This is a genomic window from Leminorella grimontii, assembly GCF_039789245.1.
In the GTDB taxonomy this organism is placed as follows: domain Bacteria; phylum Pseudomonadota; class Gammaproteobacteria; order Enterobacterales; family Enterobacteriaceae; genus Leminorella; species Leminorella grimontii.
The window spans coordinates 600,178-715,520 of the sequence record NZ_CP146357.1; the positions used below are offsets into that span (position 1 = coordinate 600,178).

At 54.6% G+C, this 115,343-nt stretch carries 98 protein-coding genes, 1 tRNA gene and 1 other RNA gene (1 of these 100 running past the window's edge); 59 read left to right on the forward strand and 41 right to left on the reverse strand.

The window, feature by feature from the left end; translation table 11 throughout:
- Nucleotides 1-106 precede the first annotated feature (106 nt).
- From trmB to V8L73_RS02945, 3 genes are all read left to right on the forward strand, one after another.
- Nucleotides 107-826: a tRNA (guanosine(46)-N7)-methyltransferase TrmB gene (gene trmB, locus V8L73_RS02935; RefSeq protein WP_027275267.1), complete on the forward strand. Its 720-nt coding sequence runs from the start codon at nt 107-109 to the stop codon at nt 824-826.
- A complete protein-coding gene (locus tag V8L73_RS02940; protein ID WP_027275266.1) occupies nt 826-1,161 on the forward strand; it encodes a YggL family protein in 336 nt (111 codons plus the stop codon). The genes trmB and V8L73_RS02940 overlap by 1 nt, the downstream gene beginning before the upstream one ends.
- 408 nt (nt 1,162-1,569) lie before the next feature.
- Nucleotides 1,570-2,295 (forward strand): DUF2884 family protein, encoded by a 726-nt coding sequence (locus V8L73_RS02945; RefSeq protein WP_027275265.1) that lies wholly within the window; start codon nt 1,570-1,572, stop codon nt 2,293-2,295.
- 49 nt (nt 2,296-2,344) lie between these two features.
- On the opposite strand, the gene hemW is transcribed toward V8L73_RS02945, so the two are convergent.
- Both hemW and rdgB read right to left on the reverse strand, forming a co-directional pair.
- The gene (hemW, locus tag V8L73_RS02950; RefSeq protein WP_347254078.1) at nt 2,345-3,475 is read right to left on the reverse strand and encodes a radical SAM family heme chaperone HemW; all 1,131 of its coding nucleotides are present in this window, start codon (nt 3,473-3,475) and stop codon (nt 2,345-2,347) included.
- Complete coding sequence (rdgB, locus tag V8L73_RS02955; RefSeq protein ID WP_347254079.1) at nt 3,468-4,061, reverse strand: RdgB/HAM1 family non-canonical purine NTP pyrophosphatase; 594 nt, start codon at nt 4,059-4,061, stop codon at nt 3,468-3,470. The genes hemW and rdgB overlap by 8 nt, the downstream gene beginning before the upstream one ends.
- Before the next feature lie 290 nt (nt 4,062-4,351).
- Between rdgB and V8L73_RS02960 the strand changes: the two genes are divergently transcribed.
- Nucleotides 4,352-5,122 (forward strand): CDP-diacylglycerol diphosphatase, encoded by a 771-nt coding sequence (locus V8L73_RS02960; RefSeq protein ID WP_261832610.1) that lies wholly within the window; start codon nt 4,352-4,354, stop codon nt 5,120-5,122.
- A 48-nt stretch (nt 5,123-5,170) separates the two neighbouring features.
- Here the strand turns inward: V8L73_RS02960 and yggU are convergent, their stop codons facing one another.
- The 4 genes from yggU to V8L73_RS02980 all read right to left on the reverse strand — a co-directional run bounded on the left by yggU (nt 5,171) and on the right by V8L73_RS02980 (nt 7,670).
- Nucleotides 5,171-5,470, reverse strand: coding sequence for a DUF167 family protein YggU (yggU, locus tag V8L73_RS02965; RefSeq protein ID WP_027275261.1), 300 nt, complete (start codon nt 5,468-5,470; stop codon nt 5,171-5,173).
- The gene (locus tag V8L73_RS02970) at nt 5,467-6,015 is read right to left on the reverse strand and encodes a YggT family protein (protein WP_027275260.1); all 549 of its coding nucleotides are present in this window, start codon (nt 6,013-6,015) and stop codon (nt 5,467-5,469) included. Before V8L73_RS02970 ends, yggU begins: the two co-directional genes overlap by 4 nt.
- 99 nt (nt 6,016-6,114) lie before the next feature.
- Nucleotides 6,115-6,930 (reverse strand): pyrroline-5-carboxylate reductase, encoded by an 816-nt coding sequence (gene proC / locus V8L73_RS02975; protein WP_347254080.1) that lies wholly within the window; start codon nt 6,928-6,930, stop codon nt 6,115-6,117.
- A gap of 38 nt (nt 6,931-6,968) precedes the next feature.
- The gene (locus V8L73_RS02980) at nt 6,969-7,670 is read right to left on the reverse strand and encodes a YggS family pyridoxal phosphate-dependent enzyme (protein ID WP_347254081.1); all 702 of its coding nucleotides are present in this window, start codon (nt 7,668-7,670) and stop codon (nt 6,969-6,971) included.
- A gap of 22 nt (nt 7,671-7,692) precedes the next feature.
- Between V8L73_RS02980 and V8L73_RS02985 the strand changes: the two genes are divergently transcribed.
- Together V8L73_RS02985 and V8L73_RS02990 are read left to right on the forward strand one after the other, a co-directional pair.
- The gene (locus V8L73_RS02985; protein ID WP_027275257.1) at nt 7,693-8,685 is read left to right on the forward strand and encodes a type IV pilus twitching motility protein PilT; all 993 of its coding nucleotides are present in this window, start codon (nt 7,693-7,695) and stop codon (nt 8,683-8,685) included.
- A gap of 39 nt (nt 8,686-8,724) precedes the next feature.
- Nucleotides 8,725-9,258, forward strand: coding sequence for a hypothetical protein (locus V8L73_RS02990; RefSeq protein WP_027275256.1), 534 nt, complete (start codon nt 8,725-8,727; stop codon nt 9,256-9,258).
- Between the two features lie 45 nt (nt 9,259-9,303).
- Here the strand turns inward: V8L73_RS02990 and ruvX are convergent, their stop codons facing one another.
- From ruvX to metK, 6 genes are all read right to left on the reverse strand, one after another.
- Nucleotides 9,304-9,726 (reverse strand): Holliday junction resolvase RuvX, encoded by a 423-nt coding sequence (gene ruvX, locus V8L73_RS02995; RefSeq protein ID WP_027275255.1) that lies wholly within the window; start codon nt 9,724-9,726, stop codon nt 9,304-9,306.
- Complete coding sequence (locus V8L73_RS03000) at nt 9,726-10,289, reverse strand: YqgE/AlgH family protein (protein ID WP_261832607.1); 564 nt, start codon at nt 10,287-10,289, stop codon at nt 9,726-9,728. Before V8L73_RS03000 ends, ruvX begins: the two co-directional genes overlap by 1 nt.
- Before the next feature lie 109 nt (nt 10,290-10,398).
- The gene (gene gshB, locus V8L73_RS03005; RefSeq protein WP_347254082.1) at nt 10,399-11,349 is read right to left on the reverse strand and encodes a glutathione synthase; all 951 of its coding nucleotides are present in this window, start codon (nt 11,347-11,349) and stop codon (nt 10,399-10,401) included.
- Between the two features lie 11 nt (nt 11,350-11,360).
- Nucleotides 11,361-12,092, reverse strand: coding sequence for a 16S rRNA (uracil(1498)-N(3))-methyltransferase (gene rsmE / locus V8L73_RS03010; protein ID WP_347254083.1), 732 nt, complete (start codon nt 12,090-12,092; stop codon nt 11,361-11,363).
- A 201-nt stretch (nt 12,093-12,293) separates the two neighbouring features.
- Entirely contained in the window at nt 12,294-12,800 is a 507-nt protein-coding gene (locus tag V8L73_RS03015) for a SprT family zinc-dependent metalloprotease (RefSeq protein ID WP_027275251.1), read from the reverse strand.
- A gap of 90 nt (nt 12,801-12,890) precedes the next feature.
- Entirely contained in the window at nt 12,891-14,045 is a 1,155-nt protein-coding gene (gene metK / locus V8L73_RS03020; protein WP_027275250.1) for a methionine adenosyltransferase, read from the reverse strand.
- Between the two features lie 618 nt (nt 14,046-14,663).
- Between metK and speA the strand changes: the two genes are divergently transcribed.
- Together speA and speB are read left to right on the forward strand one after the other, a co-directional pair.
- A complete protein-coding gene (gene speA / locus V8L73_RS03025; RefSeq protein ID WP_027275249.1) occupies nt 14,664-16,562 on the forward strand; it encodes a biosynthetic arginine decarboxylase in 1,899 nt (632 codons plus the stop codon).
- Between the two features lie 81 nt (nt 16,563-16,643).
- Entirely contained in the window at nt 16,644-17,564 is a 921-nt protein-coding gene (gene speB, locus V8L73_RS03030) for an agmatinase (RefSeq protein WP_027275248.1), read from the forward strand.
- Between the two features lie 58 nt (nt 17,565-17,622).
- Here the strand turns inward: speB and V8L73_RS03035 are convergent, their stop codons facing one another.
- Both V8L73_RS03035 and V8L73_RS03040 read right to left on the reverse strand, forming a co-directional pair.
- On the reverse strand, nt 17,623-18,189 hold the full coding sequence (locus tag V8L73_RS03035; RefSeq protein WP_027275247.1) for an NADPH-dependent FMN reductase: 567 nt from the start codon (nt 18,187-18,189) through the stop codon (nt 17,623-17,625).
- A gap of 325 nt (nt 18,190-18,514) precedes the next feature.
- Complete coding sequence (locus tag V8L73_RS03040; RefSeq protein WP_027275246.1) at nt 18,515-19,264, reverse strand: M48 family metalloprotease; 750 nt, start codon at nt 19,262-19,264, stop codon at nt 18,515-18,517.
- Between the two features lie 317 nt (nt 19,265-19,581).
- Between V8L73_RS03040 and tkt the strand changes: the two genes are divergently transcribed.
- The 3 genes from tkt (at nt 19,582) to fbaA (ending at nt 24,479) form a co-directional block, all read left to right on the forward strand.
- Nucleotides 19,582-21,576 (forward strand): transketolase, encoded by a 1,995-nt coding sequence (tkt, locus tag V8L73_RS03045; protein ID WP_134389179.1) that lies wholly within the window; start codon nt 19,582-19,584, stop codon nt 21,574-21,576.
- Nucleotides 21,577-22,067: 491 nt separating this feature from the next.
- A complete protein-coding gene (gene pgk / locus V8L73_RS03050; RefSeq protein ID WP_027275592.1) occupies nt 22,068-23,231 on the forward strand; it encodes a phosphoglycerate kinase in 1,164 nt (387 codons plus the stop codon).
- A gap of 171 nt (nt 23,232-23,402) precedes the next feature.
- On the forward strand, nt 23,403-24,479 hold the full coding sequence (gene fbaA, locus V8L73_RS03055; protein ID WP_347254084.1) for a class II fructose-bisphosphate aldolase: 1,077 nt from the start codon (nt 23,403-23,405) through the stop codon (nt 24,477-24,479).
- A 76-nt stretch (nt 24,480-24,555) separates the two neighbouring features.
- Here the strand turns inward: fbaA and V8L73_RS03060 are convergent, their stop codons facing one another.
- Genes V8L73_RS03060 through V8L73_RS03070 form a run of 3 tightly spaced genes read right to left on the reverse strand, consistent with a single transcriptional unit; the run spans nt 24,556 to nt 28,219 of the window.
- A complete protein-coding gene (locus V8L73_RS03060; protein ID WP_347254085.1) occupies nt 24,556-25,740 on the reverse strand; it encodes a M20 family metallopeptidase in 1,185 nt (394 codons plus the stop codon).
- Nucleotides 25,733-26,989, reverse strand: a complete 1,257-nt coding sequence (locus tag V8L73_RS03065) for a Zn-dependent hydrolase (protein ID WP_027275589.1) — start codon at nt 26,987-26,989, stop codon at nt 25,733-25,735. The genes V8L73_RS03060 and V8L73_RS03065 overlap by 8 nt, the downstream gene beginning before the upstream one ends.
- Before the next feature lie 3 nt (nt 26,990-26,992).
- On the reverse strand, nt 26,993-28,219 hold the full coding sequence (locus tag V8L73_RS03070; RefSeq protein ID WP_347254086.1) for a hypothetical protein: 1,227 nt from the start codon (nt 28,217-28,219) through the stop codon (nt 26,993-26,995).
- Between the two features lie 397 nt (nt 28,220-28,616).
- On the opposite strand from V8L73_RS03070, the gene mscS reads away from it, so the two are divergent.
- The 3 genes from mscS to V8L73_RS03085 all read left to right on the forward strand — a co-directional run bounded on the left by mscS (nt 28,617) and on the right by V8L73_RS03085 (nt 31,086).
- Nucleotides 28,617-29,471 (forward strand): small-conductance mechanosensitive channel MscS, encoded by an 855-nt coding sequence (mscS, locus tag V8L73_RS03075; protein ID WP_027275587.1) that lies wholly within the window; start codon nt 28,617-28,619, stop codon nt 29,469-29,471.
- Between the two features lie 183 nt (nt 29,472-29,654).
- On the forward strand, nt 29,655-30,242 hold the full coding sequence (locus V8L73_RS03080) for a LysE family transporter (protein ID WP_051155802.1): 588 nt from the start codon (nt 29,655-29,657) through the stop codon (nt 30,240-30,242).
- Nucleotides 30,243-30,342: 100 nt separating this feature from the next.
- Complete coding sequence (locus tag V8L73_RS03085) at nt 30,343-31,086, forward strand: oxidative stress defense protein (protein ID WP_347254088.1); 744 nt, start codon at nt 30,343-30,345, stop codon at nt 31,084-31,086.
- Nucleotides 31,087-31,095: 9 nt separating this feature from the next.
- Here V8L73_RS03085 and V8L73_RS03090 read toward each other — a convergent pair whose 3' ends face one another.
- Nucleotides 31,096-31,989 (reverse strand): LysR family transcriptional regulator ArgP, encoded by an 894-nt coding sequence (locus V8L73_RS03090; protein WP_027275584.1) that lies wholly within the window; start codon nt 31,987-31,989, stop codon nt 31,096-31,098.
- A gap of 295 nt (nt 31,990-32,284) precedes the next feature.
- On the opposite strand from V8L73_RS03090, the gene rpiA reads away from it, so the two are divergent.
- The 3 genes from rpiA to V8L73_RS03105 all read left to right on the forward strand — a co-directional run bounded on the left by rpiA (nt 32,285) and on the right by V8L73_RS03105 (nt 35,202).
- Nucleotides 32,285-32,944 carry a ribose-5-phosphate isomerase RpiA gene (rpiA, locus tag V8L73_RS03095; RefSeq protein WP_261832668.1) on the forward strand — a complete coding sequence of 220 codons (660 nt, stop codon included), beginning with the start codon at nt 32,285-32,287 and terminating at the stop codon, nt 32,942-32,944.
- Nucleotides 32,945-33,240: 296 nt separating this feature from the next.
- Nucleotides 33,241-34,473, forward strand: a complete 1,233-nt coding sequence (gene serA / locus V8L73_RS03100; protein WP_027275582.1) for a phosphoglycerate dehydrogenase — start codon at nt 33,241-33,243, stop codon at nt 34,471-34,473.
- Between the two features lie 60 nt (nt 34,474-34,533).
- Nucleotides 34,534-35,202: a hypothetical protein gene (locus V8L73_RS03105; protein WP_036024361.1), complete on the forward strand. Its 669-nt coding sequence runs from the start codon at nt 34,534-34,536 to the stop codon at nt 35,200-35,202.
- Here the strand turns inward: V8L73_RS03105 and V8L73_RS03110 are convergent.
- From V8L73_RS03110 to zapA, 3 genes are all read right to left on the reverse strand, one after another.
- Nucleotides 35,197-35,787 (reverse strand): 5-formyltetrahydrofolate cyclo-ligase, encoded by a 591-nt coding sequence (locus V8L73_RS03110; protein WP_347254089.1) that lies wholly within the window; start codon nt 35,785-35,787, stop codon nt 35,197-35,199. The genes V8L73_RS03105 and V8L73_RS03110 overlap by 6 nt on opposite strands.
- 39 nt (nt 35,788-35,826) lie before the next feature.
- Nucleotides 35,827-36,009: non-coding RNA, 6S RNA (gene ssrS / locus V8L73_RS03115), on the reverse strand.
- Between the two features lie 92 nt (nt 36,010-36,101).
- Nucleotides 36,102-36,431 carry a cell division protein ZapA gene (gene zapA / locus V8L73_RS03120; protein WP_027275579.1) on the reverse strand — a complete coding sequence of 110 codons (330 nt, stop codon included), beginning with the start codon at nt 36,429-36,431 and terminating at the stop codon, nt 36,102-36,104.
- A gap of 334 nt (nt 36,432-36,765) precedes the next feature.
- Here zapA and V8L73_RS03125 point away from each other — a divergent pair, with 334 nt between their 5' ends.
- The 15 genes from V8L73_RS03125 to trhA all read left to right on the forward strand — a co-directional run bounded on the left by V8L73_RS03125 (nt 36,766) and on the right by trhA (nt 57,039).
- The gene (locus V8L73_RS03125; protein WP_347254090.1) at nt 36,766-37,341 is read left to right on the forward strand and encodes a YecA family protein; all 576 of its coding nucleotides are present in this window, start codon (nt 36,766-36,768) and stop codon (nt 37,339-37,341) included.
- An 84-nt stretch (nt 37,342-37,425) separates the two neighbouring features.
- Nucleotides 37,426-38,694, forward strand: a complete 1,269-nt coding sequence (gene pepP / locus V8L73_RS03130) for a Xaa-Pro aminopeptidase (protein ID WP_422655620.1) — start codon at nt 37,426-37,428, stop codon at nt 38,692-38,694.
- Nucleotides 38,691-39,872 (forward strand): 2-octaprenyl-6-methoxyphenyl hydroxylase, encoded by a 1,182-nt coding sequence (ubiH, locus tag V8L73_RS03135; RefSeq protein ID WP_261832672.1) that lies wholly within the window; start codon nt 38,691-38,693, stop codon nt 39,870-39,872. The genes pepP and ubiH overlap by 4 nt, the downstream gene beginning before the upstream one ends.
- A gap of 11 nt (nt 39,873-39,883) precedes the next feature.
- Nucleotides 39,884-41,092 (forward strand): FAD-dependent 2-octaprenylphenol hydroxylase, encoded by a 1,209-nt coding sequence (gene ubiI, locus V8L73_RS03140; protein ID WP_347254091.1) that lies wholly within the window; start codon nt 39,884-39,886, stop codon nt 41,090-41,092.
- Between the two features lie 379 nt (nt 41,093-41,471).
- On the forward strand, nt 41,472-42,566 hold the full coding sequence (gcvT, locus tag V8L73_RS03145) for a glycine cleavage system aminomethyltransferase GcvT (RefSeq protein WP_347254092.1): 1,095 nt from the start codon (nt 41,472-41,474) through the stop codon (nt 42,564-42,566).
- Between the two features lie 76 nt (nt 42,567-42,642).
- Nucleotides 42,643-43,032 carry a glycine cleavage system protein GcvH gene (gcvH, locus tag V8L73_RS03150; RefSeq protein ID WP_347254093.1) on the forward strand — a complete coding sequence of 130 codons (390 nt, stop codon included), beginning with the start codon at nt 42,643-42,645 and terminating at the stop codon, nt 43,030-43,032.
- Nucleotides 43,033-43,058: 26 nt separating this feature from the next.
- Complete coding sequence (gene gcvP, locus V8L73_RS03155) at nt 43,059-45,935, forward strand: aminomethyl-transferring glycine dehydrogenase (RefSeq protein WP_347254094.1); 2,877 nt, start codon at nt 43,059-43,061, stop codon at nt 45,933-45,935.
- A 459-nt stretch (nt 45,936-46,394) separates the two neighbouring features.
- Nucleotides 46,395-47,813, forward strand: a complete 1,419-nt coding sequence (locus V8L73_RS03160; protein WP_347254095.1) for a sodium:alanine symporter family protein — start codon at nt 46,395-46,397, stop codon at nt 47,811-47,813.
- A gap of 174 nt (nt 47,814-47,987) precedes the next feature.
- Complete coding sequence (locus V8L73_RS03165) at nt 47,988-50,852, forward strand: type VI secretion system tip protein VgrG (protein WP_347254096.1); 2,865 nt, start codon at nt 47,988-47,990, stop codon at nt 50,850-50,852.
- A complete protein-coding gene (locus V8L73_RS03170) occupies nt 50,852-52,282 on the forward strand; it encodes a VRR-NUC domain-containing protein (RefSeq protein WP_347254097.1) in 1,431 nt (476 codons plus the stop codon). The genes V8L73_RS03165 and V8L73_RS03170 overlap by 1 nt, the downstream gene beginning before the upstream one ends.
- An 18-nt stretch (nt 52,283-52,300) precedes the next feature.
- Nucleotides 52,301-53,506, forward strand: a complete 1,206-nt coding sequence (locus V8L73_RS03175; protein ID WP_347254098.1) for a type VI immunity family protein — start codon at nt 52,301-52,303, stop codon at nt 53,504-53,506.
- A 3-nt stretch (nt 53,507-53,509) separates the two neighbouring features.
- Complete coding sequence (locus tag V8L73_RS03180) at nt 53,510-54,706, forward strand: type VI immunity family protein (protein ID WP_347254099.1); 1,197 nt, start codon at nt 53,510-53,512, stop codon at nt 54,704-54,706.
- Between the two features lie 2 nt (nt 54,707-54,708).
- Nucleotides 54,709-54,969 (forward strand): PAAR domain-containing protein, encoded by a 261-nt coding sequence (locus V8L73_RS03185; protein ID WP_347254100.1) that lies wholly within the window; start codon nt 54,709-54,711, stop codon nt 54,967-54,969.
- A gap of 3 nt (nt 54,970-54,972) precedes the next feature.
- Entirely contained in the window at nt 54,973-56,181 is a 1,209-nt protein-coding gene (locus V8L73_RS03190; protein ID WP_347254101.1) for a hypothetical protein, read from the forward strand.
- 210 nt (nt 56,182-56,391) lie between these two features.
- Nucleotides 56,392-57,039 carry a PAQR family membrane homeostasis protein TrhA gene (gene trhA, locus V8L73_RS03195; RefSeq protein WP_261832678.1) on the forward strand — a complete coding sequence of 216 codons (648 nt, stop codon included), beginning with the start codon at nt 56,392-56,394 and terminating at the stop codon, nt 57,037-57,039.
- A gap of 61 nt (nt 57,040-57,100) precedes the next feature.
- On the opposite strand, the gene ygfZ is transcribed toward trhA, so the two are convergent.
- A complete protein-coding gene (gene ygfZ / locus V8L73_RS03200; protein WP_347254102.1) occupies nt 57,101-58,096 on the reverse strand; it encodes a tRNA-modifying protein YgfZ in 996 nt (331 codons plus the stop codon).
- A gap of 281 nt (nt 58,097-58,377) precedes the next feature.
- Between ygfZ and sdhE the strand changes: the two genes are divergently transcribed.
- From sdhE to creD, 5 genes are all read left to right on the forward strand, one after another.
- Nucleotides 58,378-58,644: an FAD assembly factor SdhE gene (gene sdhE, locus V8L73_RS03205; RefSeq protein ID WP_027275568.1), complete on the forward strand. Its 267-nt coding sequence runs from the start codon at nt 58,378-58,380 to the stop codon at nt 58,642-58,644.
- A complete protein-coding gene (locus tag V8L73_RS03210) occupies nt 58,616-59,047 on the forward strand; it encodes a protein YgfX (RefSeq protein WP_027275567.1) in 432 nt (143 codons plus the stop codon). Before sdhE ends, V8L73_RS03210 begins: the two co-directional genes overlap by 29 nt.
- Before the next feature lie 53 nt (nt 59,048-59,100).
- The gene (gene creB, locus V8L73_RS03215; protein WP_036024358.1) at nt 59,101-59,781 is read left to right on the forward strand and encodes a two-component system response regulator CreB; all 681 of its coding nucleotides are present in this window, start codon (nt 59,101-59,103) and stop codon (nt 59,779-59,781) included.
- On the forward strand, nt 59,778-61,208 hold the full coding sequence (gene creC / locus V8L73_RS03220) for a two-component system sensor histidine kinase CreC (protein ID WP_027275565.1): 1,431 nt from the start codon (nt 59,778-59,780) through the stop codon (nt 61,206-61,208). Before creB ends, creC begins: the two co-directional genes overlap by 4 nt.
- A gap of 98 nt (nt 61,209-61,306) precedes the next feature.
- Entirely contained in the window at nt 61,307-62,827 is a 1,521-nt protein-coding gene (gene creD, locus V8L73_RS03225) for a cell envelope integrity protein CreD (RefSeq protein ID WP_347254103.1), read from the forward strand.
- Between the two features lie 70 nt (nt 62,828-62,897).
- Here creD and fldB read toward each other — a convergent pair whose 3' ends face one another.
- Nucleotides 62,898-63,416, reverse strand: a complete 519-nt coding sequence (gene fldB / locus V8L73_RS03230; RefSeq protein WP_027275563.1) for a flavodoxin FldB — start codon at nt 63,414-63,416, stop codon at nt 62,898-62,900.
- A 315-nt stretch (nt 63,417-63,731) separates the two neighbouring features.
- Here fldB and xerD point away from each other — a divergent pair, with 315 nt between their 5' ends.
- From xerD to recJ, 3 genes are all read left to right on the forward strand, one after another.
- Nucleotides 63,732-64,613, forward strand: a complete 882-nt coding sequence (gene xerD / locus V8L73_RS03235; protein WP_134389250.1) for a site-specific tyrosine recombinase XerD — start codon at nt 63,732-63,734, stop codon at nt 64,611-64,613.
- A gap of 40 nt (nt 64,614-64,653) precedes the next feature.
- On the forward strand, nt 64,654-65,391 hold the full coding sequence (dsbC, locus tag V8L73_RS03240) for a bifunctional protein-disulfide isomerase/oxidoreductase DsbC (protein WP_027275561.1): 738 nt from the start codon (nt 64,654-64,656) through the stop codon (nt 65,389-65,391).
- A 93-nt stretch (nt 65,392-65,484) separates the two neighbouring features.
- Complete coding sequence (gene recJ / locus V8L73_RS03245) at nt 65,485-67,218, forward strand: single-stranded-DNA-specific exonuclease RecJ (protein ID WP_027275560.1); 1,734 nt, start codon at nt 65,485-65,487, stop codon at nt 67,216-67,218.
- 40 nt (nt 67,219-67,258) lie between these two features.
- On the opposite strand, the gene V8L73_RS03250 is transcribed toward recJ, so the two are convergent.
- Nucleotides 67,259-73,786: an autotransporter outer membrane beta-barrel domain-containing protein gene (locus V8L73_RS03250; protein ID WP_347254104.1), complete on the reverse strand. Its 6,528-nt coding sequence runs from the start codon at nt 73,784-73,786 to the stop codon at nt 67,259-67,261.
- 569 nt (nt 73,787-74,355) lie between these two features.
- Between V8L73_RS03250 and prfB the strand changes: the two genes are divergently transcribed.
- From prfB to V8L73_RS03295, 9 genes are all read left to right on the forward strand, one after another.
- A protein-coding gene (prfB, locus tag V8L73_RS03255; RefSeq protein WP_134388962.1) for a peptide chain release factor 2 occupies nt 74,356-75,454 on the forward strand; the annotation gives its coding sequence in 2 pieces (ribosomal slippage) (nt 74,356-74,430 and nt 74,432-75,454; 1,098 coding nt in all).
- A gap of 18 nt (nt 75,455-75,472) precedes the next feature.
- Nucleotides 75,473-76,996 carry a lysine--tRNA ligase gene (gene lysS, locus V8L73_RS03260; protein WP_027275557.1) on the forward strand — a complete coding sequence of 508 codons (1,524 nt, stop codon included), beginning with the start codon at nt 75,473-75,475 and terminating at the stop codon, nt 76,994-76,996.
- Nucleotides 76,997-77,229: 233 nt separating this feature from the next.
- Complete coding sequence (locus tag V8L73_RS03265) at nt 77,230-77,901, forward strand: CsgG/HfaB family protein (RefSeq protein ID WP_027275556.1); 672 nt, start codon at nt 77,230-77,232, stop codon at nt 77,899-77,901.
- A gap of 36 nt (nt 77,902-77,937) precedes the next feature.
- A complete protein-coding gene (locus tag V8L73_RS03270) occupies nt 77,938-78,294 on the forward strand; it encodes a DUF4810 domain-containing protein (RefSeq protein WP_027275555.1) in 357 nt (118 codons plus the stop codon).
- The gene (locus V8L73_RS03275) at nt 78,291-78,947 is read left to right on the forward strand and encodes a DUF799 domain-containing protein (RefSeq protein ID WP_347254105.1); all 657 of its coding nucleotides are present in this window, start codon (nt 78,291-78,293) and stop codon (nt 78,945-78,947) included. Before V8L73_RS03270 ends, V8L73_RS03275 begins: the two co-directional genes overlap by 4 nt.
- A 271-nt stretch (nt 78,948-79,218) precedes the next feature.
- Complete coding sequence (locus V8L73_RS03280; protein WP_347254106.1) at nt 79,219-79,506, forward strand: hypothetical protein; 288 nt, start codon at nt 79,219-79,221, stop codon at nt 79,504-79,506.
- Between the two features lie 276 nt (nt 79,507-79,782).
- The gene (dps, locus tag V8L73_RS03285; RefSeq protein WP_027275625.1) at nt 79,783-80,286 is read left to right on the forward strand and encodes a DNA starvation/stationary phase protection protein Dps; all 504 of its coding nucleotides are present in this window, start codon (nt 79,783-79,785) and stop codon (nt 80,284-80,286) included.
- A gap of 371 nt (nt 80,287-80,657) precedes the next feature.
- The gene (locus V8L73_RS03290) at nt 80,658-82,499 is read left to right on the forward strand and encodes a hypothetical protein (RefSeq protein ID WP_347254107.1); all 1,842 of its coding nucleotides are present in this window, start codon (nt 80,658-80,660) and stop codon (nt 82,497-82,499) included.
- Nucleotides 82,500-82,589: 90 nt separating this feature from the next.
- A complete protein-coding gene (locus tag V8L73_RS03295) occupies nt 82,590-83,135 on the forward strand; it encodes a GNAT family N-acetyltransferase (RefSeq protein ID WP_347254108.1) in 546 nt (181 codons plus the stop codon).
- 11 nt (nt 83,136-83,146) lie between these two features.
- Here the strand turns inward: V8L73_RS03295 and V8L73_RS03300 are convergent, their stop codons facing one another.
- From V8L73_RS03300 to V8L73_RS03320, 5 genes are all read right to left on the reverse strand, one after another.
- A complete protein-coding gene (locus V8L73_RS03300; protein WP_027275627.1) occupies nt 83,147-84,058 on the reverse strand; it encodes a LysR family transcriptional regulator in 912 nt (303 codons plus the stop codon).
- 271 nt (nt 84,059-84,329) lie between these two features.
- Nucleotides 84,330-85,541, reverse strand: coding sequence for an acetyl-CoA C-acetyltransferase (locus V8L73_RS03305; protein ID WP_027275628.1), 1,212 nt, complete (start codon nt 85,539-85,541; stop codon nt 84,330-84,332).
- A 20-nt stretch (nt 85,542-85,561) separates the two neighbouring features.
- A complete protein-coding gene (gene fabG, locus V8L73_RS03310; RefSeq protein ID WP_027275629.1) occupies nt 85,562-86,293 on the reverse strand; it encodes a 3-oxoacyl-ACP reductase FabG in 732 nt (243 codons plus the stop codon).
- Nucleotides 86,294-86,370: 77 nt separating this feature from the next.
- A complete protein-coding gene (locus tag V8L73_RS03315; RefSeq protein ID WP_347254109.1) occupies nt 86,371-87,927 on the reverse strand; it encodes an acyl CoA:acetate/3-ketoacid CoA transferase in 1,557 nt (518 codons plus the stop codon).
- A gap of 32 nt (nt 87,928-87,959) precedes the next feature.
- Complete coding sequence (locus V8L73_RS03320; protein ID WP_347254110.1) at nt 87,960-89,351, reverse strand: GntP family permease; 1,392 nt, start codon at nt 89,349-89,351, stop codon at nt 87,960-87,962.
- A gap of 734 nt (nt 89,352-90,085) precedes the next feature.
- Between V8L73_RS03320 and V8L73_RS03325 the strand changes: the two genes are divergently transcribed.
- A tRNA-Gly gene (locus V8L73_RS03325) sits at nt 90,086-90,159 on the forward strand.
- Nucleotides 90,160-90,727: 568 nt separating this feature from the next.
- Nucleotides 90,728-91,315 carry a hypothetical protein gene (locus V8L73_RS03330; RefSeq protein ID WP_261832693.1) on the forward strand — a complete coding sequence of 196 codons (588 nt, stop codon included), beginning with the start codon at nt 90,728-90,730 and terminating at the stop codon, nt 91,313-91,315.
- A gap of 281 nt (nt 91,316-91,596) precedes the next feature.
- On the opposite strand, the gene V8L73_RS03335 is transcribed toward V8L73_RS03330, so the two are convergent.
- The 3 genes from V8L73_RS03335 to V8L73_RS03345 form a co-directional block, all read right to left on the reverse strand.
- Nucleotides 91,597-92,310 carry an SAM-dependent methyltransferase gene (locus V8L73_RS03335; protein WP_347254111.1) on the reverse strand — a complete coding sequence of 238 codons (714 nt, stop codon included), beginning with the start codon at nt 92,308-92,310 and terminating at the stop codon, nt 91,597-91,599.
- Between the two features lie 16 nt (nt 92,311-92,326).
- Complete coding sequence (locus tag V8L73_RS03340; protein WP_027275635.1) at nt 92,327-92,584, reverse strand: YjhX family toxin; 258 nt, start codon at nt 92,582-92,584, stop codon at nt 92,327-92,329.
- A 314-nt stretch (nt 92,585-92,898) separates the two neighbouring features.
- Nucleotides 92,899-93,513 (reverse strand): LysE family translocator, encoded by a 615-nt coding sequence (locus V8L73_RS03345; RefSeq protein ID WP_261832695.1) that lies wholly within the window; start codon nt 93,511-93,513, stop codon nt 92,899-92,901.
- 152 nt (nt 93,514-93,665) lie between these two features.
- Between V8L73_RS03345 and V8L73_RS03350 the strand changes: the two genes are divergently transcribed.
- The 3 genes from V8L73_RS03350 (at nt 93,666) to V8L73_RS03360 (ending at nt 95,027) form a co-directional block, all read left to right on the forward strand.
- A complete protein-coding gene (locus V8L73_RS03350; protein WP_027275637.1) occupies nt 93,666-94,130 on the forward strand; it encodes an Lrp/AsnC family transcriptional regulator in 465 nt (154 codons plus the stop codon).
- 359 nt (nt 94,131-94,489) lie between these two features.
- Entirely contained in the window at nt 94,490-94,690 is a 201-nt protein-coding gene (locus tag V8L73_RS03355) for a hypothetical protein (protein WP_027275638.1), read from the forward strand.
- Between the two features lie 31 nt (nt 94,691-94,721).
- Nucleotides 94,722-95,027 (forward strand): hypothetical protein, encoded by a 306-nt coding sequence (locus V8L73_RS03360; protein WP_027275639.1) that lies wholly within the window; start codon nt 94,722-94,724, stop codon nt 95,025-95,027.
- A 120-nt stretch (nt 95,028-95,147) separates the two neighbouring features.
- Here the strand turns inward: V8L73_RS03360 and V8L73_RS03365 are convergent, their stop codons facing one another.
- Both V8L73_RS03365 and V8L73_RS03370 read right to left on the reverse strand, forming a co-directional pair.
- Nucleotides 95,148-98,573, reverse strand: coding sequence for an Ig-like domain-containing protein (locus tag V8L73_RS03365; RefSeq protein ID WP_347254112.1), 3,426 nt, complete (start codon nt 98,571-98,573; stop codon nt 95,148-95,150).
- Nucleotides 98,574-99,118: 545 nt separating this feature from the next.
- Complete coding sequence (locus tag V8L73_RS03370; RefSeq protein ID WP_347254113.1) at nt 99,119-99,895, reverse strand: SDR family oxidoreductase; 777 nt, start codon at nt 99,893-99,895, stop codon at nt 99,119-99,121.
- Between the two features lie 185 nt (nt 99,896-100,080).
- Here V8L73_RS03370 and V8L73_RS03375 point away from each other — a divergent pair, with 185 nt between their 5' ends.
- Both V8L73_RS03375 and V8L73_RS03380 read left to right on the forward strand, forming a co-directional pair.
- A complete protein-coding gene (locus V8L73_RS03375) occupies nt 100,081-101,007 on the forward strand; it encodes a LysR substrate-binding domain-containing protein (protein ID WP_347254114.1) in 927 nt (308 codons plus the stop codon).
- An 82-nt stretch (nt 101,008-101,089) separates the two neighbouring features.
- A complete protein-coding gene (locus V8L73_RS03380; protein ID WP_347254115.1) occupies nt 101,090-102,685 on the forward strand; it encodes a hypothetical protein in 1,596 nt (531 codons plus the stop codon).
- 79 nt (nt 102,686-102,764) lie between these two features.
- On the opposite strand, the gene V8L73_RS03385 is transcribed toward V8L73_RS03380, so the two are convergent.
- Nucleotides 102,765-103,928: a mandelate racemase/muconate lactonizing enzyme family protein gene (locus V8L73_RS03385; RefSeq protein WP_347254116.1), complete on the reverse strand. Its 1,164-nt coding sequence runs from the start codon at nt 103,926-103,928 to the stop codon at nt 102,765-102,767.
- A gap of 123 nt (nt 103,929-104,051) precedes the next feature.
- Here V8L73_RS03385 and V8L73_RS03390 point away from each other — a divergent pair, with 123 nt between their 5' ends.
- A complete protein-coding gene (locus V8L73_RS03390) occupies nt 104,052-104,969 on the forward strand; it encodes a LysR family transcriptional regulator (protein ID WP_347254117.1) in 918 nt (305 codons plus the stop codon).
- Nucleotides 104,970-105,205: 236 nt separating this feature from the next.
- Here V8L73_RS03390 and V8L73_RS03395 read toward each other — a convergent pair whose 3' ends face one another.
- From V8L73_RS03395 to narX, 6 genes are all read right to left on the reverse strand, one after another.
- On the reverse strand, nt 105,206-105,709 hold the full coding sequence (locus tag V8L73_RS03395; protein WP_347254118.1) for a hypothetical protein: 504 nt from the start codon (nt 105,707-105,709) through the stop codon (nt 105,206-105,208).
- 170 nt (nt 105,710-105,879) lie between these two features.
- On the reverse strand, nt 105,880-106,845 hold the full coding sequence (yjiA, locus tag V8L73_RS03400) for a GTPase (RefSeq protein ID WP_347254119.1): 966 nt from the start codon (nt 106,843-106,845) through the stop codon (nt 105,880-105,882).
- 32 nt (nt 106,846-106,877) lie between these two features.
- The gene (locus V8L73_RS03405) at nt 106,878-107,081 is read right to left on the reverse strand and encodes a YbdD/YjiX family protein (protein ID WP_027275654.1); all 204 of its coding nucleotides are present in this window, start codon (nt 107,079-107,081) and stop codon (nt 106,878-106,880) included.
- Nucleotides 107,082-107,363: 282 nt separating this feature from the next.
- On the reverse strand, nt 107,364-109,514 hold the full coding sequence (locus tag V8L73_RS03410; RefSeq protein WP_347254120.1) for a carbon starvation CstA family protein: 2,151 nt from the start codon (nt 109,512-109,514) through the stop codon (nt 107,364-107,366).
- A gap of 356 nt (nt 109,515-109,870) precedes the next feature.
- Nucleotides 109,871-110,521: a two-component system response regulator NarL gene (gene narL, locus V8L73_RS03415; RefSeq protein WP_347254775.1), complete on the reverse strand. Its 651-nt coding sequence runs from the start codon at nt 110,519-110,521 to the stop codon at nt 109,871-109,873.
- 25 nt (nt 110,522-110,546) lie between these two features.
- Nucleotides 110,547-112,355, reverse strand: a complete 1,809-nt coding sequence (gene narX / locus V8L73_RS03420; RefSeq protein WP_347254121.1) for a nitrate/nitrite two-component system sensor histidine kinase NarX — start codon at nt 112,353-112,355, stop codon at nt 110,547-110,549.
- 338 nt (nt 112,356-112,693) lie between these two features.
- On the opposite strand from narX, the gene V8L73_RS03425 reads away from it, so the two are divergent.
- Both V8L73_RS03425 and V8L73_RS03430 read left to right on the forward strand, forming a co-directional pair.
- Nucleotides 112,694-114,106 (forward strand): NarK family nitrate/nitrite MFS transporter, encoded by a 1,413-nt coding sequence (locus tag V8L73_RS03425; RefSeq protein ID WP_347254122.1) that lies wholly within the window; start codon nt 112,694-112,696, stop codon nt 114,104-114,106.
- Between the two features lie 370 nt (nt 114,107-114,476).
- On the forward strand, nt 114,477-115,343 hold the start of the coding sequence (locus V8L73_RS03430; protein ID WP_347254123.1) for a nitrate reductase subunit alpha. Its footprint extends 2,889 nt past the window's final position; the window shows 867 of its 3,756 coding nt (coding positions 1-867); the start codon lies at nt 114,477-114,479; the stop codon falls past the right edge of the window.

Here is a 115,343-nt window from a genome sequence, read left to right on the forward strand (position 1 = left end):
TTCGACGTTTTGGCCGGTGAGAGAATTTGCTATCATGCGCTGGAATGCTTTATCTCCGTGAATAATGTGCGGACGGCTCATGCCGTCCGCGTAAACAGAGCTTTTTATGATTAATGACGTAATTTCTCCCGAGTTTAATGAAGACGGTCGCGCCATTCGCCGTATTCGCAGCTTTGTGCGCCGCCAGGGGCGGTTGACGAAGGGACAGCAGTTCGCGCTGGACAACTACTGGCCGACGATGGGGGTTGAATTCGAACCTCAGGCGCTGGACTTCACCGCGCTGTTTGGGCGCGAGGCGCCCGTAACGCTGGAGATCGGCTTCGGCATGGGCATGTCGCTGGTTAAAATGGCGCAGGAAAGCCCGGAGCAGAACTTTCTCGGCATCGAGGTTCACAGTCCGGGCGTCGGAGCCTGTCTGTCGGCAGCGCATGAGGCCGAGCTTTCTAATCTGCGGGTAATGTGTCACGATGCGGTCGAAGTGCTGGAGAAAATGATCCCAGACGCGTCGTTAAGCCGGGTGTTGCTGTTTTTCCCTGACCCGTGGCACAAGGCCAGGCACCATAAGCGGCGCATTTTGCAAACGCCGTTCGCGATGGCGATTTTGAAAAAGCTGAAGGTTGGGGGCGTTTTCCACATGGCCACCGACTGGGAAAACTATGCAGAACACATGCTGGAAGTGATGAACGCGCTTCCGGCCTATCGAAATCTGTCAGTAGACGGTACGTATGTGCCGCGTCCGGATTCTCGCCCACTGACGAAGTTTGAGCTTCGCGGGCAGCGTTTAGGTCACGGCGTATGGGATTTGATGTTTGAGAGGATTGAATAATGGGATATCAGCGTAGTCGCCGTTTGCGTAAAAAAATGCGTATCGACGAGTTTCAGGAAATTGGCTTTATCGTTACCTGGTCGTTTCCTGAAGGAACGGCTATCGAGCAGGTTGACGCTACTATCGACCAGTTCATTCAGGACGTATTTGAAGCGCACGACCTGTCGTTTGAAGGCGGCGGCTATCTGCAGTGGGAAGGGCTGGTTTGCCTGCAGAAGATCGGCAAGTGCACCGAAGAGCATCGCGGTCTGGTCAGCAACTGGCTGGAAGACAAAGGCATGCTGGACGTTCGCGTAGGCGAACTGATGGACATCAACTACTTTGACGTAGAATAAGCCGCGCTTCGCCTTCGGTTAATGTTATGTAAATTTCGCCCGGTTCTTTACCGGGCGTGTTATTTTCAGGCAAAAGGCTGTGTCCCGCAATTGTACACGGATGGCGTTGGCGGTCATTTTTACGCAGAACAAGGCGCGAGTGGCGAGGTTTGGCGGGCCAAATAAGCCGCGAGTAACGCAGTGCTGCGTAAAAATGGCCCCAGCCCTTCGGGACGCGTGCTAAAAACACGTACTCTGCGTTGTCGCACTTGGGCATAGGCCCACTATGCCCTGCGCGCTCCGCCTTGATTACGTGTTTTTGGCTCAGCGTCGCCACCGCGGACAATTGCGGGACACAGCCTACTAGCGCGACAGGCCACTGGTCCGAGTCGGCGCATTGACTGCAGACAAGAACGTTGAGGAATGACTATGTTACGAAAAACCGGCGCGGCGCTGCTGCTGTTAGCCGCCGCTCAGGCGCAGGCGGCCTACACGTGCCCGGCCCAGCCGCAAGATGACATTATCATCAGTGCGCAAACGGTAGAGATCGTCGGCGCCAGCGGAAATCTGGTGATTGATAAAAGCGGCAGCGTGACGAGAAACGGGCAGCAGCTTTCGCTGTCTGACGCTGCGCGAAATCAGGCCGTTGCGCTGCAAAAGGGGATCCGCACCGATTTCCCCTATATTAACGACGGCGTCCGTTCCCGTCTGGCCGTTGCCCAAAACGCGCTGGACGGCATTATCGTTAAGCAACTGGGAAAAGAAAGCAACGTACGTAACCGCCTCACGACCTTGACCGCCGATTTAACTAAAGAGATGGAGAAGGTGCTGGAGCCCCGTAAGGACGGCTTTGCGTTCCACCATCAGGCGCTTGGTCAGGTGGAGTCTAACAGCCGTACCGTTGTACAAAGCGCTCTGGGCGGCGTTTTGCAGGACAGCATTAACGAGCTGGGCGTTCAGGCAGTTGCCAAGGGCGGTAAGTCAGGCAATCCGCTACAGGCGGTGCTGGGCAGCTTAGGCGGCGTTCAGCAGGAAATTAAAGACGAGTGGAAAAAGCAGGAGAAGGACTTTGAGCAGTTTGGCAAAGACGCCTGTTCTCGCCTGAGTTCGTTGGACAGTCAGCGAGCAGCGCTAATTAAGGCGCTTCCGCAGTAAGTTTTCTTGCTAAAGGCCGGGCGTTTTAAAAACGGCCCGGTCTTTACGTTTATAGAAACAGCTCCAGCAGCGAATTTAGAAACAACTTTCCTTTCTCCGTCACCTGCCATTCGGTGTCTGATTCCGTAATGTAGCCCGCCTCCAGCGCCCGATCGATATTGGGTCGTATGATGCTTTCCGATAGTCCGGTTAGCTGACCAAACTGTTCGCGCGGGCAGGGTTCCAGCAGCCGGAAGCGGTTCATGAAGAACTCAAAGGGGCGATCCTGCGGCTCAACGTCGTTCTGTCCGTCAAGGTATCGCCCCTCCATGTAGCCGCGAGGGTGGCGAGTTTTCACCGTTCTGACGATGCGCCCATCGCTCAGGCTGACTTTTCCATGTGCGCCGCAGCCAATACCCAGATAGTCACCGAAGCGCCAGTAGTTCAGATTATGGTGGCAGCGGTAGCCGGGCTTTGCGTAAGCGGACGTTTCATACTGCACGTAGCCTGCAGCACAAAGCAGCTCATGCCCCTGCTGATAGATATCCCACAGCGCGTCGTCGTCCGGAAGCACCGGCGGGCGAGAGCCAAACAGGGTATTAGGTTCAATCGTTAGCTGATACCACGACAGGTGCGGCGGCTCAAGTTCAACGGCCTGCCGCAGATCGTCCAGCGCCTGCTGCGGCGTTTGGTTAGGCAGGCCGTGCATCAGATCCAGATTAAAGCTTAAAAGCCCCAGCCTCTTGGCCAGACGAGCCGCCTCTTTCGCTTCCTGCGGACCGTGGATCCGCCCTAGCCTTTGCAGCTTCTCTGCGCTAAAGCTTTGTACGCCGATAGAGATGCGGTTAATTCCCGCCGCCTGATAGGCCTCAAAGCGGGCGGCTTCAACGGTGCCGGGGTTTGCTTCCATGGTGACTTCGGCGCCGGGCAGAAGGCAAAGCCTCTGGCGAACGCCGTCCATCAGGCTGTGCATCGCTTCGGCGCTCAGCAGGCTCGGCGTGCCGCCGCCGATAAAAATTGAGCTGACGGGCCTTTGTGGCGCGAGCCGCAGCGATTGGTCGAGATCTGCCAACAGGTGGGAGACATAGGCCTCGTGGGGCACTTCTTCCTTAAGCGCGTGGGAGTTGAAGTCGCAGTAGGGACACTTCTGCACGCACCAGGGAATGTGAATATAGAGGCTTAGCGGCGGCAAATTAAGCATTGCGCAGGGCGTCCAGCAGCATGTTCAGCGCCTGACCGCGGTGAGAGATCTGGCTTTTATGTTCGCGGCTCAGCTCGGCGGCCGTGCAGCCCAGTTCCGGAACGTAAAAAATAGGGTCGTAGCCAAAGCCGCCTTCCCCCGCCGGGCTAAACAGAACCTCGCCGGGCCAGCTGGCGTGAAAGACCAGCGGGATAGGATCCTGCGCGTGGCGCATATAGACCAACACGCAGTGGAACTGCGCCTGACGCTGGCCTTCCGGAACGTCTTTAAGCGTCTCCAGCAGCTTGTTGAGATTTTCCTCGTCGCTCGCATCGACGCCCGCATAGCGCGCTGAGTAAATACCTGGCGCACCGCCGATGGCGTCAACCGCAATGCCAGAATCGTCGGCAATAGCAGGAAGGCCGGTGATCTGGGCCGCGTGCCGCGCCTTAATGATTGCGTTCTCGATGAAGGTTAATCCGGTCTCTTCAGCGGAATCTACACCGAGGGAGGTTTGGGCGACGACTTCAAAGCCAAAGTCGCCCAAAAGGTTAGCCAGTTCACGGACTTTACCGGGATTTCCGGTCGCAAGAACAACTTTCTGCATGAGAGATTCACCTGTGGTAGTCGATGAAGGATAGATTGGGCGATTTAACCGCCGCTTAATGCGGCGCGCGCGCCACTGCATTTTTTCGCGCTATAGCATACCTTAAACCGCCTCGGGGGGCGGAAGATTTTATAAGCGAATACCTCTGCTTTTAGCGGAAATATCTGCTTGTATATTAAAATGAAATGTTACATATGTGTTATAATAAGACAATAAATGTATGGGCTGAGTGGTAAGGCACTATGATTAAAAAGAGAAGAACTCGGTTCAAATGGCTCGTTTGGGGGGGGATGTCGCTGAGTTTTGCCGTTATCTCGTTGGTCACGCTTTGGGGATGGCGTTACGCGCATTCTGACGAGCTTTGGAATATTGTAAGCCAAGAATGCATCCCTTTGACCAAAGTGCATCAGCGCCCTAACGTATCCTGCGTGAGCGTTGTATTGATGCCGGACGAACGGCGAGGATATGCCGTTTTTAAAGATCGTAATGGCCCTTTGCATTTTTTGTTAATTCCGACGGCAAAAATCGAAGGGATTGAAAATTCGATTTTGCAGCAGCCGGATACCACTGACTATTTCCTTAAGGCCTGGCAGTCACGAGGCTATCTCGCTCAGGCTTCCGATCGGCCTGTGGCGCGCAATATGGTTTCACTGACGGTCAACTCTGCCTATGCGCGCAGCCAGGAGCAACTGCATATTCACATTGCCTGCATCAAGCCTGAGATTAAAGCGCAGCTGGACAGTCAGATGGGGCGTTTTAGCGAGCGCTGGTCTCCGGTCGAATACGGCATTAACGGACGCCACTATCTGGCCAGAACGCTAACCGAAACGCAGTTTCGCGAAATGAGCCTGTTTCGCCGGGTGGCGAAGGAGCTACCTGACGCCGCTGGCAATATGGACAAGTACGGTATTGCGCTGGTGGCGTATAACGATATTGATAATCGGCCAATGTACTTACTGATGGCGAACCGTTTGGATATTTTGGCGCTTAATCCCGGCTATACCGGAGATATTCAGGACTATCAGTGCGATTTGTTGAAGACAACGAGGGTATTAAGCTAGGGGCGCACGAAAGCGAACGGCCGCCCTGTTGTTCAACGGCCTGATTTATCAGGCCGTTTGGTCTAACAGAAGGGCAACTTCTTCCGGTATCTGCTGCGGCTCGCAAATCCTCACCTGCTTATGGCGCCCCAAGTCTCCTTTTTCGATCTCAACCGCACCCTTCGGCACGCGAAACTGCTTGGCGAGAAACTTGATGAGGTGGGCGTTTGCCTGGCCGTCGACCGGCGGCGCGGTGATGGCGACCTTTAGCTCTTCGCCGTGCAGGCCGACTATCTGATCGCGGCTGGCCTTCGGCTGAATATAAAGCCGGAGCACGATGGCTCCGGGCTGTTGTTCTACCGCGCTCACGACAGTATAAGGGCCAAAATGTCCGCTTTGAGATAGTTCAGGGCGAACAGAATAAGCATCAGGATCATCGGCGACAGGTCGATCCCGCCCATCGACGGCAGCAGGCGGCGGATGGGGTAGAGCAGGGGTTCAGTTAGCTGAATTAACAGCTGATCGACCGGATTACGCCCCTGGCTTATCCAGCTCATCAGCGCGCGGATAATGACAATCCAAAATACCAGTTTCCCGGCGGCGGTCAGAAGCTCCAGCAGAGACAGCGGCAGGTAAATCGGGAAAAACAGCACCACGCCGTTAAGAAGCCACAGTCCGGCCACATATTTCACCAAAATCAGCAGATAGGCGAACAGAACCGAAGCGGTATCTATTGGCCCAATCGACGGAATAATACGGCGCAGAGGGCCGATTACCGGCTGAGTGATTTTGACGACAAACTGAGAGAAAGGGTTATAGAAGTCGGCTCTCGCCCACTGCATCCATACCCGAAGCAGCAGTACGGAAACGTAGAGGTCGAGGACGGTAAAAATAACAAACGATAAAAATTGCATGTATAGCCCTTGTTTATTACTCGTGCGAAGGCGTTAAGAAACTTCCGTTCAGCATATAGTAAAATGGGGAAAAATGGCAGTTGCTCCCCAAGCGGATGCCTAAAGCGACTTTTCCATTTCCACCGCACGCGCAATGGCCGCCTGCATCGCTCTGGCGACGGTATCCGACAGCCCGCTTTCATTAAACACTCGCAGCGCTTCGGCAGTCGTTCCGCCCTTAGACGTGACCTGCTGGCGAAGGGTGGCTATATCCAACCGTGGATTTTCGGCAACCATATGCGCTGCGCCGAGCGCCGCCTGTTGAACCAGTAGGCGAGCAGTCTGTGGAGAAAACCCAAGCCGCTCGCTTTCTTGCTGCATAGCTTCCATAAACAGGAAAAAGTAGGCCGGCGCGCTTCCCGCTGCGGCGATAACACCGTTGATTCCCTCTTCGTCATCGACCCAGCAGACCTCGCCGACGGCCTTCATCAGCCCTTCAGTATATTCTCTGTCTTCACCGCGAACCCGCGCCGGCGCGAATAGTCCGCTCATGCCGAGGCCAATCAGAGACGGCGTATTGGGCATGATGCGCACGATGTTGACGTCTCCCAGCAGCTGGCGAAAGCGTTCGACGCTGACGCCTGCGGCGATAGACAAAATAAGCTTGTTGCTCAGATCCAGCTGCTTTAGCGGTTCGCACACGTCGGCCATCATCTGCGGCTTGACGGCCAAAACGATAACCTCTGCCTGACGAGCGCTGGCCAGATTATCGTTGCTACAGTTGATGCCGAAGTCGGCGTGCAGCGGCCCATCCTGCTTCATGGACGGCGAAGCGGCGGTAATAAGGTGGGCGGGATAGCCGTTTTTAACCAGGCCGGTGATAATCGCCTTTGCCATATTTCCTGCGCCGATAAAGGCGATGTGACGATGTTGCATAGTTAACCCCGCGTAGTTTGAATATAAAAATAAGGTCGTTAGCGATAGTCGCGAGCGCCGAAGACGGCCGTTCCGATGCGCACCATGGTGCTGCCCGCGCGGATAGCCGCCGTCATGTCGTCGCTCATCCCCATTGATAGCGTATCCACCTGAGGGTAGCTTTTTCGTAGCTGATTAAACGCGTCGGTCATGAGTTTAAACGTAGCCAGCTGACGTTCTGGGGAGGTTTCTACCGCAGGAATAGTCATAAGCCCGCGCAGCCTGAGTCGAGGAAGCGCCTGGATTTGCGCCGCCAGTTCCGGCAGTTCGGCGAGGGAAATGCCAGACTTGCTTTGTTCATCGCTAATGTTGATTTGAATCAGAATGTTGAGCGGCGCCATGCTTTCCGGGCGCTGTTCATTCAGGCGACGAGCGGTTTTCTCCCGATCGAGGGTGTGCATCCAATGGAAATGTTCCGCTACTGAACGGGTTTTGTTGGACTGTAAAGGCCCGATGAAGTGCCATTCAAGAGCGTCTCCATAGGGCGTTCCGGCAAAGTGCTGGATTTTTTCTACGCCTTCCTGCACGTAGTTTTCGCCAAAGCGCGTTTGCCCGGCGTCAATCGCTTCTTGAATCGCGCTCACGGGTTTGGTTTTACTGACGGCAAGAAGCTGAACTTCTTTTGGATCTCGCCCGCATTCTTGCGCACACTGAGTGATTCTTTGCCTTACGCTTTCAAGGTTTTCGCTGATAGTAGTCATGGGTTTGCTTAGAGAATCAATGATGAATATTTACCAACTGTTAGACCATAGTGTAAAGCAAAACGCGTCCGATCTGCACCTTTGCGCCGGGCATTTGCCCGTAGCGCGCGTGAATGGGGATTTACGCGTGTTGGAGGAAGAACCTCTGGAGCCGGAGGCGCTTTCTTCGGCGCTGATGGCGCTGCTAAACGCCGAGCAGCAGCGGCGTTTCTGGTGCGACCGACAGCTGGACGTCGCGCTGAGCGTCGAGGGCGTGCGGCTGCGGGCCAACCTGTTTCTGCAATTTACGGGCGTATCGGCGGCTTTACGCATCGTGAACGACCGTACGCCCACGCTTGGCCAGCTGGGCGTTCCGCCCGCGTTGGCTTCGGCAGTGACCGAACGAGACGGCTTGATTATTGTTTGCGGCGCAACCGGCAGCGGGAAGTCCACCACTTTGGCGGCCCTGATTGGCGAAATGAACAAGAACCAGGCGCGGCATGTGATAACTCTTGAGGATCCGATAGAGTTTATCCATCGCTCGGAACAAAGCCTCGTTCAGCAAAGGGAAATCGGCGTACACGCGCAGGACTTCTCTTCCGGCCTGCTGGCAGCGCTCAGACAGGACCCGGACGTCATTTTGCTGGGCGAGCTTAGGGACGTCGCTACCCTAAAGCTGGCGCTGACGGCGGCTGAAACAGGCCATCTGGTGTTGGCGACGCTGCATACGCGTTCGGCGGCCATGGCGGTAGAACGCATTGTGGACGCGTTTCCCGCCGGCGATAAGCGGTTCGTCAGCTTTCAGTTGGCCAATGCGCTGAAGGTCGTCGCCTGCCAGCGCCTGTTGCCGGGGCGCGAAGGGGGAAGGGTTGCCGCCTATGAGGTGTTGGTTAACACGCCCGCCGTCGCGAACCTTATTCGTGAAGAAAAATGCCACCAGATAGGCACGCAGATGCAAACCGGATCCGCCTTCGGTATGCAGACGATGGAACAATGCATGACGAGACTGAGAGCAGCAGGTATGATTAGCGGCTAACGCCTCGTTAATGACTGAAAACAGAAGGAAACAAAGGCCGTGAAAGCGCTTAAAAGCATCCTATTATTAATCGTTCTGGCCGCTGCCGGCGCGGGCGGTTACTGGTACTACACTCATCAGCTGCCGACCTACGGCTCTGAGGGTACCTTTGAAATCACCGTTGGGCTATTGGATCCGAAAACCCAGCAGGCAATGCCCAAGACGCCGTTTTATCTGGTAGTGATTAAAGAGGGCGAAACCGACCCCGCCTTTAAAAATCCGCTGTTTGGCGTAACGGACGAGCAGGGGCGCGCGGCGAAGATCGTCAGCAAAACTCAGCTTGGCGCGAACGACTACGTGCTGGTGGAGAAGGTAGGGCAGGGCGAATACGGTAAATATTTTGCTCTGTTGGGAAGCGGGAACACCATTCCGCTGCCTAACACGCAGTACACTATTACCGGCTGCGGCGACGTTCCTGAATATAAGGGAACCTCGAATCGCCAAGGGTATACGGTTTACTATTCGGCGACTCAGGCCTGCAATATTAAGATGAGCATCGATTGGCGAAATACGCTGGACGGGCTGCTTAAGTAATACCGACCGTCAGTCGGCGGCCAATGTGCGTTAAGCCGCTGGCCGTCATGACGGGTTTTGTTCGAACCAGCTTTCCAGAATAACGACCGCGGAAGCGGCGTCTACGCTGCCCTTATCCAGCGCACGATATCCACCCCTGTCGAACAGGCCTGATTTGGCCTCTACGGTAGACAGCCGCTCGTCGTGCAGAACGACCTGTACGCCGAATCGACCGTGCAGGCGGTTTGCGAATTTTTTCGCCTGTGCGGTAACGGGCTGTTCCGTTCCGTCCATGTTTAGCGGCAGGCCGACGACGACCAGATCCGGCTGCCACTCCTTGAGCATCTTTTCAATCGGTTGCCAGTCAGGCGTGCCGTCCTTTGCCTTAAATGACGCCAGCGGGCGCGCCGTCCCCGTCACTTCCTGACCGATGGCGGCGCCGATGCTCCGGGTTCCGAAGTCAAATGCGATAACGGTGCGGCTGGCCATCAGGCGTGCCCTGCCTGGGTGGCGATGGTGTGGATATTGACGCCAAGCTTTTTGGCCGCCGTTTGCCAACGCTGGCTGATTGGGGTACGAAACAGGATCTGGCTGTCGGCCTCAACGGTCAGCCAGCTGTTTTCCAAAAGCTCTTTTTCTAACTGACCTCCCTCCCATCCGGAATAGCCCAGAGCAACCAGCGTTTCCAGCGGTTGAGAGGCAGTTCCCAGCGTTTCAAGGACGTCTTTTGACGAGGTGATCATCACGTCGTCGCAGATCTGAATGCTTGAAGCGAATCCAAGCTTCGGGGTATGCAATATAAAGCCGCGATCGTCCGCCAGAGGCCCTCCGTCCAGCACGGGGCTGTCCAGATGCGTCATCGAGACCTTGGGAACCGGATCGATGTCTAACCGAGAGAGCACTTCCTGAACGGTAAGCTTGCCGAGCGGCTTATTGATAACTAACCCCATGGCGCCGTTTCGGTTGTGTTCACAGATGTAAACAACCGAGTGAGCGAAGCGGGGGTCTTCCAGCCCGGGCATGGCGATAAGAAAATGATGCTGTAAGTTCATGGCATAACCGTTAAAAAGAGAATGGGATAACTGGCCGTTATCCCAAGTGGCGTATTTTACGACGGCGATGGGCCTTTCGCCAAGGGTCTATACCGAAAAGGCCAAGCGTTTATGAAGCAATGCGGCGTTCGATGGCATCCATCAGCATGCCCGTGATGGAGACGTCCGGGAATGCGGCTTCGATTTCGCGAATGCAGGTAGGGCTGGTGACGTTGATTTCCGTCAACCTGTCGCCGATGATATCGAGCCCGACAAAGATAAGCCCTTTCTCTTTAAGCACCGGCGCGACGCTGCGGGCTATCCGCCAGTCGCTCTCGCTTAAAGGCCTTGCCTCACCGCGGCCGCCGGCCGCCAGGTTGCCGCGCGTTTCTCCCTGTTTCGGAATGCGGGCCAGGCAGTAGGGTACCGGCTCGCCGTCGACAACCAGCACTCGCTTGTCGCCGTCGACGATTTGCGGAAGGAAGTTTTGCGCCATGCAGTATTGGCTGCCCAGGTTGGTCAAGGTCTCAATGATGACCGACAGGTTGGGGTCGTCCTGCTTGACGCGGAAAATGGAAGAGCCGCCCATGCCGTCCAGCGGTTTTAAGATAATGTCGCCGTGCTGGTCGTAAAACTGACGGATGAGGTCCTTGCTGCGGGTCACCAGCGTCGAAGGCGTTACCTCTGGGAACCAGGCGGTGAACAGCTTCTCGTTACAGTCGCGCAGGCTCTGAGGCTTGTTGACGATAAGCGTGCCTTTCGCCTCCGCGCGCTCAAGGATATAGGTCGCGTAGATAAACTCGGTATCGAACGGCGGATCTTTACGCATCAGGATGACGTCAAGAGAGTCCAGCGCGATGTCCTGTTCACTTTTAAAATCAAACCAGCTGTCGTAGTCGTACTGAACGTGAAGCAGGCGGGTTCGGGCACGGGCTTCACCCGTTTGCAGATAGAGATCGTTCATCTCCATATAGTGCAGTTCCCAGCCGCGCTTTTGGGCCTCTTGCAGCATGGCGAAGCTTGAATCTTTCTTGATGTTGATGGAAGAAATAGGATCCATCACGATACCGAGTTTGATCATGTTTATCTCCGTTAACCCAGATCGCCGAAGCGAACCTGTAGTGCGGCAATCGCGGTCAGCGCGGCAGTTTCCGTACGCAAAACCCGAGGGCCAAGTAGAATATCAGTAAAGCCGTAGCGCGCCGTCATGTCGATTTCGTCCTGAGACAGGCCGCCTTCGGGGCCGATGAGCAGGCGAATATCGCTGATTGGCTGGGAAAGCGTATTGATGCTCTGGCGCGCGCGCGGGTGTAAGTTTAGCTTCAGACCGTCGCCTGGCTGGGCGCACCAGCTTTCCAGCGTTTCAACGTCGTAAATTTCCGGAATACGGTTACGCCCGCACTGTTCGCAGGCGGCGATGACGATTTTTCGCCATTGCTGGACCTTCTTTTCCAGTCGCTCTTTTTCCAGGCGCACGCCGCAGCGTTCGGAAATCAGCGGCGTAATGGCATTCACGCCAAGCTCCACGGACTTCTGAATAGTGAACTCCATTTTTTCGCCGCGCGAAATCACCTGCCCGAGGTGAAGATTGAGCGGCGACTCGTGGGAGTCTGGCTGGCAATCGATTATGCGGACGTTGACCTGCTTTTTGTCGGCCTGAACGATCTCGGCGTCAAAGACGTAGTTACTGCCGTCAAACAGGCAAAGGCGCTGGCCCGGCTGCATGCGCAGAACGCGGCCGACGTGGTTGGCCGCCTCGTCGCTAAGCGCCAGTGATTCAGTAACAGACAGTGGCTGTGGATGATAGATGCGGGGTGCTCGCATAGCGTTTCTGGTTTTCCTATAGATCGTTATTTTTATCATGTTTCCGACTTTTTAGGTCAGAAACATTAATAGTATATATCAATCGGATGAGTGAGTTTGCCGCTGATGGTTATTAATTCAATAGGCAACAAGACGACGTCATGTAAATGACAGAGCCTAAGCCTAGGGCGAGCGCGTTGCAACTGTACTCATCCAATTCGGTCAGTCGTCTTCTATCGGCCTTAGCAGCGAGCCGCACTTTTTACAGCGGTACTCGCTCTCTTTTCGCACTATCTTATTGTGCCTGCGAACCGTTAACCGGTGGAGCTGACAGCTGCACCGATACTCGAAGGTTTCCCCCTGCACGGAGGCAACGTCAAAGGCGTGCGTTCTGGCGGCGGGAACGCCAAGCACCTCTTCCATCATCCAGCGCCACTGCGGGCCATGGGGAGACACGCGGCCAAACTGCCGATATACCAGAAGATGGGCCAGCTCGTGGGGAACGACGTCATCGATGAAGGGCTGCCCGTTTTCCGTCAGCAGGACGGCGTTTAGCCGAATTTCCCACTGTGAAAGATGGGCCGTTCCGGCGGTGGTTCCCCGCTGGCGATAGCTGACTTTAGGTTCTGGATAACTGGAGCCCAGATGCGCGTTGGCTTTGGCCAGCGCCTGCCTGAGGCTGTGCATGACGGCCTGCTGAGTTGCGATTGGAATTCGAAGAGTGCTCATTGGGGTAGCATAGTGTCAGGAAGGCGCGCAGACAATAGAAAAGGCCTGAAGGAGCATCCTTTCAGGCCTTGTGATAATAGAACGTCTGGCTTACTTCAGGCCGGCCGCATCGCGAAGTGCTGCGGCGCGATCCGTTTTCTCCCACGGGAACTGCTCGCGGCCAAAGTGGCCGTAGGCGGCAGTTTCTTTATAGATGGGCTTAATCAGGTCCAGCATTTTGATAAGGCCGTACGGACGCAGGTCGAAGTGTTCGCGAACCAGCTTGGTTAGGCGGTCGTGAGCAATTTTCTCCGTGCCGAAAGTCTCCAGCATGATGGACGTCGGCTCAGCGACGCCGATAGCGTAGGAAACCTGAATTTCGCAGCGCTCAGCCAGGCCGGCGGCAACGATGTTTTTTGCAACATAGCGTGCCGCATAGGCCGCAGAACGGTCAACCTTAGACGGATCCTTACCGGAGAATGCGCCGCCGCCGTGGCGAGCCGCGCCGCCGTAGGTATCGACGATGATCTTACGGCCCGTCAGGCCGCAGTCGCCCATTGGGCCGCCGATGACGAAGCGCCCGGTTGGGTTGATGAAGTATTTCGTGTTCCCGGTTAGCCACTCGGCGGGAAGTACCGGCTTGACGATCTCTTCCATTACCGCTTCTCGCAGCGTTTTCTGGTCGATATGTTCAGCGTGCTGGGTAGACAGAACGACGGCGTCGATGCCGGTAATTTGCCCATTATCGTACTGGAAGGTCACCTGGCTTTTTGCGTCCGGGCGCAGCCACGGCAGCGTGCCGTTTTTACGAACCAGCGCTTGGCGCTCCATCAGGCGGTGGGCGTAGGTGATCGGTGCGGGCATCAGCACTTCGGTTTCGTTGGTCGCATAGCCGAACATGATGCCCTGATCGCCAGCGCCCTGCTCAAGCGGATCGCTGCGGTCAACGCCCTGATTGATGTCTGGAGACTGTTTGCCGATAGCGCTCAGCACGGCGCAAGAGTTGGCATCAAAGCCCATATCAGAGTGGGTGTAGCCAATATCGCAAACGGTGCGGCGGGTCAGCTCTTCAATATCAACCCAGGCAGAAGTAGTGATTTCACCACCGACCAGCACCATGCCGGTTTTGATATAGGTTTCACAGGCAACGCGAGCTTTGGGGTCCTGTTCAAGGATGGCGTCGAGCACGGCGTCGGAAATTTGGTCAGCAATTTTGTCCGGATGACCTTCAGATACGGATTCGGAAGTAAACAGGTGTTGAGCCATTTCTTCTTTTACCTCTAGAACGATTTAAATTCGGTGCGATGCAAAGGCTCAGAGGGTAAACACCAGAGAAGAGCCATCGATACGTGCATCGGTTAATCAGTATAGACGGATTAACTTCTGGATGGCTATTCTAAGGTTCAACGGGACTGATTACCAGTTATTTTTTATATGAAATTATATAACTTTATGTAATTAAAGAATGTTTCTTAAAATCATCCAGGTTGGAACTGCGGGCGCAGAACAATATGAAATCCTGTCATAATTGTCTATTCTTAGGCGGTCCGCAGCGCCTTTCTTTTCTCTTTGATACATTGCGTGCTTGTACTGACCGATGGAGTAAACTAGGCGTTTATACCCGTCATACTTCAAGCCACAGGGGCGTTGGCTGCACTCGTTATTCGGTCCATTTATATGGGCCTCACCTCTAACGAGGCCGCCGCAAGCGCTGCTCAAAACGCTATTGGCGTTTTGTCCTGCAACTCGAATTATTTAGGGTATAAGAGGGCACCATTGACCAAAACCGACCCCGTAATGGCGATAAGATCGGGAATCACTTTTTGTTTTTGATGTGGGAACACCGCCTAGGCCCGTTCCCGGTACTCAAGAGGTTTTGCTGTGATGACAAACTCGCTGGCGAGTAAGATGATGCGTACCTATAACGTAGCCCACTGGGGCGGCGGCTACTACGGCGTAAACGATCGGGGGCACATCACCGTGTGTCCGGATCCCGATACGCCGCAGGGGCGGGTAGATCTGGCTACGTTAGTTCAAGAAATGCAGGATAAAGGGCAGCGCTTGCCTTCTCTGTTTTGCTTTCCTCAAATACTTCAGCATCGCCTGCGTTCAATCAACGCGGCGTTTAAAAGAGCGCGGGAGTCGTTTGGCTACGAGGGCAATTATTTTCTGGTGTACCCCATTAAGGTCAATCAGCATCGCCGGGTTATCGAAGCGCTGATTCAGTCCGGCGAGCCGCTGGGGCTGGAGGCTGGTTCCAAAGCCGAGCTGATGGCGGTGCTGGGGCACGCAGGGTTTACTCGTTCGGTCATTGTCTGCAACGGTTATAAGGACCGCGAATACATTCGCCTGGCGCTGATGGGCGAGAAGCTGGGCCATAAAGTTTATCTGGTCATTGAAAAAATGACGGAGATAAAGATGGTGTTGGAAGAGGCCAAGCGCCTTGACGTCGTTCCTCGGCTCGGCGTGCGTGCTCGCCTGGCTTCTCAGGGGTCCGGCAAGTGGCAGGCCAGCGGCGGCGACAAGTCAAAGTTTGGCCTGTCTGCCTCTCAGGTGCTGTCGCTGGTGGAAACCTTGCGCAAAGAAGACCGTTTGGACAGCCTGCAGCTGCTGCATTTTCACCTCGGCTCACAGCTTTCCAACATTCGCGATATCGCTACCGGCGTTCGCGAATCGGCGCGTTTTTACGTTGAGCTGCATAAGCTTGGCGTCAATATCCAGTGCTTCGACGTTGGCGGCGGTCTGGGCGTGGACTACGAGGGCACCCGCTCTCAGTCCGACTGCTCGGTGAACTACGGCTTAAACGAATACGCCAACAACGTTATCTGGGGGATTGGCGACGCCTGTAACGAAAACGGGCTGCCTCATCCGACGGTGATAACCGAATCCGGCCGCGCCGTTACCGCGCACCATACGGTGCTGGTCTCTAACGTGATCGGCGTTGAGCGCAACGAGTTTATCGTACCTAAGCAGCCGGAAGAAGACGCGCCCCGCCCCTTGTGCAGCCTGTGGGACACCTGGATGGAGATGCAGGAGCCGGAAAACCGCCGCTCTTTGCGCGAATGGCTTCACGACAGCCAGCAGGATCTGAACGACGTCCATACTCAGTATGCGCACGGCATTCTGGATCTGACCCACCGCGCCTACGCCGAGCAGATGTATCTGATCATCTGTCATCAGATCCAGCAGCAGCTCGATCCCAGCAACCGCGCTCATCGACCCATTATTGATGAGCTGCACGAGCGGATGGCGGATAAGCTTTACGTTAACTTTTCTCTGTTCCAGTCCATGCCGGACGCCTGGGGCATCGATCAGCTGTTCCCCGTGCTGCCTCTGAGCGGGCTGGATAAAGATCCTGAACGCCGCGTGGTGCTTTTGGATATCACCTGCGATTCCGACGGCACGATTGACCACTATATCGACGGTGACGGTATGGCCACCACGATGCCGATGCCGCCCTATGATGCCGATAACCCGCCGCTGTTAGGGTTTTTCATGGTAGGGGCCTATCAGGAAATACTCGGCAATATGCACAACCTGTTTGGCGATACGGCGTCGGTGGACGTCTTCGTGTTTAACGACGGTTCCGTTGAGGTTCAACAGTCTGAGGACGGCAATACCGTGGCCGAAATGCTGGAATACGTTCAGCAGGATCCGAAAACGCTGATGACGCGCTACCGCGAACAGATTAAGGGCGCTCATTTAAGCCCACTGATGGAAAAACAGTTTCTGCAAGAGTTTGAGGCAGGGCTATACGGTTACACCTATTTGGAAGATGAATAAGGCGAGGCGCTTTGAGGGGGCGATCTGCGCCTTCAAAAGCCCGCTTTTATCGCTCCGGCTTCTTTTAACGAGAGAGACGCTATGAACAACACTTTGGGCAACAGGCCTGATAATTCGCTGGTTTCCAATGCTTTTGGCTTTTTACGTTTTCCGCTGAACTTCCAGCCCTATGAGAGCGACGCGCAGTGGGTGATAACCGGCGTACCGTTTGATATGGCGACGTCGGGTCGCTCCGGCGCGCGCTTTGGGCCTGCGGCTATTCGCCAGGTTTCAACCAATCTGGCCTGGGAATCTTCCCGCTGGCCGTGGAACTTCAGCCTGCGCGATCGCCTGAAAGTGGTGGACTGCGGCGACGTCGTTTTCAACTTCGGCGATGCTCAGGACATGAGCGAACGTTTGCAAAATCATGCAGAACGCCTGCTGGCCGCCGGTAAGCGGATGCTGACCTTCGGCGGCGATCACTTCGTTACGCTGCCGCTCTTGCGTGCGCACGCCAAGCATTTTGGCAAAATGGCGCTGGTGCACTTTGATGCGCATACCGATACGTATGCCAACGGCAGTAAGTTCGATCACGGCACGATGTTCTATCATGCGCCCAACGAAGGGCTCATCGATCCGAAGCGCTCCGTCCAAATCGGCATCCGCACCGAACATGAGGCGGACAACGGCTTTACCGTGCTGGACGCGGGGCAGGTTAACGATCGCAGCGTTGACGACGTGGTTGCTCAGGTGAAAAGCATCGTGGGCGACATGCCGGTATACCTGACGTTTGACATTGACTGTCTCGATCCTGCCTTTGCGCCGGGAACGGGAACGCCGGTATGCGGCGGGCTAACCTCCGATCGGGCGCTGAAGCTTTTACGCGGCCTTAAGTCGCTCAATATCGTAGGTATGGACGTGGTCGAAGTAGCGCCAGCCTATGACAGCGCCGACATTACGGCTTTAGCCGCAGCGACGGTGGCGCTGGACATGCTCTACATGCAGGCGGAAAAGCAGAAGTAATTAGTAATAGAAGCACAATCGGCCGCAAATGCGGCCGATTTTTTAGAACGTAAACGCATTATTTGGGCTGGCGGGTCTGCACGCGCACCCAGTCATCGTAGGCGTCGATAAAGGACTTCAGGAACGAACGGGTTCTGTCCGTAAGCTCGCCTTTCTCGTCAAAGATGCTGCCGGCGTTGCTGATGTAGGCTTCCGGCTGCTGCATGCAGGGAATGTTCAAAAATACCAGCGACTGGCGCAGGTGATGGTTAGCGCCGAATCCGCCGATAGCGCCCGGAGATGCGCTGACTACCGCGCCGGGTTTACCGCTCCATGCGCTTTGCCCGTAGGGGCGAGAGCCGACGTCGAGGGCGTTTTTCAACGCCGCCGGTACGGAGCGGTTGTATTCCGGCGTAACGAACAGCACCGCATCGACGGCTTTGATTTTTTCACGGAAGGCGGTATACGCCGCTGGAGGATTTCCCGCATCGATGTCTTCGCTATAAAGCGGAAGATCGCCTATCTCTACGATTTCAAGCTTGATTGACTCGGGGGCCAGCTCGGCTAAAGCAAGCGCGATTTTGCGGTTAATGGATTCTTTACGCAGGCTTCCTACCAGAACGGCAACCTTCTTCACTTGGCTCATCTTATAGCTCCTTAGCGTATTGCAAATAGTTATCCTGTTTTTTCAGACACGGTCTGAATACAGAGGATATGGTTAGTCATTACGCGGTTCGATTAACGAACCGGTGCGCAGCAAACAAAGGGATAATAAAGAGATACATAAAAGGTAGTGGTTATTAAGAAGATTGGCAACGTGTTGGATGAACAAAAAGGGCGCTTTTCCTTTGTGTCGCTTTCTCTATGTAAAATAAGAAATAAGGAGGGGGAAGGCGTTGGTGGAAAAGAGATAAAAAAATCCGGAACCTTATCGATTCCGGATTCAATGTCTTCACATTGGGCAGGGGTAATTACTTACCGCCGTCAGCCGCGATGCGAGCACGGATTGCCGCAGCGCGGTCTTTAGAACCCGGGTGAGAGCTCAGCAGGCCAGCGCTTGCGCCGCCGTCCAGTGTAGCCAGCTTGTCAAACGCAGAAGCCAGAGGTGCGGTCTTCAGGCCTTTCTTCTTCAGCAGGTCGTAAGAGAAGCCGTCAGCTTCGCTTTCCTGAGACTGAGAGAACTGAGAATTGATCAGCGCGTTTGCGAAATCCAGAACCTGCATGTCGCTCAGCGTAGCGGCAGTCTTACCGCCGTACTGCAGAGCAGCCTGGGTAGCGAACTGGGCAGCGTAAGCAACCTGGAACGCTTTCTTGGTGTGGCCCAGCTCAACGTGGCCGATTTCGTGACCCAGTACGCCGATGATTTCGTCGTCGGTCATCTTGTCCATCAGGCCGCTATAAACGCGGATACAGCCGTTAGCCATGGCCCACGCGTTGATATCGTCAGTCAGGTACACTTTGTAGTTCAGCGGCTGGCCGTTGATGTTGTTACCCAGAGCCTTGGAGATCTTGTTCAGGCGCTTGGTGTACTTGCTGCTTTTGCCAGCGATTTTTGACTGCTGGTCCATTTCTTTACAGGATTGATCGGACAGAGACTTTACTTCGGCGTCGCTGACGGTCACTGCTGAAAGAAGGGTATCGCCGAAGCTGCCGTTTTGACAACCGGCTAACATGGTGGCGGAAGCGAGGGTCGCTGCAATTAAAGTAGAACGTATTTTCATAAAACTATCTTCCCTTGATCGTATGATTTTTACTTGCAAATAACTGGTCCTGTCCAGTCGCAAAATCATATCAATAAAGTCTCCTACTGTCATGGAAATATAAGACCAAAATCCCCCGATTCTAGCTAATTGTTCTTGTTAATAATTTATTGTGAATAATTTCATTTTTCAGGCGCTGTCAGGGTTGCCGTTTCATCATTGACTTGAGAAGATATCCGGGTTTTTCGTTTTTTGTATAGGGACAATGCCCGGCGTTCCAAATTCTGATAACTATGTCTTATCGTATGTCTTAACGGAGAATTTAAATGGGGAATACCATGCCTTCTCAAAAAGAACTCGCTAATGCTATCCGCGCCCTGAGTATGGACGCCGTGCAGAAAGCCAAATCAGGCCACCCGGGGGCGCCCATGGGGATGGCCGATATCGCCGAAGTCCTCTGGCGCGGATTCCTCCGCCACAGTCCAACCAACCCCAACTGGGTGAACCGCGACCGCTTCGTGCTCTCCAACGGCCACGGCTCCATGCTGATTTACAGCCTGCTGCACCTCTCCGGCTATGACCTCTCTATCGAAGACCTCAAGCAGTTCCGCCAACTTCACTCCCGCACCCCGGGCCACCCGGAGTACGGCTATGCGCCGGGCGTAGAGACCACCACCGGCCCGCTGGGCCAGGGTATCTGTAACGCCGTCGGGATGGCGATTGCCGAGAAGACGCTGGCGGCGCAGTTCAACCGCCCCGGCCACGACGTGGTTGACCATTACACCTATACCTTCATGGGCGACGGCTGCATGATGGAAGGCGTTTCCCACGAAGCCTGCTCTCTGGCGGGGACGCTCAAGCTGGGCAAACTGATTGCCTTCTACGACGACAACGGCATTTCTATCGACGGCCACGTCGAGGGCTGGTTTACCGACGACACGGCGATGCGCTTTGAGGCCTACGGCTGGCACGTGGTGCGCGACGTCGACGGCCACAATCCGGACGCCATCCGCCGCGCGGTTGAAGCGGCGCAGAAGGAAACCGGCAAGCCTTCCCTGCTGATGTGCAAAACGGTGATTGGCTTCGGCTCGCCGAACAAGGCCGGTACGCACGACAGCCACGGCGCGCCGCTGGGCGATGCTGAAGTTGCCGCCACCCGTGAAGCGCTGGGCTGGAACCACGCGCCGTTTGACATCCCGGCGGACGTGTACGCCGCCTGGGACGCAAAAGAAGCGGGCAAAGCGCGCGAGCAGGCGTGGGATGAGAAGTTTGCAGCTTATGCCAAAGCGCATCCTGAACTGGCGGCTGAATTCCGCCGCCGTACCGCCGGGGAGCTGCCGGCCAACTGGGAAAGCGAAGCGAAAGCGTTTATCGAGAAGCTGCAGGCCAACCCTGCCTCTATCGCCAGCCGCAAGGCGTCCCAGAACGCGCTGGAAGCGTTCGGCAAGGTGCTGCCGGAGTTTCTGGGCGGCTCAGCCGATCTGGCGCCGAGCAACCTGACGATATGGTCCGGTTCGAAGTCCATCGTGGAGGACGCGGCGGGCAACTACATCCATTACGGCGTGCGTGAGTTCGGCATGTCGGCCATCATGAACGGCATTGCGCTGCACGGCGGGTTTATCCCCTACGGCGCGACCTTCCTGATGTTTATGGAATATGCGCGCAACGCGGTGCGCATGGCGGCGCTGATGAAAATCCGCAGCCTGTTTGTTTACACCCACGACTCGATTGGCCTGGGCGAAGACGGCCCGACCCACCAGCCGGTAGAGCAAATGGCCAGCCTGCGCCTGACGCCGAACATGCGCACCTGGCGCCCTTGCGACCAGGTGGAATCGGCCATTGCGTGGAAGGCGGCGCTGGAGCGTAAGGACGGCCCGAGCGCGCTGATATTCTCCCGTCAGAACCTGGCGCAGCAGCCGCGTACGGCCAAGCAGTTGGAAGACGCGGCCCGCGGCGGCTACGTGCTGAAGGGCTGTGAAGGCGCGCCGGAGCTGCTGCTGATTGCTACCGGTTCAGAAGTGAGCCTGGCGGTGGACGCGGCCGAGAAGCTAACGGCGGAAGGCCGTCGCGTGCAGGTGGTATCAATGCCGTGTACCGAAGCGTTTGACGCTCAGGACGCCGCGTACCGCGAATCGGTGCTGCCGTCGGCGGTGACGGCGCGCGTAGCCATCGAAGCGGGCATTGCGGACTTCTGGTACAAGTACGTGGGCCTCAATGGCCGCATCGTCGGCATGCGCTCGTTCGGCGAATCCGCCCCGGCGGAGCAGCTGTTTGCCGAGTTCGGCTTTACGGTGGATAACGTGCTGACTCAGGCGCGCGAACTGCTGAAGTAATGGCGTTTTAACGGCGCGCACACGTTGCGCCGATGTGAACGCTGTCTTATAACGCTCCCACGGTTTTCCGCCGGAGGAGCGTTTTTTTATGCGATAAGCAAAAGAACCGGTAGTAATTTTGCAGAGATTTTCGTAATCTTCTTATCTCCTGCTGAAGCGTTTCAGTTTGCGCAATGGGCAAGGGATCAGTGAGATATATACAGGCCGGAATGAGCGGGTGAGCGAAGCGGTAGCCCAGTCATACATGAAGTGGGCCGTTGGGGTTAAAACTGAAGGCTAATCTCAACTATACTTTTCGTGTTATCATTCATCGCATTGTTTTATCCGGCATGTTAACGGTTTTTTGATTCTGTGTTAGTTGCGCTCAGGGATTTCCCCCTGATTTACCGCGCTGAGTGAAAAACCGTTTAATTGGAATCAGCCACGGTCTGACGACAAGCGTTGCGCCAGGCTATGCTCATATTGAAAAAGAATGAACAAGAGGATTCACAATGACTGTAATTAAGATGACCGATCTGGATCTGGCCGGTAAACGCGTTCTGATCCGCGCCGACCTCAACGTTCCTGTCAAAGAGGGTAAAGTGACCTCTGACGCCCGCATCCGCGCTTCTTTACCGACTATTGAGCTGGCGCTTAAGCAGGGCGCTCGCGTCATGGTGACGTCTCACCTTGGCCGCCCGACTGAAGGCGAATACAACGAAGAGTTCTCTTTGCTGCCGGTCGTGAATTATCTGAAAAATACGCTGAAGTCACCGGTTCGTCTGGCTAAAGACTACCTTGACGGCGTAGACGTTGCGCAAGGCGAGCTGGTCGTATTGGAAAACGTACGCTTCAACAAGGGCGAGAAGAAAGACGAAGAGTCTTTGTCCAAGAAGTATGCCGCGCTGTGCGACGTGTTCGTCATGGACGCTTTCGGCACCGCCCACCGCGCCCAGGCGTCAACCCACGGCGTAGCGAAGTTCGCGCCGGTAGCCTGCGCCGGCCCTCTGCTGTCTGCCGAGCTGGAAGCGCTGGGTAAAGCGTTGGACAAGCCCGCGCGCCCGATGGTGGCTATCGTCGGCGGCTCTAAGGTTTCAACCAAGCTGACCGTTCTGGACTCTCTGTCCAAGATTGCCGACCAGCTGGTCGTCGGCGGCGGCATCGCCAATACCTTCATCGCCGCGCAGGGCCACAACGTGGGTAAATCTCTGCACGAAGCGGATCTGATCCCAGAAGCGAAGAAGCTGATGGAAAGCTGCCACATTCCGGTTCCAACCGACGTGCGGGTCGCGACCGAGTTCTCTGAAACCGCGCCGGCGGTGATGAAGTCCGTTTCTGATATCAAAGACGACGAGCAGGTGCTGGATCTGGGCGACGCTTCAGCCCAAGAGCTGGCCGATATTCTGAAGAACGCCAAAACCATTCTGTGGAACGGCCCGGTTGGCGTGTTTGAGTTCCCCAACTTCCGCAAAGGCACTGAAATCGTTGCTCAGGCTATCGCCGAAAGCGACGCATTCTCTATCGCCGGCGGCGGCGATACTCTGGCGGCTATCGATCTGTTTGGCATTGCCGACAAGATTTCTTATATCTCTACCGGCGGCGGCGCGTTCCTTGAGTTCGTTGAGGGCAAAGCGCTTCCTGCGGTCGTGATGTTGGAAGAGCGAGCAAAAGAGTAATGCAGTAGAACACGGGAGCTTAGCCTCCCGTGTTTTTTATGTTCTTGCGCTGAATCGATAATGTTTTAAAAGACTTATATGTCTTCCTGTCACTCGATGCGTACAGAGTATATGATTAACGGGTAAGCGTTTTTATCCATCACTAGCTAAATGAAAAATAGGGCGAGTAGCATGTCTAAAATTTTTGATTTCGTAAAACCAGGCGTTGTGACTGGTGATGATGTTCAGAAAATCTTCAGTGTTGCTAAAGAAAATAACTTCGCGCTGCCCGCAGTGAACTGCGTGGGTACAGACTCCATTAACGCCGTTATTGAAGCGGCCGCAAAGGTTCGCGCCCCGGTTATCATTCAGTTCTCCAACGGCGGCGCACAGTTTATCGCCGGTAAGGGTATGAAGCTGGAAGGTCAGGGCGCTGCCATCATCGGCGCAATTTCCGGCGCTCATCACGTTCACCAGGTGGCTGAATACTACGGCGTGCCGGTTATTCTTCATACCGACCACTGCGCCAAAAAGCTGCTGCCGTGGCTGGACGGCCTGTTAGACGCCGGTGAGAAGCACTTCGCCAAGACCGGCAAGCCGCTGTTCTCTTCCCACATGATCGATCTGTCCGAAGAGTCTTTGGAAGAAAACATTGAGATTTGCAGCAAGTATCTGACTCGCATGGCGAAGATCGGCATGACGCTTGAAATCGAGCTTGGCTGCACCGGCGGCGAAGAGGACGGCGTTGACAATAGCCATCTGGATAACTCCGCGCTGTACACTCAGCCGGAAGACGTTGACTACGCTTACCAGAAGCTTAACGCCATCAGCCCCCGCTTTACTATCGCGGCCTCTTTCGGCAACGTTCACGGCGTATACAAGCCAGGCAACGTTAAGCTGACGCCGAAAATTCTGCACAACTCTCAGGAGTATGTGTCCAAGAAGCACGGCCTGCCGCACAACAGCCTGAACTTCGTGTTCCACGGCGGTTCCGGCTCCACTGCCGCTGAGATTAAAGAAGCGGTCAGTTACGGCGTGGTCAAAATGAACATCGACACCGACACCCAGTGGGCAACTTGGGAAGGCGTGTTGAACTACTACAAGAAAAACGAAGGCTATCTGCAGGGCCAGCTGGGCAACCCGGAAGGCGAAGATAAGCCGAACAAGAAGTACTACGATCCGCGCGCGTGGCTTCGCGCCGCTCAGTCTACGATGATTGCGCGCCTGGAGCAGGCGTTCAAAGAGCTTAACTGCGTAGACGTTCTCTGAGTCGCCAAACTGGCGTGATAAAAATACCGGCCCTTGGGCCGGTATTTTTTTACCTGATAAGAGGTGCAGGAAGTGATTAAAACTCGTCCTGCATCAGGTAGTTATAGGCATACTGCGCATACAGCTCAGCGCCCGCCACCATCGTATCCTCATCGATGTTAAAGCAGCCGTGGTGATGCGCCCAGTCGCTTCCTTTTTCAGGGTTGCCGGTGCCGACCAGCGCAAAGCAGCCCGGAATGTTCTCCATATAGAAGCTGAAGTCTTCTCCGCCGGTGGTCGGTTTGCCCGTGATAAGCGCCCCGTCGCCAAACGCTTGACGGATAGTGGACTGAGCCAGCAGCGCGCTGCGCTCTTCGTTGATAACCGGCAGCGTGCCGTACGTGTAGTCGACCTGCGCGGTAGCGCCGTAAATCGCGGCAGTATGCTCCGCATAGCGTTCGATGGCGGCCTTGATGCGTTCGCGGCTTTCTATATCGAAGCAGCGAACCGTGCCGTCCAGCACGGCGTTTTCAGCGATGACGTTAAAACGGGTGCCGACGTCCATTCTGCCGATAGAGACCACGGCTGATTCAAGCGGCGAGGTTTCTCTGGCGACGATAGCCTGTAGGTTCATCACGAAAGACGAGGCGACGACGGCGGCGTCGACGCAGGCTTCCGGCATCGAACCATGGCCGCCCCGGCCTTTAAACGTTACTTTCAATAGGTCTGCGGATGCGAACGAACGGCCGACGTTACAGGAGATCTTGCCGGAAGGGGCGATAGACCAAGTGTGCATACCGAATACGTTGTCGACGCCTTCGATCGCGCCCTGCTTGATCATTTCGATGGCGCCCTGAGCTATTTCTTCCGCCGGTTGGAAAATCAGGCGCACGTTGCCGCGCAGCTGGTCCCGATGCTCATGCAGCGCTTTGGCTGCAGTTAACAGCATGGCGGTGTGGGAATCGTGCCCACAGGCGTGCATCTTACCGGGCGTCTGTGATTTATAACTTAGCTGGTCGTTGAGCTCTTGAACCGGCAGGGCGTCCATGTCGGCGCGTAGCGCGACGGTTTTTCCCGGCTTGCCGCCCTTGATGTCCGCGATAACGCCGGTAGGCTTGGTGAGGCGATAAGGAATACCTATCTCGGCGAGCGCCTGGGCGACTTTCTCAGTGGTGCGGAACTCTTCCCACGGTAGCTCCGGGTGGGCGTGCAGGTCGCGGCGAAACGCAATCATCTCGTCCTGATGCTTCTTAACGGATGCCGCGATGTCTGTATTACTCATGTGTTGCCTCTGTCATTTCTAGTACAGTTTGGAAAATAACGTCTACGCCCTTTTTCAGCTGTTCATAGTCGGTCCACTCATCCGGGTGATGGCTTAATCCGTCGCGGCTGGGGACGAAAACCAGCCCAACGTCGGTAACGCCGGCAAAAATCATGGCGTCGTGACCAGCGCCGCTGACCATCGTACGGTAGCTTAGCCCCAGCTTTTCGCTGCTTTTTTGCAGTGATTCAAGAATGGCGGCGTTAAGCGGCGTAGGCGACACGTAAAGCGGCTGCTCTATTTCCGCCGTCACGCCGTCGCGGGCAAATTCTTCAATGCAGGCGCGGGTAGCGGCGATCGTTTGGCGAAGCTTTTCTTCGCTTTTCGAACGAATGTCTACCGTAAAGCTGACTCGGTGGGGAATAACGTTCGCGCCGTTCGGGTATACCTGAAGCTTCCCAACGGTCGCAACGGTGGCCTCGCCCGCCTGGCGGGCAAAGTCGCCGATTCGGCTGACCATGTGGCTGGCGGCGACCAGCGCATCCTGGCGGCGGTCCATTGGCGTTGTGCCTGCGTGGCCCGCTTTCCCCGTTAGCACGACGTTCATCTGAGTAATGCCGACGATAACGTCGACCAGCCCGACGTCGGTACCGGTTTGTTCCAATACGGGGCCCTGCTCAATGTGGAGCTCGATAAACGCCTTCAGGGAAGATGGCGGAATGACGACGCTTTCGACGTCGTCGGCGTTAAAACCGACTTCCGCCATACGAGCCGCGGCGCTGACGCCCTGCGCATCGCAAAGACGATGGAGTTCTTCCGCATTGACTTTTCCCACTATGGCGCTTGAAGCCATCAGCCCGCGGCCAAAGCTGCCTCCCTCTTCTTCAACCAGCGCGACGACCTCCAGCGGATAGCGGGGCGTCAGCCGGTTTTCGTGAAACAGCGAAGCGATTTCCAGCCCCATCACTACGCCAGCAGGGCCGTCGAAGGCGCCGCCGTGGGGAACGGAGTCGAAGTGCGAGCCAATCATGACGGCGGGACGCGCGTCGTCGTCGCCAGACAGGCGGCCAAATATATTGCCGATGGCGTCTTCGCGAACGGTGAGCCCGGCTTCCTTCATCTGTTCTTTAATATAGGCGCGCGCCTGTTGCCCCTGCGGGCTGTAGCTCATGCGGGTAGTGCCCGCACCGGGCGTTGCGGTAAATTCGGCCAGCGCCTCGATGCGGCGCTGGATTCTGTCCGTTTTTGCGTAAATAGCTGCGTGAATCATGTTTTATCCTGAGATAGGCGTGATGTAGCCAACCATAATGCCTGCCAGCACGACGGAAACCATGGTGACGGAAATAAAGCCGCCGACCAGCATCGGGCCAAGCATGTGGTTAGTTAGTACCTGACGTTCTTTCTCATCTCTGGTTAAAGAGGTGATGGCTTCGTTGGTAATAATGTAGTCCGCGGGGAAACCGTACAGCGCCGTCAAAGAAATGGCAAACGCCATTTCCATGCTGATGCCTAAAATCTTGCCCACGATCCAGGATACGATAAACATGCCGATGACGGCGGTAGCGATAAGCACAACCATCGGAAACAGCAGGCGCATCAGCATCTCCGGCGTCGCCTTGTTGAGCGTATCGAAGATAAACAGCATCAGCACCATCACGGCGAAACCAAAGCCGTTAGCCTTTTGCAGCGGGTGCCTTTCGAGGAAGCCCAGGGAAGAGGCGATAACGCCAAACAGCAGGCACAGCACGAACGGGCTGATGCTGACTATCGGCGCAACGGCGGTAGAGGCCAAATAGGCAAGCAGTGAGACTGCCGCCAGGCGCAGAAACTTGAAGTAGCTGGTGTTGTAGTGTGAAGGAATGCGGCTAAACAGGCGAGGCATTTTATCTTCAGCGGCAACGGTCGACGTTTCGTGCTTGTCGGCTGCGGCATCTGCCGGGGAGGCGTCTTCCCACTCTCCCGCTCGGTATTTAGCCAACACCCGCTTGCCTTCGCGCTGAAGCATGATGGCAGTGAGCGGATAGCCCGCAAAGCCCTGCATGACGTAGATAAGAATGGCGAATACCGATAGATCGACCAGCCCCGCACTGGCCGCGCCTTTAGACATGATAAGCGACGATACGATGCCGCCAACCAGCGGTGGGATGGTGACAATCGCCATATTTTTATCGAATAAAATCATACAAACGGCGAATACCGCAGCGGCGATGCCCCCAATGCCGGCCAGAGAAATCACAATCGTTTTCCACTGACGTCCAAGCTCTTTCATTGAGAGCAGGGTGCCCATGTTGGTGATCAAAAGATACATCATCATTACGGCGACCGGCGTAGTGATGCCGGCAACGCTGATAATGTCTTTGGGGAAGAAGGTCCAATAGCCGATGAGAAACAGTACGGCGCAGACAAAAACGGACGGGATCCAAGCCTTGGTTCTGACGGAGACGGCGTCACCGACGTAAAGAATAAAAACAATGATTAAAAGCGCTAACATCTGCGACATAGAGAAGTTCCATTTATATGTTTTAGATTATCGTATTATTTAGTATTTAATTTCATTAATTGGTTTTATTTTGGTTTATAACTCCAATCGTTGCCCGACGCATGCGCGAAAAGCGGAGTATAAAGCTACTTCTAACTTAATATGACTGTCAAGCTTGAGTGACGGATATGGCAATAAAAATGGACGGTTGAGGAAAACTTGAGCATTTCAGAACGCAGAGATAATAACGAGGTGTAGAAATTTATTATATTAATTTTATTATTAAACAATACATTGCGTTATTTTTAGAGTGAAATGCTTTCACGGAGGAATTTATTCGAATAATTATTCGATCCGAACGGCAAAATTCGTTTACTATTTTTGTTCCGTTTCACTCTGTTAAGAGGAGCAACTCGCTATGGAAAATATTGACGTCAGCAGCCAGCTGTCTCAGTTTGAAGTCTGGCTGTCCGCCAATAAGAATCTGCTCATAGACTATTCAATCAATCTTGTTATTGCGTTCATCATTCTTCTTATTGGCTTTTTTATCGCCCGTATCGTACATCGGCTGGTCATGAGGGTTTTGAACGCGCGTTCGGTAGATAAGACGGTGAGCCAATTTGTCGCTTCTTTGGCGCGCTACGCTATCATCGTCTTTACCATAATAGCCGCCCTAAGCCACGTTGGCGTGCAGACTGCGTCGGTCATCGCAGTTCTCGGTGCGGCTGGTTTAGCCGTTGGTTTAGCGCTGCAAGGGTCGCTGTCCAACTTTGCCGCCGGCGTTATTTTAGTGACCTTCCGGCCGTTTCGCGCCGGTGAGTTTGTTACGTTTGGCTCCGTGAGCGGAACGGTAACCAGCATCCATATATTCTCAACTACGCTGGATACCGTGGACGGCAAAATGGTTGTAGTGCCGAACAGTAAAGTGATCGCCAGTGAGATTATCAACTTTTCTCGCGATCCGAACCGCCGTGTAGACATCACCGTCGGCGTGGGCTATGAAGCGGATATCGATGCCGTAAAGCGGGTGCTTGGTGAGGTGGTGGAGAAAGACTCCCGTATTTTAACCTCGCTGGGAGTGACTATCCGACTCAACGAAATGGCCGCCTCTTCTCTCAACTTCGTCGTTCGGGTTTGGGTAAAAAATGGCGACTTCGCCAACGTCTACTTTGACCTGATGGAAGGCTTCAAGCGCGCTCTGGACGCCAATCAGATCTCTATTCCCTACCCGCAGATGGACGTTCACGTTCGTACTCCCGCTGCCGGTCAGTAACTTTCTATCCTCCGTTAATCGGGGAATGTCCCCGATTAACGCATCCTATAAGCTACGCTAATGGGCAATTAGAATTATCCATTTCCCTGCGCTGAATCAGCCGGTTAGTCTATCGCGTCATTAAACGGTTCATAAGCGAGGCGTAAAGTGCTGTTGACCTATTTTCAGGGCGTCGTGTTGGGCATGGCGATGATCTTGCCCATAGGGCCCCAAAATGCGTTTGTATTGTCACAGGGTATGCGTAGGCAGTATCCGGTGATGGTTGCGGGGATGTGCGCGCTAAGCGATGCGGCATTGATTTCCCTCGGCGTTTTTGGCGGCGGTGCGCTGTTGGCGCAGTCGCCGCTGGTGCTTCAACTGGTGACTTGGGCCGGCGTGCTGTTTCTTATATGGTACGGCTGGGGCGCGTTTAAAGACGGGCTTCGCGCAGGCGGCGAAGCCTTTAGCACCCAGGAAAACGGGGTTCGCAGCCGCTATCGCATTATTGCTACGGTGCTGGCCGTGACCTGGCTCAATCCCCACGTCTATATTGATACGGTGGTGGTGCTCGGCAGCCTGGGAGAGCAGTTTGGTTCACTGCGCCTGTGGTTCGCTATGGGGGCGGTAACGTCGTCCGTCGTTTGGTTCTTTTCTCTGGCGCTGCTGGCGGCCTGGATGTCGCCGTGGCTACAGAAGTCTTCGGCTCAGCGCGTCATCAATTTCGGCATTGGCATCGTTATGTGGGTGATTGCCTTTCAGCTCGCCAGGCATGCATTAGGACTTATGGCATAAACGTCAATATGGTGTAAATTTTGTTGTGATTCAGTTTCGGTATCCTATGATACGGTCGTTATGCACTCTTCAACGGAACACACGGGCTTAAGGAGACACCATGAAGTTGAAAACGTTAGCCATTGCCGCGGCCTTTGCCGCCATGCCTTTGACCATGCAGGCAGCGGAGCTGCCAAATGGCCCTCATATTGCGACGTCGGGCAACAGCATCGTTAAGGCTAAGCCCGATATGGCGACGCTGTTTATCGAGGTGAACGTATCGAACAAGTCCGCGGCGGAAGCCAAGAAAAAGAGCGATGAGCGCGTGATGAAATACATCGACTTTTTGGAAAAGAGCGGTATCGCTAAAGCTGACATCGACTCGGCCAATATTCAAACCCGCATTGAATATGGCGACGGCAGCTACGTCAGCAGCGCGAAAAGAACGATTAAAGGCTATATCGCGACCCGTCAGGTTAAAGTCACCGTACGCCAGTTGGACAATCTTAACTCGTTGTTGGACGGGGCGTTAGCCAACGAGCTGAATGAAATCAACGACGTTCAGCTGGGCGTTTCAAAAGATGACGCTTATCGCACCGAAGCGCGCCAGAAGGCGGTAGAGGATGCGATAGCGAAGGGCAATGCGCTGGCGAAAGAGTTTGGCGTGAAGCTGGGGCCAGTGTACAGCGTTCGCTATAACACCAGCGGCGTAAGCGGCAGCGGCGCGATCCCGGCCATGCAGTATCGCGCTAAGACGATGGCTTATTCTTCCAGCGCGGATGAGAGCTACGAGCCGCAGAGCATCAGCTTTAGCGATAGCGTAGACGTCGTGTTCGACATCCAGCGCGAACAGAAAGCCAACTAGGCGAATACCTTAAACCTGCCTTAATACCTGACGCCCATATCCTAAAAGGGCGTCAGTCACTTCCCTCATAATCTTGCTTTCCGGCGAAAAGCGATGCCAGTAAAGCATGCGCCGCTGGCACAGGCCGGGCGTCAGGTCCATCAGTTCTCCGTTAGCCAGCTCCCTTTCGATTTGCAGGTGCGGGATCATACAGCAGGTAGTTCCCTGCTTGGCGAGCTGAACGAACGCCTCTGACGAGCTGACGATATGGCAAGGTACGCTGCCCGGCGGCAGGTCGAAGTTTTGCTGTAAAAAGGCCTGATGCATGTCGTCCAGGTGATCGAACGCTACCGCAGGCGCCTTTTGCAGCGCGCTGCGAGTGACGCCGTTGGGGAAATAGCGGTCGGCAAACTCCGGCGAGGCGACGAAAATGTAGTCCAGCGCGCCTAATTGATCGACCAGGCAGCGCGGCAGCGCCTGTGGCTGAATACTGACGGCGCCGACGACTTCTCCTAGCCGCAGGCGTTCCTGCGTGCGGGTTTCGTCCTCAACCTGTAGGTTAAGGCGTATGGGAGAATCGGAAAGCACCGGCTTAAGCGCGGGTAAAAGCCAGGTAGCCAGGCTGTCGGCGTTAACTGCCAGCGCGAGCTGAAGCGGGGAATCTGCGCTGCCTTCGTCGTTAAGCCACTCGTCTTCTAAAAGCTCTACCTGGTGCAGCAGCGCCAGCAGCTTTTGCCCCTGTTCGGTCGGCTTGGGAGGGACGGTGCGGATTAGCAGCGGCTGGCCGTAAAGGTATTCCAACTGCTTGATGCGCTGGGATACGGCCGATTGCGTAATGCACAGCTTTTGCGCCGCGCGCTCGAAGCCGCGTTCGCGAATGACCGCGTCCAATGCCTGAAGCACTCGATAGTCTGGGCGTTTCATTTCCTGTGTATTCTCCGTTTAGCCAAGCCGCAGCCTAATCGGCTTAAAGTTACTACCCGACACTATGCCATACTTTTATTATCGCCGTACATTTCTTGAGGGTTAGGCTGTATTGGCGCCGCCGTTATTTTATACAAGTCATCCTTCAAGCTGCCTCTTCGTTGGCTACGCTCGCTCACCCTAGTCACTTACTTATGTAAGCTCCTAGGGATTCCCTCGCTTGCCGCCTTGATGCAACTTGAATGATTTTTTGTATATAATAATTGCATTTTTGGCAAGGCAGGTAGATTTCACCATGACGCAAGATGAATTGAAAAAGGCCGTCGGCTGGGCGGCGCTTAAATACGTGCGCCCGGGAACCATTGTGGGCGTCGGTACCGGCTCGACGGCGGCGCACTTTATTGACGCGCTCGGCACCATGAAATACGACATCAAGGGTGCGGTGTCCAGCTCAGTCGCCTCCACCGAGAAGCTGAAAGCGTTGGGCATTGAGGTTTTTGACTGCAATGAGGTCGACGAATTGGACATTTACGTCGACGGCGCCGATGAGATTAACGGCCATATGCAAATGATCAAAGGCGGGGGCGCGGCGCTGACGCGTGAAAAAGTGGTGGCTGCTATTGCTCATCGCTTTATCTGCATCGCTGACGCCTCCAAGGAAGTCGACGTGCTGGGCGCGTTTCCGCTTCCGGTGGAAGTTATTCCGATGGCGCGTTCATACGTCGCCAGAGCGCTGGTTAAGCTGGGCGGCCGCCCCGTATATCGCCAGGGCGTTGTGACCGATAACGGCAACGTGATTCTAGACGTACACGGACTGAGCATCGTCGATCCGATTGAGTTGGAAAATCGTATCAACGGCATTGCCGGCGTAGTGACGGTAGGGCTGTTTGCTAATCGCGGTGCGGATATCGCGCTTATCGGAACGCCTGATGGCGTTAAGGTTATTGAAAAATAAACCTTTATTTTACGTTCCGGGCAGTCGGCGCCAGGCCGTGCTCGGGGCGTAAGGTAAAATATATTTCATATAACTAAAAAAAATTAAATTTGGTGATATCCGTCACGGTTGTTTCATTTGTGTTGTTTCTTTCAGATATTCCAGCGTCTATTAGTGAAATATGTCTAAACTCCCCGGTTATTCCGCCTCTTATCCTGAATGGTTAATCGTTTGCTCCTGTTGCCGTAACGTCTATTTTTGATATGTTGACGAGAGTAGTTATATAAAAAAATAAATCATGGGGCAAAGTTCAGGAAATGGTCAAAGTATCATTAGAAAAAGAGAGAATTAAGTTTCTCCTGGTCGAAGGCGTACACCAGAGCGCCGTAGACAGCCTGCGCGCAGCGGGCTATCACAATATCGAATATCATAAGGGCGCGCTGAGCGATGACGAGCTGAAAGAAGCCATTCGCGACGCACACTTTGTCGGTATTCGTTCACGTACTCACCTGTCGGAGGACATTCTGTCCGCAGCGGAAAAGCTGGTCGCTATCGGCTGTTTCTGCATCGGCACCAACCAGGTCGATCTGGCCGCAGCGGCCAAGCGTGGCGTTCCGGTATTCAACGCGCCGTTCTCCAACACGCGCTCCGTTGCCGAAATGGTGCTGGGCGAGATCCTGCTGCTGCTGCGCCGCATTCCGGAAGCGAACGCGAAAGCGCATCGCAACGAGTGGTGCAAGCTGGCGGTCGGTTGCTTTGAAGCGCGCGGTAAGAACCTGGGAATTATCGGCTACGGCCACATCGGCACTCAGCTGGGCATTTTGGCCGAGTCTATCGGTATGAACGTGATGTTCTACGACATCGAAAACAAGCTGCCGCTGGGGAACGCACAGCAGGTTCACCACCTGTCCGACCTGCTGAACAGAAGCGACGTTGTGTCTCTGCACGTACCGGAAACGGCCAGCACCAAGAACATGATGGGCACCAAGGAGCTGGCGATGATGAAGCCGGGCTCGATATTAATCAACGCCTCGCGCGGTACGGTAGTGGATATTCCCGCCCTGTGCGACGTGCTGGAGAGCAAGCACCTGGCCGGCGCAGCGCTGGACGTCTTCCCGGTAGAACCTGCGACCAATACGGATCCGTTTGAATCGCCGCTGTGTGCGTTCGACAACGTTCTGTTGACGCCGCACATCGGTGGTTCAACGCAGGAAGCTCAGGCCAACATCGGTATGGAAGTGGCCGGTAAATTGACCAAATACTCCGACAATGGTTCTACGCTCTCGGCGGTTAACTTCCCCGAAGTGTCGCTGCCTGCGCCGCAGGAGCACGTCAGCCGCCTGCTGCACATCCACGAAAACCGACCGGGCGTGTTAAACCAGATTAACCAGATCTTCGCTGAGGAAGGCATTAACATTGCCGCGCAGTTCCTGCAAACCAACAACGAAATTGGCTATGTGGTTATCGACGTAGAAACCGACCGCGCCGACGAAGCGCTGGAGCACATGAAGTCAATTCAGGGCACCGTCAGGGCAAGGCTGTTGTTCTAAGCGTATTAGTCAGATAAGGCGACCTATGGTCGCCTTTATTTTTTTCAAGGAGGATGAACAGTGGGAAAACTGTACGATCAGCTAAAAGAAATATTGCCGAAAAAGCTCTGGATCCCTGATGAGCTGGCGATGCTTTATGACTGGATTGAGCAGCGAGGCACGTTTATTGATAACGAAAGCGGCTTTCGGTCAGGGTTTTTATACCCTGTAGATGAGCTCGAGAGTGTCGACGATGAGCGCGAAGGAGGAACGATTGTCCTTTTCACAGGTGCAAGGAATCAAGGGATAGAGCAATGGTTTGGCAGAAGTGAGCGCGATCCTGAGATCGTTGATCGGTTATGCGTGTTTGCTCGTACCGGAGGCGATGGTTCAGAAGCTGCGCTTTGGTTGGACGACAGTGGTGAACTGAAAATTGTCCATATGGGATCGGGTTCCGGCTCGCTTTTAAGCTGCGTGTTGGCTGACAATATGGTCGATTTTCTACGCTTGATTGCTATCGGCTATGATGAAATCTGCTGGGATGAGTGTTTTGCCTGGCCGCCCAATGATGAACGGGCCGACTCCTATGAGTATATACATCCCAATCTTGCCTTTCAGCTGTGGGTACAGGATACCTTTAACACTACAATCCCGGAAACCGCGCTGGAAATTATCAAACATCCCTCAAGTATGGATGATGAATCGAGCGAGGACGCCTTCTGTCAGTGGTTACAGAAAATAAGGCTATAGCCAACGCCAGTGCCTGGACGGCGTCAAAATCTCCGGCAGCGGCACGTCCCAGCTCTCATGGGTTAATTCCTCCACCTGCTGGCAGTCGTGAGCGATGCCGATGGGATATGAGCCGTCTTGGCGCCAGTTTCTGAGCGTGCGGTCGTAATAGCCGCCGCCCATGCCCAGCCGATTCCCCTGCGCGTCAAAGGCGACCATCGGCGTGACGATAACGTCCAGCTGGCTTACGGGAAGCACGCGGCGCACGTCGAGCCTGGGCTCCAGAATGCCGAACGGATGATGAGTCATGACGCTGTCTTTTTCATAGCGCAAAAAGAGCAGATGGCCTTTGCTGAAAGGATGAAGAACGGGGAGGTATACCTCTTTTTCCTGCTGCCAGAGCGTATCTATCAATGGCCGCGTATTGATTTCACCGTCAAAAGAGAGAAAGAGTGAAACGCGTTTAGCGGCGCGTACGCGAGGATGTTCAAACAGTCGTTCATGAACTCGGCGAGCCGCAAGCTGCTGCTCTCTTGGCGAAAGCGCATTGCGCCGCTGGCGTATCTCTTTACGCAAGGTTTGGCGTTGGGGAAAGGGCGTCGTCATGAATAATAAGCGTCAGGGATGTTAAACCGCTGATGAAGGGGGAACTCCGAGGTGCCGTCTCAGGCTGTAACCCTTGAACCCTTGGTTCAAGGTGAACGCGAATATACCGTTATCAGGCTTCCCGGACGGACCGGGCATGCTCACAAAAGGTAGGACCCGCATTCTTTTGGTTTGAAATATCGGCTCAGGGGACTGGCCCGATAACGCACACCTCAGAGAATTCTGTTTAGAACCCGTACAACACGTTTTCTATAATCCTTAGTTAGCCATAATCGTTCAACGCTTGGCAATGGCTTAAAATGATTATAGGGAATTTATTCGAAGTTTGCACTCCGGCGCTGAGAGATTTGACTCTGTTCGACTAATGCTTGCTCAATTGTATCCTGCAGCATGCGGATGCGCATTTCCATGCTCTTGGCGTATTCATCCGTTTTGTCTTTTTCCTGAGTCAGCTCATAGCTGATATTCAGCGCGGCGGTGAGGATAAGCTGTTCGCTGTTCGTGACGCGGGTTCTTTCTTTCAAGTCCAACAGGCGCTGGTTAAGGTCGGCCGCCGCCCGGCTGAGAGCTTCACGCTGTTCCTGCGGGCAGTTGATCCGCAGAGACTTACCTAAAATCTGTATATCTACAGGTTGTGCTGACATGTTACCTTCCTGCCGGGAGCGGGGAACGCCCGCTGCGCCTAACCAATGAAAAAACGCCTATACTCGTCGTTTTTCAAGCTGCAGGTGCGTTGGCTGAGTTCGTTCACCCGAATCACTTACTAGAGTAAGCTCATTGGGATTCACTCTCTTGCCCTCTTCCTGCAACTTGAAATTCATAGAGTATAAGCCCGAATGCCAATGCGCTCGGACGGCTATAATTTAACAAACAATAGCGATTATACCAAACACTCGCCCGCTACGGCTCAAGTTTCCCGATTATGACGTTGGTGGTAGCATAGCGGTAACTCATTCTTTTTTGACGGTGGTAAACGCAATGGCGTCCGAAAACTCACTTCCCTCTTATCAGTCTATCAATGCCGCACTGGCGCAGCAAAACGTCGCGTTGACCGCCGCCGAGATGCACGGCTTGCTGAGCGGCCTTCTGTGCGGAGGCTGCAACGACGGCAGTTGGGTCGTTATGGTGCACGACTTGACTAATGACGGCCTGGCCTTTGGTTATCCCTTGGGGGATCTGGTGAAAGGGCTTTACGAAGAGACGAAGGAAGAGTTGGAAGAGGACGGTTTTAGCTTTGAAATGCTTATCCCCGATGACGACGCCTCTATCTACGAGCGCATCGACGCGCTGGGCGGCTGGGTAAACCACTTTCTGCTGGGGCTGGGCATGATGCAGCCGAAGCTTGGCCAGGCGAAGGGCGAAGTCGGTGAGGCGATTGCCGATTTGCGTAACATTGCGCAGCTTGGTTACGAAGAGGAGGACGATGCCGAAGAGCTTGAACTCTCCTTTGAGGAAATTCGGGAATACGTTCGAATGGCCGCGATGCTGTGCCATACCGATTTTGCCAAGCTATCCGCCTCCGGGGCTCAAAACGGCAAGCCGACGCTGCATTGAAAAAACATTGAACGTTGAAAGGGCAAACACGTGACTATTTCATTACCTGAGTTTCAGCGCCGCCGTGAAAAGCTATTAGCTAAAATGGCGGCAGGCAGCGCGGCGATCGTTTTTGCAGCACCGGAGCGCACCAGAAGCGCTGACACCGAATATCCGTTTCGCCAAGATAGCGACTTTTGGTATCTGACGGGCTTTAACGAACCGGAAGCGGCTCTGGTGCTGATAAAAAGCGATGAGTCTCACAGCCACAGCGTTTTGTTTAATCGCGTTCGCGATCTGACGGCCGAGGTTTGGTTCGGCCGCCGCCTGGGGCAAGAGGCGGCGTTAGATAAGCTCGGTGTCAATCGCGCGCTGCCGTGGGACGATATGCCTCAGCAGCTGCATCTGCTGCTGAACGGATTGGACGTGGTTTATCACGCCCAAGGGCTGTACGACTTTGCCGATCGGGCGGTGTTTAGCGCATTGGAAAAGCTGCGCAAGGGCGCTCGTCAAAATCTGAAAGCGCCGGCGACCGTCACGGACTGGCGGCCTTGGCTGCATGAAATGCGCCTGTTTAAGTCTCAAGAAGAGATAGCCGTTATGCGAAAGGCGGGGGAAATTACCGCCAAGGCCCATACCCGCGCCATGGAGCGCTGTCGGCCGGGCATGTATGAATACCATCTTGAAGCCGAAATCCACCACGAGTTTACTCGCCACGGCGCCCGCTACCCGGCCTATAACACCATCGTTGGCTCGGGAGAAAACGCCTGCATTCTGCACTACACGGAAAACGAGTCGCTGTTGAAAGAAGGGGATTTAGTGCTGATTGACGCCGGGTGCGAGTATCAGGGCTACGCCGGCGACATTACGCGCACTTTCCCCGTCAGCGGCAAATTTACGCCTGCTCAGCGCACGATTTACGACATCGTGCTGGCTTCCCAATATAAAGCGCTGTCGCTGTTGACGGCCGGAAACAGCATCCGTCAGGCGAACGAAGAGGTTATTCGGGTCATGCTTACGGGGCTGGTTGAAGCCGGCGTACTGACCGGGGACGTGGAACAACTGATTGTGGACAAGGCCCATCAGCGTTTTTACATGCACGGCCTGAGCCACTGGCTAGGCCTGGACGTTCACGACGTGGGCGACTACGGCACTTCTAATCGCGGTCGCCTGCTGGAGCCGGGCATGGTGCTGACGGTTGAACCGGGCCTGTATATTGCGCCCGATGCCGACGTGCCCGTTGAATTTCGCAGCATCGGCGTGCGCATCGAGGACAACGTGCTGATTACCGAGCAGGGAAGTGAAATTTTGACCTCCGGCGTAGTGAAAGAGCCGGATGATATCGAAGCCCTTATGGCCGGAGCGCGTCGATGAACGCGGTAACGATCGTCGGTGGGGGAATGGCGGGTGCAACGTTGGCGCTGGCATTATCCCGGCTTGGCGAGGGCCGTATCGCCGTTACGCTTATCGAAGCGCAGCGCCCCGATGAACTGGCCCATCCCGGCTTTGACGCCCGCGCTATCGCGCTGGCGCAGGGTACGTGTCAACAGCTTGAACGCATCGGGTGCTGGTCTTTGCTGGCGCGTGAAGCGACGCCGATAAAGACGGTGCTGGTTAGCGATCGCGGCCACGGCGGGATGGCGACTCTGAACGCCGGCGACTACGGCCTGTCTGCGCTGGGGCAGGTGGTTGAACTGCACGAAGCGGGCCGACGGCTGTTTTCCCTGTTGGAACATGCGCCTAACGTTACGCTTCGCTGCCCGGCAAAGGTGGTTGCCAGCGAACGCGATGGCAATTCGGTCACCGTTGAGCTTAACGACGGCGAGCGTATTGCCTCTTCGCTGCTGGTTGCGGCAGACGGCTCGTTTTCCGCCGTCGCGGCGTCTCTGGGCGTGGAGTGGGATGAAGAAAACTACGGGCAGACGGCGCTGATTGCCAACGTGACCACCGCAGAACCTCATCAGGGCCGCGCGTTTGAGCGCTTTACCGCACAGGGCCCGCTGGCGCTGCTGCCGATGTCAAAGGGGCGAATGTCTCTGGTCTGGTGTATTGATGAATCAAGGCGCCAGGAGGCTATGGCTTGGAGTGAGCGGCGTTTTATTGGTGAACTACAGTCGGCGTTTGGCTGGCGGTTAGGCGAAATTTTGTCGGTCGGGGAGCGGCACGGCTATCCGCTGCGGCTGAGAACGGCGCGTCAGGAAGTGAGCCATCGGCTTGCGCTGGTTGGCAACGCCGCCCAAACGCTACACCCCATCGCCGGTCAGGGCTTTAATCTGGGGCTGCGCGACGTGATTTCTTTGGCTGAAACGCTGGTGGAAGCGTCAAAACAGGGTGAGGACGTTGGCGGCTATCGTACGCTGCGCCGCTACCGCCTGCGCCGCGAGTCGGACAGAAAGGCGACGATCGGGCTGACGGATGGTTTAGTCCACCTGTTCGCCAACCGCCACGCGCCTTTAGCGGTCGCGAGAAATCTGGGCTTAATCGCAATGGACAGCTGCAAACTGCTTAGGCTGCCCCTTGCATACAGAACCCTTGGGTGGGTTAAACGATAGGGCAACGGTTTATGCATGCTTATGACATTATTATTGCCGGCGGCGGCATGGTGGGGCTTTCGCTGGCCTGCGGCCTGAGCGGCAGCGGGCTTAGGATCGCGGTCATTGAACATCAGGCGCCGAACGATGAACTGCCGGCCGACCCAACGCTTCGGGTCTCAGCGATCAATGCCGCCAGCGAGCGATATCTCGATCGCCTTGGCGTATGGCAAGACGTTGTCGCCAGGCGCGTTAGCCCTTATGCGACCATGGAAGTCTGGGATCGCGACAGCTTTGGGCGCATTACGTTTCGCGCCGAAGACTCAGGTCACAGCCATCTGGGGCACATTATTGAGAATGCGGCGATCCACGGCGCGCTGTGGCAAAAGGCCAAGGCGGCGGCGGACGTGAGCCTTCTTGCTCCTGCCCGGCTTAAGCAGGTCGCCTGGGGGGAAAATGAAGCGTTTATTACGCTTGAGGACGGACGTATGCTGAGCGGGCGGCTGGTGGTCGGCGCCGACGGCGCGGACTCCTGGTTGCGCAAACAGGCGGACATTCCACTGACCTTTCGCGACTACGGTCACCATGCCCTGGTTGCTACCGTTTCAACCGACGAAGAGCACGGCGGATGCGCGCGTCAGGCGTTTCATTCCGACGGTATTTTGGCGTTTCTTCCGCTATGGAAAAGCAACCTCTGTTCCATCGTCTGGTCTCTGCCGCCGGAAAAGGCGCGTCGGATGCAGGAGCTGGATGACGAGCAGTTCAACCATCAGCTCGGCATTGCGTTTGACAACCGGCTTGGCCGCTGTCGCGTCGTCAGCGAGCGCAGAGTGTTCCCGCTCGTGGCCCGCTATGCCAGGAGCTTTGCCGCTCAGCGGCTTGCGCTGGTGGGTGACGCCGCCCACACCGTTCATCCGCTGGCGGGGCAAGGGGCCAATCTTGGCTTTATGGACGCCGCCTGCCTGATAGCGGAAGTAAAGCGCTTACAGAAGGAAGGAAAAGATCTCGGCAACTACTTCTACCTGCGGCGCTATGAGCGCAGCCGTAAGCGCAGCGCGGCGGCTATGCTGGCCGCGATGCAGGGGTTCAAAACGCTGTTTGACGGCGATAACCCGGCGAAGAAATTGCTTAGAGACGTCGGCCTGAAGCTGGCCGATACCCTGCCGGGCGTGAAGCCTCATCTGGTTCATCAGGCTATGGGGCTTAATGACCTGCCCGAGTGGCTTCGTAACGGTGAATAGCCCAATGTCTTGCGCGTAAACTCCTCCGCCCTGTCGTAACGGGGCGGCATTTCTCCCCCCGTTCGAACCAGTCTGCGTTCAGCGATGAAAAATTCTAATCCTTACAAACTTTATTCATTATTTTTTCTAATCCGAAATCGCGGTTAAAAACTTTTTTATCAATAGATTAACCACGATGGGATAGCCGTTTCTATTTTTACCTGTCGAAGGCAATGGCGATTTCTGTGCAGAAAAACGCAGTATGGTCAGCAAAAGTACTGCATGATAGCAATTGTTTACATGTTGCGATAATAATTAACAAATTCTTCAAAATATCATTACACGCATCGCAGCGGTTCCGACGGCCGCTGGCGCGTTTAAAACGGTAAAAGAGGATATCATGACGAAGCAAACCCCTCTGTATCAACGACATCTGGCGTGCGGCGCCCGCATGGTCGATTTCCACGGCTGGATGATGCCCCTCAACTACGGTTCCCAAATTGATGAACACCACGCGGTTAGAAAGCATGCCGGTATGTTCGACGTTTCACATATGACGATAGTCGACCTGCACGGCGCCCGTACGCGTGAGTTTTTACGTTACCTGTTGGCAAACGACGTCGCTCGGCTGACTCAGCCGGGGAAAGCGCTCTACAGCGGGATGTTGAACGCCTCCGGCGGCGTTATTGACGATCTGATTGTCTATTTTCTGGCGGAGGACTATTTCCGCGTTATCGTCAATTCGGCCACGCGTGAAAAAGACCTGGACTGGATAACCGAACACGCCCGCCCGTACGGCGTGGAGGTTCAGGTAAGAGACGATCTTGGCATGATCGCCGTGCAGGGGCCTGAGGCTAAAGAAAAGGTCGCCCGAATTATGACCGAGGAGCAGCGCAGCGCCGTTGCCGGAATGAAGCCGTTTTTTGGCCTTCAGGCCGGCAGCCTGTTTGTGGCGACCACCGGCTATACCGGCGAAGACGGCTATGAGCTGATGATGCCGACTGAGGCGCTGGACGGCTGCTGGCAGGCGCTGATGGCAGAGGGCGTTGCGCCCTGCGGCCTCGGCGCACGCGATACGCTGCGCCTTGAAGCGGGCATGAACCTTTACGGGCAGGATATGGATGAAAGCGTTTCTCCGCTGGCGGCGAACATGGGATGGACCATCGCCTGGGAGCCTGCCTCCCGCGACTTTATCGGGCGAGCGAGCCTTGAGGCCCAACGCGAGCGTCAGCATGAGAAGCTGGTTGGGCTGGTAATGACCGAAAAGGGCGTTCTGCGCGCCGGCCTGCCGGTGACGTTTGGCGACGGTCAGGGAAACGTTCAGGAAGGCGTGATCACCAGCGGTACGTTTTCGCCGACGCTGGGCTACAGCATCGCTTTGGCGCGCGTGCCCTCGTCCATCGGAGAGTCGGCGATTGTTCCCATCCGCAGCCGTGAGATGCCGGTGCGGGTCGTGAAGCCGGGCTTTGTCCGCCACGGCAAATCCATATTGTAATTATTAACCCTGAATCACCCATGAACGCGTGGAGCGTTGAACTTTAAATAGTGGACCTTAAATAACGGAGAACGACATGAGTAATGTACCTGCTGAGCTGAAGTATGCGACGTCTCACGAGTGGATTCGTGAAGAACAGGATGGCGTTTATTGCGTGGGAATTACCGACCATGCGCAGCACCTTCTGGGGGACATGGTGTTTGTTGAACTGCCGGAGGTGGGCAGGGAAGTTTCCGTCGGCGAAGAGTGCGCGGTAGCTGAATCAGTGAAGGCCGCGTCCGATATTTATGCGCCGGTAAGCGGCGAAATAGTTGAAGTGAACGGCGAACTGGAGTCATCGCCAGAGTTAGTGAACAGCGAACCCTATGAGGGCGGCTGGCTGTTTCGCATTAAGGCCAGCAACGTAAGCGAAATCAACGAGCTGCTGGACGCGCAGGGCTATCAGTCCACGCTTGAAGACGAATAGGGCCCCTTACTCTGGAAGGTTATGCAATGAATCAAACAATTAGACAGCTTGATTACGGTGAGTCATTCATTGAACGCCACATTGGGCCCTCTTCAAAAGAACGTCGACAAATGCTGGAAGCCGTCGGCGCGGGCAGCCTTGATGAACTTATCGGCAAAATTGTGCCGGCAGACATTCAGCTTCCTCATCCGCCCGCAACCGGCGATGCCATGACCGAACACCAGGCGCTGGCGGAGCTAAAGGCTATCGCCGCCCAAAATCAGCGCTATAAGTCCTACATCGGCATGGGCTACTGCCCGACGTTCACGCCTCCGGTTATTTTGCGCAATGTGCTGGAAAATCCGGGTTGGTATACCGCCTATACGCCTTACCAGCCGGAAGTCTCGCAGGGCCGGTTGGAGGCGCTGCTAAATTTTCAGCAGATGACTCAGGATTTAACCGGGCTGGATCTGGCTTCGGCGTCGCTGCTGGATGAAGCGACCGCTGCGGCAGAGGCGATGGCGATGGCCAAGAGGGCAGCCAAGCGCAAAGGGGCGAATACCTTCTTTGTCGCTGACGACGTGCATCCGCAGACCGTTGACGTCGTAAAAACGCGCGCGGAAACCTTCGGCTTTAACGTCGTTGTCGCGCCGATGGCGGAAGCGGTAAAGCAGGACGACCTGTTCGGCGCGCTGTTTCAACTGACCGGTACCGAAGGGCAAATCAACGACTGTCGAGGCATTTTTAGCCGACTGAAGGCCGACGGGGTAATTACCTGCATGGCGGCGGACATTATGTCGCTGGTGCTGTTGGAATCTCCCGGCAGCATCGGAGCGGACGTCGCGTTCGGCTCGTCGCAGCGCTTTGGCGTTCCTATGGGGTACGGCGGCCCTCACGCCGCGTTTTTCGCCTGCCGGGATGAATTCAAACGCTCAATGCCGGGACGGATCATCGGCGTATCCCGCGATGCGGCAGGCAAAACGGCGCTGCGCATGGCGATGCAAACCCGAGAGCAGCACATTCGCCGGGAGAAGGCTAACTCAAATATCTGTACGTCTCAGGTGCTGCTGGCCAATATGGCGGGATTCTACGCCGTCTATCACGGCCCTGAGGGGCTTAAGCGTATCGCTTTACGCATTCACCGCCTGGCGGACATCCTGGCCGAAGGCCTCAAGCAAAAGGGGCTGAAGCTTCGCCACGACACCTGGTTTGACACGCTGTGCGTAGAGGTCGAGGACAAAGAGGCGCTGCTTACGCGCGCGCTAAGCTTCGGCGTTAACCTGCGCGCCGATCTGCACGGCGCGGTGGGCATTACGCTGGACGAAACCACAACGCTGGACGACGTCAATACGCTGTTTGACGTGCTGATCGGCGACAGCCGTGCGCTGGATATCGACGCGCTTGACGCACGGTGCATGGCGCAAAGCCGTTCGATGCCGGCGTCAGCGCTGCGTCAGAACCCCATTCTGACCCATCCGGTTTTCAATCGCTATCACAGCGAAACGGAGATGATGCGCTACCTGCACCGCCTGGCGCGTAAGGATTTGGCGCTGGATCAGGCCATGATCCCGCTGGGTTCTTGCACTATGAAGCTGAACGCGGCGGCGGAAATGATCCCGATTACCTGGCCTGAGTTCGCCGAGCTGCACCCGTTCTGCCCGCCGGAGCAGGCGCAGGGGTATCACATCATGCTGAACCAGCTTTCCCAGTGGTTGGCGCTTATTACCGGCTATGACGCCGTGTGCATGCAGCCAAACTCCGGCGCGCAGGGCGAGTATGCGGGGCTTCTGACCATTCGCCGCTACCATGCCGCTCGCGGTGAAGGGCATCGCCACGTTTGCCTCATTCCAAGCTCCGCGCACGGCACTAACCCTGCCTCGGCGCAGATGGCGGGGATGACGGTGGTAGTCGTAGCCTGCGATAAGCAGGGCAACATTGATTTGGCGGACCTGCGGGAAAAGGCGTCTCAGCACGGTAAAGCGCTGTCCTGCATCATGGTGACCTATCCCTCGACTCACGGCGTTTATGAAGAGACGATCCGCGAAGTGTGCCGGATTGTCCATGAGTTCGGCGGTCAGGTATATCTCGATGGCGCCAACATGAACGCGCAGGTGGGGATCACTACGCCCGGCTATATCGGTGCGGACGTATCTCACCTCAACTTGCATAAAACGTTCAGCATCCCTCACGGCGGCGGCGGCCCGGGCATGGGGCCCATTGGCGTGAAGAAGCATCTTGCCCCCTATCTCCCCGGCCACAGCGTGGTGCAACCAGAGGGCGTCTCCCGGTTAGGCGCCGTATCGGCGGCGCCGTTTGGCAGCGCTTCTATTCTTCCCATCAGCTGGATGTACATTCACATGATGGGCGCAGAAGGGCTGAAAGCGGCCAGCCAGGTGGCGATTTTAAACGCCAACTACGTAGCCAGACGCCTGAAGGACGCCTATCCGGTGCTCTATTCAGGCAACGACGGGCTGGTGGCTCACGAGTGCATTCTGGACATTCGCCCGCTGAAAGAGGAAAGCGGCATTACGGAAATGGACATCGCCAAGCGGCTGATTGACTACGGATTCCATGCGCCAACCATGTCTTTCCCCGTCGCCGGTACGCTGATGGTGGAACCGACGGAGTCGGAGAGTAAGGTCGAGCTTGACCGCTTTATTGAGGCGATGCTGGCCATCCGTGAGGAAATTCGTCGCGTTCAGGACGGCGAATGGCCGCTGGATGACAACCCGCTGGTCAACGCGCCGCACGTACAGGAAGAGCTGGTTTGCGAGTGGCCGCATCCCTATAGTCGAGAGCAGGCGGTTTTTCCGTCTCTGGCCGCGCTGGACAACAAGTACTGGCCGACGGTTAAGCGGCTGGATGACGTCTACGGCGACAGGAATTTATTTTGCTCCTGCGTGCCGATATCTGAATACCAATAAACCTCAGCGTTTAATCATAAAATGGCGATCCGTAATGGGATCGCCATCATATTTTTTCTGTTGGTAAAATTTAACCGCCTCCAACCCGCGCTTTATGACAAACGACAGCCCGGCCGAGCGCTATAGAGAAAGCGCCCCGATAAAGCCCTCCGTTTACGCATGAGAAAAATTCATGGGTATATGTACAGTATCCCGCAATTCGTCTAAACGCCGTATCCAAGGGCATTTTGTTGATGCTATATTCCCGATCGCGGTACGACATCGCCCTCTTATATATTCATTTATTACTATGACTCTGTGCGCCTTTGGCTCGTTGAGGTCGTTTCCCTTTGCCGAATGAGAGGCGAATGAATAAGTGGCTGCGCGTCGAACCGCTATTCAATAATTAATAATTTATCCGCAAATAAAAATAATGCGGTTGTGAAAAGCAAACGCGAATAACTATAGAGAACTTAAGGTATGGAACTACTGGAACAGCTGGTCGATTTTGTTAATAGCCTGCTCTGGGATCACGTATTAATTTTCTTACTATGTGGAACCGGGATCTACTTTACCGTCCGCCTGGGCTTTATTCAGGTTCGCCACTTCGGCAGCGGTCTTAAAGAGCTGTTTGGCGGTATGTCCCTGCAGGGGAAAAAGGCGGATAAAAGCGGGATGAGCTCCTTTCAGGCGGTGGCGACGGCCATTGCTGGCCAAGTAGGTACCGGTAACCTGGCCGGGCCGGCGACCGCCATTCTCGCCGGCGGTCCGGGCGCGATTTTCTGGATGTGGGTTTCCTCTTTTCTGGGGATGTCCACCATCTATGCAGAAGCTATTCTGGCTCAGAAGTTTAAAACTAAAGATAAAAACGGCCAGGTCGTCGGCGGCCCGGCTTACTACATCGAGCAGGGGCTCAAGTGCAAGTGGCTGGCCTGCGTGTTTGCGGTGCTGATTATCTTTGCTCTGGGCTTTATCGGCAATATGGTGCAGTCAAACGCGATCGCTTCTGCGTTTAACAGCTCGCTGGGCGTGCCCTCCTGGGTAATGGGCGTCGTGATGGCGGTCATTGCCGGCGTAGTGGTGATTGGGGGCATTCGCAGCATTGCTTCATTCAGCGAGAAGGTGGTGCCGGTTATGGCCTGCCTGTACCTGATTGGCGCGTTCGCCATTCTGGCGATTAACTATGAGTACGTGCTGCCGGCGTTTGAGTCTATCTTCGTCGCTGCGTTTAATCCTCAGGCCGTGGTTGGCGGCGGTGTGGGTATCGGTATCCAGCAGGCGATGCGTTTTGGTATTGCCCGCGGCCTGTTTGCTAACGAGGCCGGCATGGGGTCGACGCCCCATGCGCACGCCGTAGCCCGCGTAGCCAGGCCTGAGCAGCAGGGTTTTATCGCCATGATGGGGGTCTTCGTCGTGTGCCTTATCGTTACGCTGACGGCGCTGGTGATTATTACCTCCGGCATGAAGGAATGGGATGCCGGTGGCCGCATCGGGGACTCCTTCCTGAGCATTTTCCACGGTCAGGGCATCACGGTGACCCAGCAGGCATATGTCTACATCTTCGGCCACTTTGGCAGCCTGTTTATCTCCGCTTCGCTGTTCTTCTTCGCGTTTACCACCATTATTGGCTGGTACTACTACGCGGAAAACAACGTGCGCTATCTGTTCCAGTCTACGTCTGCCGTACGCGTCTATCAGCTGATGGTGGTCTGCTTTATCTTCATCGCGTCGCTGTTTAAGGTCGAGCTGGTATGGAAAATGGCGGATATGTTCAACGGCCTGATGGTGCTTCCCAACCTGGCAGCGCTGCTGCTGCTGTCTCCCGTCGTTATCCGGGTAGGAAAAGCGGCAGGGTTTGGCTCCAGAGTGCCGGATGCAGAATTGGAGTCCAGCCGGTAGAATAATATTGTTTGAATCTTATCCCTTAAAGCCCCGACATTCGGGGCTTTTGTCTGTTTTTACATCATATTAATTCCTGTCTATTTAGGCAGCTTATCCCCCTGCCGTTTTCATATTAGTATCCCAAGAGGTGTGATGGATTGTTTCAACACATTGAATACATAGGGATATTTCATGAAACCTTTTCTGATAGATAAAGGCAAGACGCTTTTAGACGAGCAACTGTCCGCCTACGGGCTAGACGGGCTGTTCGGCGGTGGAGATGGAAACTCGAGCGGCGGTGTGGGCGGCGCGACGCCCGCATCGGACGGCATGAACCGCTATCAGTTGGGGATAGACGGCGTGGGAGCCCGGCTGTCTATTTTATGCATTGAAGGATATGAGCGCTTAAGCGAACCGTGGCGCTTCGTAGTGCAGTTTTCCGCACCGTGCGTGCTATTAATGCCGCAGGTATTGAGCAAGAGTGCGGCTATCGCGCTGGCGCCGGGCGGAGTGAGTGATTTGATACGCGGGGCATTTGGCTTAAGCAACGAGCTGATGTCAGCTGTAATCAGAGCTGCCGGTACGCTGGAACCGGACTCGGGTAGCGGTGCCGTTATTGGCGAAACTCGCGCTCTGTACGGGGTAGTCACCTCCTTCAGCCAGCTGTCGTCGTCGAACGATGAAGCCCGGTACGAAGTCACGGTTAGCCCGCGCCTTCAGCTGCTGGACAACACGCGCGGCAGCGCTATCTACCAAAACCAGACGGTGCCGCAGGTGGTGGAAGAGGTGCTGCGCAAGCACGAACTCACCGGCGTGGACTTCCGCTTCGAGCTGGCCGAGACCTATCCGGTTAAAGAGTACCTGACCCAGTGGGAAGAGAGCGATCTGACGTTTATCCGCCGCCTGCTGGCGGATTCGGGCATCTGGTTCCGCTTCGAGAGTCACGCGGAGCACGGCTGCGACGTGGTGGTGTTCGGCGACTCGGTGCAGCAGTATCAGGACGGCCCACAGGCCAGCTACCGTCAGCCAACCGGTAATAACGACGGCGGGCTGGAGGCGGTGTGGGACATGTCCGTCGCGCGCAGAACGATACCGCAAAGCGTGCTCACGCAGGACTACAACTACCGCACGGCCCAAACGGGCATGCAATCGGAAGTTAACGAACAGAAGAAGGACGCTACTACTCGCGGACGGCACTACCTGTACGCTGAGCACTATCGGGAGCGCGGCGAAGCGGTACAGGGCGTTAACGAACAGGACGACCTGCTGGGACAGTTTGGCAACAGGCTGGGCGACGATCTCGATGGCGCGAGCGAAAGTAGCGGAGAGAATCAGGAGCCGGAAGGCGTAGGCCAGGGCGCGTGGTACGCCAAGCTGCGCCACCAGCGGCTGATGACCGAACAAATCACCATTACCGGCAAAACCACCCTGTCCCATCTGGCTCCTGGTCAAATCCTGACGGTCAACGGCTCGCCGATATCTGAAGCGAGCGGCGGCATTCTGATTGTCTCGGTAGAAAGCATCGGCGACAGAAGCCAAGCCTACCAGCTGACGTTTACCGGCATCCCCTACGACGCCATGCGCCCCTATCGGCCGGAGCTGCTGGCATGGCCTACCATTGGCGGCACGCTACCCGCCAGAGTCACCAGCCCCGGCAACGACCAGTACGGCTATATGGACAGCCACGGTCGCTACCGGGTAAAGATGGACTTCGACCTGAACGACAGTTGGCGCAAGGGCGAGGAAAGCCTGTGGATGCGCCGGGCGTCGGTCTACGCGGGCGACACCTACGGCCTGCACTTCCCGCTGATTGACGGCACCGAGGTTGCCATCGCCTTCACCGGCGGCAACCCAGACCGCCCCTACATCTCCCACGCGATGCACGACTCCCGCCACCCCGAGCTGGTCACTGCTGCCAACCACAAGCGCAACGTGATACGCACCCCGGCCAATAACAAGCTGCGGATGGACGACGAGCGGGGCAAGGAGCATATCAAGGTTGCGACGGAGTATGGGAAGACGCAGCTGAATATGGGCCATGTGGTGGACGCCGAACGATCGCTGCGAGGGGAAGGGTTTGAGCTGCGCACCGACGAGTGGGGGGCGATAAGGGCGGGGAAGGGGCTGTTTATCGGCGCGCACGAGCAGGAAAAAGCGCGAGGAGAGGTACTCAATATAGATATGGCGCTGGAACAGCTGTCTGCGGCGAATAATCAAATGGATGCTTTATCCGAAGCCGCCAAAGCCGCGCTGGCGCTGGCCGCCGACGTACAGGCTCAGCAGCGGCTGCTTTCTGAACGCATTGAGTCACTAAAATCTGCCGTTATCTTGCTCAGCGCGCCGAAGGGAATGGCTTTAACCAGCGGTGAGCATCTTCGGGTAGCCTCCGGGCGCAGCATGGCGGTAACGGCGGGGAAAAATGCGGACATTAGCGTGATGAAACGCCTAACGATGGCTGCGGGAGAAGCCTTTAGCCTGTTTGTACAGAAGGCGGGAATAAAGCTGTTTGCCGCCAAGGGAAAGGTAGAGATTCAGGCCCAGAGCGACGCCCTGGAGCTGATTGCCAGAAAGGGACTGTCTATCATCAGCACTGAAGATGAAATTATCATCAATGCCAAAAAGAAGATCACGCTTAACGCCAACGGCACCTATATTTCGCTGGACAAATGCCTGATTGAGCTGGCGACGCAGGGCGATTTTAAAATCAAAAGCGCCAGCTTTGATACTTTAGGGCCTGCGGCTAAACCGCCCGTTTTTCCTAACGTTCCCAACGTTGACGGCTTCAGCGAGTATTTCACGCTAAACGACCAGAAAACCCGCCGACCGCTGAGCAACTTTCCCTACACGCTGAGCTGGAGCGGGCAGGATATCTCCGGGCATACCGATGAAAGCGGCAACACCCAAGCGATTTATACCTCGTCAAGCGAGACGATATCGGTACAGCCGCACCCGGAGCGCGTAGACCGAATGCTGATTGACGCAGCCTATTGGGATGACGATACGCCCCTGACGCTGGACTTCAATAAGGCGAGCAGTATGGAAGAGGGGCAGGCGTAATGGCGGAAAAGAAAAAGACCGGTTCAACGCACGATACGGGAGCGGGAAAAACGACCACCAAGGCCGACGCATCGGGAACGGCGCAGCCGGTCACTAACCCACTGGATCTTTGGTACCTGTGCCAGAAGATTAACTATGCCCTGAAAAATCCGCTGGCGCGCGCCGATGGCGCTACGGTGTTTCAGCGGGTAGTGACCTGGATGATCCGGAAAGAGAACGAATGGTTTGATTATCATCACCCCTATATCGGCGAGTGCGGCTACGACATGACCAGCGACCCGCCGCAGCCGATCATGAGCCGAAATGAACCCCATCGGCCCAGCTTCTGCCCACTGTCGAAATACCATGCCATCAAGGAGAAATACGTTTACCGGCTGTACGGTATGAGCACTGCCGATATTCGCATTGAAATAGCGACGCTGCTGTTAACGCTCGGCGAGCTGGAGCGCGTGCTGGGGCCGATGATGCGCAAAACACCGGGGCCGCTGAAGGAGGTGGATAGCGAATTCGGCGATATGTTCAAGGTCACCCGCGGCCTGTTTCGCATACCGGACGTGGTGAAGCTGAAGAATATTATGCTGACCGGGAAGGCGGCGTTTGAGCAGGGCAACCTCGATGACGTGATAGAGATTAAGTTTAATCAGAGTGGGGATAAGTTGTCTCCTGACCAAAAATTATCTTATGAACGCATTGCCGGGGATAAGCGAAAGTTTCATTTATTACAAACCAATACCTGCCAAATCGACGACCGTCGCCAGCGCGACTGGCTGCGGGACGCAAAAAAAGAGCCGATGTACCTGCCGGTGGCGCTGGGGCTGGAAAAGCGAAAGCAGCGGGAGCGGCTGCGCGGTGAGGTGGAGGAGTTTCAGCACCTGATCGGCGCCATCGATCTGGAGCTGGATGAAGTTCGCCGCCGCTTGATGCCGGTTTATCCCGAACCGGCGCAGGACTTCAGCGAATTGACTCAGGGCCATAGGCTGGAAGCGCCGCCGTCGGAGGCGGAGATGCGGAGAATGGCCAAGGCCAGAGCGGGGCTGGAGATGGCGCTGGCGGGGCCGATGTGGGGTATCGGCGCTTACGGCATCGCAGCGGGCGGGCTGATGACGACCAGTGTGGGAACGGCAACGACGGCGTTTGTCGCACCTGCGGTACCGGTGGCCACGCCAAGCATGGCGGCAGCGGCGGAGGGCGCGGCCGCCACTGCCGAGGCGACAATGGCGCTTGGGGGCGGCGTGGTGCCGTTCGGCAACATGAGCCGAGCGACGTTGGAGATGCTGACCAAATATGCCGGGCTGGCTGCGGCGAATTCGGCCATTTATGAAGCGGCGGCAAAAGAGCCTGAGCCCTGTGAAATTCAGCTGGCGCTGGCACAGGATTTTTTAACCGACCCGTTAAAAAAAGAGCAGTTTTATATTTACTGGCCGGATTGACGGGCGGAGGGAAGCGGAATGAATTTTTTCGACAGGTTTGACGAAGCGAGCTGGGAGTTTACCTACGGCGACGAGTGCAACCCCGAGCAGAACGTGCTGCAGGTAGGGCTGGTGGGCATTTTTCATATTGACGAAGCGTGGCGACCGGAGAAGCGGCAGGCGATTGCCGAGGCAATAGAGCGTTATATTCGGGACTATGGGGATAAGTTGAGATCGGGTTATCTCGCCAATGTTAATAAGTTGGAACCTTTTAATAAAAGTGACGGAAATAGTCGAATTCATCGCCTGTTGGCTCTGGAGGATGATGCAGCATATACGCAGTGGGGGGCAAGCCACAGTTTGGACTATGTCAGTGATTATCAGATTGATATGTTTTCACCTGCCGGTTGGTTTGAACATGTTCATCGTTCAGTTTCTTACGTTCGCTTTTATCTACCCATCACGGAGCTAAAGGAGGATGGAGGAAGAGAGCGCTTTGAGCGACTGATGCTGGACTTTTGCATATTGTTAAAGCCAATGCACGGCCAGGCCGGATTAGGGCTTCAGCAGATTTACGAACATGAAAAGTTCCAACATCTGGAGTACGAGATAGGCCAGGCGTTTAACGGTATAGATATGACCAACCCCTATACGGACAGGCAATACCGTGACGGAATAACGTCAGTAAACTGGTACACCTTCTTTGACGATGGCTGGCTGGCGAAGCTGGGAGGTCGACGGGCGCTTTCTGCAGCGTTTGACGGTACGGATATTAAGCTGTTGCCCTACGAGGGCGGTATGGCGGTACGTGCCGGAGAATGGCCAGAGCTGGGGTGGGTTGAGAAAGAACCGTACCCAGACCTATATGTAAAGGTTAATCAGGTGATTAGGCCTATCCGAGCGCCAAAGCTGGACTCAATGGGCTATGGTTCCAACGCAGGTGAAATTCGATTCGACGAACTCAGCACTGCCCAATGGCTAGCCCGCTTCGACAATGCGCCGCAGGTCAAAGCCAGTCAAGGACCCAGAGCCGTTGAATACCGGCCCGTTACCGCCAAAACCGGAGAATCGTGCCCGCATACGGGAGACTGGGGCACCACTCGCTTCCCGCCGGAGTATGCCGTCGTTGAACAGGGCGCGCCGATGCCGCCCCGAAGCGACGGCCGCCCGACCGACTGGACGTTAAGGAAGCGCGCGGACGGCGGGCCGACGTCGGTTGCGGTTGAAAAAGATGCGGAGGAATAGCCGATGAATTTTTTCGACAGGTTCGACGAAGCGAGCTGGGAGTTTACCTACGGCGACGAGTGCAACCCCGAGCTGAACGTGCTGCAGGTAGGGCTGGTGGGCATCTTTCATATAGATGAAGCGTGGCGACCAGAGAAGCGCCGAGCGATTGCCGAGGCGATAGAGCGTTATATTCAGGATTATGGTGACAGGCTGCAGTCAGGATACCTTGTTAATGTGAATAAACCGGAGCCTTTTATTAAAAACGATGGTAATGGTCGGATCCAGCGCTTTCTGGAACTGGAAGACGATGATGCAGATACTCGATGGTGCTCAAGCCATAGTCTGGACTACGTTAGTGACTATCAGATTGGAGCCGGTTTACCGGCGGGCTGGTTTGAGCATGTTCATCGTTCAGTTTCTTACGTTTGTTTTTATCTCCCCGTCACGGAGCTAAAAGAAGACGTAGGAAAAGAACGCTTTGAACGGCTGGTGCTGGATTTTTGCGCCTTGTTAAAGCCAATGCATGGCTTGGCCGGGTTGGGCATCCAACAACTCTATGAAGAGCATAAATTTCAGCATCTGGAGTATGAAATAGGGCAAATGTTTAACGGCATCGACGTGACTACGAATTCAACCAATCGGGGGCTGCGCAATGGCTTTAGCTCCATCAACTGGTACACCTTTTTAGCCGATGAATGGGTAGAAAAACTGGGCGGTAAACGAGCGCTGGCTAATCATTTTGATAATACCGAAATTAAGCTGTTGCCCTACGAAGGGGGGCTGGCGATTCGCGCGGGAGAATGGCCGGAGTTGGGATGGGTTGAAAGAGAGCCTTATCCTGACCTCTATGTAAAAGTCAATCAGGTGCTCAAGCCCGTTCGAACGCCGGAGATGGGGTCCTTTGGCAACGGTTCAATCGCAGGAGAGATTCGATTTAATAAAACGTCGACAACCCAATGGTTAGCCCGCTTCGACAATGCGCCGCAGGTCAAGGACAGTCAGCGACCCGGAGCCGTTGAATACCGGCCCGTTACCGCCAAAACCGGAGAATTGTGCCCGCATACGGGAGACTGGGGCACCACTCGCTTCCCGCCGGAGTATGCCGTCGTTGAACAGGGCGCGCCGATGCCGCCCCGAAGCGACGGGCGCCCGACCGACTGGACGTTAAGGAAGCGCGCGGACGGCGGACCGACGTCGGTTGCGGTTGAGGAGGCCTGAATATGAGAATCGGTATTATTCGATTAGGGGATAAAACCACGCACGGAGGAACGGTGGTTTCCGCTTCTGCGACGATGAGGTTTCACGGCGTTCCGGTTGCGCGCTTAGGTGATAGCGTGACGTGCCCGCAGCATCACCTTACCGTTATTTCGGAAGGCCACCCGACTTTTACTGACAACGGTGTCCCCGTTGCGTTTGATGGGCATAAGTGCGCCTGCGGCTGTAGGCTAATTTCGTCTTTGTGTTCCGTTACCGCAGGATAATCTATGCCGGTTGTTCTTAAGGATATTCCTTGTGAAAAGCTTCCCGCCTCGTCTCCTAATCCGCTTTTTTGGGGTTTGCTGCTTGTATTGGCCATGCTGTTTAATGCCGCCGTTGTGCTGCTCTGCTGGCCGCAGGGGCAGACAGCAGAGGGAAGTCAATTTTGGTTCTTGCTTGTAGGGCCTGCGGCTTTAGGGTGGCTTGTGGCGATGTTGGCCCGGTCACTTTACTGGACCGTTGAGCAAAAATTTATTGATGATTTTAATCAACAGCGCAATGCTCGAATTCAAAAAGAAATTGCCAGAGGTCGGCGCTTTTTGTACATCCTTGACGATGCCTCAATTGTGGCATCGCACTCGGGTGACGTTGGTAAATTTCAGCCAGAAGGAAAAGCCGTGCTGGCAGCCAGAGAAACGCCGCAGGGGCAGATTATCAGGCATACGCCGTTGCCGAGGGAAGGAAGTACGGAGGTCGATTTTCTCCTGACGCTGTTCCAGCGGCTTTTGTTTGATATGGACAAAGGCATTCGTCGTTTGCCGACAGACTGCGTTTTATACGTATCGCTTCAGGTGAATACGCTGCTCTCCTCAGAGGAAGTCAGACAGTGCTGGTCTGAGGCCGGCGAGACGAGTTTGCCTCACCGAAAGGTGGTGCTTCAAATGGAGAAGAATGGGCTCGCGGCAGTGGATAACTGGTTGGATAATTATTATGACGATGTTGCCGCGCTCCTGATCGTATCCGTACAGCTGAATCAGTCTGCGGTTCCTCTGCCGGAGAGCGCGGAAGCCGCTGTCGGCGTTTTATTCACAAATGTACCTATGTTTGAAGGCGACTTAGCGCTGTTGCACCGACCAGAGCACAGCAATGCCGATGATGTTGAAACGTCTATTTCACAGGCATTGATTTGGGCTAGGGAAGATGAGCCCTATAATGTAGAAACGCTGTGGATGTCCGGTTTGGATCAAGAGGGAAAGGGAATTGGCCTGTGGATGCGGGCTTTGGAATCCCCGACGTTAAAAAAGCTTCAGCAGATAAAGCGCAAAGACGTCGACAGGCTTATTGGAAATGCGGGGCTAGCGTCATCCTGGCTTGGTGTTATTGCCGCTCGTGAAGGCGCTTTGGCGACGAGGCGCCCTCAGATAGTGCTTTCACACCTTGAGAATGCCTCGCGGCCACGGGCATGGATAAGCGTCGTTTCACCTACATCGTGTTGATAAAACGTATAGCCGATGGCTTCAATGTCGTTTCCGAATTATGAAGGTAAATCCGATATTCTTCGACTCAGTTTCCTTTTCCCATTTTTACATAAAAATTTCAGCTTACATGTGTACACTGAAATAATTCTCATATAAGCTGGCATTCGTTTCCTGCGCGTCGGCCGCTGTTGCGACCGTCGTTTTTCTTCCGGCTTGAGGGGCATCTCTATGTCTTCAACAGTTAAACAGGGGTATTCGGTTGCCGAAGAGATTGCCAACAGCATAAGCCACGGCGTTGGTCTTATTTTAGGCATCGTCGGGCTGGTGCTGTTATTGACCCAGGCCGTTGCCAATGAGGCAGGGTCGCTTGCTATCACTAGCTACAGCCTTTACGGCGGCAGCATTATTCTGCTTTTTCTCGCCTCTACGCTCTATCACGCCGTTCCCAATCAGGCCGCCAAGCGTCGGCTTAAAGTTTTTGACCACTGTGCGATTTACCTTTTGATTGCAGGAACCTACACGCCTTTCCTGTTGGTAGGGTTGAATTCTTCGCTGTCGCGAGGCCTGATGGTCGTTATCTGGAGCCTGGCGCTGATTGGCGTGATTTTTAAGCTGGCGTTTACCCATCGCTTTAAGGTGGTATCGCTTGTTACCTATTTGGGTATGGGATGGCTGTCGCTGGTCGTGATTTATCAGATGGTGACGACGCTATCGGCGGGGGCGGTTAGCCTGCTGGCCGTGGGTGGGATTGTTTATACGCTGGGCGTTATCTTCTATGTCAACAAGCGCATTCCCTTCAATCACGCGATTTGGCACGGTTTTGTGCTGGGAGGCAGCGTGTGCCACTTTTTGGCTATTTATCTCTATATTGCCTAGCAATGCAAAAGTAAAGGAAGCGCCGCGATTTTTAACCGGCCAAAAATCTCGGCGCCAGGCGCTACTTTTTCTCTTCTTCCAGCGAATAGGGAAGGGCGCGAATAGCCAGGCTGCTGGTGGCGTCTTCCCTCACGCGAAGCACTGAATCGGCTTGCAAATCGTTATTCAACACCGCCTGAACCCGCAGCGAACCGTCGGCCAGCTTTACTGACGCCAGTATCGTACCGGTGCGCCGCCAGTTTTCCCCCAACTGAAGCTCCAGTTCGTCTCCAACCTCAGGTTGAGAAAGCGCTTTGCCTTCCAGCCAGTACATGGCGCGCTTGTTAGCGCCGCGGTACTTGGCTCGCGCCACCATTTCCTGACCGGCATAGCAGCCTTTGGTAAAGCTGATGGCGTCGAGCGCCTGCAGGTTGACGGCCTGGGGTAAAAATTCGCCGCTGGTGGCCGCGTCGATAGCGGGCAGGCCGGCTTCGATGTCCAGCGCCAGCCACTGGCGGCTGTCGTTCAGCGCCGCTTTGCCCAAAAGGGCTGAGTACAGGCGATCGGCTTCCTGCTGAGGAGCGACGATAAGGAAGCGCTCTGACGGCGTGGGGATATAGAGCAGCGTTACGTTACCAACGGATATCGACGATGACTGCGCGTCCGGCAGGGTTGGATAAAGCGCGCTTAGCGCTTCTCGCGCGCCTCTGCCCGCAATCCCCAGCAGTAAAAGGTCACTGCGCCGTTCAATGCTGACCTTTGAGAAAACGGCGTACTTCTTCAGTTCGGCCATTTGCTGTTCACATACGCTGGCGCGTTGGATGTAAGCGAGGGTTTCACCATAGTGGAACAGGCGCAGCGCGCTCCAGGTTTTTCCCTTGGCGTCGCAGTGTGCGCTGAGTTCGTGCTTTTGAGGCTCCAGCGCAAATACGTCGGCGGTAATCTGCCCCTGAAGATATTTACGGTCGTCTTCTCCCGCGACGGCAACCAGCGCCCAGTCTTCCAGCGATATTAGGGTCAACGGCAGGTCGGATGAAGAAGATGCGAACTGTGACGGAAGTGGGGATTTGTAGATCATGAGAACTCCGGCATAAACAGGTCTGGGATACGGGCCGAACCTTTGAGAACGCTGTTGAATCAGGGCGTTGGTTCGGACGTTTCAGAATGCTTTCAAGATAAGCCAAAACGGTCGCCGACGCCAGCGTCGCGGCGACGGCCCTTTGCCGTTTTTAGGTAAAAGCGCTGCTATTTCGAGCAAATCCGCAAATATAGGCTAAGTTTTGTGTGTACTCTTTCACTAATTCTAAGCAAATTGTTAAGCTACGCCTTCGAGCGATAACCCTATAAGAGTATGCATTTATGGACATTAATAACAAAACCCGCATCCACTGGGCCTGCCGTCGCGGTATGCGCGAACTGGATGTCGCCATTATGCCCTTCTTTGAACATGACTACGACGCGCTGTCTGAGTCCGATAAGGAGACGTTCGTCAGGCTTCTGGACTGTGAAGACCCTCAGCTTTTTCGTTGGCTGATGAATCAGACCGTTCCCGAAGACGTAGACTTTGCGCGAATGATCAAAATGATCCAGGTAAAAAATGCAGAACGCCGTTCTTTGGAAGAGTGATATTCGAATATCTTGGAAAAGCCAATGCGTTTCGTTGTTAATTCACGGGGCGCTGATACTGTTGGTGCTTTTATATCCATGGAACGACGGCTATTGGCCCGTCTGGCTCTCTTTAGTGACGCTGGTCATCTTTGACTGCCTGCGCAGCCAGAGGCACATCCAGCGGATGCAGGGGGAAATGGCGCTGCTTAAAAACGGCGTTTTTCAATGGCATCGCGAAGAATGGCGCATCAAGGGGCGTCCGATGATGCTAAAGTGGGGCGTTTTCCTCACGATTCAGGCCACCGCAGGGAGGCGAAACAGGCGTCGGCTTTGGCTGGCGGTGGACAGCATGGATCAAGAGTCGTGGCGCAGCCTGCGTTTTCACCTGCAGCAGCTTGAACGGCAGCACGATAAACGGTAAAACATCGGGTTGGGAGACTCACTGCCTTATGCCCGTAATGAAGGATCGCGTTTATGTCCGTAATTTGGCTCGTAGAAGATGAAGTAAGCATCGCCGATACGCTTATCTATACGCTGGAAACCGACGGTTTTGAGGTTCGCTGGTTTGAGCGGGGCGAACCCGCGCTGGCGGCGCTTAATCAAGGGCGACCGGCGCTGGCCATTTTGGACGTCGGCCTTCCCGATATCAACGGCTTCGACCTGTGCCGCAGAATGCTGGGGCAGGTGGCGGACCTTCCGCTGATTTTTCTGACCGCGCGCAGCGAGGAGCTTGACCGCATCGTCGGGCTTGAAATCGGCGCGGACGACTATATTCCCAAACCCTTCTCTCCCCGTGAAGTGAGCGCTCGAGTGCGCACTATTTTGCGCCGTCTTGAAAAACAAAAGCGGCTTCTGCCCAGCTACGGCGCGTTTGAGCTGGACGAAGAAGGGGCGACCATCACCTTCCACAGTCAGCCGCTTTCGCTGACGCGCTATGAGTTTCTGCTGCTCAGAACGCTTTTAAAGGCGCCTCGCCGCGTGTTTTCCCGCCAGCAGCTGATGGACCTCGTCTGGCAGGATGCGGAAGAGAGTCTGGATCGCACGGTGGACACTCATATCAAAACCCTGCGGGCCAAGCTTCGGGCGGTCAACGAGAACGCGAATCCTATTCAAACCCACCGCGGGTTGGGATACAGCCTGAGCCACAACGAATGAGGATTGGCTTTCGCCTGCTGCTGGGCTTTTTCATGATTGTCGCCGTCGCCGGCTATTTCATCATGAACATTTTCGTGCAGGAAGTTAAGCCGGGCGTGCGTCGCACGACGGAAGGCATGCTGGTAGACACCGCCAACCTGCTGGCCCAGATAGCCGAGCAGGATATCCGACACCATAGCCTGAGCCAGGGCTATCTGATCCAGGCCTTTCGAGATATCAACAGTACGCCTATTGGCGCGAAGATAGACAACGTCGTAAAAAACCGCATGGAGTATCGGGTTTACATCACCGATGAGAAAGGCATCGTTATTTTTGACTCCACCGGTGAGGCGCTGGGGCAGGACTACTCGCGTTGGAACGACGTCTATCTGACGCTAAGAGGAAAATACGGCGCGCGAAGCACTCGTCTGAACCCCAACGATGAAAGCAGCACCGTTATGTACGTGGCGGCGCCGATCCGCTCCGAAAGCGGCAAAATTATTGGTTCGCTGACCGTCGCCAAGCCCAATGAATCAATGCAGCCGGTTATCCGCCGCAGCGAGCGGCGCATTGAAATCGCCGGCGTGATGCTGCTGGGCATAGCGTTAACGATAGGCGCTATTTTCGTCTGGTGGATTAACCGCTCCATTTCCCGGCTGGTGCGCTACGCCAAAGAGGTAGCGGACGGCGGCGCGCCGACGCTTCCCCGCGTGGGCAGCACCGAACTCAACAGCCTGGCGCTGGCGTTGGAGAGCATGCGCGTCAAGCTTGAGGGTAAGGACTATATCGAGAAATACGTCCATACGCTGACCCATGAGCTGAAGAGCCCGCTGGCGGCGATCCGCGGCGCGGCGGAAATCCTGAAGGAGTCGCCTCCACAAGCGGTGGCCCAGCGCTTCGTCAACAATATCTCCCAGCAAAACGATCGCCTGCAGCTTTTGGTTGACCGCATGCTTCAGCAGGCTCAGGTGGAAAATCGCATCCGTCAGGAGCTGTCGCTGGTGGATTTAGCGCAGGTGCTTAACGGCGTGATAGCCGCCAAAGAAGCGCAGTTTACCCATCGCCACGTGACGCTAAAAGTAGATATCGCCTCTCCGGTCAGCGTGCGCGGCGATAAGCTTCTTTTGGAGCAGGCTTTCAGCAACCTGTTGGATAACGCGTTGGACTTCACGCCGGAAGGCGGCGCGATCTCGGTGCTTGGCGAGGTTATTGATAAACGCTATCGGGTGGCCATTGTCGACAGCGGTCCGGGGATCCCTGAATACGCGCTGGATAAGGTGTTCGATCGCTTCTATTCGCTGCCCCGGCCGGACAAGGGGAAAAGTACCGGGCTTGGGCTAAGCTTTGTGCGTGAAGTGGCTACGCTGCATCAGGGAACCATCTGTCTGGAAAACGACGAGAGCGGCGGCGCCAGAGCGGTGTTTGTTTTGCCGATTAAAGAGAAATAGCTAAAGGCGCGCTTCACGCCGCCTTCACACAACGACATCTTCCTTTCACTTTGAGCTTTTACTCTGCGCGCCATACTTGGAAAACGGAGTGACTGGGGATGTCCAACCATACCGCGCTATTTTTAAAACTATTTGCACTGTTTATTTTTACTCTGATGATGCTGATCCCTATCGGCATGATCCTCAGCCTTATTGACAGCCGTAACGACTATCAACAGAGCGTCATCAACCGCATTCAGGACGGCACCAGCGCGGAACAGACCGTCGTAGGGCCGGTTATCGCGGTTCCCTATACCCGATATCAAAAAGGGCTGGACGATAAGGGCGTGAGTAAAACGGTGGCCGTAGAAGGCGTTCGCTACTATCTTCCTTCCCTTCTTACCGTAGACGGTAACGTCAACGTTGAGCCGCGTAAGGTCGGTATTTATCAGGCGCAGGTATACCAAAGCGAATTGGTTTTTAAAGGCGCGTTTACGCCTCTTGATCTGACCAGCAATAAGTCCGTCAGCTACGGGGCGCCGTACGTCATCGTTGCGCTGTCGGACTCTCGGGGCATTACGCGCGTGCCTGAAATTCAGTTTGCCAAAAAGGCGGTCGCCTTTGAGGCCGGAACAAACTCTTCCCGCTTCTCGCAGGGGGTCCACGCGCCGCTGTCGGGCGATATGCTAAGCGGCAGCGAGCCGATAAGCTTTGAGTTTACGCTGGCCCTTCAGGGTAGCGGCCATCTGGCCGTGATGCCGGTAGGGGAGTCCTCAACGCTGAACCTGAGCGGAAACTGGCCCCATCCCAACTTCCTCGGGCAGTTCCTGCCGAAGCAGCGGGTGGTGAACGAAGATGGCTTTACGGCAACGTGGGAAAGCAGCTGGATAGCCAATAATATCAACAACAATTTTATCGGCTATGACTATCAGTCTATGGATGCCAGAAGGTATAGCGAAGACGCTTACGGCGACGCTCAATATGCCAGAACCTCACTTGTCAGCTCGGGCTTACCGGCATTCAGTACCAGCTTTATTGAACCCGTTAACCACTATCAGCTGAATACGCGCACGGTGAAATACGCCGTTTTGTTTATCGGCCTGACGTTCGTCGCCTTTTTCCTGTTCGAAGTGCTGAAGTCGCTGTCTATCCACCCAATACAGTATCTGCTGGTCGCGGCGGCGCTGACCGTTTTCTACGTTATCCTGTTGGCGCTGTCGGAGCGCATCGGATTCGCCTGGGCTTACAGCATTGCCGCCGTTAGCTGTTGCAGCCTGATTGGCTTCTACTTAAGCGCCGTGCTTCGCGGCGCGGTGCGCGGCATCGGTTTTGCGCTAGGTCTGCTGCTGCTCTACGGCGTGCTGTACCTGCTGCTGCAGTCGGAGGACAACGCGCTGCTGCTTGGCGCAGTCCTGCTGTTCGTTGCGCTGAGCGCGGTGATGGCGCTAACCCGCCGCCTTGACTGGTACCAGGTTGCGGGGCGATCTTCATCGCCCTCATTGAACCGGAGCCCGGCGCCTTCCGGCGGAGGAGCGTCAGCACCGCAGGAGGAGACGGCTTCCGAGGGGGAGCGGGAGAAGGGAACCCACTGCCATAGCGAAGAGCTGGCTGAGAGAAGAAAGTATCGGTTATGGAAATAAAGGAAAGATTACGCCATTTGCATGTAGCGTAAACGGCGCCCCTCCCGAATGGGAGGGGATTCAAACGGCACTACAGGAGCGCCGCCGCTTCTTCCAGAATCTGCTCGCACCAGTCGGCGATCCGCCCTTCGCTGAGTTCGTACTGAACCACGTCGTCAAGCGCCAGCCCTACGAAGCGCTGCCCGTCGGGCGCGACGGCCCTTTGGCTGGTAAACTGATAGCCTTCCGTCGGCCAGTAGCCGACAAACTTGACGCCCAGAGGCTGTAGATGGTCGTGCAACATGCCCAGCGCGTCCAGGAACCACTCGCCGTAGCCCTCCTGATCGCCCATGCCGTAGAGCGCCACGATTTTTCCGTTCAGATCGAGCCGTTCGATTTGCGACCAAACGCCGGCCCAGTCCTCCTGAAGCTCTCCGAAATCCCAGGTGGGAATCCCCATAATCAAAATGGGATACTCTTCCATCAGGGTAACGGGCGCGTCTTTGACGTTGTGTAAGTCAACCAGCTCTTCGCCAAGAACGTCGCGGATTTTTTCCGCCGCCATTTCCGTATAGCAGGTGCTAGAGCCGTAAAAAAGGCCAATTTTCATCGTTGGTTTCACTTAACTGTCATGACTGAACGGTGGGAAAGTATACCAGATAGGGTATGATCGGACATATACTCGTCATACTTCAAGTTACAGGTGCGTTGGCTGCGCTCGCTCACCCCAGTCACTTACTTATGTAAGCTCCCGGGGATTAATGAGAGGCTCCTGCCTCTCACCGGAGGCCAGCCTTCGGCTGGTCAAATTCGTTCCCGACGAATTTGTCACTCCCTTGCCGCCTTCCCGTAACTCGAATTATTTAGAGTATAATGAACAAAATCGTTTGTAGCAGTAGGGGGAAACGTGTCGCAGGATAACGCGATGCTGACGGAGCAGTTTCTTGATGCGCTCTGGCTTGAAAGGAACCTGGCGGAAAATACGCTGGCGTCTTATCGTCTGGACCTCCGGGCGCTCAGCGAATGGCTGGCGGCGCACGATCTGTCGTTTATCAACGCTCAGCCGGAAGATCTGCAGGGGTTTCTGGCCGATCGCATGGACGGCGGCTATAAGGCAAGCAGTTCGGCCAGAATGCTTAGCGCCATGCGCCGATTTTTTCAGTATCTGTATCGTGAAAAGGTGCGCACTGACGATCCGTCCGCGCGGCTGTCGTCTCCCAAGCTGCCCCAGCGCCTGCCTAAGGATCTGACGGAAAAGCAGGTCGAAACGCTGCTGCAAACTCCCGGTACGGAAGATCCGCTGGAGCTTCGGGACAAGGCGATGCTGGAAGTGCTCTACGCAACCGGCCTTCGGGTCTCTGAGCTGGTGGGGCTTTTAAACGGCGACGTCAGCCTTCGTCAGGGCGTAGTACGAGTGACGGGGAAAGGCGACAAGGAGCGGCTGGTTCCTCTTGGCGAAGAGGCGGTTTATTGGCTGGAGCGCTATTTGGCCTACGGTCGCCCCTGGTTGATCAATAACGGCTCTGTGGATATTCTGTTTCCCAGCCGACGCGGACAGAAGATGACGCGCCAAACTTTTTGGCACAGGATAAAGCACTACGCCTTACTGGCGGGAATTGACAGCGAGGCGCTTTCCCCGCACGTACTGCGCCATGCTTTTGCTACGCACTTATTGAACCACGGCGCTGATTTACGTGTCGTACAGATGCTATTAGGGCACAGCGATCTGTCGACCACCCAAATTTATACGCATGTCGCAACCGAACGGTTGAAACAGTTACATCAACAACATCATCCGCGCGCTTAGCCGGATGTCGAAGGGATTCGAACTTCTTAAAGGAAAGAAAATGAAAAAAGGTTTCTTACTACTCACCCTGGCGCTGACGGCGTTTTCATATACCGCCTCGGCGGACGACGCGGCCATCAAGCAGGCGCTGGGGCAGAAGCTTGGCGCGACGGAAGTGGATATCCTGCCTTCTCCTATTGCCGGCCTGCAAACGGTGCTGACTGAAGGCGGCGTGCTGTACGTTTCCAGCGACGGTAAGCATATTTTGCAAGGGCCGATGTATGACATCAGCGGGCCAATGCCGGTGAACATCACCAACGAACAGCTGGCTCCGATCCTGACCAAGCGCTTAGACGCCCTGAAAGACGAAATGATCGTGTATAAAGCGCCGCAGGAAAAATACGTCGTGACGGTATTCACTGATATCACCTGCGGCTACTGCGCCAAGCTGCATAAAGAAATGCAGGGCTATAACGATCAGGGCATCACGGTGCGCTATCTGGCCTACCCGCGCCAGGGCGTAGATTCGGAAGCAGAGAAAAACATGACCTCCATCTGGTGTGCGCCGGATCGCATGGCGGCATTCGACAGCGCCATGGCGGGCAAGGCGATTAAGCCTGCGACCTGTAATATCGACCTTAAGCGCCACTACATGCTGGGCTCCCTGTTCGGCATTCAGGGCACGCCGGCTATCATCCTTGACGGCACCACGGTGCAGCCGGGCTATAGCGCGCCCAGCGAACTGAAGGCGACGCTGGATGCTTATGCGGCCCACAAGAACGCGAGCAAGGCTCAGTAATCGAGACAGTACGTTACATTTATCCGCCCGTCGGTCAGCTTTTTGGCTTACGGGCGAGATGCTTTTGAACACCACATTAAATCGTTGTAGCCAATGACCAATAAAACCCAGCTTCGTCGTCGTCCTCAGGTGGACGGCAGCTTTCTGCCGTCGACGCTCTCCCCGCTGCTTAAGCGCCTCTATGCCTCTCGCGGAGTGACCGACGCCGGCCAGTTGGAAAAGGGGGCCAAAGGCCTTCTGGGCTATCAAAGCCTCGTCGGCATAGACAGAGGCGTAGAGCTGTTGGTTCAGGCCCTTCACGAACAAAAGCGGATTGTGATCGTCGGCGATTTCGACGCCGACGGCGCAACCAGCACCGCGCTAAGCGTGTTGGCCTTGCGCAGCATGGGCTTCTCGCACGTTAAGTATTTGGTGCCCAACCGTTTTGAAGACGGTTACGGCTTAAGCCCTGAAGTGGTTGAGCAGGCCGCCAAACTTGGCGTGGATCTTATCGTTACGGTAGACAACGGCATCTCTTCCCACGCAGGGGTGGACTGTGCGCATGAAAAGGGCATTCAGGTGCTGGTGACCGACCACCACCTGCCAGGCGATACGCTGCCCGCCGCGGAGGCGCTGATTAATCCCAACCTCAACGACTGCGAGTTTCCGTCAAAGTCGTTGGCGGGCGTCGGCGTCGCGTTCTATTTGATGCTGGCGCTGCGCGCCCGGCTAAGAAAAGACGGCTGGTTTGAGCTTAAGGGCATTACAGAACCGAACCTGGCCGAGCTGCTGGATCTGGTGGCGCTGGGCACCGTGGCCGACGTAGTGGCGCTGGACGCCAACAACCGAATTTTGGTCCATCAAGGCCTTAATCGGATCCGCGCCGGGCAGTGCCGTCCGGGGATTCGGGCGCTGCTGGAGGTGTCCGAAAGAGACGCGCGCAGGCTGACGGCGAACGATTTGGGATTTTCTTTAGGCCCCAGGTTAAACGCCGCGGGTCGTCTGGACAATATGTCCGTCGGCGTGGAGCTCCTGCTGTGTGACTCCATGGCCGACGCCCGCGCGATGGCAAGCGATCTCGATGCGTTAAACCAAACCCGGCGTGAGATAGAGCAGGGGATGCAGGTTGAAGCGCTGCAGCTGTGCGAGGAGCTGGAGCAGCGGGAAGAATCTCTGCCCTACGGGCTGGCTATTTACCATCCCGAGTGGCATCAGGGCGTGGTGGGCATTCTCGCTTCCCGCATCAAGGAGCGCTTCTATCGTCCGGTTATCGCTTTTGCGCCCGCTGGCGACGGCGTGCTCAAAGGCTCCGGCCGCTCCATTGCCGGTCTTCATCTGCGCGATGCGCTGGAGCGTCTGGATACGCTCTATCCCGGGCTGATGTTGCGCTTTGGCGGCCACGCCATGGCGGCGGGGCTGTCGGTTGAGGAGAAATGCTTCGACGAGTTTCGCCAACGCTTTGCCGAACTCATCGCCGACTGGCTTGAGCCTTCCGCTCTGGAGGGCGTTATCTGGACCGACGGCGAGCTGGAAAGCCAGCTTTTAACGCTGCAAACCGCCGAAGAGCTGCGCGAGGCTGGGCCATGGGGGCAGGCCTTCCCCGAGCCGACGTTTGACGGTTCGTTTAAAATATTGCAGCAGCGCCTTTTAAAAGACCGCCACCTGAAGGTGACGGTTGAACCCGTTGGCGGAGGCGCGCTGCTCGACGGCATTGCCTTCAACGTCGATACCACCCTGTGGCCGGACCCGAGCGTGAAGGAAGCGACCATCGCCTACAAGCTCGACGTTAATGAATTTCGCGGCAACCGCAGCGTACAGCTGATGATTCAGCACCTGTGGGCGAAGTAGCTGCCGACGGCCCGCAGGGCGGGCCTTTTTATCCCCTTTCTTACCAACTTACGCTAAACCCTAACTGCCCGCCCCACGAGGTGGTTTTTGGATCGTCAAGGGAGTGCGCGTAGCTGCCGGAAGCGGAATATCCCAGGTTTTCATTGGCCTGATAGGTGATGCCAACGGTGGCCTCACCCCAGGTGCCGCCGGAAGGTTGGGTCAGCTTGGCCGAGTATTTTCCACTGCCGTCGACGGAATAGGTTGCCGCATCCCCCATAAACTCATGCCATACGTCGGTTCTGGCCCAGGTCCGCAGATAGTGCGGCTTTTCGTCGCCGCTTTCGGCAAACGACCAGTCGCGTCTGAAGTGCAGGCCGGTGCGGGCGCGAAGCGAATCGTTCTGCTTAAAGCTAAAGTTGCCGTATTCGTCCTTGGCATCGTCTAGAGAGATGTGCTGATAGGCTATTTGTGCCTGAGGCTCTATAAGCAGCCCATTGCTGAAAGTAAACGAGTACCCTCCTTCGACCGAGCCCAGAAGGCCAATACCGCTGGTGGAGAAGGATTCACCGTATTTAGAATCAGCGTCGATATCGTAATAGGTGGTTTGTAGTACCGTATCCGTATACCAGCTCTCTTCCCCAAGGTGCGTCCAGTATAGTCCCGCGCTGTAGGCCTTCGTTGTGGTTGAGCCTGCGTCCAGACCGCTGTCGTGGCTAATTGTCGTATCGATATCGCCATAGCCCAGATAGAAGCCGACGCGATCTACCGATGCGTCAATTCCTTCGCGATGGTAAACGTCGTAGCCCAGCTGTAGCCCATACAGCGTGGAATCATAGGCGGGGCCGTTTTTATTAATGTTGGTTGAGTCGCGCTCGGTTTTTTTGCTCAGAATGCGACCCCAGCCGTCGGAGAGATAGCGGGCGCGTTCCTGCCTGATAGAAGGCGCAGAGGCTTCCGGGCGACACTGGCCGGAAATCAGCAGGTCGACTTCTTCTTTGGGCGTTAATCCCTCTTTTTGACACAGCTTTCCTCCTGCCTGCGTTATCTGAGGCGGGGGCGCATATTCACGCTGCGACCCGAATCGAGTATCGAGAGAGCCCAGCATGGTATAACCATAGTCGTTGGCAACCGAAAAGACCGACGAAGCAAGCACAATCTCCGAACGGTAGTCGGTATTTAAATACCAGTTGTTATTTGTCGGATTGTACTTCAGCGCGTAGTCCGATACGCCGAACAGCTGGCGCTCGCTGGACAGGCGGAAAGCGTTAGGGTCGGAATTGCCGAGACTTTCAACGACCAGTACGGTATTTTTGGGGGCAATGGCGGTATTTTCACCTATATGATTGATCTCAATCGTCGTTGCGCCACCGGCGCCCAGCCTGGCGGAATCTATCACCATAACGTCGGAGAAGGCGGTATTTTGGGCGTCGTCAATTTTCATGTTGGCAATAATCCGACCGCCGTTGGCAATGAAAATGCCGCCGCCGTTTTTTCCCGGCGTATTTCCGCCGGTAATGACCAGCGAGCTGCCGACGTTTTTAGTGCCGCCCGTAAGGTCAATGACGCCTGAGTTATCGAACAGGCTAACGCCCAGCAGTTGGCCCTGCGTCAGGATCTCCGTGCCGGCATAGCTTGAAGACAGATCCGCCGGGACGTAAATATCGCCTGCGCTGCTTGGCCTGACGGCATAGTTGGCGGCGTTTGCCAGCGTGAGCGTACCTCGATTAATAAACGCGTTGTTGCCGCTGCGGCCCATATCAACGGTGGCGATGCCCCAGCTGTCCCGCGCTCCATCTCGATCGCTATCGGCGTAGTTTCGAAGCAGGAAATCGCCGCTGTTGTTGAGGATATTCGCGGCGGAGCCGAACTGCGCCGAACCGGTAAAGCGGCCATAGTTGTTGACCGTTACGCGTCCCGCGTTTGCCGTGGAATAAACGACGCGATCGCCGGTGGCATCGACCAGGCCGTAACTATTGACCGTGAGCCGCGTTTGCTCGTCGTCGCGTGAACTGCCAAGCCCAATGCCGAACGAGTGGCCGCCGTGAACGGTCGCCGACTCACTGATGTAGATGTTGCCGACGCCAGACAGCGACATTCCAACGCCTCCGGCCCCTTGCCCTGCGTTGATAAAGCCGCTGGCGAGATTGATTTCCCCTACGACGTTTTCATTGCCGGTAGTCAGGTCGTCAACCCAGATGCCAACGCCGGTGGGCGCAACGGTGGAAGATACCGGGGCAAGCGTAATCGTCCCCATGCCGTACGTTACGCTGGCTTTGCCGCTTGCCCCCGCGGCGGCGTAAATGCCGTGATGCGTTCCGCTGCTGGCGATTTGTCCGGCGAAAATATTATTGGAGGCTGAAACCGTCAGGTTTCCAGCGCCGGCCGCGGCGTGTATTCCGCTGCCGTCCTGGGCGTTAATGATGCCGCTGCTGCGAACCAGATAGTCATCAACCGCGTAGTCGCTTTCAGAAAATATCCCGTGCCCCTGAGAATTAATCTGGGCGACGTTTTCTACTAATAACCGTCTTGCCGAAGCGCCTGAGGTTGACTGCAGCCGCGCGCTCATGCCGCGCGCGCCGTCGCCGTAGGTATCTATCGTACCTTCGTTGCGCATTTTGATATCGCCCACGGCCGTTTGGGCGTGCATGCCGTGGGAAGATTCGCCCTCTGTTGCGATCGTGGCGCCGTTATAAAGCCAGCTGGTTCCTCGGTTTGATGACGTCGCAATGCCGTAAGCGCCGTCGCCTTCGGTCATTATCTGGCCTTCGTTCATGGCAGACAAACCGCCTCCGTCCATCTGGGCAAAGATGCCGTGACCGCCGCTGCCTTTGGTGGCGATCTCGCGTTGATTAAGCGCTTCGCTTTTACCGTTGAGGCCGATAGCGGCAATCCCGACGGATGACGCGCCGCCTGTGGCTACGTGGCCTTGGTTAACCGCCGTCGCCGTGCCGCTGTCGGTTTGCGCAAGCATGCCGTAGGCGCTGTCGCCTTCCGTAATCACGGTTTTGTCATCCAAATTTATCGCCAGCGCCTTCGACTGCTGGCTAAAGGCAGACAGGCCGTTCGCGCCGTGGCCGTGGGTGGTCACGCCGTTCTGATTTTGAGCCAGCGCGTCGCCCTGAACGCTGAATGCGTATGCGCCGCCGCCGCCGTTTCCTTTGGTCGTAATTTCACCGTCGTTAACGGCTTTTGCATCACCGTATTGGTTTACCGCGCTTAGGCCGTACCCACCCGATCCAAACGTTTCTATGCTTTGGCTGTTATAGGCTAGCGCATGTCCGCTATCGCTTAGGGCGCTGACGCCGCGAGAGCCGTCGCCGTGGGTGATTACGCTGCGATCGTTTATCGCCCGAGCGCCGTTGTTTTTGCTGTAGGCGTGGATGCCGTAGCTGTTATTGCCTTTGGTTTCAATGGTGTTAGCGTTTTGCGCAAGCGCTTCCAGGTTTGAGCTGGCGACCAGGCCATAGCTGTTGTCGCCATGAGTGATAATAGTGCCTGCGTCATCGTTATAAGCGTAGGCGTTAGCGCTTTGCGTGACGGCATTAACGCCGTAGGCGTTGTCACCTTGGGTTTCCACGCTGCTTTGATTTATGGCGTTAACTTCACCGAGCCGGCTTTCTGCATTCAGACCGTAGCCGCCGTTTCCGTCCGTGAGGATAATGCCTTTATTAAGCGCCTGAGCCTCGCCTTTATCGCTGAGCGCCTTGACGCCATAGGCGCTCTTGCCGTGGGTTTCCACACGGCCTTCATTGGTTGCCAGCGCTTTGACATTCGTGCTGTGCGCATGCAGGCCGTAGCCTTCCTGGCCGTACGTTTCTACTTTGCCGTCGACGTCGTTGTAGACGCTCGCATCGCCGTCCTTGCTAGACGCGCTGACGCCGTGAGCCTGTGTTCCCTCTTTTGCCGCAGAGGCGCCGTTAGCCAGCTCGCTGCCCGTAAGAATATTCCCTTTATTGATCGCGACGGCTTTATTGCTCTGACTTTGGGCGTTAAGACCATCGGCTTTGTTACCGGCGGTAGTGACTGACCCCGCGTTTTCCGCCTGAGCTTCACCGCTGACGCTGCGGGCCGTTGCGCCCATTGCTCCGTGGCCTGTTGTGACTATTTGGTTTAGGTTCTGGGCAGCGGCGGTTTTTTGCGTACTTTGGGCAAACAGGCCGTGAGCGTCACGGCCTGCCGTACTGATGGCGCCGTTGGTATCGTTGATGGCATATGCCTCGGCGTTTTCGCTGACGGCATAGGCGCCAACGCTATCGTCTCCCGCCGTTGTTATTGAACCAAGGTTATTCACAAATGCCGTTTGATGCGTGCTTTGAGCGTATGCGCCGTGAGCGTTTACTCCTCCGGTTACGATAGTCGCGCCTTTATCATTTGTTGCGCCGGCTTTCTCATAGGCGCTGACCGCGTTAAGACCGCTAGCGTCATTGCCTAACGTTGAGATTTTTCCCTGATTGAGCGCGGTCGCTCGTGAAGTAATGCTAAAAGCGTTGACCCCGTGCCCTTTATCGCCGGAGGTATTTATTTCTCCGTCCACGGTGTTTACGCCTTCGGCATCGCCCAGCAGGCTAACCGCGCTGGCGCCGTGAGCCTGCCAGCCCTCCGTTTTGATAGAACCGGCGTTAGCCACGCTGGCCTGTGACGTCAGGCTGAAGGCCAGCAAACCGTGAGAGAGGTGGCCCTTGGTCGTGACGTTGGCGCTTTTGGCATTGAAGGCGCTGGCGGAAGAAAACAGAGATACTGCTTTTGCCCCTATTGCGGCAGTACCGGCGGTGTTGATATTGCCCTGATTGGCGGCCGTTGCGCTGTTGATAAGGCTAATGGCGCTTAGTCCGTGGGCCATCAGGCTGGCGGTAGAAATACGGCCCGTAGCGGCGTTAGTGGCCGTTGCGCTCCCCGTCAGGCTAAAGGCGCTGGCGCCGTGCCCTAAAACGCTTAGCGGTCCGGTTGAAATTTCACCGGCGTTTTGCGCAGTAGCAGAACCTATCAAGCTAACGGCGCCCAGGCCGTGGCCGAGCGGGCCGTTAACCGAAATTTTACCGCCTTCGACATTGGAGGCCGAGGCGTTGCCCAGTAGGCTAAAGGCCGAAGCGCCGTGCCCTAAAACGTTAAGCAGGCCGGTGGTTATGGTTCCCTGATTGGTCGCTGTTGCTTCTCCGAGCAGGCTAACGGCGCTTAGCCCATGGCCCAGCGGGCCGTTGACGGAAATAGTTCCCGTCTCCCCATTCGTGGCGTCTGCACGCCCCAGTGCGCTGAAGGCGCTAACCCCGTGGCCTAAAACGTCGAGTACGCCCGTGCTAACGTTACCGTGGTTTTCTGCCGTGGCGTTTCCCGCAATGCTGATGGCGCTGGCTCCATGGCTAAGGGGGCCATTGAGGTTCGTTTCAGAACCCTGTTCATTAACGGCTTTCGCGTTTCCCATGATGCTAATCGCGCTGGCGCCGTGGCCGAGAACGTTTAATATGCCGGTAGAAACCTTGCCGCTGTTTTTGGCCTCAGCACTGCCTAAAATAGAAATCGCACTTGCGCCGCTGCTCAGGGGGCCATTGAGGCTGGCGGTGCCGCTGTTTTCAGCGCTGGCGTTGGCCATAATGCTGATAGCGCTGGCGCCGTGGCCGAAGATATTCAGGACGCCGGTGGAGACGCTGCTGCTGTTTTTAGCCTCAGCGCTGCCTAAAATAGAAATGGCACTTGCGCCGCTGCTCAGGGGGCCATTGAGGCTGGCGGTGCCGCTGTTTTCAGCGCTGGCGTTGGCCGTGATGCTGATAGCGCTGGCGCCGTGGCCGAAGATATTCAGTACGCCGGTGGAGACGCTGTCGCTGTTTTTAGCCTCGGCGCTGCCCAAAATGGAAATCGCGCTTGCGCCGCTGCTCAGGGGGCCGTTGAGGCTGGCGGTGCCGCTGTTTTCAGCGCTGGCGTTGGCCATGATGCTGATAGCGCTGGCGCCGTGGCCGAAGATATTCAGTACGCCGGTGGAGACGCTGCCGCTGTTTTTAGCCTCGGTGCTGCCCAAAATGGAAATCGCGCTTGCGCCGCTGCTCAGGGGGCCGTTGAGGCTGGCGGTGCCGCTGTTTTCAGCGCTGGCGTTGGCCATGATGCTGATAGCGCTGGCGCCGTGGCCGAAGATATTCAGTATACCGGTGGAGACGCTGCCCTCGTTTTTGGCTACGGCATCGCCCAAAAGGGCAATAGCGCTGGCGCCGCTGCTCAAGGGGCCGTCGAGGTTGGCGCTGCTATAGTTCGTGGCGGTCGCTTTGCCGGTAAGGCTGACGCCGCCCGCTGCGTGGCTAAAAATACTGGTTACGGGATGGAAAACCGGGCTTCTGTTTTCCTCATTAGCGTCGAGCAGGTAAACATTTCTAATGGTGATAAAACCAAGATTGATGTCCGTTTTTAACAGGTCTAAGAGCGGATTGCCGTATGGCGCCGCGTGAGGGGCCGTCTCCATTTGATTTTGTATTTGTGCCGCGTCTGCACAGGCGCCTGTCGACGATATTGCAGGAATGCACTCTTCGGCAATGGCTTTTAGCGGAAATAGACTGCCGGCTATAGCGATGGTTAACGCTTTTTTTAAATGGAGGTGCGCCATAATAGGGTCCATCCTAAAATAAAGTTAATTTGGTTATAAATATTGGATTCGTGTTATTTATAGGCGTTTTGATGAAATTTAATAACGATGATTAATAATTTAGAAAGTCTGCTTTTATGAAATTGAACTGCTGTGGCCCGTACGGCAAGGCCGTATGCGTTTTATTGAAAGTATATTGAAAGGGATGTTAGCGGTTTAATTATTAAATGAAAAGTGAGATGGTTGCCTATTTATTTTATTCTTCCCTTGTTTTATTTTCTATAAGCTAAAGTTTCTAATTAATTAAGTTTTAATTTATTTATTTTTAAAATCAATCCGGCTGATTGTTTATAATATTCGACGTTTAGGTATTAACCTTTCGCTATACGCCGCTTCCCGCTGGGGCGGTTTGTATAGGCAGCGGCAGAGCCCGTATTTTTTCTTTCGTTTACCCGGCGAAAAGGGCGCGGCGTTTGGAAGGAAGGCCGTAAAAATCTGGGAAAACGGCTATATTCCCCAGGCCAGATCCGCTAGAATTACACGTTTGTAGAAAATCCAGTCAACGCAGCGATTAACGGTAGCGACAAATCATGTTTGAAATTAATCCGGTAAAAAACCAGATACAGGACCTGTCTGAACGAACGGCCGTTCTTAGGGGGTATCTTTGACTACGATGGCAAGAAAGAGCGCCTGGAAGAGGTTAACGCAGAGCTAGAGCAGCCTGACGTTTGGAACGAACCCGAGCGAGCTCAGGCGCTGGGTAAAGAGCGTTCCTCGCTTGAGGCTATTGTCGAAACGATCGAACAGATCGAACAGGGCCTGGAAGACGTTTCCGGCTTGCTGGAGTTGGCCGTTGAGGAAAACGACGAAGATACGTTTAACGAAACGGTGCAGGAAGTTGAACAGCTAGAAAATCGTCTGGGGCAGTTGGAGTTTCGACGCATGTTCTCCGGCGAGTACGACAGCGCCGATTGCTATATCGACATTCAGGCGGGATCCGGCGGTACGGAAGCGCAGGACTGGGCCAGCATGCTGGTGCGGATGTATTTGCGCTGGGCCGAGGCCAAGGGCTTTAAAACCGAAATGATTGAAGAGTCCGACGGCGACGTCGCCGGGACCAAGTCGGCGACCATCAAAGTGATGGGCGACTACGCCTACGGCTGGCTGCGTACGGAAACCGGCGTCCATCGCCTGGTGCGCAAGAGCCCGTTTGACTCAGGCGGCCGCCGCCACACCTCGTTTAGCTCCGCCTTTGTTTATCCGGAAGTCGATGATGATATCGACATCGAGATAAACCCTGCGGATTTGCGTATTGACGTTTACCGCGCCTCGGGCGCCGGCGGTCAGCACGTTAACAAAACCGAATCCGCCGTGCGCATCACCCATATGCCAACCAATATCGTGGTGCAGTGCCAAAACGATCGATCTCAGCATAAGAACAAAGATCAGGCAATGCGTCAGCTAAAGGCCAAGCTGTATGAGTTTGAGATGCAGAAAAAGAACGCTGACAAGCAGCAGATGGAAGAGAACAAGTCGGACATCGGCTGGGGCAGCCAGATTCGTTCTTACGTACTGGACGATTCTCGCATTAAAGATCTGCGCACCGGCGTTGAAACTCGCAATACTCAGGCCGTATTAGATGGCGACCTGGACCGGTTTATCGAAGCCAGCCTCAAGGCTGGACTATAAGAAAGGGTAACGTTAAAAATGTCTGAACAACCTCAAGCGCACGACGTTGCGCAATCCGCCGCCGAGTTAAATAACGAACTTCAAACTCGCCGCGAGAAGCTGGCGCAGCTTCGTGAACAGGGCAATCCGTTCCCGAACGATTTTCGCCGCGACGCGATCTCCGGTCAGCTGCATGCTGAGCACGATGAAAAGACCAATGAAGAGCTGGAAGCGTTAGGTCTGGAAGTGGCTATCGCCGGCCGTATGATGACCCGTCGCATTATGGGCAAGGCCTCTTTTGCCACGCTGCAGGACGTTGGCGGTCAGATCCAGATTTACGTTTCTCGCGATGACTTGCCCGAGGGCGTATATAACGAGCAGTTTAAAAAATGGGATTTGGGCGACATCATCAGCGCGCGCGGCAAGCTTTTTAAAACCAAGACCGGCGAGCTGTCCGTTCATTGCCATGAAGTGCGTCTGCTGACCAAAGCGCTTCGCCCGCTGCCGGACAAGTTCCACGGACTGGCCGATCAGGAAACCCGTTACCGCCAGCGCTACCTCGATCTGATCACCAACGAGCACTCTCGTCGTACGTTCGTGATCCGCTCCAAAATAATGGCCGCGATCCGCAGCTTTATGGTGCAGCGCGACTTTATGGAAGTAGAAACGCCGATGATGCAGGTGATCCCCGGCGGCGCAACCGCGCGTCCGTTTATCACCCACCACAACGCGCTGGATATCGATATGTACCTGCGCATTGCGCCGGAGCTGTACCTTAAGCGTCTGGTGGTCGGCGGCTTTGAGCGCGTGTTTGAAATCAACCGCAACTTCCGCAACGAAGGCGTTTCTCCGCGCCACAACCCTGAGTTCACCATGATTGAACTCTATATGGCCTACGCGGACTATAAGGACCTGATTGCGCTGACAGAAGACCTGTTCCGCTCTCTGACGCAGGACGTACTGGGTACCACGACCGTTGAATACGGCGACCAGACGTTTGATTTCGGCAAGCCGTTTACCAAGATGACGATGAAAGAGGCTATTTGCCATTATCGCCCGGAAACCAACGTCGCCGATTTGGACGATATGGCGAAAGCGACGGCCATCGCACAGTCTCTGAACATCAAGGTTGAGAAGGGCTGGGGCCTGGGGCGCGTACAGTGCGAGATCTTTGAAGAGGTGGCCGAGAGCCACCTTATCCAGCCGACGTTTATTACCGAATATCCGGCTGAAGTGTCGCCGCTGGCTCGCCGCAATGACGATAATCCGTTTATCACCGACCGCTTTGAGTTCTTCATCGGCGGCCGTGAAATCGGTAACGGCTTCTCGGAGCTTAACGATGCACAAGATCAGGCACAGCGCTTTGCCGACCAAGTCAGCCAGAAAGATGCTGGCGACGACGAAGCGATGTTCTACGATGAGGACTACGTCGTTGCGCTGGAGCACGGCCTGCCGCCAACGGCCGGCCTAGGCATCGGCATCGACCGCCTGGTGATGTTGTTGACCGACAGCCATACTATTCGCGACGTCATCCTGTTCCCCGCCATGCGTCCGTTGAAGTAAGCCTCTGCGGCTGATAAAAAAAGAGAGCTTAGGCTCTCTTTTTTTATCCCCTGTTTTTCTTGTTAATCCTCTATTTCTATACTTTCTTAACCCATTCATTATCAAAGTGATGATTGTCAGTCTAAATTCATAATTATTTATTTATTTTCAATTTATTACTATTTAAGTTATAAATAGTAAATATAGGTTAAACGTGTTTTTGTCATAGTTAATAAAGTAAAGGAATCAAAGGAATGTTCAAAAAACTGGCCGTAACGACAGTGCTCAGCAGTGCAATTCTTTTGACTGGCTGTGCCACTGAGTCTTCTCGAACTGTTGAAGTTGCAAAAGTTGCCTCTTACAACACCGCCTATCAGGGAGTCAAAAGCCCTGTTTCAGTAGGAAAGTTTGATAACCGCTCCAACTATATGAACGGCATTTTCTCCGATGGGGTAGATCGCTTAGGCAATCAGTCAAAAACTATTTTGATTACTCATCTGCAGCAAACGGGGCGTTTTAACGTGCTCGATCGCGCCAATATGGATGAGATTAAAAACGAAGCCAACATTAATAACAAAAAGCAGAGCCTGAAAGGCGCTAACTATGTCATCACGGGCGACGTGACCGAGTTTGGCCGTAAAGAGGTTGGCGATCGCCAGCTGTTTGGCATCTTGGGCAGGGGAAAAAGCCAGATTGCCTATGCCAAAGTGAATTTAAACGTGGTCAACGTTCAAACGTCCGAAGTGGTGTTTTCTTCACAGGGCGCAGGGGAGTATGAGCTGTCTAATCGTGAAGTTGTCGGCTTCGGTGGAACGGCGAGCTATGACTCGACGCTAAACGGGAAAGTGCTGGATTTGGCCATTCGTGAAGCGGTGAATAACCTTGTTTCAGGTATTGAAAGCGGCGCCTGGACGCCAGAGAAATAATCACGGTAGATAGTTACTATACACATGGATATGAAAATGAAGATAGCTCACTACGCTGGCATACTGCTGGCCGTTGGCGCTTTAAGCGGGTGTATGAACAGCCCAAAGCCTATTTATAGTTGGGACAACTATCAGGCGACGGTTTACGAATATTATAAGATGGACATCGGCGTTGAAGAGCAAATCGCAGCGCTAAAGGAAGACATCGAAAAGGCCAAAGCGAAGGGGCTACCCGTACCTCCGGGGCTACACGCGCATTTAGGAATGCTGTACGTCAATTCAGGGCGTCCTGAGCTGGCAAGGACTGAGTTTAGTGAAGAAAAGGCGCAATTTCCTGAATCCGCTCCGTTTATGGACTTTCTGTTGAAGAAAATGCAAGGAGGCGCGAAATGAGAAAGTTTTACGCGCTGTGTGGCGTGATTGCCGCACTGTTGTTGAGTGGCTGTGTGCAGAAAAAAACGTACGACTATACGGCATTTCGGCAAAGCCAGCCTAAAAGTATTCTGGTTTTGCTGCCGACGAACGAATCGCCCGAGGTTAATGCCGGGTACGGCGTTTTGTCTCAGGTTACGCTGCCGCTGGCCGAAGCAGGTTATTACGTTTTTCCTGTTGCTCTGGTGGAGAATACGTTCAAGCAAAACGGAGTGAGTAACGCTGCTGAAATGCACGCTGTCAGCCCGCAAAAGCTGCGTGAGATTTTCGGTGCGGACGCCGTACTTTACATGAACGTGACCGACTATGGTTCATCTTATATGGTGATTGCCAGCGATACCCGAGTAACGGTATCTGGCCGACTGATTGATATTCGAAACGGTCAACAGCTGTGGAGTGGAAGCGCGACGGCTTCAACTAATGAGAATAATTCTGGCGGCGGAAATATATTTGGTATGTTGATAAGCGCTGCCATCAATCAGATTGGCAATACGCTAATGGATAAAAGCTACGATATGGCAGGAATTGCGGATGCTCGTCTGCTTTCAGCGGGAAGGCCTAGTGGGATTTTATATGGCCCCCGTTCGCCAAAATATGGTAAAGACCTGGAGTAATGTTTCTCTCTCTCGTCTAACGTTATATAAACCCTGCTGATTTTGGTAGGGTTTTTTCTTAACCTAAGAACGGGGCTGCTAATATATTATTTTAGAGATTTGTTTCTTATTATTAACTGTATTTTAGTTCAGTTAATCTGGCCTATCTATAATACTATGACATACATCACAGCGACCTTTCTTAGTCAGAACAATACTTAATTTCGTAGTAAATATGTATTTTCTTTAATGCAATATTTCTTTTTCCTTAATGGATTAATAAGGAGTTCGTATGACTAAGGCTATCTCAGGTGGTTGGAATATTAATCCCGAGCTCGTTCCCTGTAAGCTGCCTAAAGACGTAGACGCTATCTTCTCTGAGACTTTAGGCAGCCTGCTTGGCGCTCGATATGAGCCTCTGATGTTTTGCGGCTCTCAGGTCGTTGCCGGAATGAATTATATGTTCATCTGTAAGCAGACTATAGTGACCCCGGAATCACCGGTACATCTGGTTAAAATGACGATACACAAGCCAATTAATGCGAAGGGCGTTATTTTGGATATTATGTCTCTATTCTAAATAGAAGATTGCATATATGGCCGTAGAAAGTCTCGCTTTCTGCGGCCTTTATTTTTCCTTAAAATAACGCTTGCCATTTATATAATTAGGAATGAAATAAACGGTAGGCCTGACTATTTACTCTTTGAATGAGAATGATTCTTCATTCTTTTTATTTTTTAGAAAATAGCCTATGCCTATAATAGGTACATACTATCTGAAAGATTTTTTATGAGTGCTATACTGTATGCATATTAAATAACACGCCAACGTTAAATGACAGCGAGGACACGGATAATGAGCACGGTTAAATCATTAAAATCAAAAGACTCCAAATTGGCATTCACTCGTAACGATGTGGCTGACAGCGTAAAAATTTCTTCAATCAAAGCGTTGAACCATATGGTTGCTCAGCTGGCCGATCTGGCGCTGGTTACCAAGCAGGCACACTGGAACATGAAGGGCGCTAATTTCATCAGCGTGCATGAGATGATCGACGGCTTCCGCGATACGCTGTTGGAGCATCAGGATACCTTTGCCGAGCGCGTCGTGCAGTTTGGCGGTACGGCCATGGGTACCCTGCAGGCGGTTGCGGTAGCGACCACGCTGAAGGCCTATCCGACCGATATCTATACCGTTGAAGAACACCTGAAGGCGCTGGCCGATCGCTACGCGGTCGTGGCTAATGAAATGCGCAAGGCGATCACTGAAGCGGAAGATGAGGACGTAGCGGACATGTTTACCGCGGCTTCGCGAGATCTTGATAAGTTCCTGTGGTTCCTTGAGGCTCACCTGGCATAACAACCTGCTATCACCACATTGAAGGCTCCGACAATATTTTATTGCCGGAGCCTTTCTTTTATATGGGGCATCTAATCGATTCCTTAATCGTTTCCGTATTTTTTAGTTTTTCTTTTAATTTTGCGAAGTTAGGTTATATCGGCAGATATCTCAATTTATTTCTTTAGGGTAACTCCTTATTTCTTAATATTTGATCGCTTATTTCTCCCGTTATTTTGTAATGGCCTGATTTATTGTCTGATTTTTGCATATGGGATATTGTAGATCCACTATGCCTGTCGCCTATTTTCTTACGCTAACCTCCGATAAATAAGCTGCCTGAAAGCTTCATTTTCTTTTTACATTCATTTTTAATCCAAGAGAATAATATTATGGCCATATTCGATATTAAGGGGTACGACAGCGATACCTCTATTGACTTAATCAGACAGTCATTAATCATCAATAACTATACGTTTCGCAACCTGTATGAAGGGCTGCAGGAAGGCTATAGCCAGTACGGCATGACGCCTTCCGGGATTATACCGATGATATGGACCGGCGTTTTTGGCTCTCGCGATTCTCAAGGGCTGCTTACCTGGAGCGGTAAACCGGGCGCCGAAACCCGCAGCTATCAGGCCGTACAGGAGGTCGGATGGAAAAGAATTTCCGCCGACGACTTGCACTACTCAGGAAAAGAGGACAAGTGGAGCGCCTTTGTCGGAGAGCATCCTCTGTTTCGCGCCGCGCAGGCTGACGTGCTGGGGCAGTGGGATGCCGATGGCAATCTGACCAGAATTACCGTTGGGTTTCGCGGCGTCACCGGCGAGCGCGAAAATCTGATAGCCGACACGGTGATGGATATCGTCAACATCTATAACACCATTTTGAAAGATAACCCTGACTATATCCCCAAGGCGTTTGGCCAGCTTTTGGACGCCGTTGCGCAGTTTGCGAAAGAAAACGGGCTTGAAGGAAAAGACGTCACGTTTACCGGCCACAGCATGGGCGGTTCACTGGTGAGCAATATGGCCTCTCTGAGCGCTTCCGGCTGGGGCGGCTTTTTTAAGGACTCTCTGTATCTCGCCTCTGCGTCATCGCGCATTAACGATGATGACAAGAACGTGTTCAATATGGGGCTTGAAAACGACCCCGTCTATCGGGCGACGGACGGCGGCAGCCTGATGCTGTTTGATTCTCTGTTTGTGCACGATAAAGAATACGCTACCGCGATGGACAACGTCGTCAGCTTTCACGACCTCTATGCGGGCAAAGCGGGCCTGCTTAATCTGCTTCCATACAGCATTGCCAACTTTGCCCATTGGGTCGCGCATATGTCATTTTCCTATGAGGGGATGTTTAATGCGATCGTGAAATCCCGGTTCTATGACCTGACGGAGCAGGACTCCGTTATCGTCGTTTCCGCGCTGTCTAACGCAACGCGGGGCAACACGTGGGTAGAAGATCTTGCGGCAGCCTCTTCCAGCCATTACGGGCAAAGCGCGTTTATTCTGGGAAGTGAGTATAACGACCTGCTAAAAGGCGGCGCGTCCGGCGACAGGCTGGAGGGCTTTAGCGGCAACGATCGCATTCAGCCGGGCGCGGGCAACAACATCGTCGACGGCGGAGAGGGGCATGACGAAGTTATGCTGTTCTCTTCGCTGGCTTCCTACTCCGTGAGCCGGGACAGCGAAGGAACGGTCTATCTCTACGATGAAGAGCTGGGAACGATGAATACGCTGTATAATGTAGAGCTCTTGACCGACATGACGAGCGGCGACAGCTGGAAGGTAACCGGAAACGGACTGCTGAGCCAGGAAAAAGGGGCGAAGTTCAACTACTACGCCAATACGGCAAAGGGAACGGAGCAGGATGACGTCCTGACGCTGTCCGAAAAGGGGTGGATGTTTGGCGGTGATGGAAACGACAGGCTAACCGGCAGCAGCGAGGGTACGCTGTTCTACGGCGGCAAGGGGGATGACGAGATTTTCAGCCACGGTCGCGATCGCTTCATATTTAATGAAGGCGACGGCAACGACGTCATTCATGGGTTTAGCGGAGGCGATCTCATTCAGCTGGTCGGTCTGAAGTCGGTGAAAAATGTCGATAGCCTGTTTGATAATGTGACCAGCGATGAACGCGGAGTGACGCTGCGCTACGGCGAAGGCAGTTCTCTGTTGTTAGTCAACGTGCAAAGCGATATGTTGATGCCGGAACAGTTCGTTTTTGTTTAACGATCGCCGTATGGCGTAGCCTGTTGTTATCGGCGGCTTAAAGCCTCGGCGGCGGACGTGATGCCGGGGCTTTTTATAAGGAGAAACGTTGTGCAACAGCACTTTTATCGGCGGGCCAAGCCGCCGCATTTACGCCTGTCTATTCAGGAAGAGCGCGATGCGCCAGCCGTATTTGCCTTGGTTCAGGCCGAGCGGGAACGCTTGAGGAAAACGCTGCCGTGGCCTGATTCGGTGACGTCCGTCGAGGATTCTCTGAGAACCATCCGGCAAAACCGCATTCTGTTTGGTCAGCGGAAATCCGCCGTTTACCTGATCTTTTGGGATGACGAGCTGGCGGGGCTGGTATCGTTCAATACCATCATTGGCAAAGAGGGCACGATAGGCTATTGGATAGCTTCGCCGTTTGAGGGCAGGAGCATAGCCTATGCCGCCGTTTCCTGCCTGATTGAATGGTACGCCGAAGCGGGCGCTATTGATTCGTTCATCATCCGCTGTTCGACGGAAAATGAGCGCAGCGCCAGGCTTGCCGAGAGGCTGGGCTTTCAGTTCCAAGACATCATGCCCAATGCGGAAAAGATCGGCGATCGCTGTCTGGACCACCGGGTATATCGTTTGCGCGTCGGCGCTGGGGTATAGCCAGAAAAGCGCTATTCCCCTTTAGCCAGCTTGGCTTCGACTTTAGCTATCAGATAGTCCTTAAACAGGGACAGGCGGGCGGGGTAGTGTTCGCGGCGTTTGTAAAACAGGTTAATGTCGAACGTGCTGGCCATATAGTTTTCCAACATGCTAACCAGCCGGCCCGAGGCGATATCTTCTGAAACCATTGACAGCGGCAGATAGGCGATGCCCGCGTGGTTGAGCGCCAGGCGCTTTAAGATTTCCGAGTTATCGCACTCAAAAAAGTTGGGGATGTTATAGATGCTCATCTTGCCGTTAAAGAAAAACTGCCACTTGTTGCCGCCGACCAGGCTCTTTGAATATAGGCAGCGGTGGTTGAGCAGATCCTCGGGAGTATCCGGCTGAGGGTGCTTGCTAAGGTAGATTGGCGAAGCGACGGTAACCAGCGGTTCGCTGATAAGGCGCTTGCGCACGTCGGAAGAGTCGTGATCGATTTTTCCTTTATAGCTGGCGACGGCGCGAATGGAAAAGTCGACTTCGTCCACCAGGTTGACCGGGAACGGATTGATAAACAGCTTTACCTTTATTTTAGGATATTCGATCAAGAATTCGGAAATAATATCAACCAGATAGTCGGTAGCGAACAGCGGCGTAGAGGCGATGCGGATAAGCCCCACATAGTCGTTGCCGGTGCTGACGACCTCTTCAATCATTTCTCTGGCTTCGCGCGCCAGCGGTTCGAACTTTTCATACAGGTGCATCCCCGTCTGCGAGGGGGATACGCGTCGCGTTGAACGCTTGAGCAGGCTTACGCCCATCTCTTTTTCCAGTTCGGCCACCCAGCGGCTGGCAGCGGAAACGGAAATGTTGAACTCTTCGGCCGCCTTGCTTAATGAGCCGGATTTGACCACGGCGCAAAAGAAGATGATTTTATCGAACACGAAGGCTCTCCTATTTTATTGTTATTAGATGTATACACGTCACGTTTCCAAATTGCAGGCGCGTTGGCTGCGTTCGCTCACTTGAATTATTTAGTGTATAGATAGCGTTGCCGCCGAGTTATTAAGGGTACAAATTTTACATTCGATTTACTTTTAGTACATTTTGGTACATCACAAAATAAGGATAAAGGCCGATTGGCCAATGTCAATTGCGCAAAAAAACGGCCGCGTAGCGCGGCCGAAAGAACTAACGTTAAAGGTAATGTTTTGATCAGACGTTTTTAATAACGATTGCAACGCCCATGCCGCCGCCGATACACAGTGAAGCCAGGCCGAACTGATTGCCTCGGCGCTTCATCTCGTGGATCAGGCTAACGACGATGCGGCCGCCGCTGGCGCCCAGCGGGTGCCCCAGAGCGATGGCGCCGCCGTTAACGTTGGTGTGCTCCATGATCTCTTCGATAGTGGTGTCGTGCTCAGCGGCCAGTTCGCGCAGAACGCCAAGAGACTGTGCTGCGAACGCTTCATTCAGCTCGATAAGCTCCATATCCTGCAGGCGCTTGCCGGCTTTCTTCAGCGCTTTAGAGATAGCCGGAACCGGGCCCAGACCCATCACTTTCGGATCGACGCCCGCCTGAGCATAGCCGACGATCTCGGCGATAGGCTTCAGGCCGTACTTCTCAACGGCTTCTTCGCTGGCGACGATAACCGCACAGGCGCTGTCGTTAAGGCCGGAAGCGTTGGCCGCCGTAACGGTGCCGCCTTCTTTCTTAAACGCCGGCTTCAGCCTTTCGATATCTTCAAGCGTCGTAAACGGCTTGATGTACTCGTCGGAATCAAACGTCACCGGGCCTTTGCGGGTTTCAAGCACGACCGGGACGATTTCGTCGCGGAACTTGCCCTGCTCCTGAGCGGCGGCGGCTTTTTGCTGGCTGGCCAGCGCAAAGGCATCCTGCTCCTGACGGCTGATAGAATGCTTTTCGGCAATGTTTTCAGCGGTCACGCCCATGTGGATGTGGTGAACGGAGTCGGTCAGGCCGTCAAGCAGCATGGAGTCTTCCATCATCATGCCGCCCATCTTCACGCCCTGGCGCACTTTGCTCGGCATCAGAAACGGCGCGGAGGACATGTTTTCCATGCCGGCCGCCATCACCATCTCGGCGTCGCCCGCTTTGATGTGTGAAGCCGCGTCCATAATGGTTTTCATACCGCTGCCGCACAGCATGTTCAGCGTATAGGCGGGAACCTCATCGGGGATCCCGGCTCTGAGCGCTGCGTTGCGGCCCGGGCTTTGGCCCTGACCGGCCGTCAGTACGTTGCCCACGATGGCTTCGTCCAGCCACTCAGGCTTGATGGCCGCTTTTTCCATGGTTTTACGCATGACCTGGCTTGCGATGTCGTAAGCCGGCATGGAAGACAGTGAGCCGCAGAAGTTACCGATAGCCGCCCGCTTGGCGGCAACGATGTATACTTTTCTCGTCATAAGTCACCTCGGTGTACGAATTACAGCGTCAGGCCGCCGTCGATTTTCAGGACTTGGCCAGTGATGAACTTGGCTTTTTCTGACGCCAGGAACAGTACGCCTTCGGCGATGTCTTCCGCAGTCGCCATACGGCCCAGGGGCGTTTTCGCGTTGATGGCTTCCAGCACTTTTTCCGGCAGATCTTTGGTCATCGGGGTTTCAGTGAAGCCTGGCGCTACGCAGTTAGCGCGGATCTGCGCGCCTTTGCGAGCAAATTCTTTGGACCAGCCTTTGGTCATCGCGATAACGCCGCCCTTGGTTGCCGCATAGTTGCTTTGGCCAACGTTGCCGTCAGTGCCGACCACAGAGGACATGGTGATGATGGAGCCTTTGCCGTTTTCGGTCATCAGCGCAACGATCGCCTGAGTCATGTTGAACACGCCCTTCAGGTTAACGTTGATAACGGCGTCCCAGTCTTCTTCGGTCATTTTGCCGATCATGTTGTCGCGGGTGATGCCGGCGTTGTTGACCAGCACGTCGATGCGGCCGAACTCGGCTTTCACCTGCTCAACGAAGGCAGCGATGCCTGCGCGATCGCAGACGTTCAGCTTAGCCGGGCGCACGTTAGGGAATTGGCCTTCCAGATTTTTTAAATCCTGCTCGCTCATGTCGACGGCGAAAATCATGCCCGCGCCGGCTTCAGAGAACTTCTTGACGATTTCCAGACCAATGCCGCGGCCAGCGCCGGTAACCACACAAATTTTGTTTAACATCGCACTTCTCCTGTTAAAAATAAAAAGTAAGTCGGTTAGCGCCGCTTTCACGATAGGCAAAAGCGGCGATTTTTGGTTTATTTCAGCTGCAGTCCGATAGGACGGTCATGGAACAGCGCTTCGTCCATCACTTTAAGGTTCGGACTAATGACGGGTACGAAATCCATTTTCGCCAGAACGTCGTTCTCAAGCGAAACGCCTGGCGCGATTTCAATCAGCTCCAGCCCCTGAGGGATAAGGCGGAATACTGCGCGCTCGGTGATGTACAGCACGGGCTTCTTGTTTTCGTTCGCCGTTTTGGCAGAGAAGGTGATCTGCTGAACCTTGTCGATAAACTTGTTGATTTCACCGTCTTTGTTGATAGAAAGCTTGCCGTCGGCAACCTGAATATCGAACTTGCCGGCGGTGAAGGTTCCGCAGAAGAACACCTCTTTGGCGTTCTGAGTAATATTGATAAAGCCGCCGCAGCCGGGGATTTTAGTGCCAAAGCGGGAGACGTTGAGGTCGCCGGTTTTGTCACATTCGGCCAAGCCTAAGAACGCCTGATCGATGCCGCCGCCGTCGTAGAAGTCAAACTGCTGGTCCTGAGTGACGATGGCTTCCGGATTGGCCGATGCGCCGAAGCTAAGGCCTCCAGCCGGCGTTCCGCCGATGGCGCCAGGCTCTACCGTCAGGTTCAGCTCGGAGGCAAGGCCTTCTTCCGCCACCACGGCAGAAATGTATTCCGGCAGGCCTATACCTAAGTTGAGGACGGCCCCGCGCTTAAGCTCTTGCGCAGCGCGGCGTGCAACCACCTTTTTAGCGTCCAGCTTGATAGGCTGAACTTCTTTTTCGACCTTCGGCGTCAGGCGGCAGTAGGCGTCATTTTGCTGTTCGGCAAAGGTCTGCATGTGGTCGGCTTCGTTTTCTACGACGACCACCATGTCTACCAAAATGCCAGGAATGCGTACGCTTTGCGGTTCCAGCGTGCCGGCTTTAACTTTGCGCTTGACTTGAACGATGACGCGCCCGCCGTTGTTTTTCACCATTTGAGCGGCCGCCAGGTTCTCTACGAACAGGCATTCGTCTTCCATAGAGATGTTGCCGTTTTCATCGGCGGTCGTGCCGCGAAGCAGAGCAACGTTGGCGTCCAGGCGCTTATAGAACAGATACTCTTTGCCGTGGATAGTGATAACTTCAACCCAGTCTTCTTTGGTTTCCTTGTTGATTTTCCCGCCTTCAATGCGCGGATCGACAAAGGTGCCCAAGCCCACGTGGCTAAGCGTTCCGGGCTTGCCGGCGGCGGTATCGCGCATCAGGTGTGCGATAACGCCCTGCGGCAGGTTATAACCGGTAATTTTCCCTTCGTTGGCCAGCTTTTGCAGCCTGGGGATCAGCCCCCAGTGGCCGCCGATGGCGAACGAGACTAAACCTTCTTCAGCCAGGTTGTTAACCGCTCTTTCAGCAGAGTCGCCTTGGCCGGCAGCAAAGTAGAGGGAAAGATTGCGTGGGTGGCCTTCGCTTCTAAAGCGGGAACCGATCGCCTTTTCCAATGCTTCCGGCACCACGGCGCCGATGAAGCCGCCGAGCACCAGCCGGTCACCGTCCTGAATGGAGCGGGAGAACTCGTCAAGTGAAACAAATTGAACTGCCATATCGTTATCCTTTTAGCCTTATGTCCTGAAAATCAAACCAGTCCGGTCATGTAGTAGACGGCGATGATGAAGAACACTGCCATCGTCTTGATGCAGGTAACGGCAAAGATGTCTTTATAAGATTCTTTGTGGGTCAAACCGGTAACGGCCAGCAGCGTGATAACCGCGCCGTTGTGCGGCAGGGTGTCCATACCGCCGGACGCCATGGCGACTACGCGGTGCAGCACTTCAGGGCTGATGCCCGCGGCGTGAGTGGCCGCCAGCAGCTGATCGCCCATTGCGGCAAGCGCGATGCTCATACCGCCGGAAGCGGAGCCGGTGACGCCGGCCAGTGAGGTAACGGTAATTGCGGCGTTGACCAGCGGGTTCGGGATGCTGGTCAGCGCGTCGCGGATTAGCATAAAGCCAGGCAGCGCGGCGATAACGGCGCCGAAGCCGTATTCAGACGCGGTGTTGACTGACGCCAGCATGGCGCCGCCGATAGCGGTCTTGGTGCCTTCAGCAAAGTTTTTCTTAACGACTTTAAACGCGGTGATCAGTACAAAAATGATGCCCAGGATCAGCGCGGCCTCAACGGCCCAGATGCCGACGACGGAAGGCACTTTTGTTACCAGCGGCTCTTTCAGTCCGGGCAGATCGACAACGTGCTGAGCGCCGTACCACATCGGGATAAGCTTGGTGAACGCCATGTTGGCTACGCCGATAAGAATAAGCGGCGTGATGGCCAGCCACGGAGACGGCAGATCGCTGGTGTCGACCGGAGCGGGTTCGTTCAGCAGGTTGGTGCCGTAGCCTTCGCCTTTACGGATAGCTGAGCGCAGACGCCAGTTGAGGTAGAACATGCCGACGCAGAAAACGAACACCGCACCGAGGCAGCCCAGAATAGGCGCGGCCAGCGTAGTGGTACCGAAGAACGTGGTCGGGATAATGTTTTGGATCTGAGGCGTACCGGGCAGGGCGTCCATGGTGAATGAGAACGCGCCGAGGGCTACCGCGCCGGGGATCAGGCGCTTGGGCAGATTTCCCTGACGGAACATTTCTGCGGCAAACGGGTAAACGGCGAATACGACCACAAACAGTGATACGCCGCCGTAGGTCAGCAGAGCGCAGACGATAACGATAACCATGATGGCGCGTTCACGTCCAACCCACTTAATAACCGCGGCAACGATGGACTTGGAGAAGCCCGACAGCTCGATGACTTTACCGAAAACGGCACCGAGCAGGAATACGGGGAAGTAAAGCTTGATAAAGCCGACCATCTTATCCATGAACAGGCCAGAGAATACCGGCGCTACAGCGGCGGGCTGGGTCAGTAAAACGGCGGCGAGGGCGGCAATGGGTGCAAACAGGATGACGCTATAACCGCGGTAGGCGGCAAACATCAAAAAGCACAGTGCGCCGAGAACAATGATGAACTCCATCGATACGTTTCTCCTCAAACAAAATAGGGTAAGGTTTTAAATTTTTTCTGACGAGAAGATGAGAAATAGAGGGATATTTCTTTCCGCTTGGCTTTATTTGTTCTTTCTTCGTCAGAAAGATAAATAGTCTTTTGACCTGTGTTAAATATTTTTCAGGGAAAAAGGTGACTCCCTGTGGATGCGGATATTAATCAGCGTTCTTCCATCAGTAAACAACCATTACTGCAATAAAGCTACAGAAAGGGTTTTGTTAACAATTAAAATAAATGTTAAATATCAATTGGTTGATTGTATTTTTGATAATGCTGAATCGTTTTTATTTTCCAGCTATGGAAAATCATTTTTGCATAAATGGAATTGCATAACTGGGAAATAGATTTTTGCCAACGAGCAAGAATCTAATATTTCAATGAGATAGATGAATTCATGTTATTTATCTATTTTATATTATTAATGGTGGAAAATAATAGCTTATAGAATTTAAATTTCTTTATTTTTTTATGGTTTTTATTTTTGGTTTTTTTATAGAGAAGTGAGCGTTTTTTTATATACGGACATTATATGTGATCTTTATCACGTAAAAGTCATATTTAAGCGGCGAATTGAAGTCGGCGAAAGAGGCCGATGCGAGGTGAGCCCTGTTGATAAAAATAATGCGCCGCGGGCGCATTTCTGGCTTTACTCCTCTTGAATGAGAGGATTATAATTTTCCCGCTTCAGTAAGCCTACCTGCTGCGGGTGTAGTTCAATGGTAGAACGAGAGCTTCCCAAGCTCTATACGAGGGTTCGATTCCCTTCACCCGCTCCATAAAATATTCAATAAAATAAAATGATTATGTAACTTACTGGTTAAAAAATAACTAAAAAAAACACCGTGCATGCACCATAACATACGCTAAATGACACGTTTTTCGGCACGTGACATTATCAAAAAGGTCGCGTGCCATTTTTTTAGCAACTATAAAATAGTTAACTTTTTCTGAGTCTGGCCGTCTTACTCTTTCAGATAGCGGCCATAGTGTTTGAAAAGCATTTCGGGCACTATGGCCCGTTTGAGACGAAAGCCAAAACGGGTTTAGGCTGCGTTAATGTGCATAGTCGCGAACGTATGGCGGGTTTGGTATTGATTCCTAACCCATTATTCCATGGCACGCAATTGGATGAATAGTCGAAGGACATACTGAAGATCCTGTATGGGAACTCAATTTCATCAAGCCGCCTTGTCTCAAAATTATCGTTTATGATGTAGAACCGTTTTTCGCTGAGGTAACCAAGTCTTCAGTACGTAAAGAGCTGTGGCAATCGCAAGAATACTTTGGCGAAATTGCATAACGTGGATGTATTTACTTAATGTTGAAAATATAAGGAGTTTTAGCGTGTTGATAAAGGGAAAAACAGTAAGAACTGCGTTCCTCATGGCTATAGTTGTTTCCGGTCTTTATGGGTGTACGAACGGCATACCAAATTATGCTTTTAGATCAAGATACGAAATCAAAGAAATAGAACAGAAGGATGTAGCCAATGCGGAGATCCAAGGGCGACTCGCTTTAAGTTATAAAAATTTGCCCGGAGAAGAATTACAAATAGATTCATTAAGGCTAACGCAAAAATTTGTGAATGGAGGAAATACAGCAATTTATGCATTTCCCGTAACGCTCACTAACGGCGAAACGATTATAAAGATACCTGTTTATAATGATTATACATTAGAGAGCATCTCTATAACATTTAACTATAGGAAAATAAAAGATAATTCTATCAATTCCGCGCAGGCCGACATTTATATTAAGAATGATTCGTCTTGTCAGAAACCGGGATGCACGGACATAACCTGGTGGAATAAGGATAAATTTCACAATAATGAAAAAATTATTTTCCAGAAAGGCCTGATCGCGAAAGCTAATTTTAAAAGGAAAGATACTTTTTTTATCAGGGCGTCCAGTGTGGGTGTTATAACCAAGTAATAGGATCATTTTTTTAACCGCCACTTTGCCGGCTCGATCATTAGGCGACGTTGGGGGGTTGTAGATGAGTGATAGTGGCTCCGGTGATAATAGGCCATAGCTTCATAGAATTTCCTTTTATATGTGCGTGTTATATGTGTGTAGGAATTTAAGTGCAGCGTACTTGACTGACTCTTCGTTTAATAACGAAATACAGATAGATTCGTACTTATTGGGTGAGCTATTCGCGAGAGAATCTCCCCGCCCTCAAGGGCGGGGAGACGGTGAAATGCGGGCCGTCGTTAAACTTTCCGCCCTACAAGCTGGATTATATTGAAATAGTCACCGGCCCCGGCCTCCATAATGGGCACCATCATTTCCTGCGCCATTTCGCACTCCATAAACTCATCCCACGACTGCTGACATGAATCCATTTCATGAAGTTCGATAAGCTCGATGTCGGTCTCTTTTTCCCACAGCGTTCTCCACCAGTCGCAGGAGTAGAAATACCAGTCCGGCGTCCAGAAGGGTTTAACCACTTCAGGCAGATTGCCCTCCGAGTAGTCTCCAATAAACCCCGGCACGGCGACGGATATCAGGCCGCCTTTCTTCACGAAGGGCAGCAGCTTTGCCAGCATCTCGTCGTTACCGCCAAAGTACTGATAGGCATCCACGCTAACAATCATGTCAAAGTACTCGTGGGCAAACGGGATCTCCTTGGTGGCGTCCACCAGCAGGGGAAAAATTTTCGTATCCAGCCCCAGGCCTGCGAATCTTTCCGCATTTTCCGTCGGAGAGATCCACAGGTCGGCGGCGAATACCGTAACGTCGTATTTTTCCGCCAGCATAATGGAAGAGATGCCCTTCCCACAGCCCAGATCCAGAATGCGCATGCCTGAGGTAATGGGGAGCCGGTTTGCCATTTCTTCCGCAATGCGCATGGCGTTCGGGCCCATCATTGTGTCCAGAAGAAAAGCTTTGTCATAGCCGTCGGTAAAAGGGGTACTGATAGTCATATTTATCACCTGCTCCTTAGCGGTTGTCCGGTTGGGCGCGAACGTTGTTCAGCCCGGTGGTATTGATGCGATACGGCTGGCCGTTGACGGACTTAATAAGCTTCTTGGTTTTGAGTTTTTTAAAAACGGCGAGCGTGCAGTCGCTGAGCAAGAGCCCCTCGCGGCTGTAGCACTCAACGGATGTGACGCGGCCTGAAGCGTCGCGAACGTGAACGATGCGTCCACCTTTGGCGAGAACGTGTAGGGTACGCTGTTCCTGACGGGATAAATTCATACTGGAAAACCTGTTAATCATCATGTGCAAAAACGTGCCAACGCCCGCAGGCGTTTGCGTAAGGTTTAAGCGCAGCGATAACCAGTCCGGCCTGAAAGGTCGGCAAACTGATTATCTGATGATTACATTTTCCAGCATCAAAGCCTCGATGAGGGTTGAAAGGGTTTTACGGGGCGCATGGTAACACACGTTTCTTATGGGGGAATAGTTAAAGCTGAAAAGTGTGATCTCACACGGAATGCGGGCAACAAAGGCCACTTGAAGGATGACGCCATATTGCGATCTCCTTTCTCAAGGGGCCTTATGTTTTTGGTCTATGGTTTTATTTGTTCATACAGCAGTAGCGTTGAAATGAATATCATCATTCCCCCCGACGTCATGCTGACTATCCGGGCGGCCTGAGGGCGCGTAGATAATACCGCTCTGGAACCGTAGCCAACGCATAAATAGACCAGTGTACAGGTTATCAGATGCATTAATCCGAGAGCGGCCATTTGTATCGCAACGGGCCATTTCCCGTTTGGATCGGTAAACTGTGGCAGCAGGGCAAGAAACAGGAGGAACACTTTAGGGTTCAGACCGCTAATACATAAACCTTTAACTGCCCATACGTTCCAACTGCCGCTCTGCTGTTTCGCCGCGGATACGCTTGCCGGATGGCGTAGCAGGCTGACTCCGAGCCACAGCAGGTAGGCCGCTCCCAGAAGCGTAATCGCCGACAGGAGCAACGGGTAGCCCGCGATCAGCACGCCAACGCCCGCGACGACGATAATTGTGGCAAGCAAATGCCCGGACATCAGCCCCATTACAGCAGGGATAATCGTTCGTCCATGGATCCCCGCGCTGATAGTGTAAGCCCAGTCGGCCCCCGGAGTAACGATCAGCAGGAAGGAAACGATCCAAAAGCCTGCTATGTAACTTACTTCCACTGTTATCGCCTCCTCTCGTTTTGCAGTCGCCGGTTCATGTGCTCTCTTTCTTGAAAAGTGAGTTTATTAGAACGAAAAGAATATCGTCACTACACCGAAATAGGTTTTCAATGTTATGCTTCAAGCCGTGTCTAAGAGAGAGAATTTTCCAAATGGACGGCTTTGATCGAAAAATTCTTGCACAACTGCAGTCGGATGGTCGCCTTTCGATAACCGAATTGGCGGAGCGGGTGAATTTAAGCCTTTCGTCTTGCCATCGGCGCCTGCGTGCGCTGGAGCAGGATGGTGTGATTACCGGCTATCGTGCTAACCTGGATCCGGGGAAAATGGGGTTCAATTTTGTCGCTATCGTTTTTGCGACTCTGAAAGAGGGCGACAGGCGAGCGGTGAGCGCCTTTGAAGAGGCAGTTGAAGGCATTCCCCAGATTGTGCTTGCGCAGCGCCTGTTTGGCGATCCCGACTATTTGATGCACGTCGTGACGCGCGATCTTGATGCGTTTCAAAAGTTGTACGATCAGAAGCTCTCGGCCATGCCCGGCGTTCAGCATCTTCGCTCTACGCTAGTGATGAAGACCGTTGTGCAGGATCGCCCGTTTCATCTGGATACATTAAAGTAGGCGCGCTCGGCGTTCACCGCTTTGCGGCGCCTTGCGTGACCTTTCGTTATAGGTTCGCCATATACTTATATCACCTACTGGGATAGGTTCTTAATAACCTCGGTTTCATATAAGTCGAAAAATGCTTTATTTCTTTTCTTCAATATCTAAAAAAATAGGGAGAAACTTCTTTTAAATAAAGACGAGCGTAAGCAATGGATTTGATGATTAAGGCTATCTCTTATTAATTAATAAATAGAGATATAAAAAGTCTAATTTTTATAAAAACAACTTTATCATTTTTTATCTTTATATATTTTGAAATGGGAAATGAGTCTTCATTTCTTTTTGAAAATATACCTTAACTTAAGGACTAGAAAATGAGAGAGCTTTCCTCTAAAGAAATTGAGTGCGTCAACGGCGGAGGAGTTGTTACCGACGCTATATGGAGTGCGGTATATGCCGTCGTTGATTTTCCGTCTCGCTCAGCGGGTAAATTTATCGGTGATAAAATTGGCGGAGCGATTGGTTCAATTGTCGCTGCGCCTATCAACTGGATTTACTCCTTATTTAATAAATAGTGATTAATTAACCGACACTGAGGGTAAAAAAGTGAGAGAGTTAAGCTCAGCTGAAATCGAACAGGTTAACGGGGCCGGCTTCGTTCAGGACGCTTTTGCTTCCGTAGGTGAAGTTGCGGGAAGCGTTTTTGGCGGCGTCGGCTTAAGCGTGGTTCAGGGCATCGCCAACAAGTTTTCTCCTGCGTTAGGGGAAGGTATTAAGCTTCTCAGTTCCGCAGGCAGCGCATCGGGCTCAACGGTTGGTCGTTTAGCCGGCTATGCGTTGGGTGGCTTTGTTGAAGGGACTTTTTCTGGCCTGTTTTCGGGGTTTAAAAATCAGTTTACCTTTTGGAAATAATAACGAGCCGCTGGCGATATTATAGATAAAAGCGAGGAGCGGCTAAGGCTCCATCAGGCGGTTACCGGTTGCTGATTCTGGTAACCGCCCGACCATGGCTTTGCCGTTGGCGCTTTCGATTTAGAGATCGGTCTGGCAGACCGCGCCAAATCGATAGCCCGGCGCATTATCGTAAATATGGCCGCTATAGAGGAACATATAGTAGCGCGAGTAACGCCCGGTTTCTGATGCCCAGACGGCCTGATAACTATTGCTGCTCTGCAGGCTGTCTGACCATTCGCTCCACAGGCTGCCGACCCGGGTTGTTCCGTAATCGGTGTAGTCCAACAGGTCTTTTGACGGCACCACCAGCCCTATACTGGAGCAATAGCCGTCGGCATCCGCTGGCGTCATCGTTCCGGCGCTGAACGTAAACCAGTGCGACGGGCTGAATGACCAGGTGAGCGTTCCCGTACCTATTTTCGGCACGGCGGTAATAGTCACGTTTTTCGTTCCCGACGTCGGCGTCCCTGAAAGCGTAACAACGCCGTCGCCGTTGACGGTTGCCCATCCCTGACTGCTGCTCCAGATATAGTCGCTGCCGGGCGTTGTTCCGCTATCGATCGTTAGCATGAATGAAGCGCCGATGAACCCCGTTTCCGGGAATCCGCTGTTCGGCTCGAAAACGCGGGGATATGCCTGCGTCGAATTCTTCACGTTAATATGAGTAATGCGGCTTTCTACGAACGTCAGCGTTACCGTTTTCCCCATGTCGACGTCGCTTTTCTGCGCTTTTGCCGTAATGGTGACGGTTTCCCCCATCCTGTCGGTGGCGGAAACTTGCGCCGTTCCGTTACTGTCGGTAGTAGCGGTTACGGAACTCAGCGTTGCGCTGCCGGTTACGCTAAACGTAACGGGCGTGTTCTTTACGGATTGTCCGCTGCTGGTCGTTACCGTGGCCGTTATGGTCGCGCTGTTAACGCCGTTGGCTTTCACGTTGTCCGTATTCACCGTCAGGTTGGTCACGCTAAAGGCAAGGAACGCCACTTCTTCCGTCGCCTGCTTGCCGCTACTGATGGCGGCGGTGACCGTTACCGTTTCTACAACGCTATCCGTCAGCGTGACGACAACCTGCCCGCTGTCGTTTGTGGTGCCGGAAGCGGCGGACAGCGCAGCGCTGCCGGTCACGGTAAGCGTGATCGGTTCTCCCGCTATCGCTCTGCCCGCGTTGTCTTTCAACGTGATGGTAACCGTACTGGTAGAACTGCCGTCCGCCGGCGTGCCGGTGGTGGACTGTACGGTCAGCGTCGCGCTGTTCAGGTCGGCAATAAAGCTGCTGTCTTTCGTCATGCTGCTGCCGGAGGGGAGCTTGGCCGTCACTTGAACGGTCTCAGCCAGCGTGTCGGTCAGGGTTATTTGTGCCTGGCCGCTGCCGTTGGTACTTATGCTCGTTGCGCTTAATCTTGCGCTACCCGTTACGCTGAAGGTGACCGTCGCGTTTGCCAGAGGATTGCCGCTGGCGTCGGTGACGGTCACGGTGGCCGTATTGGCATCGCTTCCGTTAGCGGTTGCGCCGCTGGTGACGACAAAATCTTTTAGCCGAGCGGAGTTTTGATCCGCCACGAACAGGCTGGAGGCCGTCGCGCTATTGCCGTTTGCCAGCGTCGCCGTAAGCGTTAATGATTCCGCTAACGTATCGGTATACGTTACGGTAGCTATCCCGCTGCTGTCGGTCACGGTCGACGGGCCGAAGGTGACCGTGGGTTTGTCGCTGCGCCAGGTGACGGCCTGGCCGCTCAGCGCGTTGCCGTTGATGTCGGTGACGGTCACTTGCGCCACGTTGGCCGTTGTTCCATCTGCCGGGCTGCCGTCCGTGGTTACCTTCAGATTAGCGATTTTCGCGCTGGCGATGTCTCCCGTGAAGTGCATCGTGCCGTTAGCGGTTTGGTTGCCGGCAGTGGCGCTGATGGCGATATCGCCGGCCGTCGTGGACGTCAGATGCACGGTGACCTTGCCGCTGCCGTCAGAAAGGCTTTCATCTTCCTTAACCGTGACGCCCTGAGGCGCTTTCCACGTTACTTTCTGGCCGATGACCGGGCGATTGTTGCCGTCAGTTAGCGTCGCTACCGCCGCGTTGGTGCTGCTGCCGTCGGCGACGGCGTTGTCTTCCGTAATCGAGAGCGCGATGTGGCTTACGGGCGCGGCGATGAAATGGCTGTCCTGTGATGCGCTGACGCCGCCGCTTTGCGCCGTAACCGGAACCGTCTGCGCCTTTGAGCTGGTCAGCGTAACGGTAGCCAGCCCGCGACTATCGGTTTGAGCGACAGGCGTGGTCAGATTTACGCCGCTGTCCGTTGGGACGCTCCAGTTTATGGGCGCGTTGCTCACCGGCTGGCCATCGCGGTTGGTTGCCAGTACTTGAAGCACGTTTTGAGTCGCGTCGTCGGCCGGGCTGTTATCCGTTACCACGGAAAGCGCCAGATGCGCTACGCCCTGCTCCGGCCTTTTACGATACTGAAGCACGATTTCATTATTGCGATCGACCAGATCATAGCGGCTTCCCGCCAGCGTACGCGTGGTCTGTACGTTTGCCGGATTAGTTTGCCAGCTCCAGCTGTTGCCAAAGCGCCAGCTGACGCCCAGCGCAAGCTGAGTATCGTGCTCGCCTTTTCCCTGCTTCTGGTTAACGCCCAGCGAAATCAGCGGTATTGGCGTGTATTCCAATCCCGCGGTGACGGCGTAGGGATTGCGCTGAAGATTGTCTTTGTTAAAGAGCGCGACCTGATTGCCGTAATACTGCTCCCAGCTCAGCTTGGCGCCCAGCTGCGGGTAGGCGGGGAGCCATCCTTCCGCCCGAACGTCGTATCCGTCGGCGGGCTTCTCCTGCCAGGTACCGTCAAAGTCGCGCGACTTATGCCAATCCGTAGTTCCCAGATAAATATTGGTAGACAGGCGCAGGTAGTCGCGCCACGCTTCCGCCCCCATGCCAACCCGGCGGTTGCCGCCGGTAAAGTCCTTGTCCATAAAGACGTTGCCGCCGTACATCCAGCCGTTTTGCCAGAAAGTGCGAACGCCGAATCCCAGGTTTCCCGTCAGGCGATCGGACGGGTTGCGCATGCCGCCCTGCACAAATAACAGGGACTTCTTGTTGTCGTAAATGGGGGCCAGCAGATCCGCGCTGCTGCTGCTCCAACTGCCGTGCCTGTCCATATTCAGCTGGATGCGGGCCGTGCCGAACTGGCTAAACCACTGCTGTAGTTCTCCCGATGCGGCGCCGACCGCAAGAGATCGGGCCGAATCAGAGGCGTTACCGGATGCCAGCATGCGAGCCGCCTGGCCCATTTCAGCTGCGTAAGGGAGCATTGCGGCATCGTTAGCGCTTTGGCGAGCAGCGGCAAGCGATGACTGCGGCGCTACGTTTTGTTCGCTGCGTTTTTCAGAATGCTGAACGTTACTGGCGGTGGATGAGGCGAAAGCACCGTTTTCCATACGGGTACAGCCAGAAATAGGCAAAAAAGCCTGTAGCAGGATCTGTGACCAAATCACTCCTGAAATATACTTTTTCATTTGGTTAACTTTAGAAAAGAAAGAGTGTTAAAAAAAAGCAGAATATCCATGTTCTGAGATCCTATTGCTTCCAATAGCCACTAAATAGCCTCGGATAAATCGCGGCGAGTTGCGGGCTTTCTACACCACCGTTACCAGCGACAATGGCCATTTCTGGGGGGCGGATGTGAGTTTTCTTGAGGATTAAACGAAGCGATGTTTGCTAAGTAAATGTTTATTTATATGGTTTGTTAATTATGTTGCCAATATATATTAAATATTCGCTTAATCGTGTTTATGGTTTGAATGATACCAGAGTCTTAATGAGGGGTGTTATTAAGAAATATTGGTGAATTGCCTATTTTTTGTAAAGGTTTGCTTCTTTTGAAAATTTAGTTATAAGGTCATTTCTTAGTTTGAGAATGATGAATTTTCCCTTGATTGGGCTATTTTTCTCGGTGGCTACGTTCCCTCCAATGGCAACTGCTGCGCTAGAGGATGCCGTTGGATATTGATGACTTGTCCTGCCTGCCGCACGGGGAGTTTTCCCCGTGCGGAACGTTAAATTACGCGTTGCGGCCCGCCATTACGCCGCCGTCGACGTCCCAAACTGCGCCGGTGACCCAGCTGGCCCTATCGGAAAGTAAAAAAGCTACTGCCTGTGCGACGTCTGCCGGCGCGCCTACGCGGCCAATCGGGTGGAAAGCGTCGAAGCTGTTCATCACATTTTTAACTTCATCTTTTGGAATAAACCCTTCATAGATAGGCGTATGGACGACCGCAGGAGAAACGGCATTAACGCGAATACCCTTTGAACCCAGCTCAATGGCCAGATTTTTGGTCAGCGCGTGAAGGCCGGCCTTGGCCATGGAGTAGGCGGAGGAGGGCGTAGCGCCAATAGCCTGCTGCGCCCACATCGAGCCGATATTGACGATAGCGCCTTTGATTCCCGCAGCGGTCATATTGCGCACCACGTCTCGGGTAATGAAGAAGGCGGCCCGGTTGAGGTTCATATAAAGATCGTAGTCGGCTTCTTCATGCTCGATAAACGCTTTGGGGAAAAACACGCCGGCGGCGTTAACCAGCAGGCTGATGTCTTTATGCTCTGCGTTGACGGTATCCATCGCGCTTTTCATCCCTTGGGCCGTCGTCAGGTCCGCAACGATAACGGAGACCTGACCGTGAGCAGCCAGCGCCTGGCGGGCGCTTTCGGCCTTGTCTTTGCGGTTGCCGACCAGCACGACGCTGCCGCCGCCGTCGAGAACCATTTTGGCAGTTTCAAATCCCATGCCGCTGGAGCCGCCGACGACTAATAATTTTTTTCCTGTAAACAGAGCGCCCATTTTTCCACCTCTTTAACGTAATGAATTTTATGAGGCCCGTCTCCCCGGAAACCCCATTGCATAGGCGCATAGTGTCATCCAGAGAGGGCGTTGACGACTCAGAAGAAATAGCGATACGAGAAAGAAAATCTTTCTCGTGATGGGTATACTGTACGCAACGTGCGGAAAGTAGGAGGCAGTGACGGGTGCGATCGCTCAACAGATTAAAATGGCTTCATGCCTTTGAGGCTACGGCGCGCCACGGCAGCTTTACCGGCGCGGCCAGAGAACTGGACGTCACGCCCGCGGCCGTAGGGCAGCTGGTCAGGGCGCTGGAGGACTGGGTAGGGCATCCTCTTTTTCAGCGCAGCCGCTCGGGCAGGGCGCGCCTGACGTTGGTTAGCGACGCTCGGGATGCGCTTGAGGACATCACTCAGGGGCTGGACGATCTGGAGGCCGGATTGAACAAGCTTCGTGGACGAAGAGCGCGCTCCGTCGTCGTGCTGACGGCGTCTCAGGTTCTTGTCATGAACTGGCTCATGGAGCGCCTTAACCGCTTTGCCGAAGCTTATGAAAATATCGATCTGCGCCTGAACGTCACCGAAAGGCTGATGGACGTCTCTCACGGAGAGGCCGATCTGGGGATCCGCTGCGGTAAGGGGAACTGGCCCAACCTGGATAAAACCTGGCTGATGGATGAAGAGGCGGTGCTGGTGTGCAGCCCGCTGCTTCTGCCGCCGGAGCAAGAGAGCTGCGCGGAGTGGTTGTCTTCGCAAAAGCTCATCCACGATGATACGCCGCATCCGGGAGCGAATTTTCCCTCATGGGACGACGTGCTGGCGTCAATCGGCGCGCCAAAGGCGAAAGAACGCGGGCTGCACATCAACTCGACGTCGGCCGTTATTCTGGCGGCGCTCAGCGGGCGCGGCGTGGCCATCGTGCGAAGGGCGCTGGTCAAGCAGGCGATTGAGTTAGGCCAGCTTCGGCAGCTTCACCCCGACCGCCACTGGCCGCTGTCGTGGTCTTACTATATCGTTACGCCGCAGCAGTCCAGAATGCGACCGGAGGTAAAGCTGTTTCACGACTGGCTGGTGCAGGACGTTTTGTCGTCGACTCTTCAGAAAGACCTTTGATAGCGCTTTTTAGACAGCGCGCGGGCATTTTGCTTTATGATTGGTTCGCCTTTTGAGAAGAAATAAATCATGGAGATAGCTAATGAATAAGTTAGGGAAGACGTTTTTTTCTCTTTTTTGCCTTTGTCTTATTCCGCTCCTGTCTGCCTGTGGTGTGATAGAAAATTCGCACAACGTTCAGATAGTTCAGATTAAAGATTTTTACCCTATCCGCAGTCATTCAGAAAGGAACGGCCCTGACGTTTATAACGTTGTGGATCTATCGGTAAAAACCAAATGCGGCCCCGCTCGCGCCATGCTGTCCCCCGCCTCTTTAGGCATCACCGAAGGCGAATTCGACAAAAAGTGGTTGGAACTTCGTAAGAATACCGGCCAGGAGCGGTTTTATAAGTTTACCTACGGCGAGTGCGTCGACGATGGCGTGTTTGTCACTAAGATTGTCGACTGTGCAGAAGGCGCCTGCGGCAAAGACTATAAGACCGACACGGGCAAGCTGTGGCTTAACACCTGGGCCTGGGCCGGTGACGAGATACCGATGACCCGCAATGGTCAATATACGTCGGCAAGCGAAAAAAGTCTGGCGCAGTACTTTATAGAGGTGCCGCTGAAGGAGGTTCCGGAAAAAGGAGCCTGGAAAGCGGAAATCCGCTATGCCGAAAATCCGGACGTTATCGCAATGGACGCCTACGTCGATAGTCCGGACTTTCTGCTGGGGAAGTTTATTCTTGACTATAAGGCGCGCTATCTCAGCGGCAACCTCTATAGGGAAGGCGCTTTCGACCGGCAGGGTGAGGAGCAGGGAAAGGTCGTTCACTACTATGATTCGCCCGAGAAAATCAGCAGCGTAAGCCACTACCTGAACGGCAGGCTGGACGGAGAGTACGTCTCCTACAATAAAAACGGCACTCTGGCGGAGAAGAGCCTGTTTCAGGATGGCAAGGACGTCACTAAAAATGGCGTGGTTTACGGCCCAAATGGCGAAGTTCTTAAGCGATATAACTATAACGACAAGGGCAATAAGGATGGCCCGCAGGTTAGCTATTATCCAGACGGAAAGGTTAAATCGCGGGAAAACTATGTCGACGGTTCGGCCGCAGGGCAAGAACACTATTGGCCTAACGGTAAAATCAAGCTGAGAGAGGCCTATAAAAACGGCCACCGAATAGCAGAAGAAAACTGGTATGAAAGCGGCCAGAAAGAATCGGAATCTTTTTATAACGAACGCTATCAAAGCATCGGGACGCACAAAAAGTGGTATGAAAACGGCAAGCAGAACAGCGAGTCCCGTTACCGTGCCAACGGCGTCAGAGTAACTATGACGCATTGGAATAAGGACGGGAGCCTCTCATACCGTGAAACGTACGATAGCAAAGGCAGACAGCTCAGCAGTGAAAACTGGTTTGACAACGGCAAGCGGAAGAGCCGGAAAACGTATAACGGCGGACAGAAGGCTAAAGAGGAAACCTGGTACGACAATGGAAAACTGAGGGAAAGGGCGACTTTTGTCAACGACAGCTGGAAAGCGCGTGAGACGTGGCGCCAGAACGGCACGCGAGAAGAGCGGGTTGTTTATACCAACGGCGGCGATATTTCTCTTATTGAGGAATTTGATAAAACCGGGAAATTGGAAAAAAGGTACAACTGCAGAGCTTCTTCACGTTCGTGGAAGTGTTTGTAGGGATAATTACAGCTGCTGATCCTCATGTTTTGCAATGCCTACGTATTCGCCCGCGCCTTAGCGCGGGCCTTTCCCATCGCTACTGCGCCAGCTCGCTCATCACTTTAATCAGATCTGATTTGCCCTCAAAACCGATGCCGGGCAGCTCCGGCATGACGATGTGCCCGTCCTCAACCTTCACCGAATCGGGGAAGCCGCCGTAGGGCTGGAACAGGTCCGGATAGCTTTCGTTGCCGCCTAGCCCCAAGCCCGCCGCGATGTTCAGCGACATCTGATGCCCGCCGTGGGGAATACAGCGCGACGGCGACCAGCCGAACTGTTCAAGAACGTCCAGCGTGCGCAGGTATTCCACCAGGCCGTAGGAGAGCGCGCAGTCAAACTGAAGATAGTCGCGGTCCGGTCGCATGCCGCCGTAGCGCAGCAGGTTGCGGGCGTCCTGATGGGAGAACAGGTTTTCCCCGGTCGCCATCGGCCCCGGATAGAATTCGGACAGCGACGCCTGCAGGGCGTAGTCCAGCGGATCGCCGACTTCCTCGTACCAAAACAGCGGGTATTCACGCAGCATTTTGGCGTAGGCGATGGCGGTTTCCAGATTAAAGCGACCGTTGGCATCCACTGCTAGCCGGGCTTCGCCGCCAATTTCGTCCAGCACCGCTTCGATGCGCCGCTGGTCTTCCTCAAGCGTCGCGCCGCCAATCTTCATTTTTACCACGTTATAGCCGCGATCCAGATAGCTGCGCATCTCTTTACGCAGCGCGCCGAGGTCCTTGCCGGGGTAGTAATAGCCGCCCGCCGCATAGACGAAAACGCGCGGGTTGGCCTCAATGCCCTTCATGTCGGCCAGCAGGCGAAACAGCGGCTTGCCTGCGATTTTCGCCACCGCGTCCCAAACCGCCATGTCCAGCGTGCCGACGGCCACCGAGCGCTCGCCGTGGCCTCCGGGCTTTTCGTTAGACATCATGACGTCCCAGATGCGGTGGGGATCGAGGTTGTCGCCGCGATCGTTTTGCAGGCGTTCAGGATCTGCCTGGAGAATGCGGTCGCGAAAGCGCTCGCGGATAAGCCCGCCCTGGCCGTAGCGGCCGTTGGAGTTGAAGCCGTAGCCCACGACGCGCTTACCGTCGACCACTACGTCGGTCACGACGGCCACCAGGCTGGTGGTCATCTTGCTAAAGTCGATATAGGCGTTTCTGATGGGTGAGGCGATGGGTTTAGTAATTTCGAGTACGTCAACGATGCGCATGGTTATCTCCTGTTATGCCGTTTTCTTTGGTAACGACAGCGTTGAAAAGTTTTATAGAGCCTTGCTAACCCCCACTCTATGCGTTTAAAGTTTGTTCATCTAATGCCAATGCGGATTGCTGTAATGCAAGATATGCATCGTTTCGAACTGACGTGGCTTGAGGACTGCGTTGCGCTCGCGGACACGCTCAACTTCTCCAAGGCGGCGGCGCTGCGTTATGTGACGCAGCCCGCGTTTAGTCGACGCATTCAGTCGCTGGAGGAGTGGGTGGGAACGCCGCTGTTTGCCAGAAATCGCCGGGGCGTTCAGCTGACGGACGCAGGCCAGCTGTTTTGTAAGCAGGCGCCGGACTTGCTAAGAACGCTGTTCGCCCTGAGAGACGAAGCGCGGGACGCCGCAGGAAAAGGGCAGTCCAGCGTTGTCTTTTGCGCCACTCATGCGCTGTCATTCTCCTTCTTCCCTGAGCTTATGAGGCGCAATGAACACATCGCCAGGTTCGGCGCCTTCCGCCTGCTGTCGGACACCATGCGGGCGTGCGAAAGAATGCTGATGCAGGGAGAGGCGCAATTCCTGCTTTGCCATCGCCACGCCCACATGCACAGCGAACTCGATCCCGAACGCTTTACCAGCGTACGCATGGGGCAGGACGTGCTTATCCCCTACAGCGCCGCACGGCCCGGCTCAATCGAGCCCGTTTGGCCGCTCGACGGCAAAACCAGGTTTCCCTACCTGTCGTTCAGCAATGCGTCGGGGTTGGGGCGCATTATCGCCAACAGCCCGGCGGTTAGCCGCCTGCGAAAAAGCATGGACGTCGCCTTCACTTCGGATTTAGCCGCCACGCTGCTCGCCATGGTCAGAGCCGGAGACGGTGTCGCCTGGCTGCCGCAAACGCTGGCCGAGCCGGACGCCCAAAGCGGCAAAATTGTCGCCGCCGCCGGGCAGGAAAGCGGGCTGTGGATCCCGGTTGAGATTCACCTGTATCGGCCAGTAAATAAGATGTCTTTAGCGGTGGAGGGGCTGTGGGGGAGTTTTTGTGAATAATATTAATGGGTGTGGGGATGTATGTCTTCTCCACGGATGTGGGGGTATTTCTAGCGACTATAACCCAGCGAATAAGTGAAGGGGAAATTTTTCACCGCTGGTCAACGGTCTGGTTGTATTGCCTATGTATATAGTGGTAGAAGTGGAAGGCGCACAAGTGAATATCAACCAATTTAATGCCAACTCTTCAAATGGTGGAATAATAGGAATAATTTCCCATTATTCCGACAAGAAAATTAAATTTTTATTTCACAAGCCGATACAAAACGGGTTACAGCGGCTGTTGATCCAGAGACATTTCCAGAAAATGAAGTTTGGTTTTCTCCGTCGTTAGTTTGTATACCAACAAGAATTTTCGACTTAGCACTTTTTAGTTGTTTCAGTAGTTCTTTTATTGTTTCTGATTCATCAGATGCAATTTGTAGTTTTTGTGCATTTCTCCTCGAAAGTATGGCGTGTAATTTTTTTGCATCAAACCCATCAATTTTTATAATTAAGTCCATAGATATACTAGGCACTGCATCGGACGATTTATCTTCTTCAATATATGCAACACTCAGTTTTTCTTTTGTGCAATCAAAAATAATCGCACTGTATAATGAATTAAGTTCACCATACATCATTGCTTTCTTCCCGCCAGAAAATAAATCATCATCAACATTCGTTATCCACTGAGCATGAGCTATTGGCGATACAAAAGCAAAAATCATAAGCATTTTGATAATAATTTTTCTCAACATCTGTCCTCCTTGAGCTTCGCTGAACACGAATAATAATCATAGTAGAAACATAAGGCTATAAGTAAAAAATAAAGAAGACAATATCAATTACCCGAAAGTTACAAGTGAATGCCCGATTTTCAGCATCGGTTCCTGATTGGGGCTGTACCAAACACCCCCTTCCCATAGTTTTATACCTCCCTCCTCAACCCTGCAAACGTCTCCCGAATCGCCCTTTCCGGCAGCTGAACGCCGATAAACACCAGCGTGCTTTGGCGCGCTTCCTGCGTTTCCCACTCTCTGTCCCAGTCGGCGCTGTAAAGGCGCTGAACGCCCTGAAACAACAGGCGTTTGGGTTGCCCCTCGATCCACAGTATGCCCTTGTAGCGCAGCAGCCTGTCGGCAAAGCCCAACAGCAGGTTTTCCATCACTTTTGAAACTTCGTCTAGCGCCACCGGGTAGTCGAGGTGGACGACGATGGACGAAACGTCATTTTGCTTATCGGGAATAAAGTGGAAGCGCGGCTTTTGCGGCAGCACGTTTTCTTCCAGCATAAAGCCGTTGGTGTTAAACAGCTGCGCCAGGTCGATATCGCCGTGAATAACCTTATAGATTGGCGCGCGGGCGTTGATGCGCTGCAGGCGCTCGATAAGCTCGTCGTTGTCTTTGGCGACGTCGGTTTTCGTTAGCAGAAGCCTGTCGGCATAGCCTATTTGCGACTGGGCGATGGTGAACTGGTCCATCTGCTGCCAGGCGTGTACGGCGTCGACCAGCGCGATAACGCCGTCGAGCAGGTAGCGCTGGCAGATGACCTCGTGGGAGAAAAACGCCTGAATAATCGGGCCGGGATCCGCCATGCCGGTGCATTCGATGATCAGCCTGTCGAAGGCGACGGAGCCTTTGTCCAGCCCGTCGAGCAGGTCCAGCAGTGCGTCTTCTAGCTCTTTTGAGCGGGTGCAGCAAATGCAGCCGTTGGTCAGCGTTTTAATCTGGGTGGCGCGGTCGCCGATGATTTCGGCGTCAACGGGAGCGTCGCCGAATTCGTTTTCAATCACGGCGATCTTATAGCCGTGCCGCTCGTTGAGAATATGGCGCAGCAGAGTGGTTTTTCCTGCGCCGAGAAAGCCGGTGAGTAGGGTTACTGCTATGGGTTTCATTCGATGTCTCCTGTACCGACAGGCTACGCGGCCTAACAGCAGCGCATGCCGCCTTTCCCGTCTCCGCCGTAGCGCGCCTGCTGGCGCTCGCGAAAGAATTCGGCGTAGGTCATTACGGGTTGGTCGGGGTGGGTAGTTTTCACGTGCTGAACGTAGGTATCGTAGTCCGGTATGCCTATCAGCATGCGGGCCGCCTGACCGAGATACTTTGTTGCTTCGCCTAATTGACCGAACATGGGAGATTTCCTGATAAGAATTAGCCCGTTAGATGTGGACGAGCACTGATGGCAAACCTATTAAATCGACCTCAGTGGATATTCCGACCGTAAGGACAATGTGCCTATATAACCACAGTGCTCGGTCGGAAGAGCGCTTGTATTAGCTTTAGGAGCGCGTCGGGCATAGCCTTCCTAGGGGGACTTCGTTGGCTTGCGCCAAGTCGACCCCAACGGAAGACTCTCCCTCCGATTGGATTTCGTAGGTCAAATTTATCTAAGACCTACGGAACCAAACTGAACCTAGTGTCCCATAGAGGTTTTAACGCCTCCCTCGGGGACTGGGACGTACGGCGTTTCCTTGTCGGTGCGCTCGGTGCCGTTGCGCGCCTTCATCCAGGTACGAATGCCGTAGAAGATGATGCTGTACACCACCACCAGGAACAGGATGCTCAGGCCGGCGTTGGTGTAGTTGTTGATCACGATGTGGTTCATGTTGGCAATCTGCTGCGCCGTCAGCTCGCCGCCGGCGGCAATGCGCGCCTTGTATTCGCTGGCCATGTAGAAGAAGCCTTCGAGCTGCGGGTTGGTGCTAAACAGCTTCATGCCCAGCGCCCAGGTGGTGCAGATAAGCAGCCATACGGCAGGTACGACGGTGACCCAGATGTACTTGGTGCGCTTCATCTTCACCAGTATCACGGTGCACAGCACCAGCGCCACGGCGGCCAGCATCTGGTTGGAGATGCCGAACAGCGGCCACAGGCTCTTAACGCCGCCCAGCGGGTCGACCACGCCCTGGTATAGCAGGTAGCCCCACAGGCCCACGCAGCCTGCGGTGCCAATGATGCCGGCGACCAGAGAATCGGTTTTCTTCAGGAACGGAATGAAGTTGCCCAGCAGGTCTTGCAGCATGAAGCGGCCTGAACGGGTGCCCGCGTCCAGCGCGGTCAGGATGAACAGCGCTTCAAACAGAATGCCGAAGTGGTACCAGAAGCCCATGTCGGCCATCGGCATGATCTTGTGGAACACGTGGGCAATACCGACGGCCAGCGTCGGCGCGCCGCCTGCGCGGTTCAGTACCGACGGTTCGCCGATGTCCTTCGCCGTTTGCAGGATCTGCTCCGGAGAAATAACGAAGCCCCAGGAGCTGACGGTAGCCGCCGCCTGTGAAGTGACGTCTTTCAACTGAGCCATAATCATCGGCGCGTTGTCGCCGCCCAGCTCGTGCAGGTTAGGCATGGTGATGCCCAGCGCGGCCGGTGGGGTGTTCATGGCGAAGTACAGGCCCGGCTCGATGATAGAAGCGGCAACCAGCGCCATGATGGCGACGAAAGATTCCATCAGCATGGCGCCGTAGCCGATAAAGCGGGCGTCGGTTTCGTTCGCCAATAATTTCGGCGTAGTACCTGAAGAAATCAGCGCGTGGAAGCCGGAAACGGCGCCACAGGCGATGGTGATGAACAGGAACGGGAACAGCGCGCCCTTCCACAGCGGGCCGGTGCCGTCAATGTACTGCGTGACCGCCGGCATTTTCAGATCCGGGTTGAGGATAACGATCCCCAGCGCCAGGCCGACGATAACGCCGATCTTCAGGAAGGTCGCCAGATAGTCGCGCGGCGCCAGAATAAGCCATACCGGCAGCAGGGCAGACACGAAAGCGTAGCCGATAAGCGTGAAGGTGATAGTGGTGTCTTTAAAGGTCAGCGCCGGGCCCCAGTACGGGTCGTGCGCGATAACGCCGCCAAAGTAGATGGAGGCGACCAGCAGCACGATGCCGATAACGGAAACTTCACCCACCCGACCAGGGCGGATAAATCGCATGTAGATACCCATAAACAGCGCGATCGGCACCGTTGAACAAACGGTGAAGACGCCCCAGGGGCTTTCCGCCAGCGCTTTTACCACAATCAGCGCCAGTACGGCGAGGATGATTATCATGATAAGGAAGCAGCCGAACAGCGCGATGGTGCCGGGCACAGAGCCCATCTCTTCTTTTACCATCTCGCCCAGAGACGCGCCGTTGCGGCGAGAAGAGATAAACAGCACCATGAAGTCCTGCACTGCGCCTGCCAGCACGACGCCGGCCAGCAGCCACAGCGTACCGGGCAGATAGCCCATCTGTGCCGCCAGCACCGGGCCTACCAGCGGGCCAGCGCCTGCGATGGCCGCAAAGTGGTGGCCGAACAGCACGTAGCGGTTGGTAGGAACGTAGTTAAGGCCGTCGTTATTGATAACGGCGGGAGTCGCGCGGGTGGAGTCCAGCTTCATCACCTTTTGGGCGATGTAGAGGCTGTAGTAGCGGTAGGCGACCAGATAAACGGAAACGGAAGCGACGACGATCCACAGCGCGCTTACGTGTTCCCCTCTGCGCAAGGCGACGACCGCCAGGCAGAAAGCGCCGATGATCCCGAAGACCACCCACGGTATATGCTTAAGAAAGCTGTTTTTGTTCATAAAAGACCTACTTGTCAGACAAACGCAAACGGCCGAAGCCGCATCGATGTAGTCGTTATATTTGGGAGTTTTTTTGCGATTTTTTGGAAATTCAGGACACAGTCTAAAAACTACGACCACGGTAGCTATGATGGCGGAATCGCACTACGGGAGGAGGAGGAATTGGTTGAGCGGTTGTATAACGGGTTAAGCGGTTATTTGGAACATCGAACGGTTTTTCCACGACCAAAGTCGGCCAGGTTTTGTGATGAATATCACTAAATTACGGTGAAAGAAGAAAACGTACGGCCTGCGCAGCGACAGGAGAACCGTTCTCTTATCGGGATTGCGGCACGATGAGAGAACGGTCCTTGAGCCTAAAACACCTTTTCCTGCAGCGCCCAAATGGCGGCTTCAACCCTCGACTTGAACTTCATCTTCTTCAGCAGGTGCTTTACGTGTACCTTGACCGTGCTTTCGGTGATGTCCAGCCTGCGGGCGATAAGCTTATTGGAAAGCCCCTGCGCGATGAGCTTGAGGATGTCGCACTCGCGGGCGGTGAGCTGCTGGATGTCGCGTTCGGAGGTAGGCTTGCTTTCCCTCAGGCTCGCGGCCAGCACCTGCGTCAGCGTTTCGCTTAGCACCATTTGCCCTGCGGCCGCCTGCCTCAGCGAGTGGATCAGGTTTTCCGGCTCCATGTCCTTCAACAGATAGCCGTCGGCGCCGCGTTTGAGGGCGCTGACCACGTCGTCTTCGACGTTAGAGACGGTGAAAACTACAACCCGACCGGACAGCGGCTTCGTTCTGAGCTTATCCAGCGTCTCAAGGCCGTTCATGCCCGGCATATTGAGATCGAGCAGGATAAGATCCGGATCCAGCGCTTCGGCAAGCTCGATGCCCTGCTGGCCGTTGCTGGCCTCGCCGACGACGGAAAGCGTCGGGTCCAGACTGATAAGCTGCTTAACGCCGTTACGCAACATCGGGTGGTCGTCTATTAGCAGAATGCCGTACTGCTCGTCTTGGGGCATATCCAGACTCATAAACTACTCCTTCTTATGACGTGGCCGGAGACCAAAGGGCCTCCGGCGGGAAAACGATGCGAACTTCGGTTCCGCCTTCCGGCAGGGGCAATAAGGAGAACTCGCCGTTCAGGCTGCGTGCGCGGTCGGCCATGATGATAAGCCCGTAGTGGCTGCGCTGCGTCTGGCTCTGGCCGATGCCCTTGCCGTTGTCGCGAATGCTTAGCTCGATGCCGTCGCCGGTTTGCCCGACGGAAATGGAAACCTGACTGGCTTCGGCATGCTTGAGCACGTTGCTCAGCGCTTCTCTGGCTATTTGCACCAGATGAATGGCCTGAAGCGAAGAGACGCGCCGAGCCGGCAGGCGATAGTCAAAGTCGATGGCAAACCCGAGCCGCTGGTTAAACTCTTCAATCGTCACCTGTAGCGCCGGTAGCAGCCCCGGCTCGGTCAGCCGAAGGCGGAAGGTGGTCAACAGCTCCCGAAGCTGGCGGTAGGCGGTGTTGAGCTCTTCGCGCATCTCTTTGAGGATCTTTTGCTGCCCTTCGGGCAAGTCGGGATACTGCATTTGCAGGTAGCTTATCTGCATCTTGAGGCAGGAAAGCGACTGGGCTATTGAGTCGTGCAGCTCGCGGGCGATAGCGGAGCGCTCTTCCATTACCGCCAACTGCTGCTTCTGTTCCGACTGTAGCTCCAGCGCCAGCGCGCCCGCCAGCTGTTCGGCCAGCGTGTTGACAAGCTGGCGCTGGCCGTCGGTGAGGGCTGCGCCGTGGGGCAGGCGGCCAAGCATCAGGCCGTAGCGGCCGTCCCGGTCTTTTAGGCTCCAGCTTAGCGTTTCACCGTCAGGAGCTTCCTGATGCGCGTTGGCGCCGATGGTGTCCTCAAGGCAGGCGAAGCAGTTTGGCGCCGGGCAGGCGGCCGGGCGTTCAGACTGGTCGCCGCAAAATTCGTTCAGGCGCTCTTCGCCGCTGTTCTCGTACAGCTGAATTTGCAGCGCGCGCAGCGGCGTCAGCGCCTGCAGCTCGCCTAATACCGACATCAGCCGGGAGCACAGCGGCGCGTTGGAGTGCAGCTGTCGACTGGCGCGATACAGGTAGGACAGCACCTGATTCTTGTGCTGTAAATCCTCGGTTTTTTCGGCCACCCGCATTTCCAACTGCCCGTACGTGTGCGACAGTTCGGTCGACATGGCGTTAAGGGCGCCGCCCAGCGTCGCCATTTCGTCTTGATGATTTCCCTGCGGGAAGCGCTGGCTGAAGTCTCCCTGGCCGATGGCTTTTGCCATGGCGAGCAGCCTGCGCCAAGGGTGCAGCAGGCGGCTGCGCAGATACCAGATGGTCGTCAGTAAAAGCAGCAGCGTGAGGGTGATACACACTTTTTGCACCAGCGCGGCCTGCGCCAGGCGCTTTTCGGTCTGTTGGTCAATGGAGGAGACCAGTTCGTCCAGATGGCGAACGAATCCGGCGACGTCTTCAGCCGCCTGCCGTGGGCTTTTCGCCTGCGTCAGCGCGGGCCTGAGCTGGGTTTGCCAGTAGTGCCTCAGGCGGTCATAGCGAGGCTCCAGCCCCTCCTGCTTTACGGTATGCCGTAAAACGGGGCTGTTGAGCGACTTTTCCAGTTCGTCAAAATATCGCTGGTCGCTTTCAGCAAGCGGCGTCATCGACAGCAGCCGGTAGCTCTGCATTCGCAGAGAGCCGGAGGTGTTAATCGCGTGGGCGTTGCCCTGAATGCTTTGCGCAATCCATCCGGACACGCTCATGCCGACTACGCCGAGCGTACCGATAAGCAGCATCAGGATGACCACCTGACTGATAATGGAAAAACGTGCGCAAAAGTGTTTCATTCAGAGAAAATCCGGTCTGTATTCGCTGGATTGATGTCTAACAATCGGAAAACTAACGCCTAACGGACGTTTTAAACCATTGTCGGCAATAACCCTATACCCACAATGAATTACCTCTTAATAGCCCTCTCTTAAGCATAGTGAAAAACGCCCCGGTCTGCGGTGTTTTAACGTCATGATTGATAATGGCAAATAAGATTTATCGACCGTACTCCTTAAGTGAGAAGCGTCAATTTTGCCCGAATCGCTACCTGAAGCCGCTTTGATTTGCGTCAAGCTTGGGCCCGCCGCGTGTGCGTACAACACCGCCAATCAAGCTGACAACGGCAGAGGTTTTTATGACACGTTTATCTACCCCAAAAGCGGAATCAAAGGGAGCGATGATTCAGGACTGGCGACCGGAGGATCCTGCATTTTGGCAGCAGGGCGGGCAGCGGATTGCGAATCGAAATCTGTGGATTTCCATTCCCTGCCTGCTGCTGGGCTTCTGCGTATGGATGCTGTTTAGCGCCGTCGCGGTCAATTTAAATAAGGTCGGGTTCAACTTCACTACCGACCAGCTGTTTATGCTGACGGCGCTGCCGTCGGTGTCCGGCGCGATCCTGCGCGTTCCCTATTCGTTCGTCATTCCGCTTTTCGGCGGCCGCCGCTGGACGGCCATCAGCACCATACTGCTGGTTATTCCCAGCCTGTGGCTGGGCTTCGCCATTCAGGACGCCGCGACGTCGTTTAACACGTTTGTGGTGATTTCCCTGCTGTGCGGCTTCGGCGGCGCGAACTTCGCCTCCAGCATGGCCAACATCAGCTTCTTCTTTCCCAAGAGCAAGCAGGGCGGCGCGCTGGGGCTAAACGGCGGGCTGGGCAACCTCGGCGTCAGCGTGATGCAGCTGGTTGCGCCGCTGGTGATTTCCGTCGGCATCTTCAGCCTTTTTGGCGGGCAGGGGGTTGAGCAGCCGGACGGCAACGCGATGTGGCTGGAAAACGCAGCCTGGATATGGGTGCCGTTTTTGATTGTGGCCACGCTGTTTGCCTGGTTCGGCATGAACGATCTGGCAGCGTCCAAGGCGTCTTTAAAAGACCAACTGCCGGTGTTAAAGCGCGGCCACCTGTGGGTGCTGAGCGTGCTTTATCTGGCCACCTTCGGATCGTTTATCGGCTTTTCGGCAGGCTTCGCGATGCTCTCCAAAACCCAGTTTCCGTCGGTCGTCATTATGCACTACGCCTTCTTCGGCCCGTTTTTGGGCGCGCTGGCTCGCCCGGTCGGCGGCGCGCTGTCTGACCGATTCGGCGGCATTCGGGTAACGCTGGTGAACTTTGTCGTGATGGCGATATTTTCCGCGCTGCTGTTCCCCACACTGCCGGAACTGGGCGGCAGTTCGTTCTTTGCGTTTTACGGCGTGTTCATGGTGCTGTTTTTAACCGCCGGCCTGGGAAGCGGTTCCACCTTCCAAATGATTGCGGTGGTGTTTCGTAAGATTACCCTCGATCGCGTTAAGGCGCGGGGCGGCAGCGACGAACAGGCCCAGCGCGAAGCGGTGACGGACACGGCGGCTGCGTTAGGGTTCATCTCCGCCATCGGCGCCGTCGGCGGTTTCTTTATTCCTAAAGCCTTCGGCTCCTCGCTGGAGCTGACCGGCTCGCCCGCCGGCGCGATGAAGGCCTTTGTGGTGTTTTACATCGCCTGCATTCTGATTACTTGGCTGGTGTATGGCCGCAATTTGAAAACGCTGGCGACCAAAAAACCACGTTAATTTTTACCCGCGTTAGCCTCCCTTCTGGGGAGGCTAACGCTCTCCTTCCCAACCAAGGTTTACCCCCAAATAGTCTATGCGCCAAACCAGGCCTTGGTATTTGTACGATAGTCGAGATTACCAGATATTAATCAATGCATTACGGCATGTACCACCCATTATCCTTTGGTGGTATTCCGTACAAATGCGTGGGTTTTAGCGCCCGATGGCCTTGATCCCAGTCAATTATCGCGCGCGAAACGGCGATTACCCTGAGGCCGAATTCGAGCAATTGTTGACCCTGACGCCGCCGCCTGTCGGTAGCGAAATGGAACCAGACAGATACCATAACGACAGAGGCTTTTCAGGCCTCGTACTAGGAGAATTCCGGATGAGCAAATTTCTTGACCGGTTGCGCTATTTCAAACAGAAAGGTGAGGCGTTCGCCGATGGCCACGGCCAGGAGCTGAACGTAAATCGCGACTGGGAGGACGGATACCGCAGTCGATGGCAGCACGACAAGGTCGTACGCTCGACCCACGGCGTTAACTGCACCGGGTCATGCAGCTGGAAAATTTACGTCAAGAATGGGCTGGTCACCTGGGAAACCCAGCAAACCGACTATCCGCGCACCCGTCCGGATTTGCCTAATCACGAGCCTCGCGGCTGCCCGCGCGGCGCTAGCTATTCCTGGTATCTGTACAGCGCCAACCGGGTGAAGTACCCGATGATGCGCAAGCGCCTGCTGAAGCTGTGGCGCGAGGCCAAGAGCCATCACAGCGATCCGGTCGATGCCTGGGGCTCTATCGTCGGCTCGCCGGAAAAAACCAAAGAGTATAAGCAGGCCCGCGGGCGCGGCGGCTTCGTTCGCTCAAGCTGGCAGGAAGTGAATGAGCTTATCGCCGCCTCCAACGTCTATACCGCCAAAACCTTTGGCCCGGACCGGATTATCGGCTTCTCGCCCATTCCGGCCATGTCGATGATTTCCTACGCTGCCGGGGCGCGCTACCTGTCGCTTATCGGCGGCGCCTGCCTGAGCTTCTATGACTGGTACTGCGACCTGCCGCCGGCGTCGCCGATGACCTGGGGCGAACAGACCGACGTGCCCGAATCCGCCGACTGGTACAACTCCTCCTATATTATCGCCTGGGGTTCCAACGTACCGCAGACCCGCACGCCGGACGCCCACTTCTTCACCGAGGTTCGCTACAAGGGAACCAAGACCGTTGCGGTTACGCCGGACTACGCGGAAATCGCC

Coding starts and splice junctions, on each gene's coding strand:
- V8L73_RS03270 (WP_027275555.1), top strand. CDS start 77,938: ATGAAGATAGCTCACTACGCTGGCATACTGCTGGCCGTTGGCGCTTTA.
- proC (WP_347254080.1), bottom strand. CDS start 6,930: ATGCAACATCGTCACATCGCCTTTATCGGCGCAGGAAATATGGCAAAG.
- fbaA (WP_347254084.1), top strand. CDS start 23,403: ATGTCTAAAATTTTTGATTTCGTAAAACCAGGCGTTGTGACTGGTGAT.
- pepP (WP_422655620.1), top strand. CDS start 37,426: ATGGCGGCAGGCAGCGCGGCGATCGTTTTTGCAGCACCGGAGCGCACC.
- V8L73_RS03160 (WP_347254095.1), top strand. CDS start 46,395: ATGGAACTACTGGAACAGCTGGTCGATTTTGTTAATAGCCTGCTCTGG.
- V8L73_RS03185 (WP_347254100.1), top strand. CDS start 54,709: ATGAGAATCGGTATTATTCGATTAGGGGATAAAACCACGCACGGAGGA.
- lysS (WP_027275557.1), top strand. CDS start 75,473: ATGTCTGAACAACCTCAAGCGCACGACGTTGCGCAATCCGCCGCCGAG.
- V8L73_RS03275 (WP_347254105.1), top strand. CDS start 78,291: ATGAGAAAGTTTTACGCGCTGTGTGGCGTGATTGCCGCACTGTTGTTG.
- gcvP (WP_347254094.1), top strand. CDS start 43,059: ATGAATCAAACAATTAGACAGCTTGATTACGGTGAGTCATTCATTGAA.
- V8L73_RS02970 (WP_027275260.1), bottom strand. CDS start 6,015: ATGCAATTTTTATCGTTTGTTATTTTTACCGTCCTCGACCTCTACGTT.
- V8L73_RS03180 (WP_347254099.1), top strand. CDS start 53,510: ATGAATTTTTTCGACAGGTTCGACGAAGCGAGCTGGGAGTTTACCTAC.
- V8L73_RS02945 (WP_027275265.1), top strand. CDS start 1,570: ATGTTACGAAAAACCGGCGCGGCGCTGCTGCTGTTAGCCGCCGCTCAG.
- pgk (WP_027275592.1), top strand. CDS start 22,068: ATGACTGTAATTAAGATGACCGATCTGGATCTGGCCGGTAAACGCGTT.
- V8L73_RS02960 (WP_261832610.1), top strand. CDS start 4,352: ATGTCGCTGAGTTTTGCCGTTATCTCGTTGGTCACGCTTTGGGGATGG.
- V8L73_RS03390 (WP_347254117.1), top strand. CDS start 104,052: ATGCAAGATATGCATCGTTTCGAACTGACGTGGCTTGAGGACTGCGTT.
- ubiI (WP_347254091.1), top strand. CDS start 39,884: ATGCATGCTTATGACATTATTATTGCCGGCGGCGGCATGGTGGGGCTT.
- ruvX (WP_027275255.1), bottom strand. CDS start 9,726: ATGGCCAGCCGCACCGTTATCGCATTTGACTTCGGAACCCGGAGCATC.
- narX (WP_347254121.1), bottom strand. CDS start 112,355: ATGAAACACTTTTGCGCACGTTTTTCCATTATCAGTCAGGTGGTCATC.
- rdgB (WP_347254079.1), bottom strand. CDS start 4,061: ATGCAGAAAGTTGTTCTTGCGACCGGAAATCCCGGTAAAGTCCGTGAA.
- speB (WP_027275248.1), top strand. CDS start 16,644: ATGAACAACACTTTGGGCAACAGGCCTGATAATTCGCTGGTTTCCAAT.
- fabG (WP_027275629.1), bottom strand. CDS start 86,293: ATGTTAAACAAAATTTGTGTGGTTACCGGCGCTGGCCGCGGCATTGGT.
- V8L73_RS03355 (WP_027275638.1), top strand. CDS start 94,490: ATGAGAGAGCTTTCCTCTAAAGAAATTGAGTGCGTCAACGGCGGAGGA.
- V8L73_RS03080 (WP_051155802.1), top strand. CDS start 29,655: ATGGCGATGATCTTGCCCATAGGGCCCCAAAATGCGTTTGTATTGTCA.
- speA (WP_027275249.1), top strand. CDS start 14,664: ATGACAAACTCGCTGGCGAGTAAGATGATGCGTACCTATAACGTAGCC.
- mscS (WP_027275587.1), top strand. CDS start 28,617: ATGGAAAATATTGACGTCAGCAGCCAGCTGTCTCAGTTTGAAGTCTGG.
- gcvT (WP_347254092.1), top strand. CDS start 41,472: ATGACGAAGCAAACCCCTCTGTATCAACGACATCTGGCGTGCGGCGCC.
- V8L73_RS03370 (WP_347254113.1), bottom strand. CDS start 99,895: ATGGGCGCTCTGTTTACAGGAAAAAAATTATTAGTCGTCGGCGGCTCC.
- gcvH (WP_347254093.1), top strand. CDS start 42,643: ATGAGTAATGTACCTGCTGAGCTGAAGTATGCGACGTCTCACGAGTGG.
- V8L73_RS03165 (WP_347254096.1), top strand. CDS start 47,988: ATGAAACCTTTTCTGATAGATAAAGGCAAGACGCTTTTAGACGAGCAA.
- trmB (WP_027275267.1), top strand. CDS start 107: ATGATTAATGACGTAATTTCTCCCGAGTTTAATGAAGACGGTCGCGCC.
- V8L73_RS03085 (WP_347254088.1), top strand. CDS start 30,343: ATGAAGTTGAAAACGTTAGCCATTGCCGCGGCCTTTGCCGCCATGCCT.
- V8L73_RS03405 (WP_027275654.1), bottom strand. CDS start 107,081: ATGTTCGGTCAATTAGGCGAAGCAACAAAGTATCTCGGTCAGGCGGCC.
- V8L73_RS03350 (WP_027275637.1), top strand. CDS start 93,666: ATGGACGGCTTTGATCGAAAAATTCTTGCACAACTGCAGTCGGATGGT.
- V8L73_RS03000 (WP_261832607.1), bottom strand. CDS start 10,289: ATGAACTTACAGCATCATTTTCTTATCGCCATGCCCGGGCTGGAAGAC.
- V8L73_RS03250 (WP_347254104.1), bottom strand. CDS start 73,786: ATGGCGCACCTCCATTTAAAAAAAGCGTTAACCATCGCTATAGCCGGC.
- rsmE (WP_347254083.1), bottom strand. CDS start 12,092: ATGCGAGCACCCCGCATCTATCATCCACAGCCACTGTCTGTTACTGAA.
- sdhE (WP_027275568.1), top strand. CDS start 58,378: ATGGACATTAATAACAAAACCCGCATCCACTGGGCCTGCCGTCGCGGT.
- recJ (WP_027275560.1), top strand. CDS start 65,485: ATGACCAATAAAACCCAGCTTCGTCGTCGTCCTCAGGTGGACGGCAGC.
- dps (WP_027275625.1), top strand. CDS start 79,783: ATGAGCACGGTTAAATCATTAAAATCAAAAGACTCCAAATTGGCATTC.
- V8L73_RS03410 (WP_347254120.1), bottom strand. CDS start 109,514: ATGAACAAAAACAGCTTTCTTAAGCATATACCGTGGGTGGTCTTCGGG.
- metK (WP_027275250.1), bottom strand. CDS start 14,045: ATGGCTCAACACCTGTTTACTTCCGAATCCGTATCTGAAGGTCATCCG.
- V8L73_RS03110 (WP_347254089.1), bottom strand. CDS start 35,787: ATGACGACGCCCTTTCCCCAACGCCAAACCTTGCGTAAAGAGATACGC.
- V8L73_RS03065 (WP_027275589.1), bottom strand. CDS start 26,989: ATGATTCACGCAGCTATTTACGCAAAAACGGACAGAATCCAGCGCCGC.
- ygfZ (WP_347254102.1), bottom strand. CDS start 58,096: ATGATCTACAAATCCCCACTTCCGTCACAGTTCGCATCTTCTTCATCC.
- V8L73_RS03060 (WP_347254085.1), bottom strand. CDS start 25,740: ATGAGTAATACAGACATCGCGGCATCCGTTAAGAAGCATCAGGACGAG.
- V8L73_RS03320 (WP_347254110.1), bottom strand. CDS start 89,351: ATGGAGTTCATCATTGTTCTCGGCGCACTGTGCTTTTTGATGTTTGCC.
- serA (WP_027275582.1), top strand. CDS start 33,241: ATGGTCAAAGTATCATTAGAAAAAGAGAGAATTAAGTTTCTCCTGGTC.
- fldB (WP_027275563.1), bottom strand. CDS start 63,416: ATGAAAATTGGCCTTTTTTACGGCTCTAGCACCTGCTATACGGAAATG.
- V8L73_RS03315 (WP_347254109.1), bottom strand. CDS start 87,927: ATGGCAGTTCAATTTGTTTCACTTGACGAGTTCTCCCGCTCCATTCAG.
- V8L73_RS03175 (WP_347254098.1), top strand. CDS start 52,301: ATGAATTTTTTCGACAGGTTTGACGAAGCGAGCTGGGAGTTTACCTAC.
- narL (WP_347254775.1), bottom strand. CDS start 110,521: ATGCCCCAAGACGAGCAGTACGGCATTCTGCTAATAGACGACCACCCG.
- V8L73_RS03280 (WP_347254106.1), top strand. CDS start 79,219: ATGACTAAGGCTATCTCAGGTGGTTGGAATATTAATCCCGAGCTCGTT.
- V8L73_RS03090 (WP_027275584.1), bottom strand. CDS start 31,989: ATGAAACGCCCAGACTATCGAGTGCTTCAGGCATTGGACGCGGTCATT.
- V8L73_RS03190 (WP_347254101.1), top strand. CDS start 54,973: ATGCCGGTTGTTCTTAAGGATATTCCTTGTGAAAAGCTTCCCGCCTCG.
- V8L73_RS03125 (WP_347254090.1), top strand. CDS start 36,766: ATGGCGTCCGAAAACTCACTTCCCTCTTATCAGTCTATCAATGCCGCA.
- V8L73_RS03290 (WP_347254107.1), top strand. CDS start 80,658: ATGGCCATATTCGATATTAAGGGGTACGACAGCGATACCTCTATTGAC.
- dsbC (WP_027275561.1), top strand. CDS start 64,654: ATGAAAAAAGGTTTCTTACTACTCACCCTGGCGCTGACGGCGTTTTCA.
- zapA (WP_027275579.1), bottom strand. CDS start 36,431: ATGTCAGCACAACCTGTAGATATACAGATTTTAGGTAAGTCTCTGCGG.
- V8L73_RS03040 (WP_027275246.1), bottom strand. CDS start 19,264: ATGAAAATACGTTCTACTTTAATTGCAGCGACCCTCGCTTCCGCCACC.
- trhA (WP_261832678.1), top strand. CDS start 56,392: ATGTCTTCAACAGTTAAACAGGGGTATTCGGTTGCCGAAGAGATTGCC.
- V8L73_RS03335 (WP_347254111.1), bottom strand. CDS start 92,310: ATGACTATCAGTACCCCTTTTACCGACGGCTATGACAAAGCTTTTCTT.
- xerD (WP_134389250.1), top strand. CDS start 63,732: ATGCTGACGGAGCAGTTTCTTGATGCGCTCTGGCTTGAAAGGAACCTG.
- yjiA (WP_347254119.1), bottom strand. CDS start 106,845: ATGAAACCCATAGCAGTAACCCTACTCACCGGCTTTCTCGGCGCAGGA.
- V8L73_RS03365 (WP_347254112.1), bottom strand. CDS start 98,573: ATGAAAAAGTATATTTCAGGAGTGATTTGGTCACAGATCCTGCTACAG.
- creD (WP_347254103.1), top strand. CDS start 61,307: ATGTCCAACCATACCGCGCTATTTTTAAAACTATTTGCACTGTTTATT.
- ubiH (WP_261832672.1), top strand. CDS start 38,691: ATGAACGCGGTAACGATCGTCGGTGGGGGAATGGCGGGTGCAACGTTG.
- creB (WP_036024358.1), top strand. CDS start 59,101: ATGTCCGTAATTTGGCTCGTAGAAGATGAAGTAAGCATCGCCGATACG.
- V8L73_RS02980 (WP_347254081.1), bottom strand. CDS start 7,670: ATGACTACTATCAGCGAAAACCTTGAAAGCGTAAGGCAAAGAATCACT.
- V8L73_RS03070 (WP_347254086.1), bottom strand. CDS start 28,219: ATGTCGCAGATGTTAGCGCTTTTAATCATTGTTTTTATTCTTTACGTC.
- V8L73_RS03305 (WP_027275628.1), bottom strand. CDS start 85,541: ATGACGAGAAAAGTATACATCGTTGCCGCCAAGCGGGCGGCTATCGGT.
- V8L73_RS02940 (WP_027275266.1), top strand. CDS start 826: ATGGGATATCAGCGTAGTCGCCGTTTGCGTAAAAAAATGCGTATCGAC.
- V8L73_RS03425 (WP_347254122.1), top strand. CDS start 112,694: ATGACACGTTTATCTACCCCAAAAGCGGAATCAAAGGGAGCGATGATT.
- V8L73_RS03385 (WP_347254116.1), bottom strand. CDS start 103,928: ATGCGCATCGTTGACGTACTCGAAATTACTAAACCCATCGCCTCACCC.
- V8L73_RS03340 (WP_027275635.1), bottom strand. CDS start 92,584: ATGAATTTATCCCGTCAGGAACAGCGTACCCTACACGTTCTCGCCAAA.
- gshB (WP_347254082.1), bottom strand. CDS start 11,349: ATGATCAAACTCGGTATCGTGATGGATCCTATTTCTTCCATCAACATC.
- V8L73_RS03265 (WP_027275556.1), top strand. CDS start 77,230: ATGTTCAAAAAACTGGCCGTAACGACAGTGCTCAGCAGTGCAATTCTT.
- V8L73_RS03210 (WP_027275567.1), top strand. CDS start 58,616: ATGCAGAACGCCGTTCTTTGGAAGAGTGATATTCGAATATCTTGGAAA.
- hemW (WP_347254078.1), bottom strand. CDS start 3,475: ATGCTTAATTTGCCGCCGCTAAGCCTCTATATTCACATTCCCTGGTGC.
- V8L73_RS03035 (WP_027275247.1), bottom strand. CDS start 18,189: ATGAGCCAAGTGAAGAAGGTTGCCGTTCTGGTAGGAAGCCTGCGTAAA.
- V8L73_RS02985 (WP_027275257.1), top strand. CDS start 7,693: ATGAATATTTACCAACTGTTAGACCATAGTGTAAAGCAAAACGCGTCC.
- V8L73_RS03015 (WP_027275251.1), bottom strand. CDS start 12,800: ATGAGCACTCTTCGAATTCCAATCGCAACTCAGCAGGCCGTCATGCAC.
- creC (WP_027275565.1), top strand. CDS start 59,778: ATGAGGATTGGCTTTCGCCTGCTGCTGGGCTTTTTCATGATTGTCGCC.
- V8L73_RS03380 (WP_347254115.1), top strand. CDS start 101,090: ATGAATAAGTTAGGGAAGACGTTTTTTTCTCTTTTTTGCCTTTGTCTT.
- V8L73_RS03170 (WP_347254097.1), top strand. CDS start 50,852: ATGGCGGAAAAGAAAAAGACCGGTTCAACGCACGATACGGGAGCGGGA.
- tkt (WP_134389179.1), top strand. CDS start 19,582: ATGCCTTCTCAAAAAGAACTCGCTAATGCTATCCGCGCCCTGAGTATG.
- rpiA (WP_261832668.1), top strand. CDS start 32,285: ATGACGCAAGATGAATTGAAAAAGGCCGTCGGCTGGGCGGCGCTTAAA.
- V8L73_RS03395 (WP_347254118.1), bottom strand. CDS start 105,709: ATGTTGAGAAAAATTATTATCAAAATGCTTATGATTTTTGCTTTTGTA.